Annotated in this window: 104 protein-coding genes (1 of these 104 cut by a window edge); 45 read left to right on the top strand and 59 right to left on the bottom strand. The window is 66.4% G+C overall.

All coding sequences use genetic code 11. The features are described from left to right. Window positions 1–469: 469 nt before the first annotated feature. From kaiC to VT03_RS31000, 3 genes are read right to left on the bottom strand one after another with little or no spacing between them, the layout of a single operon-like run. The gene (kaiC, locus tag VT03_RS30990; RefSeq protein WP_075096581.1) at window positions 470–1969 is read right to left on the bottom strand and encodes a circadian clock protein KaiC; all 1500 of its coding nucleotides are present in this window, start codon (window positions 1967–1969) and stop codon (window positions 470–472) included. After that, a complete protein-coding gene (locus VT03_RS30995) occupies window positions 1966–2274 on the bottom strand; it encodes a circadian clock KaiB family protein (RefSeq protein WP_075096582.1) in 309 nt (102 codons plus the stop codon). Before VT03_RS30995 ends, kaiC begins: the two co-directional genes overlap by 4 nt. Further along, window positions 2267–3916, bottom strand: coding sequence for an ATP-binding protein (locus VT03_RS31000; protein ID WP_075096583.1), 1650 nt, complete (start codon window positions 3914–3916; stop codon window positions 2267–2269). Before VT03_RS31000 ends, VT03_RS30995 begins: the two co-directional genes overlap by 8 nt. A 403-nt stretch (window positions 3917–4319) precedes the next feature. Between VT03_RS31000 and VT03_RS31005 the strand changes: the two genes are divergently transcribed. After that, window positions 4320–4703: a nuclear transport factor 2 family protein gene (locus VT03_RS31005; protein WP_075097389.1), complete on the top strand. Its 384-nt coding sequence runs from the start codon at window positions 4320–4322 to the stop codon at window positions 4701–4703. 556 nt (window positions 4704–5259) lie between these two features. On the opposite strand, the gene VT03_RS31010 is transcribed toward VT03_RS31005, so the two are convergent. Together VT03_RS31010 and VT03_RS31015 are read right to left on the bottom strand one after the other, a co-directional pair. Next, a complete protein-coding gene (locus VT03_RS31010; protein WP_075096584.1) occupies window positions 5260–5502 on the bottom strand; it encodes a hypothetical protein in 243 nt (80 codons plus the stop codon). Window positions 5503–5606: 104 nt separating this feature from the next. Next, window positions 5607–6272, bottom strand: a complete 666-nt coding sequence (locus VT03_RS31015; protein ID WP_075096585.1) for a hypothetical protein — start codon at window positions 6270–6272, stop codon at window positions 5607–5609. Between the two features lie 279 nt (window positions 6273–6551). On the opposite strand from VT03_RS31015, the gene VT03_RS31020 reads away from it, so the two are divergent. From VT03_RS31020 to VT03_RS31040, 5 genes are all read left to right on the top strand, one after another. Continuing rightward, a complete protein-coding gene (locus tag VT03_RS31020; protein ID WP_075096586.1) occupies window positions 6552–7514 on the top strand; it encodes a DUF1559 domain-containing protein in 963 nt (320 codons plus the stop codon). Window positions 7515–7629: 115 nt separating this feature from the next. Then, entirely contained in the window at window positions 7630–9801 is a 2172-nt protein-coding gene (locus VT03_RS31025; RefSeq protein ID WP_082846669.1) for a G8 domain-containing protein, read from the top strand. 433 nt (window positions 9802–10234) lie between these two features. Continuing rightward, a complete protein-coding gene (locus tag VT03_RS31030) occupies window positions 10235–10585 on the top strand; it encodes a PadR family transcriptional regulator (protein WP_075096587.1) in 351 nt (116 codons plus the stop codon). Beyond that, window positions 10582–11541, top strand: a complete 960-nt coding sequence (locus VT03_RS31035; RefSeq protein ID WP_156514893.1) for a carboxypeptidase-like regulatory domain-containing protein — start codon at window positions 10582–10584, stop codon at window positions 11539–11541. The genes VT03_RS31030 and VT03_RS31035 overlap by 4 nt, the downstream gene beginning before the upstream one ends. A gap of 110 nt (window positions 11542–11651) precedes the next feature. Continuing rightward, entirely contained in the window at window positions 11652–12995 is a 1344-nt protein-coding gene (locus tag VT03_RS31040) for an alpha/beta hydrolase (RefSeq protein WP_156514894.1), read from the top strand. Window positions 12996–13232: 237 nt separating this feature from the next. Here the strand turns inward: VT03_RS31040 and VT03_RS31045 are convergent, their stop codons facing one another. After that, window positions 13233–14081, bottom strand: coding sequence for a hypothetical protein (locus VT03_RS31045; protein ID WP_156514895.1), 849 nt, complete (start codon window positions 14079–14081; stop codon window positions 13233–13235). A gap of 283 nt (window positions 14082–14364) precedes the next feature. Here VT03_RS31045 and VT03_RS31050 point away from each other — a divergent pair, with 283 nt between their 5' ends. The 6 genes from VT03_RS31050 to VT03_RS31075 all read left to right on the top strand — a co-directional run bounded on the left by VT03_RS31050 (window position 14365) and on the right by VT03_RS31075 (window position 20528). After that, on the top strand, window positions 14365–16674 hold the full coding sequence (locus tag VT03_RS31050) for a hypothetical protein (protein WP_156514896.1): 2310 nt from the start codon (window positions 14365–14367) through the stop codon (window positions 16672–16674). 58 nt (window positions 16675–16732) lie between these two features. Continuing rightward, on the top strand, window positions 16733–17170 hold the full coding sequence (locus VT03_RS31055; RefSeq protein ID WP_075096592.1) for a hypothetical protein: 438 nt from the start codon (window positions 16733–16735) through the stop codon (window positions 17168–17170). 288 nt (window positions 17171–17458) lie between these two features. Next, window positions 17459–18514, top strand: a complete 1056-nt coding sequence (locus VT03_RS31060; RefSeq protein WP_075096593.1) for a hypothetical protein — start codon at window positions 17459–17461, stop codon at window positions 18512–18514. A gap of 225 nt (window positions 18515–18739) precedes the next feature. Beyond that, window positions 18740–19306: a hypothetical protein gene (locus tag VT03_RS31065; protein WP_156514897.1), complete on the top strand. Its 567-nt coding sequence runs from the start codon at window positions 18740–18742 to the stop codon at window positions 19304–19306. A gap of 281 nt (window positions 19307–19587) precedes the next feature. Then, complete coding sequence (locus VT03_RS33940; protein WP_156514898.1) at window positions 19588–20226, top strand: hypothetical protein; 639 nt, start codon at window positions 19588–19590, stop codon at window positions 20224–20226. Between the two features lie 59 nt (window positions 20227–20285). Next, window positions 20286–20528 carry a hypothetical protein gene (locus tag VT03_RS31075; RefSeq protein ID WP_156514899.1) on the top strand — a complete coding sequence of 81 codons (243 nt, stop codon included), beginning with the start codon at window positions 20286–20288 and terminating at the stop codon, window positions 20526–20528. 164 nt (window positions 20529–20692) lie between these two features. Here the strand turns inward: VT03_RS31075 and VT03_RS31080 are convergent, their stop codons facing one another. Both VT03_RS31080 and VT03_RS31085 read right to left on the bottom strand, forming a co-directional pair. Next, the gene (locus VT03_RS31080; RefSeq protein ID WP_075096597.1) at window positions 20693–21994 is read right to left on the bottom strand and encodes a PQQ-binding-like beta-propeller repeat protein; all 1302 of its coding nucleotides are present in this window, start codon (window positions 21992–21994) and stop codon (window positions 20693–20695) included. Window positions 21995–22354: 360 nt separating this feature from the next. Continuing rightward, window positions 22355–26986, bottom strand: a complete 4632-nt coding sequence (locus VT03_RS31085; RefSeq protein ID WP_082846671.1) for an ATP-binding protein — start codon at window positions 26984–26986, stop codon at window positions 22355–22357. 372 nt (window positions 26987–27358) lie between these two features. Here VT03_RS31085 and VT03_RS33945 point away from each other — a divergent pair, with 372 nt between their 5' ends. The 3 genes from VT03_RS33945 to VT03_RS31100 all read left to right on the top strand — a co-directional run bounded on the left by VT03_RS33945 (window position 27359) and on the right by VT03_RS31100 (window position 29525). Next, window positions 27359–27967, top strand: a complete 609-nt coding sequence (locus VT03_RS33945) for a hypothetical protein (RefSeq protein WP_197489133.1) — start codon at window positions 27359–27361, stop codon at window positions 27965–27967. A gap of 213 nt (window positions 27968–28180) precedes the next feature. Beyond that, window positions 28181–28921: a hypothetical protein gene (locus VT03_RS31095; protein WP_156514902.1), complete on the top strand. Its 741-nt coding sequence runs from the start codon at window positions 28181–28183 to the stop codon at window positions 28919–28921. A 400-nt stretch (window positions 28922–29321) separates the two neighbouring features. After that, on the top strand, window positions 29322–29525 hold the full coding sequence (locus tag VT03_RS31100; protein ID WP_075096601.1) for a hypothetical protein: 204 nt from the start codon (window positions 29322–29324) through the stop codon (window positions 29523–29525). 6 nt (window positions 29526–29531) lie between these two features. On the opposite strand, the gene VT03_RS31105 is transcribed toward VT03_RS31100, so the two are convergent. The 3 genes from VT03_RS31105 to VT03_RS31115 all read right to left on the bottom strand — a co-directional run bounded on the left by VT03_RS31105 (window position 29532) and on the right by VT03_RS31115 (window position 32951). Further along, window positions 29532–29804, bottom strand: coding sequence for a hypothetical protein (locus tag VT03_RS31105; protein WP_075096602.1), 273 nt, complete (start codon window positions 29802–29804; stop codon window positions 29532–29534). Between the two features lie 105 nt (window positions 29805–29909). Then, entirely contained in the window at window positions 29910–31100 is a 1191-nt protein-coding gene (locus VT03_RS31110; RefSeq protein WP_156514903.1) for a hypothetical protein, read from the bottom strand. Between the two features lie 150 nt (window positions 31101–31250). Further along, window positions 31251–32951: an alpha/beta hydrolase gene (locus tag VT03_RS31115; RefSeq protein ID WP_156514904.1), complete on the bottom strand. Its 1701-nt coding sequence runs from the start codon at window positions 32949–32951 to the stop codon at window positions 31251–31253. 438 nt (window positions 32952–33389) lie between these two features. On the opposite strand from VT03_RS31115, the gene VT03_RS31120 reads away from it, so the two are divergent. Continuing rightward, window positions 33390–35057: an arylsulfatase gene (locus VT03_RS31120; RefSeq protein WP_075097391.1), complete on the top strand. Its 1668-nt coding sequence runs from the start codon at window positions 33390–33392 to the stop codon at window positions 35055–35057. Between the two features lie 331 nt (window positions 35058–35388). After that, window positions 35389–36429, top strand: a complete 1041-nt coding sequence (locus tag VT03_RS31125) for a rhomboid family intramembrane serine protease (RefSeq protein WP_082846672.1) — start codon at window positions 35389–35391, stop codon at window positions 36427–36429. 211 nt (window positions 36430–36640) lie between these two features. Here VT03_RS31125 and VT03_RS31130 read toward each other — a convergent pair whose 3' ends face one another. Together VT03_RS31130 and VT03_RS31135 are read right to left on the bottom strand one after the other, a co-directional pair. Then, window positions 36641–37198 (bottom strand): hypothetical protein, encoded by a 558-nt coding sequence (locus tag VT03_RS31130; protein WP_075096606.1) that lies wholly within the window; start codon window positions 37196–37198, stop codon window positions 36641–36643. Between the two features lie 13 nt (window positions 37199–37211). After that, window positions 37212–37982, bottom strand: coding sequence for a DUF1559 domain-containing protein (locus tag VT03_RS31135; protein WP_231870729.1), 771 nt, complete (start codon window positions 37980–37982; stop codon window positions 37212–37214). Here VT03_RS31135 and VT03_RS34920 point away from each other — a divergent pair. Further along, entirely contained in the window at window positions 37869–38132 is a 264-nt protein-coding gene (locus VT03_RS34920; RefSeq protein ID WP_231870732.1) for a hypothetical protein, read from the top strand. The two genes, VT03_RS31135 and VT03_RS34920, sit on opposite strands and share 114 nt — an antisense overlap. Before the next feature lie 99 nt (window positions 38133–38231). Here VT03_RS34920 and VT03_RS33950 read toward each other — a convergent pair whose 3' ends face one another. From VT03_RS33950 to VT03_RS31150, 4 genes are all read right to left on the bottom strand, one after another. Next, window positions 38232–38612, bottom strand: a complete 381-nt coding sequence (locus VT03_RS33950; RefSeq protein WP_156514905.1) for a hypothetical protein — start codon at window positions 38610–38612, stop codon at window positions 38232–38234. Between the two features lie 529 nt (window positions 38613–39141). Beyond that, window positions 39142–39831, bottom strand: coding sequence for a hypothetical protein (locus VT03_RS31140; protein ID WP_075096608.1), 690 nt, complete (start codon window positions 39829–39831; stop codon window positions 39142–39144). Window positions 39832–39882: 51 nt separating this feature from the next. Then, window positions 39883–40083 (bottom strand): hypothetical protein, encoded by a 201-nt coding sequence (locus VT03_RS31145; protein WP_075096609.1) that lies wholly within the window; start codon window positions 40081–40083, stop codon window positions 39883–39885. 26 nt (window positions 40084–40109) lie between these two features. Next, on the bottom strand, window positions 40110–40808 hold the full coding sequence (locus VT03_RS31150; protein ID WP_075096610.1) for a DUF899 family protein: 699 nt from the start codon (window positions 40806–40808) through the stop codon (window positions 40110–40112). 184 nt (window positions 40809–40992) lie between these two features. Here VT03_RS31150 and VT03_RS31160 point away from each other — a divergent pair, with 184 nt between their 5' ends. The 3 genes from VT03_RS31160 (at window position 40993) to VT03_RS31170 (ending at window position 43917) form a co-directional block, all read left to right on the top strand. Next, a complete protein-coding gene (locus VT03_RS31160; protein ID WP_197489134.1) occupies window positions 40993–42597 on the top strand; it encodes an ankyrin repeat domain-containing protein in 1605 nt (534 codons plus the stop codon). Between the two features lie 457 nt (window positions 42598–43054). After that, window positions 43055–43705: a winged helix-turn-helix domain-containing protein gene (locus tag VT03_RS31165; protein WP_156514906.1), complete on the top strand. Its 651-nt coding sequence runs from the start codon at window positions 43055–43057 to the stop codon at window positions 43703–43705. Then, entirely contained in the window at window positions 43702–43917 is a 216-nt protein-coding gene (locus VT03_RS31170; RefSeq protein ID WP_075096612.1) for a hypothetical protein, read from the top strand. The genes VT03_RS31165 and VT03_RS31170 overlap by 4 nt, the downstream gene beginning before the upstream one ends. Before the next feature lie 353 nt (window positions 43918–44270). Here the strand turns inward: VT03_RS31170 and VT03_RS31175 are convergent, their stop codons facing one another. After that, on the bottom strand, window positions 44271–44657 hold the full coding sequence (locus tag VT03_RS31175) for a hypothetical protein (protein ID WP_075096613.1): 387 nt from the start codon (window positions 44655–44657) through the stop codon (window positions 44271–44273). A gap of 315 nt (window positions 44658–44972) precedes the next feature. On the opposite strand from VT03_RS31175, the gene VT03_RS31180 reads away from it, so the two are divergent. The 3 genes from VT03_RS31180 to VT03_RS31190 are packed head-to-tail and all read left to right on the top strand — an operon-like array spanning window position 44973 to window position 46437. Continuing rightward, on the top strand, window positions 44973–45353 hold the full coding sequence (locus tag VT03_RS31180) for an ArsR/SmtB family transcription factor (RefSeq protein WP_075096614.1): 381 nt from the start codon (window positions 44973–44975) through the stop codon (window positions 45351–45353). Further along, window positions 45353–46033 (top strand): MIP/aquaporin family protein, encoded by a 681-nt coding sequence (locus VT03_RS31185; protein ID WP_075096615.1) that lies wholly within the window; start codon window positions 45353–45355, stop codon window positions 46031–46033. Before VT03_RS31180 ends, VT03_RS31185 begins: the two co-directional genes overlap by 1 nt. Before the next feature lie 5 nt (window positions 46034–46038). Beyond that, on the top strand, window positions 46039–46437 hold the full coding sequence (locus tag VT03_RS31190) for an arsenate reductase ArsC (RefSeq protein WP_075096616.1): 399 nt from the start codon (window positions 46039–46041) through the stop codon (window positions 46435–46437). A gap of 34 nt (window positions 46438–46471) precedes the next feature. Here VT03_RS31190 and VT03_RS31195 read toward each other — a convergent pair whose 3' ends face one another. The 4 genes from VT03_RS31195 to VT03_RS31210 form a co-directional block, all read right to left on the bottom strand. Beyond that, window positions 46472–47590 carry a PQQ-binding-like beta-propeller repeat protein gene (locus VT03_RS31195; protein ID WP_075096617.1) on the bottom strand — a complete coding sequence of 373 codons (1119 nt, stop codon included), beginning with the start codon at window positions 47588–47590 and terminating at the stop codon, window positions 46472–46474. Between the two features lie 62 nt (window positions 47591–47652). Next, a complete protein-coding gene (locus VT03_RS31200) occupies window positions 47653–48519 on the bottom strand; it encodes a PhnD/SsuA/transferrin family substrate-binding protein (RefSeq protein ID WP_075096618.1) in 867 nt (288 codons plus the stop codon). A gap of 60 nt (window positions 48520–48579) precedes the next feature. Beyond that, entirely contained in the window at window positions 48580–49935 is a 1356-nt protein-coding gene (locus VT03_RS31205; protein WP_156514907.1) for a hypothetical protein, read from the bottom strand. Between the two features lie 397 nt (window positions 49936–50332). Further along, a complete protein-coding gene (locus VT03_RS31210; protein ID WP_075096620.1) occupies window positions 50333–50710 on the bottom strand; it encodes a hypothetical protein in 378 nt (125 codons plus the stop codon). Window positions 50711–50997: 287 nt separating this feature from the next. Here VT03_RS31210 and VT03_RS31215 point away from each other — a divergent pair, with 287 nt between their 5' ends. The 3 genes from VT03_RS31215 (at window position 50998) to VT03_RS31225 (ending at window position 52778) form a co-directional block, all read left to right on the top strand. Continuing rightward, window positions 50998–51396, top strand: coding sequence for a DUF1294 domain-containing protein (locus tag VT03_RS31215; protein WP_082846849.1), 399 nt, complete (start codon window positions 50998–51000; stop codon window positions 51394–51396). 111 nt (window positions 51397–51507) lie between these two features. Next, window positions 51508–52206, top strand: a complete 699-nt coding sequence (locus VT03_RS31220; protein ID WP_075096622.1) for a hypothetical protein — start codon at window positions 51508–51510, stop codon at window positions 52204–52206. Window positions 52207–52340: 134 nt separating this feature from the next. Continuing rightward, entirely contained in the window at window positions 52341–52778 is a 438-nt protein-coding gene (locus tag VT03_RS31225) for a hypothetical protein (protein WP_075096623.1), read from the top strand. 20 nt (window positions 52779–52798) lie between these two features. On the opposite strand, the gene VT03_RS31230 is transcribed toward VT03_RS31225, so the two are convergent. From VT03_RS31230 to VT03_RS31240, 3 genes are all read right to left on the bottom strand, one after another. Further along, complete coding sequence (locus VT03_RS31230; protein ID WP_075096624.1) at window positions 52799–53560, bottom strand: hypothetical protein; 762 nt, start codon at window positions 53558–53560, stop codon at window positions 52799–52801. A 266-nt stretch (window positions 53561–53826) separates the two neighbouring features. Next, window positions 53827–54378 carry a hypothetical protein gene (locus VT03_RS31235; protein WP_075096625.1) on the bottom strand — a complete coding sequence of 184 codons (552 nt, stop codon included), beginning with the start codon at window positions 54376–54378 and terminating at the stop codon, window positions 53827–53829. Between the two features lie 220 nt (window positions 54379–54598). Continuing rightward, a complete protein-coding gene (locus VT03_RS31240; protein WP_075096626.1) occupies window positions 54599–55207 on the bottom strand; it encodes a hypothetical protein in 609 nt (202 codons plus the stop codon). 420 nt (window positions 55208–55627) lie between these two features. Between VT03_RS31240 and VT03_RS31245 the strand changes: the two genes are divergently transcribed. Further along, a complete protein-coding gene (locus VT03_RS31245; protein ID WP_075096627.1) occupies window positions 55628–58174 on the top strand; it encodes a response regulator in 2547 nt (848 codons plus the stop codon). A gap of 100 nt (window positions 58175–58274) precedes the next feature. Here the strand turns inward: VT03_RS31245 and VT03_RS31250 are convergent, their stop codons facing one another. Further along, complete coding sequence (locus tag VT03_RS31250) at window positions 58275–62633, bottom strand: NPCBM/NEW2 domain-containing protein (protein WP_156514908.1); 4359 nt, start codon at window positions 62631–62633, stop codon at window positions 58275–58277. A 234-nt stretch (window positions 62634–62867) separates the two neighbouring features. On the opposite strand from VT03_RS31250, the gene VT03_RS31255 reads away from it, so the two are divergent. Further along, window positions 62868–63284: a hypothetical protein gene (locus VT03_RS31255; RefSeq protein ID WP_075096629.1), complete on the top strand. Its 417-nt coding sequence runs from the start codon at window positions 62868–62870 to the stop codon at window positions 63282–63284. Between the two features lie 186 nt (window positions 63285–63470). Continuing rightward, the gene (locus VT03_RS31260) at window positions 63471–63671 is read left to right on the top strand and encodes a hypothetical protein (protein ID WP_075096630.1); all 201 of its coding nucleotides are present in this window, start codon (window positions 63471–63473) and stop codon (window positions 63669–63671) included. Window positions 63672–64224: 553 nt separating this feature from the next. On the opposite strand, the gene VT03_RS31265 is transcribed toward VT03_RS31260, so the two are convergent. The 19 genes from VT03_RS31265 to VT03_RS31345 all read right to left on the bottom strand — a co-directional run bounded on the left by VT03_RS31265 (window position 64225) and on the right by VT03_RS31345 (window position 85490). Next, window positions 64225–64902: a hypothetical protein gene (locus VT03_RS31265; RefSeq protein WP_075096631.1), complete on the bottom strand. Its 678-nt coding sequence runs from the start codon at window positions 64900–64902 to the stop codon at window positions 64225–64227. Then, window positions 64865–65986 (bottom strand): M14 family zinc carboxypeptidase, encoded by a 1122-nt coding sequence (locus tag VT03_RS31270; protein ID WP_075096632.1) that lies wholly within the window; start codon window positions 65984–65986, stop codon window positions 64865–64867. Before VT03_RS31270 ends, VT03_RS31265 begins: the two co-directional genes overlap by 38 nt. A 129-nt stretch (window positions 65987–66115) precedes the next feature. Further along, complete coding sequence (locus VT03_RS31275; protein WP_075096633.1) at window positions 66116–66802, bottom strand: hypothetical protein; 687 nt, start codon at window positions 66800–66802, stop codon at window positions 66116–66118. 672 nt (window positions 66803–67474) lie between these two features. Continuing rightward, window positions 67475–69514 carry a protein kinase domain-containing protein gene (locus VT03_RS31280; protein ID WP_075096634.1) on the bottom strand — a complete coding sequence of 680 codons (2040 nt, stop codon included), beginning with the start codon at window positions 69512–69514 and terminating at the stop codon, window positions 67475–67477. An 82-nt stretch (window positions 69515–69596) separates the two neighbouring features. Further along, entirely contained in the window at window positions 69597–70397 is an 801-nt protein-coding gene (locus VT03_RS31285; RefSeq protein WP_156514909.1) for a hypothetical protein, read from the bottom strand. Window positions 70398–70509: 112 nt separating this feature from the next. Then, entirely contained in the window at window positions 70510–71415 is a 906-nt protein-coding gene (locus VT03_RS31290) for a type II secretion system F family protein (RefSeq protein WP_075096636.1), read from the bottom strand. Between the two features lie 33 nt (window positions 71416–71448). Continuing rightward, window positions 71449–72300: a type II secretion system F family protein gene (locus VT03_RS31295; RefSeq protein ID WP_075096637.1), complete on the bottom strand. Its 852-nt coding sequence runs from the start codon at window positions 72298–72300 to the stop codon at window positions 71449–71451. Further along, on the bottom strand, window positions 72297–74267 hold the full coding sequence (locus tag VT03_RS31300; protein ID WP_075096638.1) for a CpaF family protein: 1971 nt from the start codon (window positions 74265–74267) through the stop codon (window positions 72297–72299). Before VT03_RS31300 ends, VT03_RS31295 begins: the two co-directional genes overlap by 4 nt. A gap of 114 nt (window positions 74268–74381) precedes the next feature. Continuing rightward, window positions 74382–75155, bottom strand: a complete 774-nt coding sequence (locus tag VT03_RS31305; protein ID WP_075096639.1) for a hypothetical protein — start codon at window positions 75153–75155, stop codon at window positions 74382–74384. Continuing rightward, a complete protein-coding gene (locus VT03_RS31310; RefSeq protein WP_075096640.1) occupies window positions 75152–76048 on the bottom strand; it encodes a hypothetical protein in 897 nt (298 codons plus the stop codon). Before VT03_RS31310 ends, VT03_RS31305 begins: the two co-directional genes overlap by 4 nt. Window positions 76049–76609: 561 nt before the next feature. Next, the gene (locus tag VT03_RS31315) at window positions 76610–77410 is read right to left on the bottom strand and encodes a hypothetical protein (protein WP_075096641.1); all 801 of its coding nucleotides are present in this window, start codon (window positions 77408–77410) and stop codon (window positions 76610–76612) included. A gap of 59 nt (window positions 77411–77469) precedes the next feature. Continuing rightward, on the bottom strand, window positions 77470–79179 hold the full coding sequence (locus VT03_RS31320) for a hypothetical protein (RefSeq protein ID WP_156514910.1): 1710 nt from the start codon (window positions 79177–79179) through the stop codon (window positions 77470–77472). A gap of 78 nt (window positions 79180–79257) precedes the next feature. Further along, window positions 79258–79992, bottom strand: a complete 735-nt coding sequence (locus VT03_RS31325; protein WP_075096643.1) for a hypothetical protein — start codon at window positions 79990–79992, stop codon at window positions 79258–79260. A gap of 48 nt (window positions 79993–80040) precedes the next feature. Next, window positions 80041–80250: a hypothetical protein gene (locus VT03_RS33955; RefSeq protein ID WP_156514911.1), complete on the bottom strand. Its 210-nt coding sequence runs from the start codon at window positions 80248–80250 to the stop codon at window positions 80041–80043. 58 nt (window positions 80251–80308) lie between these two features. Further along, complete coding sequence (locus VT03_RS31330; protein ID WP_075096644.1) at window positions 80309–81103, bottom strand: prepilin peptidase; 795 nt, start codon at window positions 81101–81103, stop codon at window positions 80309–80311. Then, window positions 81103–81339, bottom strand: a complete 237-nt coding sequence (locus VT03_RS33960; protein WP_156514912.1) for a hypothetical protein — start codon at window positions 81337–81339, stop codon at window positions 81103–81105. The genes VT03_RS31330 and VT03_RS33960 overlap by 1 nt, the downstream gene beginning before the upstream one ends. Before the next feature lie 591 nt (window positions 81340–81930). Then, complete coding sequence (locus tag VT03_RS31335) at window positions 81931–83076, bottom strand: CpaF family protein (protein WP_075096645.1); 1146 nt, start codon at window positions 83074–83076, stop codon at window positions 81931–81933. Beyond that, window positions 83073–83981, bottom strand: a complete 909-nt coding sequence (locus VT03_RS31340) for a hypothetical protein (RefSeq protein ID WP_075096646.1) — start codon at window positions 83979–83981, stop codon at window positions 83073–83075. Before VT03_RS31340 ends, VT03_RS31335 begins: the two co-directional genes overlap by 4 nt. A gap of 69 nt (window positions 83982–84050) precedes the next feature. Beyond that, window positions 84051–85490: a hypothetical protein gene (locus tag VT03_RS31345; protein ID WP_075096647.1), complete on the bottom strand. Its 1440-nt coding sequence runs from the start codon at window positions 85488–85490 to the stop codon at window positions 84051–84053. 274 nt (window positions 85491–85764) lie between these two features. Between VT03_RS31345 and VT03_RS31350 the strand changes: the two genes are divergently transcribed. Continuing rightward, window positions 85765–86976 carry a serine/threonine-protein kinase gene (locus VT03_RS31350; RefSeq protein ID WP_075096648.1) on the top strand — a complete coding sequence of 404 codons (1212 nt, stop codon included), beginning with the start codon at window positions 85765–85767 and terminating at the stop codon, window positions 86974–86976. Here VT03_RS31350 and VT03_RS31355 read toward each other — a convergent pair. The 3 genes from VT03_RS31355 to VT03_RS31365 all read right to left on the bottom strand — a co-directional run bounded on the left by VT03_RS31355 (window position 86963) and on the right by VT03_RS31365 (window position 88631). Further along, on the bottom strand, window positions 86963–87151 hold the full coding sequence (locus VT03_RS31355; protein WP_075096649.1) for a hypothetical protein: 189 nt from the start codon (window positions 87149–87151) through the stop codon (window positions 86963–86965). The genes VT03_RS31350 and VT03_RS31355 overlap by 14 nt on opposite strands. Before the next feature lie 195 nt (window positions 87152–87346). Further along, complete coding sequence (locus VT03_RS31360; protein WP_075096650.1) at window positions 87347–87964, bottom strand: zf-HC2 domain-containing protein; 618 nt, start codon at window positions 87962–87964, stop codon at window positions 87347–87349. 76 nt (window positions 87965–88040) lie between these two features. Next, window positions 88041–88631, bottom strand: coding sequence for an RNA polymerase sigma factor (locus VT03_RS31365; RefSeq protein WP_075096651.1), 591 nt, complete (start codon window positions 88629–88631; stop codon window positions 88041–88043). 590 nt (window positions 88632–89221) lie between these two features. On the opposite strand from VT03_RS31365, the gene VT03_RS31370 reads away from it, so the two are divergent. From VT03_RS31370 to VT03_RS31385, 4 genes are read left to right on the top strand one after another with little or no spacing between them, the layout of a single operon-like run. After that, window positions 89222–89620, top strand: a complete 399-nt coding sequence (locus tag VT03_RS31370; RefSeq protein ID WP_075096652.1) for a rhodanese-like domain-containing protein — start codon at window positions 89222–89224, stop codon at window positions 89618–89620. Between the two features lie 37 nt (window positions 89621–89657). Beyond that, a complete protein-coding gene (locus VT03_RS31375; protein WP_075096653.1) occupies window positions 89658–90164 on the top strand; it encodes a hypothetical protein in 507 nt (168 codons plus the stop codon). A 53-nt stretch (window positions 90165–90217) separates the two neighbouring features. Continuing rightward, a complete protein-coding gene (locus VT03_RS31380) occupies window positions 90218–90997 on the top strand; it encodes a hypothetical protein (protein ID WP_075096654.1) in 780 nt (259 codons plus the stop codon). Window positions 90998–91000: 3 nt separating this feature from the next. Then, window positions 91001–91618: a hypothetical protein gene (locus tag VT03_RS31385; RefSeq protein WP_075096655.1), complete on the top strand. Its 618-nt coding sequence runs from the start codon at window positions 91001–91003 to the stop codon at window positions 91616–91618. On the opposite strand, the gene VT03_RS31390 is transcribed toward VT03_RS31385, so the two are convergent. After that, on the bottom strand, window positions 91606–92589 hold the full coding sequence (locus tag VT03_RS31390) for a hypothetical protein (protein WP_075096656.1): 984 nt from the start codon (window positions 92587–92589) through the stop codon (window positions 91606–91608). The genes VT03_RS31385 and VT03_RS31390 overlap by 13 nt on opposite strands. Before the next feature lie 280 nt (window positions 92590–92869). Here VT03_RS31390 and VT03_RS31395 point away from each other — a divergent pair, with 280 nt between their 5' ends. The 3 genes from VT03_RS31395 (at window position 92870) to VT03_RS31405 (ending at window position 95355) form a co-directional block, all read left to right on the top strand. After that, window positions 92870–93583, top strand: a complete 714-nt coding sequence (locus tag VT03_RS31395; RefSeq protein ID WP_075096657.1) for a hypothetical protein — start codon at window positions 92870–92872, stop codon at window positions 93581–93583. 264 nt (window positions 93584–93847) lie between these two features. After that, window positions 93848–94741 (top strand): hypothetical protein, encoded by an 894-nt coding sequence (locus VT03_RS31400; protein ID WP_075096658.1) that lies wholly within the window; start codon window positions 93848–93850, stop codon window positions 94739–94741. A 119-nt stretch (window positions 94742–94860) separates the two neighbouring features. After that, the gene (locus VT03_RS31405; protein ID WP_075096659.1) at window positions 94861–95355 is read left to right on the top strand and encodes a hypothetical protein; all 495 of its coding nucleotides are present in this window, start codon (window positions 94861–94863) and stop codon (window positions 95353–95355) included. 175 nt (window positions 95356–95530) lie between these two features. Here VT03_RS31405 and VT03_RS31410 read toward each other — a convergent pair whose 3' ends face one another. Then, window positions 95531–96508 (bottom strand): hypothetical protein, encoded by a 978-nt coding sequence (locus VT03_RS31410; RefSeq protein WP_156514913.1) that lies wholly within the window; start codon window positions 96506–96508, stop codon window positions 95531–95533. Window positions 96509–96724: 216 nt separating this feature from the next. Beyond that, window positions 96725–97891 (bottom strand): HD-GYP domain-containing protein, encoded by a 1167-nt coding sequence (locus VT03_RS31415; RefSeq protein WP_075096661.1) that lies wholly within the window; start codon window positions 97889–97891, stop codon window positions 96725–96727. A gap of 336 nt (window positions 97892–98227) precedes the next feature. Between VT03_RS31415 and VT03_RS31420 the strand changes: the two genes are divergently transcribed. Continuing rightward, window positions 98228–99559 (top strand): DUF1552 domain-containing protein, encoded by a 1332-nt coding sequence (locus VT03_RS31420; protein WP_075096662.1) that lies wholly within the window; start codon window positions 98228–98230, stop codon window positions 99557–99559. A gap of 586 nt (window positions 99560–100145) precedes the next feature. On the opposite strand, the gene VT03_RS31425 is transcribed toward VT03_RS31420, so the two are convergent. Continuing rightward, the gene (locus tag VT03_RS31425) at window positions 100146–101462 is read right to left on the bottom strand and encodes an amidohydrolase (RefSeq protein WP_075096663.1); all 1317 of its coding nucleotides are present in this window, start codon (window positions 101460–101462) and stop codon (window positions 100146–100148) included. A 180-nt stretch (window positions 101463–101642) separates the two neighbouring features. On the opposite strand from VT03_RS31425, the gene VT03_RS31430 reads away from it, so the two are divergent. The 3 genes from VT03_RS31430 to VT03_RS31440 are packed head-to-tail and all read left to right on the top strand — an operon-like array spanning window position 101643 to window position 106115. Continuing rightward, window positions 101643–103418, top strand: coding sequence for a hypothetical protein (locus tag VT03_RS31430; protein ID WP_156514914.1), 1776 nt, complete (start codon window positions 101643–101645; stop codon window positions 103416–103418). Window positions 103419–103466: 48 nt separating this feature from the next. After that, window positions 103467–104837, top strand: a complete 1371-nt coding sequence (locus VT03_RS31435; RefSeq protein ID WP_075096665.1) for a DUF1800 family protein — start codon at window positions 103467–103469, stop codon at window positions 104835–104837. A 57-nt stretch (window positions 104838–104894) separates the two neighbouring features. Continuing rightward, complete coding sequence (locus tag VT03_RS31440) at window positions 104895–106115, top strand: DUF1501 domain-containing protein (RefSeq protein ID WP_075096666.1); 1221 nt, start codon at window positions 104895–104897, stop codon at window positions 106113–106115. 19 nt (window positions 106116–106134) lie between these two features. On the opposite strand, the gene VT03_RS31445 is transcribed toward VT03_RS31440, so the two are convergent. Both VT03_RS31445 and VT03_RS31450 read right to left on the bottom strand, forming a co-directional pair. After that, on the bottom strand, window positions 106135–106950 hold the full coding sequence (locus VT03_RS31445) for an SGNH/GDSL hydrolase family protein (RefSeq protein ID WP_075096667.1): 816 nt from the start codon (window positions 106948–106950) through the stop codon (window positions 106135–106137). 48 nt (window positions 106951–106998) lie between these two features. Beyond that, window positions 106999–107271 (bottom strand): WXG100 family type VII secretion target, encoded by a 273-nt coding sequence (locus VT03_RS31450; protein ID WP_075096668.1) that lies wholly within the window; start codon window positions 107269–107271, stop codon window positions 106999–107001. 458 nt (window positions 107272–107729) lie between these two features. Between VT03_RS31450 and VT03_RS31455 the strand changes: the two genes are divergently transcribed. Both VT03_RS31455 and VT03_RS31460 read left to right on the top strand, forming a co-directional pair. Further along, a complete protein-coding gene (locus VT03_RS31455) occupies window positions 107730–108593 on the top strand; it encodes a D-amino acid aminotransferase (RefSeq protein ID WP_075096669.1) in 864 nt (287 codons plus the stop codon). A 73-nt stretch (window positions 108594–108666) separates the two neighbouring features. Further along, window positions 108667–109620, top strand: a complete 954-nt coding sequence (locus VT03_RS31460) for an endonuclease/exonuclease/phosphatase family protein (RefSeq protein WP_075096670.1) — start codon at window positions 108667–108669, stop codon at window positions 109618–109620. An 82-nt stretch (window positions 109621–109702) separates the two neighbouring features. Here the strand turns inward: VT03_RS31460 and VT03_RS31465 are convergent, their stop codons facing one another. From VT03_RS31465 to VT03_RS31485, 5 genes are all read right to left on the bottom strand, one after another. Further along, complete coding sequence (locus VT03_RS31465; RefSeq protein ID WP_075096671.1) at window positions 109703–110554, bottom strand: NAD(P)-dependent methylenetetrahydromethanopterin dehydrogenase; 852 nt, start codon at window positions 110552–110554, stop codon at window positions 109703–109705. Between the two features lie 123 nt (window positions 110555–110677). Continuing rightward, window positions 110678–111175: a formaldehyde-activating enzyme gene (fae, locus tag VT03_RS31470; RefSeq protein WP_075096672.1), complete on the bottom strand. Its 498-nt coding sequence runs from the start codon at window positions 111173–111175 to the stop codon at window positions 110678–110680. Between the two features lie 475 nt (window positions 111176–111650). Beyond that, window positions 111651–112214 (bottom strand): DUF1802 family protein, encoded by a 564-nt coding sequence (locus tag VT03_RS31475; RefSeq protein WP_075096673.1) that lies wholly within the window; start codon window positions 112212–112214, stop codon window positions 111651–111653. Between the two features lie 30 nt (window positions 112215–112244). Beyond that, window positions 112245–112916 (bottom strand): HAD family hydrolase, encoded by a 672-nt coding sequence (locus VT03_RS31480; RefSeq protein WP_075096674.1) that lies wholly within the window; start codon window positions 112914–112916, stop codon window positions 112245–112247. Between the two features lie 138 nt (window positions 112917–113054). Next, window positions 113055–113759 (bottom strand): DUF1080 domain-containing protein, encoded by a 705-nt coding sequence (locus tag VT03_RS31485; protein WP_075096675.1) that lies wholly within the window; start codon window positions 113757–113759, stop codon window positions 113055–113057. 336 nt (window positions 113760–114095) lie between these two features. Between VT03_RS31485 and VT03_RS31490 the strand changes: the two genes are divergently transcribed. Then, a protein-coding gene (locus tag VT03_RS31490; protein ID WP_156514915.1) for a tetratricopeptide repeat protein crosses the window boundary here: on the top strand, window positions 114096–115343 show its 5' portion. 408 nt of this gene lie beyond the right edge of the window; 1248 of the gene's 1656 nt are visible here — the first part of the coding sequence; it begins with the start codon at window positions 114096–114098; its stop codon lies off the right edge, out of view.

Raw genomic sequence — 115343 nt, forward strand, 5'->3', positions numbered from 1 at the left:
CCGGCCGGGGCGGTGCATCTTGATGCGCCGCGGAGGAAGTCCGGCCCCGAGTTGGCGAATTGGGATCCACCCTACCTGACTGCGTGACCGAATGTCGGACTGGCCCGCGCGCACGTTCATGACGGACAGATGAGTGGCATGCCACTTGCTCCTTGCGATCTCGCTCACAGGAGCCCTCTTGGTAACAGGAGCCTTGGCATGCACGGAACCCCATCCCACTTCAGTCTTTGCCGCCAGTGTCACCAGCCTCTCCGGCATGGACTCTTATGTCCTGTCTGCGGAAGCTACTGCTGTCGATCCCAGTGCTATTCCATTCACCTGGCGACGCACAACGGCTCAACCGGCAAGGCGCGGTCTCGCCGCCCGACGGACTCGCAATCCTGAGTGGCCGACGAGGGTGTCGCCATCCGGTCACAGGCCGCTCTCTCAGCACCGCGTCCTCTCGCGCTCCGCTATGCCGTCGACAGGCTCAGGCCCGCTTCGGCGGAACATCGAGATCGCTGCGGGATGACGCGATCCCCAGCAGGGCGGTCGGCACGTGGACGAACGGCTCTCCGATCTCGAGCCCCTTGTCGCTGATCGAGAACTCGTGAAACCGCTTGTCGTGCTGGGAGCCGCGCATCTTGATGATGATGATGCCGCGGCTCAGAGCGCCCGCCCGCTCGACGTACCGGAGCAGCACGATCGCGTCCGTGATCGTCGAGATGTGGGCGTCGGTGATCGAATCCCCGCCGGACAGGCTGGCGCTCGAGCTGGTGAGGAGCGTGCAGACCTGCTGCTGCTTCACAAAGCCGGTCAGACCGATCACGAACTCGCGGAAGTTCCGTACGCTGCCGACCCGCTCCATGGCGGAAATGCTGTCAATCACGAGCCGCGTCGGACGGAACTGCTCGATCTCCCGCTCGATGGCGTAGAGGTGCCCCTCCAGCCCCAGGGCCTCCGGGTACTGGCAGACGGTCTTCAGCAGTCCGCTCTTCTCCCACTCGTCGAACTCCAGTCCCCATGAGTGGGCGTTCCGCATCAGCTGCGGGCGGGACTCCTCGTAGCCCAAAAACAGAACCCGTTCCCCGCGGCGGCAGGCCTCCGAGGCGAACGTGGTCCCCATCAGCGTCTTGCCGCTCCCCGTGGGGCCGCTGATGAGGATGACCGAGTCCTGGAACAGGCCTCCGCCGGCCATCTCGTCGAGGCTCCGGCTGCCGAAGCTGACGCGGTTGGCGGTGGAAGACTGCGTCAGCTCCGCCGCCGACAGGGGAAGAATGACGATCCCCGGCGTCTCGATCGTGAACGGGAACTCATCCTTGTAGTGCCGGTCGCCGCGGAGCTTGTAGATCTGGATCGTCCGCCGGACCTTCTCGTCGAGAAGCTGATGCCGCAGGACGACGACGCAGTCCGAGACGAACTCCTCGATCCCGAACCGCGTGATGGGGCCGTACTCCTCCACCCGCTCCGCCGTCATGATCGAGGTCACCCCCAGGTCGCGGAGCTCGTCGGTCAGCCGCAGGATCTCGCGCCGCAGGATGCCGGGGTTTTCGAACTGGTAGAACAGCGCCCCCAGCGAATCCAGGATCACCAGCTGCGCGCCGACCTCCTGGATGGCGTCGACGATCTGGGTGATGATTCCCGACAGGTCGTAGGCCCCCGCCTCCTCGACGATCGTGCGGTCCATCGAGGCGTCGAGGATGATCAGCTTCTTCCGCTGGATCTGCTCCGACAGGTCCCAGCCCAGCTGCCGGACGTTGCGGACGATGTCGGCCGGCTTCTCTTCGAAGGTGACGAAGACCGCCGAGTTCCCGCTCTCCGTGATCGCCCGGTGGACAAGTTCGGTGGCAAACAGGGTCTTGCCGGATCCGGACGTCCCCACCAGCAGCGTGGTCCGCCCCCGGACCAGTCCCCCCAGGCTGATGTGCTCGAACCCGCGAATCCCGGTCTTCATCCGCTCCAGAGGAGGGACGTTCAACAGTTCCTTCATGAAATCTCCTTCGGCAGGCTGCCGTCCGTTTCGAACCGGCGCAGCCCCAACTGGGCGACGATCACGTCTTCCTGCGAGAGGTCGCCGAGAATCTTGATCACCGGCAGCGGGTGATTCCTCACCAGCATCGGTGTCGCTACGACGCGATGCTCACGGGCTTTCCGCGGCTCCTTCCGAATATCGATGATGGTCAGCGCACAGCTTCCTGCGATCCGCGGCCGGATCGTCCGGTCGAAGTTGGCGAGCGCCCGCGCGGCGAGTTCCGTTCCGCCGGCGACATACAACGTGAAAGACGGATCACCCATCACCGCCTCCCGGGGAGGGGGACGAGCCGGAGGCCGGGGCGGGAGCGGGAGCGGCCGCGGGGCGGCCGGACGGGAACCGGGGGGCCGCGGAGTTGGGGGCGCCATTGCCGTTGGACTCGCCGGGATCGGCCCCGGCGGCGGACGACCAGCGGGCCAGCACCCGCCGCAGCTTTGCAAAGCTCACCGGCTTGACGAGGTGGTCGTCGAACCCCGCCTCGCGGGCCCGGCGGAGATCGTCCGCGGTTCCATAGCCGGTCACCGCCACGAGGCGGGGGCAGTTCTCCGCCAGGGTGCGGCGGATCTGCGCCGCCACCTCATAGCCGTTGAGCCCCGGAAGGCCGATGTCGATGATCGCCACGTCGGGACGGTGATGCCGCGTGGCCGAGACGCCGTCCGGGCCGGTCGCCGCCTCCAGCACCGCGTGCCCGTCCGACTCCAGCAGCCGCCTCATCGTCTTGCGGACATCGTCGCCGTCCTCGACCAGCAGGACCCGCAGGACGCTGCTTTGCCGGACGTCGGGGAGGACGGGTTCGACCGGTTCGTCGACCGTGAGGAGCGGCAGATGCACGTGGAACGTGGCTCCCGGATCGGGGGCGTTGTTGCGGACGTCGACGCGGCCGCCGTGAAGCGCGGCGAAGGTCCGGACGAGCATCAACCCGATTCCCAGGCCGCCGTCGCCGCGCTCCAGAGACTGCGGCCCCTGCACAAACGACTCGAAGACCCGCGGCAGCAGGTCGTCCGGGATCCCCGGCCCGTTGTCCCGGACGCGGACCTCGACGCTTTCCTCCAGAACCGTGACCGTCATGTCGATCGATCCGGCCCCGCCCGGCGGCGTGAACTTGGCGGCGTTGTTGAGGAGGTTGACGAAGATCTGCTCCAGACGCGTTGGGTCTCCCCAGATCCACAGCGGGTACGGGGGGATGTCCACCCGGAGAGTGTGTCCCTGCTGCGAGATGAGAGTGGCGGCGGCCTCCAGCGCGTCCTGCAGGACGGGGGTCAGCTCCACGCGGCGGGGGGTCAGGACCAGCTTGCCTCGCAGGATGCGGGCCACATCCAGCAGGTCGTCCAGGATCCGCCGGAGATGCTCGAACTGGCGGGTGAGGATGTTCGACGCTTCCGCCCGGAAGTCCGGGCCCAAGTCGTCGTGGGTGAGCAGTTGGGCGGCGTTCTGAATGGCCGAAAGCGGGTTCCGGAGCTCATGGGAAAGCATCGCCAGAAACTCGTCCCGCCGCCGGACCTCGTCCCGGGCGGTCTCCACGTCCTGGCAGTGGGCGGAGATGTCCCGCACCCGGACCACCATCGTCCCCCGCTCGTGGCCCGGGAGCGGTTCGATCCGCAGCTCGCCGGTGCGAATCGTTCCGTCCTTGGAGAGGACATTGATCGTCACCGCTCCGCCCGGGGGCTGAAGCGGGAGGCCGAACATCTCTCCCTCCAGCTCGTCCCGGCGATGTCCCAGCAGAAACTCCGCCGCGTCGTTGGCGTAGCCGATCCGGCCGTCGGGCTCGAGAACGAGCACACCTTCGTCCGCTTCGGCGACGATGGCCTCAAAGGGCAACCGCGTCCCGTTGAAAGAGGGGAGCCGCCTTGCGGAAGCAACACCGTCCCCGTCGCTCTCCGCGCTGATCCTGGTCTGATCCGCCATCCGCGAACGGTTCTCCCCTGCCGATCATCAAGACGCCGGCAGGCATCGCGACGCGGAAATCACGAGAATGGGAATGAGGCGGAGCGTATCCCTCTGAGGTCCTGGATCCCGAGGAGGATGCAGGACGCCGGAAGTGTTCCTGCCACCTCATCGCTGGGCGTTCATCGTCGGGCCATACGTCCCTGCTCGAACCAGCGGAACCAGACGGCCGGACAAAGCGAGGAGTTCACCTTACGCGCAAGCGATCTGGATTCCTAGGAGAGATTGCCGAAATCCACAAAGTTAACCGAACCGGCCAACGGGATTGAGCTGACCACCGAGACTCGACAGGAATCGATCTGACCCCTCCCCGTTTCCCTTTTGATACCCTTCACGGCTGATGACCTTCACGACGGACGGTGTCATGACAGATCCACGGTTGCCGGTGATCGAACTGCTTCGCACGGCGTATGCGGCGTTCAACGAGCGAGATATCGACGCCGCCCTGGCCACGATGGCTGAGGACGTGGCCTGGCCCAAGGCCTTCAAGGGAGGGCAGGCCCGCGGCCACCGGGAGGTCCGCGCCTACTGGACGGAGCAGTGGTCGGAGATCAATCCGCGTGTCGAGCCAACTTCGTTTCACCCGGAGGGAGCGGGGCGGATGCTGGTCCACGTGCATCAGGTCGTCCGCGACCTGGCCGGAGCCGTGGTTGCCGACGGGGAGGTGGGCCACCGCTTCACGATCGAGTCCGGTTTGATCCGCTCGATGGAGGTCTGCCCGCTCCCCGCGCCCGGTTCCGGCGGCTAGATTAGATCGGTATCTCTGTCTCAGAAGGTCGTCGCATCGCACCAGGCGACACGGCCCACATCTTCAGGATTACCGCCACTTCCTCCTCGGTAGAAACATAAATGTTTTGCAGCGAAAAGAGATCCTCATTGCAAACATTGTCGTCGCGATCGATTCGCTCTGCGTCAACCCGGAATCTTACTGCACGGTAAGCGACATCCCGGTCTGCCAGATTATGGATACCGGCGCTGAAACCCCCAAGGTGCCGCCGTATCGATACGGAAGATGCTGACAAATTCGCGACAGTCTTCAAATTCACAAGGTAATTCGGCTGCCACTTGGCCCACGGAGAGAAGGATTTCGAGAACATCATCGGGGAGATTGTGAGCCATAAGCCAGTTGCTCCCAGGGGAAGAATTCTCGAACAACTTCACCGACATCGAGGTGCATCTGGGCGTGCCAATTCATCATGTCGTTTTGTGCAGGGACACAGTCGGCATTCCCAGGTTCTCAAGAAACGGACCACGTCGCGAATTTGAAGCGGTGGGGTGGCGTACCCGTGGTTCGGGGATGTCGATCACAACTCCGGCGGATGCGGCTCGCCCTTCTCGACGGGCAGGCTCGGATGCTCGCGGCGGTTCAGCAAGGAATTGGGGAGAAGGTACTCTTCCGTCGCCCGGAACCACTGGATGTCGCCCCGGTTCGTGTTGGCAGCGGGCGGCCGTTTCGGGGTGATCGGATCTTGGGACACGGCCCAGGCGCACAGGAACACGCAGAGAGCCGGGCTCGCCAGCATCAGGGCTCGAGTGATCGTCGTCATGTGTCGCTCCTTCGCACCGGGTCCGGTGGGCCGTTCCGACGGATCGGGGTTTCGGTCGGATCCGGGCTTCGTGTGTTATGCCATCCTGCCCCGGCGGCGGCAGGTTACCAGCGCCGCCGAAGACCGCGGACCGTTCGGGGGACGGGGGCGGGGGCGGCGCAGGGAGCCGGGGGGACCGCGGTCGCCGGGACTGCGACCGGTGGCGCTTCGGGCGGAGCGGCGGGAGGTGTCGCTCCGGCCGAGCGGTTCGGGGTGCTCGCCGCCTGGGCCTGCTTCGCTTCCAGGACGGCGATCCTGGCGGACAGAAGCGCGACGTTGGCCGTGTGCAACTCGACCATGCGGCTCTGGCCGCTTTGGGCTCGCTGTTCCGTGTAGTGCGCCAGCGCTTCGCAGACCTTGACCCGCTGCTCCAGCGCGAGAATGCGATCGGCGTCGTTCTCCGCCAGCGCCAGTTCACTCTCGATGACATCCTTGGCGGCCGCCACGATCTCGGCGATGGGACTCGCCCCTTCTTCGTACAGCGGCACCCAGCGTTCGTAGGCCTGGTAGGCCTCCCGATACCGCTCGATCTTGAGCGCGGTGAGCTCATCTTTTCGCTCGGGGAAGTTCTTCAGGGGAGCCAGCTTCAGGGGGCCCAGGTCTTGCGGTTCCCGGACATCGGGAAGCGGGCGAAGGGGCTCCTCCTGGCCGTGAGCGATGGGGACCGCGCCGAAGGGCAGATGAGCCAGCAGCACAAGCGCGGACGCGACCGAACGAGGGAGAGCGATCATCCCGGTGCCTTTCCGGAGCGAGAGAAGAGAGGGCCACGCCTGGGCAGTTTGCGTCTCCCGGCCGGCGAACACAATCTCCGCGGCATTCCGAGCGAGCGGGCGGCAGGTGGCCGCGGTGGTGACTTCCGGGGCGTGATCCCCGTCTCTCAAGGCCTAGCGCGCTACCGAAGCGTTTGACGCTCGCCCCTTCGATTATTAACCTCGCGACTGAGATTCAGTCTCGATTCGCGCGCCTGGTTGCCGGACCGGACGCAGGTTTCCCTTCCCACCAAAAGAGTTATGGCATCACGAAAGTCCGGATTCACGCTGATTGAGCTGCTGGTCGTCATTGCCATCATCGCCGTCCTGGTCGCCATTCTGCTGCCCGCCGTCCAGCAGGCCCGCGAGGCGGCCCGCCGCAGCCAGTGCCAGAACAATCTCAAGCAGATCGGGCTGGCGATGCACAACTACGCGGACGTGCACAGCACCTTCCCACGGGAGTCGTACTCCCAAAACCGGCCCGGCCAGACGTACGCGTACTGGTCCAACTGGGTCCCGGGACTGCTCGGTTTCCTGGACCAGGGAGCGCTCGGCCAGTCCTACGACTACACGTACAGCATGTTCGACGCGCCGAACCTGAAGGCGATCCGGACCAAGCTGGCGGTGTTCGAGTGCCCCTCCACGCCGGGCGGCACCCAGATGTCGACGAGCTTCCGGACCCAGTCCGGGACCGGCACCTGGGACGAGACCGCGCCGGGGGGAGCCTGGACGGCGGACTACGCCGGGTCGCGGGGGGTGGACAGCGCCCTCTTCAACCTCGTCACCGGGCTGGGGACGAACAATCCGCTGCGGATCGGGATCTTCGGGGCGGACCCGACGCCGAAACTCCGCGACATCACGGACGGGACTTCCAACACGATCATCGTCGTGGAGTCGGCCGGCCGGGTGAAGTGGTACTCCCGCAACGCCGTCACCAACAAGCTGGATGAACAGCCGGCCCGCTTCGGGAGCTGGTTCAGTTACTGGTCGGGCCCCAACGCCGGCTGGACCTACGGCTACCGGCCGGACGGCCAGGCCAACTCCAGCGGCACGCGGGTGGTCAACATCTCGAACGACCGCGGCACGACGTTCTCCTTTCATACGGGGGGCGTGAACGTGGCGATGTGCGACGGGGGTGTCCGGTTCATTGGTGAGAACATCAGCAACCAGACCTTCCTGGCCATCACGACGAGCGCCGGCAACGAACTGCTGAGCGAGTTCTGAGCGGCCTCCGAGCCGCCCCGCTTCCGGCCTGAGCCCCTGGAAGCCCCGCTACCTTCCATCCCACTCCTGTGCCCCGCTCCATCCGGCGGGGGACTTCCTGGTCGAGACGAATCGCATGCTGCGTCTGCTTCTCTCCTGTTCCATCTTCTCCGCGCGGCCGCTCCCGGCGACCCGCGGAGCGATCCTGGGCCTGGCCGCCCTGCTCTCCCTCGTTCTTCCCTGCGGGGTCCGTGGAGAGGACGCGAAGCCGGCCGACGCGGTCCTGAAGTCCCTCAAGAGCGGTCCGTGGTCGAGCCCGGAGACGTGGTCGGCCGGCCGTATCCCGAAGGGGGGCGACCGCGTCCTGATCCAGCGCGATCACGACGTCCTGTACGACGTCAGCTCGACCGAGGTCATCCGCGGCGTCCAGGTCTCGGGGCGGCTCAAGTTCGCCCAGGACCGCGACACGCAGCTCGAGGTCGGCCTGATCCGGATTGAAGAGCTCGACGATTACTCCGAGTTCGGCTTCGACTGCTCACACGGCGCGATGGGGGGCGACGAGGAGACCTCGAAGGCGGCCCTCGAGATCGGAACGCCGAACGAGCCGATCCCGGCCGAGCGGAAGGCGATCATCCGGCTGCACTATGTCGAGGGGCTCGACCGGGAGAACTGCCCGGCGATCGTCTGCTGCGGCGGGCGGATGGATATCCACGGCGCTCCGCTGGAGCGGACGTGGGTCAAGCTGCCGTACCAGACCGCCAAGGTGGGCGAAGCGCGGGCCGTGCTGCCGTATCCGCTCCCCGGTTGGAAGGTCGGCGACAAGGTGATCCTGACCGGCACGACGCGGCAGTTCGGCTACATCGGGACCCGCTACCGCAAGGACGGAGAGGACAACAGCGTCGCCGACAACCCGGCGACGGAAGAGCGGACGATCACCAAGATGCGGCAGTGGGGGACGTTCGACTCCAAGCTGCAGATCGTCAGCTTCGACAAGCCGCTGGAGTTCGACCACCTCGGCGCGGGGGAGTACCGGGCGGAAGTCGCCAACCTGTCGCGGAACGTCGTCGTCGAATCGGCCGATCCGGACGGCGTCCGCGGCCACACGATGTATCACGAAGGCTCGAGCGGCGGGATCAGCTACGCGGAGTTCCGGCACCTGGGCAAGAAGGACACGCTCGGCAAGTACCCGATCCACTACCACCTCGCCGGTTCGTCGATGCGGGGGAGCAGCCTCATCGGGGTCTCGGTGTGGGACAGCCACAACCGCTGGATCACGGTCCACGGGACGCAGTATCTCGTGGTGAAGGACTGCATTGGTTACAAGGGGATCGGCCACGGCTACTTCCTGGAAGACGGGACCGAGGTCTACAACATCTTCGACCGCAACCTGGCGGTGCAGGCGCTCGGCGGGAAGCCGCTGCCGAAGCAGGTCCTGCCGTACGACAACAACCTGGGCTCCGGTTACTGGTGGGCCAACAGCCTGAACACGTTCACCCGGAACGTGGCGGCGGAGTGCGATGAGGACGGGTTCCGCTTTGAGGTCGTCGACCGCGACGACTTCCACTGCGAGCTGCCGATCCTGCAGAAGGACGGGACGACGAAGAAGGTCGACGTCCGGACGCTGCCGTTCGTGCGGTTCGACGGCAACGAAGCCCATTGCCAGCGGCTGTTCGCGATCAACCTGGGTGGGTTCCCGGGGGGCAAGTCGGGAAAAGACGCCGACGTGGAGGGGGTCGGGCCGGACTTCCAGCATCCGTTCCTGCTGCGGAACACGAAGGTGTGGAATTCCCATTGGGCGTTCCATTGCGGGTCGCCGTCGGTGCTGATTGAGGACATGGCGATTCACGACTCGGCGTACGGCATCTGGCGGTGCGTGATGCAACGGCATGAGTATCGCCGGCTGACGTTTTCGCAGGTCAATACGCCGGTGTTCTTTCCGCGGGGCGCGGGGGACGCGACGTATGACACGAGCGGCAAGGGCTACTTTGACATGGAGCCGCAGGACGATTTGCCGCCGGTGACGGTGATCACGTCGGTGGTGGCGCTGCCCAATGGACTGATGCGGGTGCGGGGGGTGACGACGGACAATTATGAGGTGAAGCGTGTGCTGGTGAACGATCAGCCGGCGCGGGCGGTGGAGGACAATTTCATGGAGTGGGAGATTGATCTGCCGGTGGCGCAGTCGGGTGAGACGGGTCTCAAGGCGCATGCGGAGGATGTGCAGGGGAACGTGGAGACGATGGCGCATCTGTGGAATGGCCACGCTCCCGGATCCCCAGCCAAGGCCACGCTGACGGCCAAGCCATAAGAACCGGGGTCCAGGGGCTCTGCCCCTGGTGAGGGGTGCAGGGGGGCCACGCCCCCTTGCCCGCCGGAGGCCTGGCCGTCGAGAGACGTCTGAAGGAGTCCGTGTCCAAACGCGGACACCGTACCGTATGCCCCCTCACCAACCCTCGCTGAGTGCAGGGCTGGTGGTGTGGGGTGAGGGAGTCCTCCACTCCGGTCGCCGAGAGCCGCCCGCAGCCGGGTGGCACTGCTATCCGCTTTGGTCCAGCCGTCGGACGTCGAGCTGGTCACGGCACTGCTCGTCAAAGCACGAGCAGTGGCATCCGCGCGCCGTCGACGCCCCGCACGGTCCACTTTCCCGAACTGCTTCGCCTAACCGGCCCGTCGACTCTCCCCTTGACATTCTAGGGGAGCGGCTTAAGCTGCCCCCTAGACATTCTTGGGAAAGGTCCGGCATGGCGGCACCAGACAAGTTGACCCTGTTGCAGGGGACGCTGGATATGCTGATCCTCAAGTCCCTGCTGACCGGGGCGCGGCACGGGTATGGGATCACGCATTGGATCCAGGCGACCAGCCAGGACGTGCTGACGGTCGAAGACGGGTCGCTCTACCCCGCCCTGCACCGGATCGAGCGGCGGGGCTGGATCACGGCGGAGTGGGGGCCGTCCGAGTCCAATCGCCGGGCCAAGTACTACTCGCTGACACGCACGGGCAAGGCGCAGCTGACCCGGGAGATCCATTCCTGGGAGGCCCTCGTGCAGGGGATCTCCCTGGTGCTCCAGGCGCGGCCACAGGAGGCGGGATGATGATCGGACCGATGCTAAGGGCCCTGCGCCACTATCTCCGGACCCCGGCCGCCCGTTCGGCCGAGCAGTTCGGTGACGCGATCGAAGAGGAGATCGCCTTTCATATCGCCGCCCGGGCTCAGGAACTCATGGACCGCGGGCTGCCCGAAGCGGAGGCGTATCGCGCCGCCCGGCAGAAGTTCGGCGATCCTTCGCGCGTCGCCGCCGAGTGTCATGAGGCGGCCCTGGGGGGGCTGATCGTCTGGCACCGGCTGCATCTGGCGGTGACGGCGTCCCTGGCGGCGGTCGTCGGCTGGCTCTGCCTGACGCTCTTCCGGACCGACGGCCACGCTCCATCGTCGCCGCTGCCCCCCGGCATCGCCTCGATGCTGGCTCATGACTGGACGGGGGACGTCGCCGGCCAGATCCGGGACGAGGCAGGACGCCCTCTCCAGAACGCGCAGGTGCTCGTCGTGGTCAAGACGTGGCCGGACCATTCCTACTTTCAGCGGGCCTATCTCGCGGTCACGACGCGGGACGGCCGGTTTCTCATTCAGGATGTGCATCCCCTCAACGAGCGGTATGAGGTCCAGGTGGCCGCCGTCGCCAACGGCCGGGTGCTGAAGTCGTCGTACCATTCCGCGGCCGCGGGAGAACTGGATCCGGTCGTGATGGAGCTGGCCCCCTCGTCGGGGCTGGCGGTCCAGGTGGAATCCGAGCAGGGAACCCGCCTGCCGGACGTGGAAGTCCTGCCGCAACGACGGATCGAAGCGGGGGGGACCGAGCATCTCGTCTACTTCGACAGTGCCCAGAGCCTCGTGCGGCGGACCGACGATCGCGGCCGCGCGGAGCTTCCTTATTTCCGTTCCGGCGACACGGCGAACTTTCTCGTCCGGACCGCGCAGGGGGAGTGGAAGTCGCATGCCGTCAAGGTGCCGGACGCGGGCGAGGTCGTGACCATTCGGACCGCGCTGTAAGTCCGTCGGCCGGCGTTCTCCGGGCCCGGTCCGTCGGGCCTCTTCTCCACAATCCCCGTCAATCCGACCGCGTTGCCGCGGCGAGTTCATTCACTTCGGGAGGGACCGGTATGAGTCGCACATGGATTTTCCGATGTCTGTTGACCCTGGGGCTGACACTGGGGGGACTGCCGGCGGGAGGACCGACGGCCTGGAGCGACGATAAGGGGAAAGAGGTGCTCGTCGAAGAGAGCTTCGAGGCGGGCATGAAGACGCCGGACGGCTGGCAGGAGGGACCGGCGGTTCCCGGGGTCAAGTACGTCTACGACCAGAAGACCGCGTCGAAAGGGGAACGCAGCCTGAGCCTGCAGAAGTCGGAGAAGCGGTACTTCCCGGTGGGGAGCTGGTCGCGGACGTTCCCGCACAAGAGCCAGCGGCGGGCTCTCCAGGTCGCCGTTCAGGTCAAGGCCGCCAAGGCGACGAAGGCGGTCGTCGATGTGCAGTTCTTCGGCGCCGGCGACGAGCTGCTGCAGCACGAGTGGGCCATCTATGTCGGGCAGAAGAAGCCGACCGACAAGGTGGCGACGCATGACTGGAAGCGGTACGAGGGGAGCGTCGCGATCCCGGAGGGGACGATGCAGATCGCCATCGCCCTGCAGATCTACGGTCCGGGGGATGTCTGGTTCGATGAGCTGGACGTGCAGTACGTGGACGCCGGCGGGGCCGCGGGGCCGGCGGCCGGTAAGAAGAAGGCGGCGGCTGAGGGCTCACCGGGAAGCACGAGCGTTGACGCGGATCCTCCGTTGCCCTCCCCAATCGAGGTGAAGGCCGCGGGAGGCGGGCTGGCGCGGTACGTCCTGATTCCGCCGACGCAGGCTCTCCCGGAGAAGGGCCGGATCCCGCTCCTCCTCGTGTTGCCGGGGGGCGATGGGTCGGTCGAGTTTCATCCGTTCGTGCGGAGCATTCACGAGTCCGCGCTCGAGGGACGGTTCGCCGTCGCGCAGGTCATCGCTCCGCCGCACGTCGTGTGGCCGACGCGGTCGTCGACCGCCACTTGGGGAACCACGAGCGAATCCCTGGCGGCGATCATCGACGATGTCGCCCGGCGGCAGGGGATCGACAAGGAGCAGGTCTATGCCCTGGCCTGGTCCTCCAGCGGGCCGGCGGTGTACGAGGCGATGCTGGAACCTCGCTCCCCGCTGGCGGGTGCCTTTATCGCGATGTCGGTCTTCCGGCCCGGCGACTTGCCGCCGCTGGCTGCCGCGTCGGGACGCCGGATCTATCTGCTGCATTCTCCGGAGGACAGCGTGTGTCCTTACCGTATGGCGGCGGATGCCAAGGAGCGTCTGACGGCCGCGGGAGTCGATGTGACGCTGGTGGATTATGCGGGTGGTCATGGCTGGCACGGTCCGGTTCAGGAGAATTTAAAGAGGGGCATTGCGTGGCTGCGGCGGCCATCGTCTGCGGCGAAGTAGCGGACACCCACCATAGAACCGGGGTCCAGGGGGTACCCCTGGTGGGGGATGCAAGGGGGCAACGCCCTCCTTGCCCGCCGGAGGCCCTCTCGTCGAGAGATGTCTGAAGGAGTGAGTATCCAAGCGCGGACACCGTGCCGTATGCCCCCTACATCAACCCGCGGGGATTCCGAAGCGAGTGGTGCAGGCTGTAGGGCCGCCCAGCTGAATTGTTCCGCTCCCAAGGACTCCGATGGCCTACCCCTTCGCGGCAGGCCTGACGAGCCTGGGAGGCTCATCCTTGATCGCCGAACGACTTCGGTAGCTGCCGATCAGGCTTCCGTCGGACAGCGAAAAGCATTCGATGAACATGGAGAGGGAACAGACGCCGAACAGATAGACCCGGTCGCCGTGGATCACGAGCTCCAGGTCCTGCCGCATCCCGGGCGGAAAGAGGTGTCTGGCGGGGGCGGGACTCTCACGACGCCAAAGCTCCTCCCCGGTTTGCGAGGAGAAAGCGACGCTGAGAGGGGGCGACGCGCCGCAGGCTTCGTACAGCGAACAGACGACGACCCCGCCGTCCGTTGCCGCCGCCGCCACAGTCGGTCGCTGAAAGGGAGCGTAGACCTCGTGCCGACGAGTTCCGACTTTCACGGCCAGACTGCTCGTCCCCTGAAATGTCGCCGACCATTGCGGCTGCTTCACCTCAACGATGGCGGACCCGCCTCGCATCATCAGTCGCAGGGCCCCTTCATTGAGAACGCGGTCCCCCGCCGGGACGAGCAGACCGTTTCGAACAGCCTCTTCGATCCGCGGCGGAAGCGGCACCTCCAGAGCCCCGTCGAGGAGTTCCAGAAAGGTCTCACAGGGATGCCGGTCGCCTCGGTGCAGCGCCAGCTCCTCGGCCGCGCGGAGTCGCAGGGACAGGCTGGGCGAGTCGACGACGAGATCGGCCAGTTCGGCGTCCGACATGCCGCCGAAAACCGTCTTCACCAGTCGGCTGTGCGGGCTGTCAGCGTCCGCCCCCGCCAGAAGCTCATCCAGCCGTTTCACCGTCTGATCGTTGCCGAACACCCCTGAGGCCGCGAGGAGGATGCCAGAGAACATCACTACAAACGAAAGCCGGGAAATCACCACCATGTGACCCACCTCAAAAAGCACGCGGACGATCGTCGCCAGGATGAGCCCTCCTGACGACGCTGTCTGGAGAGACAGTCTGCCTGCGCCACACGCGGGAGACAAGGTGACGTTCTGCCTTCGTGTTCGAATGGATCGCTGTTCCCCTTGCCCCGCGACCATCGCTTTTTGCTGAACGGCGCGCGATCATTTCTTCACGGTCCGCCGGCAGCGCGACCGGGTCGGGCGTGCGGGCTTTGAGAGAGGGCGAGCGATGGCAACGAGTCGGGCGGCTCTGCAACCGTTGACGGTCGGGAGTCGGGCGCTCCGCGTCCGCCGGGTATGGGGGGCGGTGCGGTGTGCGCTGATCGTGCTCGTCATCACGCTCCTGGCCGGCTGTTCCGTGCCGGCCCGAGCGCCGGTCTGGCTGGCCGATGGCTCGGGGATCGTCGCGGACGACCTTTACTACGACATGGCAACCGGGACGGCGCACCTCCTCCCGCGACCGGCCGCGTTCACCGACAGCATGCCGTACGACCAGTGCGTCGACGCGCCGCGTCGACGCGTCCTCTACTCCCAACTCGACTACATCGAGAAGGCCTCCCACATTCGCGTGGAGTCGGTCCCCCTGCCGAACACGACCGGCGAACGGCTCTCGGCAACGATCCGATGCGAACGGGACTTCGTTTCGGACACGTACCCGCTGGCCGACCTCTCTCCGTCGCCCGACGGCGAGTCGGTCCTGCTGTGCACCGGTGAGGAAGCCGTCATCTACCACTGGTCGCGCAAGGCCATTGTTCGCGTTCCCCGAATCCTTCCCCCGGTCGGCTTTGCCCGGATCTTCGGGGTCTCTCCCTGCGTTCCGACGGGGGCCGGATTCCTGGCGGCGATGCGAGGCGACGGGGACGACGCTCAGACCTCGCTCGTCCTCGTCGCCTGGGACGGCACCGTGAAACCCTTTGCGATGTCGGGCGCCGTCCTGGCCCGGGTACGGATGCTGGGGCACATCCAGACCCCGAAGGCGGCCCATCGATTTCTCGGGACGGCGGCCTGGAACGGCCCATCCCTGACGCTGGAGTACGGCGGCGACCGGCTGGAAGTCGACACCGACCGCATGCAGGTCCGCTCCACCGCCGGCGACGCGCTGAAGGAGAATGTCACCGAACAGTTCGACCTGGCACTTCTGGAGCGGACGCGACGTTCCGTCGAACTGCAGGGGGGCCGGTTCATCGTCGTCGTCCGGCCGCAGGGGGCCATTCGGCCGTCGACGATCGAACCGTTCCAGAAGACGGCCGGGAGCGAAGTGGTCGTTCGCAACCTCCGCGACGGAACCGAACGGCTGCTCGACTTCTCGGACACGTTTCCGGAGGCGGGCTTCGAACTCCTCCCCTCGCCGGACCGCCGCCACGTCCTCGTCCAGTGCTGGGCTCCCGCGCTTCTGATCCCATCGACCGGCAGGACGGCGTATTCACTCCTCATCGATGCCGACGGGCAGGTCGAGACCATCCTGGGACGGGGCCGCGAGCAATGGGAATCTGATTTCACGGAACGGCGGTACGGCCGGTTCCATCTCTCCGATTACAAGAAGTTCGGGACGGGCTATGACTGGCACCTCCCCTCCGCCGATCGACGCGCCGAGTTCGTCACGTCGCTGAGGAACGCTTCCGGTCCACTCGCGAAGCTCCGGCAGTCGGACTACATCGACCTGCGGTCAATCCAGCCCGAGGAGACTGCGGAAAGCGTCCACATTCTGGCGTCGTTCCCGAACCTCCGGTATCTGGGCTGCGATCCCGACCGCGAGATTGCCGAAGCGATCGGGACGCTTCCGGGCCTCGAAGGGATCGTCGGGGACTTCACGGATGACTTCCTCCGGTCCCTGCCAGTCCTTCCGAAGCTCCAGCGCGTCCACATCGATCTGGAGTCCACCATCACGACCGAAGGGCTCCGCTCTCTGCAGAAGCATCCGCAGATCGAGGAGCTGTATCTGGAGCGATTCCGACCGACGCTGGCCTTTGCGGAACTGGGCGGATTCCCGAAGCTCGAAAGGCTGCTGGTTCGTTCGGAGTATACGGATAGCCCCCGCCTGACGGGTCTGGCGGAGGCGCAGCACCTGCGGTCGCTGACTGTCATCAGCCGGGAGATCAACGCCGACGACCTGGCCGAGATCGGCCGGATCACCTCCCTGCAGCGGGCCACGCTCTCCGGACTGTCCAAAGCGGTCGAGACGCTCGACCCGCTGTCGAGCTTGAAGGGGGTGACTCATCTGGTTCTCTATCGCAGTGCGGCGGACCACTTCACGAAGGGCTCCCCGCTGAGGCCCTGCCCGCTCCGTCCCCTGGGCGCGCTGGAGGAACTCCAGTGCCTGACCCTGTCCGGGATCCCGTTCGACCGCGAACAGGCGGCGGCGATCGCCTCGCTGCCGAAGCTGCAGTCCATCCGGCTCTACGTCTCGAAGACGTCTTCCGACGAAGGGGTGCGCAAGGCCACGATGGTCCTGCCCAAGGCGGCGGTCGAGATCCGGCAGGGGGACCGCCGCGTCATTTACTGCAACGGCAGGCTCATCGCCGAGTCGCGCGACCGGTGAGCAGACGGTCCGGATGAGGTGGCCCGGATCGGGGATCAGTCGATCGGGAGGTCAGGAGATGCAGTCCGACGACAGGATGTTGATCCCGCTCATGAGCCAGCTTCTCTCGGGGGGCGCCGGTGTCGCGTTCATGTGGGCGTGCGTGTTTCCGCCGATCGAGAACGGCGCCCCGGGGATCCGCGCTCTTCTGGCGGTCACGATCATTCCCTGGTGGGCCAATCCCTGCCATGTCGCGTCGCTCGTCCTGCTCCTCCGGCAAGAGCCGCGGTGGGCGGTGCGATTCTCCCTGGCGGCCATCGGGCTGGGGTTGCTGGCTCCGCTGTACCGGAATTCCTACGCGCCGCGGCTGGGGCTCGGCTACGACCTGTGGCTTCTGAGTCTGATCCTGCAGGCGTTGTCGGCACTGTGGGCGGCCTACTTTCCATCGGCGGAGAGTCGACACGACCAGGCTCCGCCGGGAGAAGTCCCGCCACCACCGCCGCAGGAAGGCGGGTGATCGCGAGGGAGCTCAACGCCGGAATCCGGCGTCCAGGGCATGCCAGGCCGCCGGTTGCCTGGGGCCGGACATGCTGGTCTGCCGTTCTCAACTCCCATCATCGCTCGCCCGAGGCATCGCCAGGCCTCCCGCCCCGGCTAGGCTGCCGCCCCACATTACCTGTCGGACGCCTTCACTCTTCCCTCGGTCGGGCCGATGCTGTCTGCTGTTGATTGGGCCTCGGCACGCGATCTGACACGGGTGGACAGGTACGAGGACGGACGCGCACCGGGCCGGACGGGAGGACGGATGACCGACGAGATCCTCTGCTCCGCGTGCGGCCGGACTCCCCCTGACGGGAGCCTCGTGCTCTGGGACCAGCAGACCTACTGCGTCGAGTGTCTCCAGACCGCCTCTCCGGAGCTCTCTGAACTGGCCGCCGCCGGAGGGCCGCTGGAGGAGATCCTCGAACCGGAAGCGATCCAGACACGACATTTCGTCCGCTCCATCCGGATGCCTTTCCTGGCCGTCGGTCTGGTGTTCACGGTCCCGTTTGTTCCCTTCATGCTGATCAAGGGAGACATCGCGCTGGCGCTCTTCTGGACGGCGGGCGTGGCCCTCTTTGTCGGCATGCTGTTCGCGGTGGTGACGGCGGGAGCGGGCGGGTCGCAGAAGTACAATGTGCCGAGAACGGTCTCCGTCGAGGACGGAGAGTTCGTTGTCACAACCCGCGGGAAGCGGAAGGCGTACTCTCTCCGGGACTGCCAGTGGAAAGCGGGCTCCACCCAGTACGACCCGCTGGTCTATCAGTATGCGGGCGTGCAGACCGGCATCGCTGTCCGGACTCCGAACGGGTTCGTTGCGTGCGGTCTCACGCCCGAGCGTCTCGCGCTGTGGACGGCGTTCTTCCAGCTGACGCGATTGCCGGAGTTCACCGTCCCCGGCTGCTTGCCCATCGTGGGCGCGTCGGCGTTCGGTCTCGGCATCGGCGGTGCGATCGGCCTCGGGATCGGCTCGATTGCCGCCTTCGTCACGAATGTTCCCTCCTGGAAAGCGGTCGGAGGATTCCTCGGAGCGATCGACGGAGCTTTCGCGGGGATGATGTACCGCAGCTGCGACGCATCGGGCCTGAAAGAAGCGAGAGACTCATTCCACCCGGCGGTGCTCGCGGCGCTCTACCTCCTCGTGGGACTCAAGGCCACACGAGGGATGGACGTCACGACGCGGATCGTCTGCGGGATCGTCAGTGTCCTCCTCGGAATTCTTGTCGCCTGGGCCTGCCAGCGGAAACTCGACGTCGTCGAAGAACAGCGACGAAAAGCCGCCTCTCCAGGCGAGCCGGGCGACTCCACCGAGCCGGGGTGATCGACTCCACGCGAATTGCAGCAGCCCGGCACTTCTGTTGACCCGGCCTGGGCGTTGGCGGGGGATGGATCAAACTGCCAGACTATCCAGGATACACGCCTCCCTCCCCTCACCCGCTGCGGTCGCCTCGTTTGTTAGAACCAGGACTCACTTACCCGACTATACGACAGCTTCGCGGTGGTTCTGGTATTGCTCCTCGTGCTTATTGATACTGGAGCTGTCGCCGTGAAACTGAAGATTTGCCTCATCGTGGGACTTTTGGCGATTGCCGTTGCTGCCGGAGCCTTAAGGGGTTTTCGTGCAAAGCGCGAAGTGGCATGGTTTGAGAACAGAAAGGCGTCCCTGCAAAGTTGCCTTGCTTTCGCGCAAGAGCAATCTCACGATTTCGGCGACGTGCCATTGCCACTATTCCAGGAGGGCGAGAACTGGCGAAAGCGAATGACGTCCTGGTATTGCGCCCGCAACACCGGCGAACCACTGTTTAACAGCAAGGGCGAACTTTGCGCGAATCTCTTTGACTATCGCGGCGCGGACACGGATCCCAATCAGTGCGGAATTTATGCCGTGAAGTATGGAGGAAACGAGAGCGTGATTCGCTTCGATCGAGGACCACGTGTTCCGGTGTTCGTCTACGTTGACGATCAATCCCATCACGTTTCTGAAAATGTTGATTTGACTCCAAAGCAGATCGCCGCCATGTCGCTGTTGCCGACCCGGATAATTGCAGTGGATGCAAATCGAACGACGTGGGTGATTACACCGGACGAAGAGGGCCAGTTGACGCCGCACTGATTGCGTTCGCCGTTGTTGCAGCAAATCTGCAGTCAGATGCCCAGAGCTTCCTACGGCTCCCGCGAACATGACCACGCAAAGCTGTGGCCGAGCCACCCTGCCGCGGCAGACGATCACGCGTTCGGTCGTGACCCAGGCGACAACCATCTCCTCGCCTTTCATCCAGACGTCCACGGTCGGTTGATCGGCTGCCATCACCGTACCTCACCTTCGCAAGGTGTGGCCGGTGCGGGTAAGCTGTCCGGGATTCCCTGTTCTCCAACCACACGGAGGGGCCGGTTATGAAAAAGGGTCTGTGGGTCCTGACGATTCTGGGAGTTGTCGCTGGCATCGCCCACCTTCAGCTGACGGCGCAGGAAGCCTCTCCTCGACGACAATTCATTTCGACAGTCGACTCCGCCAGTCCGACGGCAAGCGTCGTACCGGCTTCGCCTGGAGCCACCGCTCCGGCGCAGGGAGGCCTCTCGGTGGCCGATGTGCCGGAGAGACCTTCGAGCGAGGCATTGGGGGCGGAGCCGTTCGCTCCGGAGCCCCGAGGTGAACAGCCTGCTTCGAAGACTCCCCGCAAAGAACTGACTGCTCCCGAAATGCGTCATTTTCTCAAGAGCTGGCATGCCGAAGAAATCGATCAGCTCAATCACGAGGCGATTCGGAAGCGATTTGAAGAGGAGCGAGGTCGACGGGAGGAAGCCCTGCTGACCGCGCGGCTCGACGTGATGGAGAAGGAACTTCTGGCCATTGCCCGGGCATACCCGAGTTCGAAGAACGGCAAACGAGCGGAGCGGGCCTACCAATCTCTCATCAAGGCAGACGATTCGCCGCCGCCGCGCCCTGCACAAGAGTCCCGGCTTGAGTCGAGTCAGAAGAACAATCCAGAGAAGCCGGCTCCGCCGTTTGTGTCTCCGATCCTCCTTGAGTAATGGCATTTGGTTCATCAGTTCGCGTCCGCCTTCTCGGCAAAGGCCTTCAGCAGCGCGACGTGGACGACGCGGCCGCCGGTGCCGGACTTGCGGACGTGACCGACCAGGTGGGAGCTGACCTTGGGGCTCTGAGAGAGCGGGAGCTCGATCGCGTCCGGGTTCGTCAGCCGATTGATCTGTTCGCCGAACTGGAGCTCGAGCTGACGCAGATGCGTCTGCTCGGCTTCGGTCGAGGCCTCCGCCTTCCGCGTCTGTCGATCGACCGCCCGGTGCCTTTACTGGCAGCTTTGGGCCAGCAGTGATCGGACGTTCGACTTCAATCCAGTATTGCCGGTCAGAGCATCAGCACCGTCATGCCGGAGACGTCATGTTGGCGGGGAAACGATGCCATCCGTTTTGCTCTCGAGCGGCGGGGCTCCTCCCAGGTGGTCCACGATCTTGTGATCGCGTGCCTCAAGCGGCGGCATCACTTTGCCAGGGACACGCTCACGAGCTCTTCGTCGTTTCGGAGGTAGATCGACCTGTTCGCGAACGCCGGGTGCGACCAGACGACTTTCCGCTGCTGGGCGCTGCCGGTCGGTTCGATGAGGTGCGCCCGGCTGAGCTCGTGATACCCCTCCCGGTCGAGCCGGGCAATGATCAGGTCTCCCTGCTCGTTGGCGAGGAAGAACCGGTCTTCGTGCCGGATCAGGAACGCGTTCGCCCACCGCTCGGACTTTCCGCCTGTCGCTTCGTAGGTCATCCACAGCCGCGCTCCGGTCCGGGCATCCAGGCCGCGGAGCTCGCCGTAGCTGCAGACGCCGAACACCACGTCCCCGTCGAACCACGGAGTCGGCATGATCGAATGCAGGCCGTCCGTGTTCTTCTCGCTCTTCCCCTTCCGCTTCCAGATTTCGCTCACACTGCCGCCGTCCTCCGAGAGCTTGAGCAGCCGTGCGCCGTCGTAGAAAGCGGTCAGAAAAATCTCGTCGCCAGCCAGTCGCGGCATGGGCGTCGTGAGGCCGAAATTGATCTTCCACTCGTGCGTCCAGAGGACCTTGCCGGTCTCGGGTTCGAGCGCGCTGAGGCCGTCCGGATGGAACGCCAGCAGGATGCGGCGGCCGCCATGTTCGATGATCAGCGGAGCGCCGTAGCCGGGGCCGTGGGCGGAGAGGGAATCGACCGCGCGCCACAGCTCGGACCCGGTCCGTTTGTCGAACGCGACGACCGTCGATCCCTTGCCGCCGACGAGGCAGATCAGCTTGTCGCCATCGACCAGGGGATGCGCCGCGAAGCCCCACACCGGGGCGTTCTGCAGGTGGAACTCTTTCAGGAGTTCCTTCGACCAGAGAATCGCGCCGTCCGCCACTTGGAAGCAGAAGAGGTGTCCCTGGGCCCCGAGCGTGTAGACCCGGTCGCCATCGACCGTGGGGGTGCAGCGGGGACCGGCGGGATAGCTGACCGTGTACCGGCAGTCGTATTCGTGCTTCCAGAGAACCTGCCCGTTCGCCTCATCGAGGCAAAGGACCCGTTCGGTCGCGTCGGACGTCCCCCGGACCTGGCGATCGGTGACATAGACCTTGCCCGCCGCCACGGCGGGGCCGGCATAGCCGCCGCCGACCGGAACCCGCCAGCGGACCTTGGGGCCCTCCGGCGGGAAGGCCTCGATGATTCCGGTTTCCCGCCAGACGCCGTCCCGCTTGGGTCCCATCCACTGGGGCCAGTCGTCCGCCACCGCCGTCGCGGCGGACGTCAAAACCATCGCCGCCGCGGCGAACACCCGAAACATCGCCACTCCGGACCGACTTCGCATCACACCACCCCGCTGAGGAACCAGCGTCCCGCTGGACTGGGTGGCCGTCGGGACGATCGGTTGCGCAGAGGCAACTTAGCCGGCGGGCACCGTTCTCGACAGACCAGCGTTCCGCTGGGACCGGGGTGGCCGCAGGAGCGATGGGTTGCGCAACGAAAGCTCAGCCGGCGAGGGCGGTTGCGGGGCTTCCACCGGGCACTCGCTGATTCCGGTCGCCCGTTGTGGTTTGGACGGTTCCGCGAGAGGAGCGCCTCCGGCGAGGGCAGGGGCGAGCCCCTGCACCCCGGCTGGCTTCGCCGGGTTCGGTTGCCTGGATCCCGACGGGCGGGACGCTGGTTATTCGCCGCTCCCGTCTTGCGGGGCGCTGGTTTCCCGCAGGAGGCGCTGGAGCATGGCCGGCTCGACTGGTTTCACCAGGTGGCGGTTGAAGCCCGCTTCCGTCGTCCGCCGGCGGTCCTCCGCCTGGCCCCAGCCGGTCAGGGCCACGAGCGTGATGCCCGCCCCCCACGGCTGCTGCCGGATGTGCGCCGCCGCCTCGTAACCGGTCCGCTTCGGCATCCCGAGGTCCATCAAGATGAGGTCCGGACGGAACGCCTCCGCCACCTCGATCCCCTCGTCGCCGTCGTAAGCGGTCGCGGCCTCGCAGCCGAGCATCCGGACGAGCTTCGTCAGCGTGTCCGCCGCCGGACGGTTGTCGTCGACAACGAGGACCCGCAGGCCGCCGGACCGCCATTCGGACTGCGGCGACGCCGCGTCGGAAGGGGCCTCCTGCTCCTCGAGAGGGATCGGGAGCCGGACATGGAACCGGCTGCCGCGGTCCGCCCCTTCGCTCTCGACCGCCACGTCGCCGCCGTGCATCTCGGTCAGCCGCTTCACAAGCGTCAGGCCGATCCCGAGACCCCGATACCCTTTCTCGATCGGCCGCTCGATCTGGGTGAACATGTCGAAGATCCCCTTCTGCATCTCGCGGGGGATGCCGATGCCGTTGTCCTCGATCGTGATGACCGCCTCGCCGTTCTCGCGGCGGACCGTGAGGCCGATCGTGCCCCCTTCCCGGGTGTACTTGGTCGCGTTGTTGAGCAGGTTCGAGACGACCTGCGCCAGCCGGGTCGGGTCGGCGGTGAGGACGATCGGCTCGCCGGGGAGCGTCACCGTCAGGCGATGCCCCGCCTCGTCGACGAGCGGCCGGGCCGCCTCGACGGCGGTCTGGATGATCTCGGCCAGGTTCGCGCGGCACAGCCGGAGCTGGAGCTTCCCCTGGGAGATCCGGGAGACGTCGAGGAGGTCGTCGATCAGCCGCACCATCTGGAGGGTCTGCCGCTCCATCATGCTCCGGGCGTCGTCGATGATCTCCGGGTCGTTCCCCGCGATCCGGATCAGCTCGAGGCCGGTCCGGATCGGAGCGAGGGGATTGCGGAGCTCGTGGCCGAGAGTCGCCAGGAACTCGGTCTTGCGGCGGTTCGATTCCTCGAGCTCGCCCGCCAGGGTCTGGAGGGCGTCGGCCGCCTTCTGCCGCTCGGTGAGGTCGAGCATCGAGCCGACCATCCGCCTCGGGTTGCCGGCCGCGTCCCGGACGATGTGCCCCCGGTCGAAGATGAAGGCGTAATTCCCGTCGCGGCGGGCGTAGCGGTACTCGTCGGTCCAGAACGATTCCTGGCTGTCGATCACCGCGTGGATCCCGTCGACGACCCGCCTGCGATCCTCTGGATGGATGTGCTCGTACCACCAGGTGGCGTCGGCGCCGATCTCGTGGGACTCGAAGCCGAAGACCCGGCGGACCCCTTCGTTCCAGGTCACCTCGTTGGTCTGCAGGTTCCAGTCCCAGATCGCGTCGTTGGCGGCGTTGCCGACGAGGCGGTACCGCAGCTCGCTCTCGCGGATGAGCTGCTCCGCCTGCCGCTGCTCGCTGACGTCCCGGAAGATCAGGACTACGCCCAGGATGGTGCCGTCGGCGTCCCGGATCGGGGCGGCGCTGTCGTCGATCGGCCGCTCGGTCCCGTCGCGGGCGAGCAGCAGCGTGTGGTTGGCGAGGCCGACGATGATGCCTTCGCGAAGGACCCGCTGGACCGGGTTCTCGACGGGGCGGCGGGTCCCTTCGTTGATGATCGGGAAGATCTCTTCGAGCGGGCGGCCGTGCGCCTCCTGCGGTTCCCAGCCGGTCAGCGACTCGGCGACGCCATTGAGGAAGATCACCCGGCCGTCGTTGTCGGTGGCGACGACCGCGTCGCCGATGCTCGAGAGGGTCACCTTGAGCCACTCCCGCTCCTTGCGGAAGGCGAGCTCGGCCGCCTTGCGGGGGGTGATGTCCATCAGCACGCCGATGAGCCGCTCCGTCCGGCCGTCGGGACCGGGGACCGGCTGGCCGTGCTCCTCGACCCAGATCGTCTCGCCGGTGTCGGGGCGGATCATGCGGAACTGGCAGACGAAGGCTTCGCAGCGGGCGATCGCTTCCTGCAGGTCGCGGTCGTGGGCGGCGCGGTCTTCGGGGTGGACCAGGTTCGCCCCCTGGTTGCCGCGGTGGATCTTCTGCGGACCGGGGAGGCCGAGGACCTCCGCCGCGTTGGCCGAGAGGGTCACCTCGTCGGTGGCCGGGACCCATTCCCAGGCGAGCATGCGGGCCGCCTTGAGGCCCAGCCGCAGCCGCTCCTCGCTCTCCCGGACCACCTGGTGGGCCTCGTGCCGAACCTGGGACATCTGGAGGTGGGCGTGGACGCGGGCCAGCAGCTCGCGGGCGCTGAACGGCTTGACGAGGTAGTCGTCCGCCCCCGCCCCCATCCCTTCCACCCGGCTCTCTTCCCCGGCGCGGGCCGAGAGGAGAATGACGGGCAGCTCGCGGGTCGCCGGCTCGTCCCGGATCGCCTTCAGGAGGCCGAAGCCGTCGAGTCGGGGCATCATGACGTCCGAGAGAACGAGCCTCGGCGGGCGCCGGCGAAGCCGCTGGAGGGCCGCCTCGCCGTCGGAGACCGCTTCGACCTCGTACAGGTCGGAGAGGAGCCGGACGAGGTACTGCCGCATGTCGCTGTTGTCGTCGGCAATCAGGACGCGGGGACGATGCGTCGACCCGCTCCCGCCTCCGCTTCCGGCCGGGATGTCTCGCGCCGCGCGGGGCTCGCTCTCGGGGGCAGGATCTCCGAACAGTCCGGCCGGCTCCGCGGGGTCGCTCCAGTGGAGCGCCTCTTCGACGAACGAGGCGGCGGTCGACGGTCCGTGGCCCCGCTCGTCGGTCCCCGGGCCGATGTGGTCGGCGGGGAGATGGTCCCGGCCGAGGGGAATCCGGACGACGAACGTGGTGCCGGCGCCGAACTCGCTCTCGGCCGAGACCGTCCCGTGGTGCTGCTTCACCAGCTCCTGCACGAGCGCCAGGCCGATGCCGCTCCCTTCGTGCGTCCGGCCCCGCGCGTTCTCGACGCGGTGGAACCGGTCGAAGAGCTTCGGCAGCTCCTCCGCGGGGATGCCGGTCCCGGTGTCCCGGACCCGCAGCACGACCGACTCCCCTTCCCTCCGGAGCGAGAGCGCGATCTCGCCGGCGAATGTGAACTTGAACGCGTTCGAGAGGAGGTTGAGGACGATCTTTTCCCACATGTCCCGGTCGACGTAGACCGGCTCCGCCAGCGGCGGACAGTCGACCACGAGCCGCAGCCCCGCCCGCTCGACCGCCGACCGGAAGACGCTGCCGAGCTCCGCCGTCTGCCGCGCCAGGTCGGTCGGCTGGAAGTGGGACCGGTTCCGCCCCGCCTCGATCCGCGCGAAGTCCAGGATGGCGTTCACGAGCCGCAGGAGCCGCGTCCCGTTCCGCTGCACGAGATCGAGCTGCTCCCGGACCGGACCGGCGAGTTCCCCCTGCTCTCCCTGGAGCAGGTCGCTCACCGGGCCGAGCATCAGGGTCAGCGGGGTCCGGAACTCGTGGCTGATGTTCGAGAAGAAGGTCGTCTTGGCCCGGTCGAGCTCCGCCAGGGCCTCCGCCCGCTGCCGCTCTTCCTCGTAGGCCCGGGCGTCGGCGACGGCGTTCGTGATCTGACCGGCGAGGATGTCGAGAAACCCCCGGTAGCCGTCATCGAGCGGCCGCCGCGGGCTGATCCCGGCGACGAGGTAACCCGCGACCGCGGTCTGCCCCGGCCGGGCGAGCGGCAGCACGAGGGCCCGCTGCGGAGGCTCGGGCCACGCCCCGCACGGCAGCGGACCGAACCGCTGGACGAGGTCCGTCACCTCGACCGCTTTCCCCTGGTCCCGGACTTCGGCCAGGGGCCACGGCGCCTCGGGGTCGCTCAGGACGATCGTCTGCGGCGCGCTCCGGTGGCTCCCGGGGAGCCCGGTGCTCCCCGCCAGCGTCACCGCCGCCCCGCCGTCGATCGCCAGGTACAGGAGCGAGAAGGCGACGTCGTACGGGTTTCCTTCGAGAATCCGGATCGACGCCTCGCACGCGCTCTCGACCGACTGCGTCGACCCGAGCACTCGCGACCCCAGCTCCCGGAGCGTCCGGAGCCGCCTCTCGGCGATCGTCCGCTCGGTGTCCTCCGTGACGACGCACAGCATCCCGCCGATCCGCCCCTGGTCGTCGAGGACCGGGCTGTAGGAGAAGGTGTGATACGTCTCCTCCGGGAACCCGTTCCGCTCCAGGAACAGCAGCAGCCCTTCGTCCCAGGTCGCCTGGCCGGTCTTGAGCACCGACTCCGCCCGGGGACCGACATCCGCCCAGATCTCGGACCAGACCTCGCGGGTGGGCCGCCCCAGCGCCCAGGGGTGCTTGGGCCCCAGGGTCATCCGGCCGTAGGCGTCGTTGTAGAAGAAGGTGAAGTCCGGCCCCCATCCGAGCCACATCGCGTACCGCGAGTCGAGCAGGATCTGCACGGCGGTCCGCAGGCTTTGCGGCCAGGCGGCCATCGGCCCGACCGGCGTCCGGCTCCAATCGAACCGGCGGGTCCGGTCCGCCATCTCGCTCCCGTGGGCCACACTGGAGATGGGGACCATCGACTCATCTGGGGTCATGCTGACAACAAACGGTTGGAGATCAGGGATCATCCGGCAGATGAGGGGGAAGCCCGATTCTAGAAGGGCCTTCCGGAAACTGCATCACCGGCGCCCCACGACTGACGAGCAAGGGGCATGCCCCTCAACAGGAACTTTGCGAGCCGCGGGCGACGGGTGGCACTGCTGGCGTTCTGCCCGGCAGTGCTGCATGCATGCAGCCCCAAACGCTGCTGGTCCAAAGCGAACAGCAACGCCGCGCCGCCCAGGTAGCGGGCCCCAGGCGAGGCGAATTACGATCTCAACGTGGCTCAAAGAAGAGGCCTGCACTCCGGCGTCTTGTCGATCTTTCCAGCCGAAAGAGATCCCATGAGCTTGAAGGGCTTTGTGCTGTTTGCGTGCGTTTGCTTCGCCGGATGTGAGCGGCGACCGGCGATCGACACGACGCCCACGCTCCAACCAACGGTGGAAACGGGCCCTGCTCCACGTGACGTTCGAGCGGAAAGTGCAACCTCCTCTGAACCGCCCGTCGATACGCCTGTGAGTGGCGGAACGACAGCCGCCGCCGCGGTGAACGCTCCTCCCGCCAAGGAACCCGTGGAAGGCCTGACCGCCGCCCTGGAGTCAGTCCGCAACGGCAAGTCTGTGAAGTTTATCTACTACGACCAGGATCAGGTCGAACGCTCCCTGGAGCTTGGACGTCGCCCCGTCGCGTTCCTCGAACGGTCGATTCGGCAGGGAGACACCGGGTTTGACAGGCGATTCCTGGAAAAGGCGCTTCCTCTTGGCTGGTTCTTCGTTGGCGACATCCAGATTGAGGTTCACGTCGGACTTCTGGTCTTGCGACAAGAGGGGAAGCCTGTCGCGACACTCCAGTCCGAGGAGATCAAGCAGTTGACATCTCACCTGCTCGACGAGCTGACGGACTCCCAACTGCAGAAAGCCTTTTCCGCCATAGGCGTCACGTTGCCGGTTGGCCGGTGAGGGGACCTGGCGAGTCGGGCGCCGTCCACGTCCGAGGCCCACCACGGACGCGAGTCGACGCCGAGTTGATGCCCCGCATGCCCCCGAATTCACGCACTCCTCGGAGGAATCGTCGTGAGAGTTCCATGCCAGATCGTCTGGTCGATCGTTGCCGTTCTCCTCTTCGAAGCTGCCCCTTGCGTCGGCCAAGCCCCAGTCCTAAAGACGGACGAGTTGCTTGAGCGTCTGCAGTCCCCCGAAGGCCTGACCTGGGCCGACCGACTCGATCAGTCCAATGACATTGCCGTGTACGCTTACTGGAAACAGCTCAGGCGCGACGTGGGCCGAGTCGGCCGCCGACAGAACGCCTTCACGGCATTTGTGGAAGGCCGCACACAAACGGCAGTCCCCGACTGGTGGGCCCGGGTGCTGCGCCAAGGGACGGTTCACGAAAGCCACTGCAGCTTCCTCGGCCGCAAGGGAGATCTCGTGAAGCATTGGGTCGAGCGAGACATGTTTCGACTCTCTGGACCATCCAGCATGTCGATCGAGGATGAGATCCTGAAACTCTCGTGGGGTGCCGATACGGTTTCCATTGATCGCAGCCTCATGCGGGCTGACGAGATCTCAGTGAATCGATCCTCAACCGTCGTGGCGGCGCGCCGCCAGGATGAGGTGTTCCTGATCTCGGACGATCTGGAGGCCGTGACCGGCGGGGGCGACCTGTGGTGCGTCCGTATTCCCGACAGCACGGTGAAGTGGCGTAGGAGTATCCCTGCCAAAGCCTTTCCGAACATCGGCGGCGCCGGCCAGTTCGAAGCGTTCTCCGAGATCGTCACGACGGAGAGGCATGTCGCGGTGGCGACCGCGAGTGCAGAAGGATTGAGCCTCAACGTCTTTCAGGGGGACGGAACATTGACTCTCGGGTTCTCAACGTGCCTGATGGACCCCGCATTCTTCCCGTCGCGGCGTTGAATTCAGATTAGCCAATGTCCGGGTGCACGTCCGTGGCTCTTGTGCGACGATTGACTGAAGCGAGATCTCGCAGGAGGAGAGGGAGTCTTTGACACCCGGTCATGCCACCCGCAGAATTCGGGCGTGGCAGCTTGCAGGCGCTTGCGTCGACGCGGTCGCTGGACGGGCGGTCCGAACGGGACGGGGGAGTCTTTCGACATGGCGCAGGCGCAGGTCCTAACCTTCGTCCGCGAGGCCAAGATCGGCGAGGTTTGTCTTGGCCCGGGGGCCGCGGAGGGCCGGGACGAGGGTCGAGCCAGAGGGGCTGACGGAATCGCACGTTGACGTCCGCTGGCGGCAGCAACATCATGACTCCGGCGTTATAAGTCGGGTCCGATGAGGCCGGGAGGGGGGGACGCGGATGAGTCGAGCCCTGATCGTCGTCGTAGCCGGTGCGTTGTTCGGGGCGATCGGCCTCGGGGCGGCCTACGGATTGTCGTCGCTCCGGATCGCCGGCCAACGGCCCGATCTCGAACGGCTGGCGATGGTGTTCCTGCCCGCTCTGTGGGCTGCGGCGGGGGTGGCCGTGAGCGTCGCGATGTCGGCGGGAGACCGCCGGAGCTGAGCGGGCCTACCGCTTCCCCGCGGCCGGGGAGCCGATGGAGGTCCATTTGTCGTCCGGGGCCGCGCTCCGGTACCAGCACTCGCCGGTGGCGGTGTCGACCAGGAACACCGTGGAGTAGCCGCCGCTGGGGGGCCGGGGAACGACTTCCATCTGATAGCGCGTCGGCAGCGCCGCGGGGCCGGGCTCCTCAGCGGCCGCCGGCGGGGAGGTGGACCAAGCGGCTCCTATGACGGACGCGACGAGGAGCGCGGAGACGAGGACGGACGATCGTGTGGACATGCGAGGCCTCCGGGTGGGTTGCCCGGACTCCAGCACGTCTCACGCCGCGGCGTTTCGTCTTTGACGCAATGAGGCCGCTCGGAGCTCCCGAAGGACGGGCGCGACTTAATTGGGAGCGGTCGACACCGGGACCAACTGGCCATTCTGCATCCGGTCGATCCGTTTGGCGACGCGGTCGACGACGCGATCCCCTTCTTCCAGCTCGAACGCCGCGACGTCGAATCGCTCCTCGGGAATCGGCGAGTTGACGCGGCTCTCGACGAACTGAAACTCTCTCCCGTGGCTGAGCGTCCCTTCGTCGTCGAAGGCGGTGTGGACGTACCGGCTCGGCACGAGGGACTCGCCGGCCGTCTCATACTCCCAGACGGTCGCCTCCACGACCGTCCCGTCCGCTTCGCGAAACATCCGCGCCGACCGGGGCAGACAGCCGCGGTCGAGAGTCAGCGTCAGCTCCAACGTCAGCCGGTCCTCGGGCCGGTCCGCGAGATAGCTCTTGCGGATCTGCAGCGTGGACGAATCCGGCGACCGCCAGACGGAGAGAAGCCGGGAAACCTTCGGGCTGCGCAGCTGCCCGGCGTATCGACTCAGCAGAGCGTCGAGCCGGTGGCCGCCGGTTTCGAGCGTGATCGTGGGGTCGATCAGAAAGGAAGACATCCGGACCTGGGAAGCGCTCTCGGGCGCCTCGCGGTTCACGTAGCGTGAGAGGGGCTGGTCGGCCGTCACCGAGCGTGGGAATCCGACGAAATCGCCCGCCAACTCATCCGGCCACAGGGTGTCCATCCCCTCGGGGCGGACGATCACCTTGACGCGCTGGCGGTCGTGGGAGGTGGAGATCCGCTGCGTCCTTCGATTCCGGAGCGTGGTCGGCTCGACGTTCTCGGACTCGGAGAAGAGGGCGGAGTTCTCCCGGTCGTACCAGAACCGGGCCCGGGCCCGCCGCTCCCCCTCGACCACGTCCTTCACGTTCTCCGGCGTCCCCTCACCCGTCGCCGTCGATCCCGAGGATGCGGGGGCGGCGGGGGCGGCGGGGGCGGCGGGTTCCTCGTTCGGTGCGTCCTGGGGAGCGGGGGGAGCCTCCCGGAACGTGAAGCGGTCGACGACGAGGATCTCCCCTTCCCAGGTCCGCACCCCGTCGAAGATCGCCCGCATCCGGTCGGCGCCCGTCTCCAGGATCTGCGCCGCCGCTTCCGGCTCCAGCCGGACGAAACGCCCGTCGGCCGGTTCCTCGCCAGTCGCAGCCGCCGCCAGCCCCATGCAGAACAGCGCGGTCGTCAAACACCGATTCGCGGATTGCATCGGTCGCCTTCTTTGCTTCCAACTGTCCGTCTTGGCCCCACGACGACGCGACATGCCTCTCAGGCGAGGCAGCCCGCGTCGATCGAACGAGTGTAGGTCCGGTTCGCGGACTCGTTCAAGACGGCGGATGGGCCGCCGGTGCACGGGCTTCTACGTCCCGGACCCCTCGGCCGACGCCTCCTTGCGAACCTGTTCGGCGAAGTGCCGCTTCAGCCGCTCGATCCCGGCATCGGTCCAGCCGGCCGGCTCGGTCACCTCCCGCCAGGCGTCGATGTAGCTTCCATGGTCGTAGTTGTGCCCGTAGCCGAGGGGGGTGCTGGTCGCCATCGGGAGGTCAAAGAGGACCTGCAGGAACGTGACCACGGGATACCAGCGGAGGTACGGCGAGACATCGGGGCCGCGGGGCTCCGCGAGCCATTCCGGCCGGCGGTACAGCAGGTCCGTCCGGAAGAAGACCATCGGGTCGCTCGCGTGCTGGATGTAGACGAACCGCAGCGGCCCCCAGCGACGTCCCGCGTCCCGCAGGGCGTTCTCGCGGCCGGTGAAGCGGAGCATCGACCCGTCGCGGATGACCGGCAGCCAGACCGGCGTGCCGGGGTTCCGCCCTTCGACTGCGTGGGCCCAGACGGTGCTCGGGAACGGCGGACCGCTCCAGACCGCGCCGTGGATTGGGTCTTCAAAGATCGTGAACAGGTCCGCGCTCGATTCCGAGCCGAGCGAGCCCAGACTGAGGCCGTGCAGGTAGAGCCGGGGGCGGCGGTCCTTCGGCAGGCTCTTCCAATGGCCGTAGACCGCTCCGAAGAGGGCCTCGGCCGCCTCGCGCGAGCGGTTCGGATCGACAAGGATCGTGATCCAGCTCGGCAGGTAGGAATACTGCATGCTGACGATCGCGGTATCCCCGCCGTGCAGGGCCTCCACCGTGTCGACCGCGGCGGGGTCGAGCCAGCCGGTCCCGGTCGGCGTCGCCACGATCAGCACGGACCGCTCGAACCCGCCGCACCGCTGCAGCTCCGCCAGGGCCAGTTCCGCCCGGTCGGCCATCGTCTCGCGGGAGCCGAGGCCGGCGTAGACCCGCAGCGGCTGCCGGGCCGATGCCCCGCGGAGGGGCCGGATCGTCTCGGCGCTCGGCCCCTTGAGGAGAAACTCCTTCCCCTGCCGGCCGATCGTGTCCCAGGGGACGAGGGACTGCGGGCTGCCGCAGGCCAGCGGGTCCTGCGGGGCGGACATCCCTTCGTCGACCGCCATGTCGATCCGGAGGAACGCCCGGTCCGCCAGGTGGAGCGCGACCCGGGCCACGACCCGGTTGACGAACATCACGACGGCCGTGACGACGAGGAGCGTCGTCAGGACGTACGAGACCCGCCGCGGGACCACGCGGCTGATCCGCACGTGCACCACGCCCCAGAGCCGGACCAGGCCCCGCGTCGCCATCACGAAGGCCAGCCCGACGACGGCCGCGATCGCGGCGACATGGAGCGGGTAGGCGCTCGCCACCGGCTCCATCGCCATCCGCTCGCGGATCGAGTTCTGCCAGACCGTGTCCCGCCACAGGAAGATCACGGCCACGACTGCCACCGCGACCCCGGTCACGCGGCGGCTGACCGACTCCAGCCGGGTCCCCGGCCGGGGAAGCTCGAGGTAGCGCCAGAGGAGAACCAGCCCGACGCCGATCGAGTACCCCGCCGCGAGGGCGAATCCCGAGAGGATCCCCTGCACCGGGTAGTGCCGCGGCAGGAGCGACGGCGTGAGCGACACGGCGAAGAACAGCGTCGCCACGACGAGCCCGATGAACGAGAACGAATCCCACTGCCGCCGGAGGAGGGAGGGAGGCGTCGGGGCGGTCTCGGACATCATTGGCACCCGGCAGGGAAGATGAGGTGGGGACAAGGCCGCGAGGGGACAAAGGGATGTCTGTCCGACTCGCGGTCGCTCCAGTCTACCGACCGGATCCGGTTCTGCCCGACGCCAGGACGTCGGAAACCGATCGGAGTCATTCGGTACCCAACATCGGACGACGCGTCGAGGACACCTCTCTTCACCGACCCGGCCCTGCCGCCGACTCGACGGCAAACCGGATGCGAAGCCGCTAGCATTCAGCCGGCCGCGCGGCCCCTTCTCTGAACTCTCGTTCCATCTTCACAGCAAACCCCCGGCAGGACGAAATCCTTCACCCGTGCCGGTCCGATCACCGGCCGCGCTCTTCCCCTTTCGAACCCGGATCCCGCAGCCGTCGCGCGCCGCCCGCCGGTCCGCGATGGCGTCTCGTCCTTTCCCCCTTTGGAGCTCATCATGATCAAGACACCGCTTCGTTATGCCCGGGGGGCCCTGGCCCTCCTGCTCGCCGCAGCCGCCTGCTGCGGTCTCGCCACCAGAGAGGCCCGGGCCCAGACCGCCGCGAAGCCCAACATCCTGCTGATCGTCTCGGACGACACCGGCTACGGAGACCTGGGACCTTACGGCGGCGGCGAAGGCCGGGGGATGCCGACGCCCAATATCGACCGCATCGCGCGGGAAGGGATGCAATTCTTCACGTTCTACGCCCAGCCGAGCTGCACCCCCGGCCGGGCCGCCATGCTGACGGGGCGGATCCCCAACCGGAGCGGGATGACGACCGTCGCCTTCCAGGGCCAGGGGGGCGGACTCCCCGCCGCCGAATGGACGCTCGGGTCGGTCCTGAAGACCGCCGGGTACAGCACCTTCTTCACCGGCAAGTGGCACCTGGGCGAGTCGGACTACGCTCTCCCCAACGCGCAGGGCTATGACGAGATGCGGTACTGCGGGCTGTACCACCTCAACGCCTACACCTACGCCGATCCGACGTGGTTTCCCGACATGGACCCGGAGCTCCGGGCGTTCTTTGCCAAGGTGACCAAGGGGTCGCTCTCGGGGAACGCGGGGCAGCCGGCCAAGGAGGACTTCAAGATCAACGGCCAGTACGTCGACACGCCGGACAAGGGCGTCGTCGGGATCCCGTTCTTCGACGGCTATATCGAGAAGGCGACGGTCGAGTACCTGGAGAAGGCGGCCAAGACGCCGGACAAGCCGTTCTTCGCGCACGTCAACTTCATGAAGGTCCACCAGCCCAACCTTCCGCACCCGGACTTCATCCACAAGTCGATGTCGAAGAGCAAGTACGCCGACTCGGTGGTGGAGCTCGACGCCCGCATCGGCAAGATCATGGACACGGTCCGCCGGCTGGGCCTCGATAAGAACACGCTGGTCTTCTACACGACCGACAACGGGGCGTGGCAGGACGTTTATCCGGACGCCGGTTACACGCCGTTCCGCGGGACCAAGGGGACCGTCCGCGAAGGGGGGAACCGTGTCCCGGCGCTCGCCTGGATGCCGGGGAAGATCGCGGCGGGTTCGAAGAGCCACGACATCGTCGGGGGCCTCGACCTGATGGCCACGTTCGCCTCGGTGGCGGGGGTGAAGCTGCCGACGAACGACCGGGAAGACAAGCCGATCATCTTCGACAGCTTCGACATGTCGCCGCTGCTGTTCGGAACGGGGAAGTGCGAGCGGAAGTCGTGGGCGATTTTCACGGAGAACGAGCTTTCGCCCGGGGCTATCCGCGTCAACAACTACAAGTTCGTCTTCAACCTCCGCGGGGATGACGGCGCCCACACGGGCGGCCTGGCGGTCGATACGAACCTGGGCTGGAAGGGTGCGGAGAAGTACGTCGCCACGGTGCCGCAGGTCTTCGACCTGTGGCAGGACCCGCAGGAGCGGTACGACATTTTTATGAACAACTTTACGGAGCGGACCTGGATGGCGGTGGTGATGGAGCGGGAACTCAAAACGCTCATGAAGACGTATGTGGAGTATCCGCCGCGGAAGGTGCAGAGCTATGGGTACACGGGGCCGCTGACGCTCTCGAATTACGAGAAGTTCGAGTGGGCGCGGGAGCAGCTGAAGAAGGATGGGGTCAACATTTCGCTTCCGACGGGGAACTGATTCGGAAGATTGCGGGATGCCGCTGCTGGCCCGCATCTGATATTGCGGGTCCAGGGCGGCAGCCCTGGTGAGGGATGCAAGGGGGCCTGTGTTGTTCTTTTGGCCCCCTTGCCCGCCGGAGGCCTGGCCGTCGGACGATGTCTGAAGGATTGAGTGTCCAGGCGCGGACAACGTGCCGGATGCCCCCTCACCAACCCGCGGGGAGGACAAAGCGAGCGTTGGAGAGTAAAGGAGTCTCTAAGACCGACCAGTGAATGCCGCTACGAGCCGCGCGGGACGGCCGTCTTTGCGTATCGAATTCACGACGACCACTCTTTCTGTGGGGCCGCTGATGAGCATCGATCCTCCATCTGTCGAGCCGAAGCCTGGTGATCCGACACCACCGGGCGAGCCGACGCAGCCAAGGCCAACCGACGACCGTACTCCGGCGCCGCTCTCCTCACCCTCCGCGGACCTCGCTCCCGCGACCGCGGCGGACGATGCGCCGGCGCTCACGCCGCAGCTCCCACCGGTGGGGCGGCCATGGATCACGGTCCTGGCGATCGTAATCTGTGTCGGCGTGTTTTTCGGTCTCAACAGCCAGCCGGACCCCGAGTCGTGGGACGCGATGTCGAAGTTCGGCGTCCTCCCGGCCGGCGAGATCTGGGACGGAGGCTACTGGGCGCTCGTCTGCTCCGCGTTCGCCCACGTCCAGCTGTGGCACGTGGGGCTGAACCTCTACTGGCTCTGGATTTTCGGCGCGCCTCTCGAGCGGGCGATCGGCTCGATGCGCTTTCTCGCGTTCTTTCTCAGCGCCGCCGCGGTGAGTTCGGCGTACCAGCTGGCGTTTTCGGACTCGACCGGCATCGGCGCGTCCGGCATCTTGTATGCCATGTTCGGGTTTCTCTGGTGGGGACGGGACGCCTCTCCCGAGTTCGCCAAGGCGCTCAGCGGTCAGACGTCCCAGTACCTGTTCATCTGGCTCTTCGTGTGCCTGATCGCGACCTGGACGGGCCAGTGGCAGATCGGGAACGCCGCGCATTTCTCGGGGCTGCTGTTCGGGATTGCGGTCGCGGCGGCGTTCGTCGTCCCGGGGGCAGCCCGTACCGGGAAGGTCGCCGTCGCCGGATTGGCCGCGGCGGCGATCGTTCCCCTGTTCTGGGCGCCGTGGTCGGTGAGCTGGCTGGGCTATCACGCCTATAAGGCCCACGCGGCGGAGCGGTATGACGAGGCGTACGAGCTCTATTCCCAGGTGATCGAGCGCGCTCCGGAGAGCGCGTGGGCGCACCTGAACCGGAGTTACGTCAACGAGGCGCTCGGCGAACCGGAGCGAGCCCGCATGGATCGGCAGATCGCCCTCTCGCTCGATCCGACAATCGAGCAGCAGCCGTAGAGGGATGGCGATCCAGGAGGAAGCCGGACCCCGGCGACGCCCCTGACCGCAAGCGGCTTGAGAGCTCGCTCGTTCACCGGCGATACCCGCCGTGGCTTGGACCGTTTCACAGGGAAAGGCCTTCGGCGGCAAGCCCCTCAACTCGCAACACAGGCTCCCTTGCCCCCGGCTCAGTGGATGCGGCCACAACCGGGCCAGGCCGCTCACGCCCTTATCCAGACATGATCCGAACCGGGCACACCACTGCAAATCGTCTCGGGGCCGTCCGGTCGCCGGGGCGGAAGAGGTGGAACTCGACGATCAAGAAGAACTCGCCCAGGTGATCGGGCACCGTCCAGGTGTCGCTGAACTCGGCCCGCAATCGATCTTCACTTCGCGTTTCCTTCGCCGTCACGACGGTCTGACCTTCGGCCAGCATGCCGACGGGATTGGAATCCCGGCTCAGGACTGAGAACTGAATGGCGACGAGCGTAGACCCCTGCTGGACATGACGGAGCTCGACGGAACCGCGAACAGGCACCATGGAATTTGCCCGAAGCGTGATTTCCTGAGTTCCAGCCGCCGTTCCATCGACAAGGACTTCGGCTCTCTCCAGATAGTCTTTGTCGATCAGCAACTCGACCGTCGGACGTTCTGCGGCCAATCGCTCTGGATTCGGCGCAGTTCCGTTGTACCAGACCCGAGGGGGCTGCCGCGGATAGAAGCACCAGGCCATCGCGCCCAGCAGGATGATTCCGGCCAGGAGGCGGAAGCGATTGGAATTCAACATGCGGCGTCCGTCCTCAGAATGAACTGGCGAGGCTTTCCCGCCCATCTCTCGACCCGATCGCCAGCCAGACCGCGAGATCGATGTCTTCCGTCGCGAAACGGACGGCACCATCCGCCAGGAGGAGATTCACGCCGCCGGAATGGTTGCTGACGGCCGGCGACGAAAAGAGCAGGCCGGAACTGATGCACGACGGTCCATTGGGGGACACGACATGATTATAGCCGGCGTTGGGAGTGAGATAGCCGATCCCCCCCGCCTGTGTGATCGGCGGGATCGTTTGAGAGACATGAACACAATCACTCGAGAAGGCATTCAGCTGCGCCAGCGAGACGGCCGACGCGGAAGCGTTGTTCACGAACCAGTTTCCAAATCTCGCATCCGGAAGCGCCAGCGGCTGAAAGGGAGGAGCATTCCGCCGTTCCGAGCAGAACGCCGTGTGAGCAAGTCCGTCCGAGACATCCCGCCAGGAGAGTCCGCGACCGTCGTCCGGGACGAAGGCTCGCTGTTGTTGCGCTGCGTCCGTCAGTCCCCGGTTCACGGCATAGCTGGCGGCTCCGGCAGACGTCGCTTCCGTATCGTCCGGACAGAGGTAGGCTGCGATCCGCCTGGCGGTCGTTGCTGCCGTCAGCTGGTCATTGGGATCGCCAGCCAGCAGACCTTGAAGTCGGTCGTGTTCCGCCACCTGTTCCAGGTGTGGCAAGAGCGAGAAGAGAAGGCCCGCCCCGCGGAGACTGAATGGCAGTTGACGATGAAGCGTCTCATAGGAATGGGCGGCGATTCCGATCTGCCGGAGGTTGGACGCACACTGGCTGCGTCGCGCGGCTGCACGGCTCAACTGAACTGCTGGAAGCAGCAGCGCGACCAGCAGGCCGACAATGGCAATCGCCACCAACAGTTCAACAACGCTGAAAGCTCGTCGAGTCGCGACGAATGAACGCGATGCAAATCGCACGGCGGGCCCTCCGAAGAGTGACCGGCCCGCGGCGATCACCGCGGGCCAGCAGCCATTCCATGTCCAGGGGCGTTGCGATCGTCAGGGGACCGTGCAAGTCGAAACGTCCGACGTTCCCGGATAACTCGGCATCGACGCGGTGTAACGGTATGTCCCCTTCGCGGTAAAGTTGTTGTTCCCGCTTTGCATCGTCGTCGACCAGGTGTTTGATGACACCCCGCAGACCCAACCTGCATCAATCAGGGTAAACCCGGTGGCACCTGGTGCCTGGTGATAGACGAACGTCGTCACCGTTGTGCCATTTGGGTTGCCCGTGCCACTCACCGGGTTGCCTGGGAGGGCCGGCGACGACAGTCCATTTGCCGGAACCACCCACGCCACGGCCGCGGCGCGGAGTTCGTTCGTGCCAACTCCCACGACCAGAAGCGCCGTCAAAAGCCCTCGCATCCAGTTCTTCAGCATGGCCTCAGTCTCCCTTTCGAGCGTCAAGGAAAGAAGCAGAATTCCCGGCCTCCAGGAGTCCGCCGCCCATCTTATTCCTCTGATGTACAACCTCAATAGATTCCTTGGAAGTTGCATTATTGTTTTGCGATCGCCTCATTTAATTAGACGCCATCGGATTCAAGGTGGTCAAATGACATCGCGTCGCCACGCATTCCTAACGTGAATGTTCAGGTCATGGTCTCCATTGAGACGGTCCTCCGGAAATTTCCTGAGGCACAACCGCACCGGAGAGGTCGCCGTGGACGTCCCCCCCGAACCGTGCGTGCGGCAACAGAGGTCGAGCCCCCCGCGTCGGCAGGTCCGCCCCGCCCGGATCCCACTTGCTCCAATTCTGCGCACCGTTCAAACGGGGGGGGGGCTGCAGCGGAGTGGCCGGAGCCTTGTACCGCCGTGATTCTCCCGGGAGACGTTTATTGCCCAAGCGTAGATCCCATGGCCCGTGTGTGGCTGGCGAACTCTCTCTCCGACCTGCGGCGCCCGTCGTGGATTACCGCCGCCTCGCCGCCGCTTCCTCCAGGACTTTCCGGACATCGTCGGTCACGCCGGCCTTGGCAGGATGGTCGCTGGTGGCCAGCAGGCCGAGCGTCGTTGAGCCTCCGCCGTACATGTTGGCCGGGGCGTTCACGTCGGCGCCTGCTTCGACCAGCAGGCGGGTGATCTCTGCGAGGTTCAATGGGACTCGCTGGCGGTACGTTTCGACGCCGTTCGAGCCGACGTAGTGCAGCAGCGTCGAGCGATGGCCATATCGAGATCTCCGGTGAATCAAACGCGGATCGCCGGCCAGGAGAACGCGGAGCGTCTCGACATCGCCTCGGAGCAGCGTGTCTACGGCCAGCTCAAAGTCCGCGTCCGGCGGGTCGCCCCCTTCGGCCGCCGCGTGCAACCAGTCGGTGAAGCCGTACTCCCGGGCGATGGTCTGCCGGGCATCGTCCGGCGTGAAGGCGCTGTTCATGATGTCGTCGGCCGAATGGCACGCCAGTCGGGGATGCCAGCAGGTGATCTGCGGGACGATCGCCCGGTCGCCCGCCTGGTGAGCGTCCAGAATCCGGTTCGCCTGCCGGTCCAGCTGGTCGCGGATGGGGAGCCGACGGACGGTGTCCGTGAGCAGGTCCCGATGAAGTCGTTCGACCTCCCGGACCTGCTCGCAGACGTACACGGGTTGTTCGCCCTGGCTCATGCGATTCTCGCTCGTTGCGGTCGAGGTGGCCCCGATCGGGAGAGGGCCGGCTCAGGCGGCGTTCTGGAGCTCCACGCCGAGGCTCCACAAAAGGAAAAGCGAAATCCCCCAGGTGAGCATAGCGCCGAAGAGGCAGACGGGCCAAGGAGCGTTGACGCTGCCGAAGGCTTTGCTGACCACCACGCAGAGGGCCAAGAGGTCAGCGAACAGCGACAGCAGGAACAGAAAGCCCAAGATGTCATAGCTTCTCAATCGACACCTCCGGACATCAGTCGCTTCTACTCCACAGACTTGTCGGTCCGCGTCCACTGGGCCACGGGACGGCCGTCGCGACGCCACCAGGAGCCTGCTTCGTCGAGCTGGACGGTCACGGGGGAGTCCTCCCACGTCTCCTGCCGGCCATACGGGGTCAGGTCCAGCAGCTGCAGCGTGGGGAGCATCGCCTCGATCCCCCGCCACTTGGTTTCGTACGTTTGGAACACCCCGTCGCCGGTCCTGAGGTAGCAGCGGAGGTCTCCGCCGTCCCGGGTGGCGAGGGCCGGTCCGGAGTCCGCCGTCGAGTACCAGGGCGTCCCCCAGCCCATGAAGTCCCGATAGGCGAGGAGTTCCTCGAACGGACCGCTGCTGAAGACGGCGTAGGTCACATCCCGCTCGGCGAGATAGGCAGAGACGGCCGCGGTCATGGCCGCCTGGCTGTGCGTGCAGCCTTCGCACTGTTTGTGGTGAGCCGCCCCTCGGTTCCACATGAAGTGATAGACGAGCAGCATTCGCCGGCCTTCGAACACGTCCCGCAGCGTGACGGGCCCGCTGGCTCCCGCGACGGTGACCGGCTCCATGGGCGTCATCGGCAGACGTCGCCGGGCGGCGGCCAGCGCGTCGCCGGCATGCGTGTGCTCCTTCTCGCGAACCAGCAGGTCCGCCCGCGCCCGCTCCCATTCCTCGCGGCTGACAACTCCGGGTGTCGCTGCGTCCTTCATCGTGTTCCCTCCGAGGCCGACGACCGTGTGATCGCCGTATGATGGATGATATCAAATTGCGGCCCGGCCGGAGGGCGAGCCCGGCGGCATGGGACATGGCCGCCGGAGTTCGTGACGCCGTCAGGGTGCATCTCATAGACTCAACGTGCGTTGTGTCGTCTTTCCCTTTTCTCCCGGGCCCGCCGTGACGATTCATCAGGATGCCGCCGACGGCAACATCGAAGGGATCCGGCGGCATCTGCGGAAGCGCGCGGCGGTCGACGAGCGTGACGAGGACGGACTCACGCCGCTGGCCCACGCGGCCTGGAGCCCGCTCGCGGGTGCCGATGTGGTGCGGCTGCTGCTCGAGGCGGGGGCGGATCCGAACGGGGCGCTGAAGGACCGCGACCACGCCGCGCTGGAACTGGCGGCCTGCTCCGGGAGCCTCGACAAAGTCGAGGCCCTCCTGTCTGCGGGAGCGGAGATCGGCTGGGCCTCGCCGCAGGGCTACACCACCCTCGTCAAGGCGATCTACAAGCTCCAGAACAACCCCTCGCTGATCCCGATGGTCGATCTGCTGATCCGCCGCGGGGCCGAGCTCGACAGCACGACGGAGTACGGCGAATCCCCCCTGAGCGTGGCGTCGCGGTTCGGCCGCTTCGACCTGGTCCAGATCCTGCTCGACGCCGGAGCCGATCCGACGGACACGCTCGGCTGGTCCCCCCTGATGCAGGCCGTGGCTCTGGGGACGGCGGACGACGTGGCCCGGGCCCTGGAGACGTGCGGGCCCGCGGACGTCGCCGAGGACCGGGACGGATACGGGCGCACGCCGCTGCATCTGGCCGCTCTCACGGACGACGTCCGGAAGATCGAACTGCTGGTCGCCCACGGCGGCGATCTGACGGGGACGGATCGCGTGGGGACTACCCCCCTGATGGAGGCGGCCCAAGAAGGCCGGCTGGCCGCCCTGCAATGCCTCCTCGAGCTGGGAGCCGATCTGGAAGCGGTCGACTCGCACAATCAGACGGCGCTCCTGGTCGCCGCCGCGGCTGGAGAGACGGAATCCGTTCGAGTCCTGCAGGATGCCGGAGCGAACGACGACCATCGCAACCAGTTCGACGAACTCGCGGTCTCCCTGGCCGTCAACGTCGCGACCGCCCGGTTGCTCACGCACGGGGAAGACCTCAGCCTGCTCCGCACCGACGTCCAGCGGAGGATCATCGGCCTGCCGGTCGAGGCTCCCATCGAGTCGACCCCGGAGGAGTACCGCACCGGTCGGACGCGGTGGTTCGGGACCTTGAACCCGCAGCTGATGAACGTCCCCCACTGGAGGGCGATGATCCGGGCCGGCTGCTGCGCGTATCGGGCGGCGGAGAAGTTCGACGATACGGACACCCTCGGGTCCGGGCCGGGGTGGTGCTTCGACCGGTTCGGCATGTCGCTGACGGAGCTGCCGGACGGGCGGTTCGTGAATATCGGCGGAGAGCACGAGGACCACTACGACCCTGACTTCTGCATCTACAACGACATCGTGATCCACGACGGCGCGGGGGGCTTCGACATCCTGGGCTACCCCGAGACGCTGTTCCCGCCGACCGACTTTCACACCGCCACGCTGGCGAGGGACGGCATCTACATCATCGGGGGGCTGAACTATCCGCACGGCCGAGTGTTTGGGACGACCCCCGTTTACCGCCTGGACTGCCGGACGTGGAAGATCGAACCGGTGAAGACCACGGGGGACAATCCGGGCTGGATCTACGGCCACCGCGCCCGGAGCGAATCGCCGACGCGGATCGTCATCACCTAGGGGAAGGTCTGCCGGGAAGAAGACGGCGCCGAAGAGCACGTCGAGAACAAAGACCGGTTCACGCTCGATCTGAGCACGATGCGGTGGACGCGGGACGGAGCTTGATCGGGTGGTGACGGGGTGGCTCTGCACGAGCATGCCACCTGTCACCCGAAAGCATGGCCACACAAAGCTGCGGCCATGCCACCCTGCCTATCAGATGCAGCCGGGTGACGAAGAACGCGGCGTGTCGGGCCAGACCGAACAGGAGTTCGCTCGTCGTCCTCCGTTGACTCCGGCACTCGCTCGAACCCCGGGGCGCCGGCGACCGCGTTCGATGATCGAGCGAACGTCTTCGTGTGCCCCACGGCTCCGGTCGGATCGTCACTTGCGAAGGCGATCCGACACTTGCGACACCGTTGCGCAAACGCATCCAAGGCGTGGTGCCCGACCTGCCGCGTCGATCCATTGAAAATGATTGTCGTATTTCAATGGCCCGGGTACACTCTCCCCTGAGATGACCGCTTCGCTGCCAGAACTGTTTACGGTCCGAAGTGACGCCGAGTGGAGTGCAATCAACTCTTCAGTCCGCGTGGAGATGCTCGTCTTTATGCTCACGGTTGGTCCGTGTTCGATCCGTGAATTGGCGTCGCTGATGAACCGGCCCGCTGATGGCTTGTACCACCACATGCGCAAGCTCGTCTCGGCGGGAATCGTTCGTGATGTTGATGTTCGAAGCGTCGGCACGCAGACCGAGACGATCTACCAGACGGTGGCCAAGGACATCACGATCGAACGCAACATTGGCCGAAAGCGAACGCGTGACAGAAGCATTCGCCTCTTTCGGACGATGATGCAGCACGCCCTGCGTGTCGTCGAAGCCGCCATCGAAACTCAGAGAGCCGTGCTTGAAGGATCGAAGCAGAATTTCCGGTTGAACTGGCAGGTCTCCTGGCTTGATGACCGACAACTGGCAGAGATCAAAGAACACCAGGCGGCTATCAGCGGAATCCTGCAGCAAGGAATGCAACAAAGGCAAGGGCAATTGATCGCCCATTTGACCTACATGGTTCCCGTTGTGCGTACTCGCGAAGCTCCTTCTCCTCAAGACCCAGAAAGCAAGACATGACAACCGATTCGAACAAGAAATTGGTGTCCATCAATGCGTTGATTTGGGCGGTTGCGACGATGGCTTCAGTAATTCTTCCGTTTGTGACGGATTCGCTGACAGACGGTCGCAGCGCGTTCGCCCGGATCTTTGTCCAAGCGGCACCGCTGATTGCGGGGATGTTTATTTCCTCGATCTCAGTCGCCAAGGCCGTTCGACGTCCAGTCAGCTAGGCCGTGTGGACATTGAGGGTGGCGTTTTCCTCTGGAGCGGGCATCATCGGCTGCTCTGCAGGCCGGACAAGGAAGGCCACGATGTCCGGACGCCACGCTCCCACCGACGCTCAGTGGAACCAGATCCAGGATCTCCTGCCCGGCGGGTGGCACTGCTAGTGCTCTGACCAGCAGTGCTCAATCTGAGTTGGACGTCCAATCACTGCTCGCCCAAAGCTGCCAGCAGTGCCACCCCGGTGCCTATCAAGGCACGGAGGACGCTGGAATCCTTCGCCACGCCTTTGCGAAAAGCCTCATGCTTCGGCCACCTATCCGCTTCGCTCCTCGCCGAACTGAGCCTTTACGGGCCCCCATCAGCGGTGCCCCGTCCGTCCGGCCTTCAGGTCGACTGCATACCCGAGAAGTCCTCCCACCAGAAGAAGCGGGAGTGCGAGAAGTGGAAGGAAGATGAAACCCATCGCGAGCTCCCGGCTCTCGTCGTGGCTCATGACAAAGTGAACCAGTCCCAGGAATCCAAACACCAGCACGCAGGGGAGGAGCAGGGAGATCGGCTTCCTGTAGATGGATGTGAGCGCCAGGAGACCAAACCAGAAGGGGATATTGACCGCCGTGACGAAGAGGACACCGGTGATCCCTCCGTTATCGATGTACTGTCTCAAAGGACCGCCGCCGCACAGGAGGCGTACGCAGAACGGGAGAAGGATCCCGATGGTCGCAATGAAGGCCCTGGCCCTGTTCATCAGAGGGTCCGTCCAGTTATGCCCCGAACACGGACTCGAACGACGGCCGGGGACGGGACCTTCAGGTGTACGGCCAATCCCAGCTCCGCTCAACCGTCCCCGGCCGAATGTTGCCGAGCGTTTCCATGCGAACGCGAGCTTCAGGCGACTGAGCCTCCTGCGCCTCACCTCACCGCGAGTTCGGACCGTCGCAAGGTCGCCTGCTACGGGCACCCTCCCCAGAGACATGGCCACAAAAAACGGTGGACATGCCACCCTGCCAGGTTGACTTCCACTATTCCACGGAATAGTGTAGTCGCGTTGTTGGAGGAGGGGATGCCCACGAAACGTCAGACTGCCGATCCCCCCTGCTGTGCGCGAGTGCCGCTCGACGAACGGCCCCTCTTGACGCCGATTCAGGCGGGAGGGCTAGCAGCGGTCTTTAAGGTGCTGGCCAATGACACGCGGCTCCGCCTGCTGCACGCCCTGGTGCGGGACGGCGAACTGTGCGTGACCGAGCTGGCCGCTTCGATCGGCATGAAGCCGCAGGCCGTCTCGAACCAACTCCAGCGGCTGCTGGATCTCGGAATCCTGAGCTCGCGGCGTGACGGGAACAACATCCACTACCGGCTGATCGATGCCTGCGTCCGCTCCCTGATGGATCAGGCCCTGTGCCTGATGGAAGAAGTGAGCGGGACCGGAAAGGGCTGCCGGTGATGACGAGCCGACGCAGGCAGTGTCTCGCCGAGGGCTTCGGCACCTTTGCGATCGTGTTCGCCGGGACCGGCGCCATCGTGATCAATGACGTCTCCGGCGGGGCCGTCACGCATGTCGGCATCTCGCTGACCTTCGGCCTCATCGTCCTGGCGATGATCTACGCCCTGGGGGACGTCTCCGGCTGCCATCTGAATCCCGCAGTGACGCTGGGGTTCTGCGCGGCCGGGCGTTTTCCCGCCCGCTCTGTCCCCTCCTACCTCGCCAGCCAGTCCCTCGGGGCGCTGGCGGCCAGCCTGACTCTCAAGGGGATGTTTCCTGAGCACGCCACGCTCGGAGCGACCGTTCCGGCCGGCGGACCTCTGCAGGCCTTTCTCATGGAGGCGATCCTGACCTGGATCCTGATGACCGTCATCCTCCGGGTTTCGGTCGGCGCGCGGGAGACGGGGGCCATGGCGGGAGTCGCCGTCGGCGCGGTGATCGCCCTGGAAGCCCTGTTCGGCGGTCCCGTCAGCGGCGCCTCGATGAATCCCGCCCGTTCGCTGGCGCCGGCCATCGTCTCGAGGCAGCTCGGGACGCTCTGGATCTACATCGCCGCTCCGATTCTGGGAGCGCTCGCCGGGGTGGCACTGGATCGCGCGATCAGTGAGCCGCCCCTCGAACCCGTCACGTCCAAGGAATGATTGCCATGCCGGCCGCGCTCAGGAAGATCGTTTTCGTCTGCGTCGAGAACTCCAATCGCAGCCAGATGGCGGAGGCGTTCGCCCGCATCCACGGCGCGGGCAAAGTCGAGCCCTTCAGCGCCGGGTCGCGTCCCTCCGGCCGCGTCAATCCCAAGGCGATCGAGGCGATGCGGGAGGTCGGTTACGACCTTACCTCCCACCGGTCGAAGGGACTGGAACAGTTCAACGGCACGGACGTCGAGGCGGCGGTGACGATGGGCTGCGGCGACGAATGCCCGCTGGTGCGGGCGAATCGTCGCGTCGACTGGCAGATCCCCGACCCGCGGGACATGAGTCCCGAGCAGTTCCGGGAGGTTCGCGATCTCATCGAGGCCCGGGTCAAAGAGCTGATCGCATCCCTGTGAGAGGGATCCTCCCCCTCCGGGAACGCGCACCGCTTCACTCGTCGCCCAGTCGCAGGCAAAGGAGGGAGCCGCTCCCCCGGACGTAGAGCCGCCTCCCGACGAGGGCCGGGTGGGAATACAGTCCCGCTTCGTCGTCGAAGACCCGGACTTCTGAGATCTTCCGATAGCCCTCCGCGTCCGCCGCGAAGAGAATGAGCTGTCCCTGCAACGTGGTCGCCAGGACGCAGTCCGGTCCGGCGATGAGGCTGGCGTACTCCCGGAATCCCGACTCATCCGATCGCCACCGCAGGCGGAGCGCGTCCCCCGTGTCGAGGCAGAACAGCTGGTGGGCCACGCCGAAGAGCATTCCCTCGACCAGCACCGGCGTCTGGCAATCGGGCAGAAGCTCGTCGCTGGCGGCGAGGGGCGTGGCGACGAGGCCGCCGGCGGGATCGAACTCGTAGAGTCTCGTTCCATTGTTCTCCGTCGCCACGATCAGGCGGCCGTCCGACACGATCGGCGTCGGGACATTGAAGTCCCCGGAATGCTCCGGCTTGAGCGTCCACCGCCGCTCCCCGGTGGCGACGTCCCAGCCGCCGAGCGTCTGGTCGTCATAGCCGATGAGCTGCGTCCTGCCGGCGATCTCGGCCGCGATCAGCGAGCTGTGCCCCGGCGGTCGGCCGGGGGATTTCCAGAGGACCTCGCCCGTAGCCGGATCGAGCGCCACGATCGACGCGTCCCGGCCTCCGGGTTGGATCACGAGGCGTCCCTCAACCACGATCGGCGAGCCGCAGAACCCCCAGGACAGCTTCGCGGGCCCGTCGAAGTCCTTCAGAAAGTGCTTCTTCCACAGCACCTTCCCCGTGGCGAGCTCCACCGCGTGGAAGTGGCCGTGGGCTCCGGACAGATAGGCGACCTTGTCGTGGAGGAGCGGCGTTGCCCGCGGGGAGTTTCCGTAGTCGAGGCTGCCGGGGGCGGAGTACCGCAGCGTCCACGCCTCGCTTCCGTCCGCATGGAAGCAGCGGAAGATATCGACGCGGTCGGCGGGGTCGCGGTCCGCCACGATCACGAACTCGCGCGTGGCGGCGACTCCGGCGAGCGCCGGGCTCGACATCCGCCGGCTCCACGCCACCGCATCGGGACCGGGAAGCCGCTCCGGCAGCCAGGGGACCACCGCATCGCGACGGGCTCCTCGCCATCCGGTCCAGTCCGGGTTCTCAGCGGCCGTTTCGAGGGCTACTTTTTTTTTGCCGCGTCGGCCTCGGCCACAAAGCCGCGCTTCGTCTCCAGCGCCAGCCGGAGCGCGATGTCGCCCGTCGACTTGACGAGCGCCGCGGCGATGCGGTCACGCTCCGCGGAGTCGAGATCCGCGTTCACATAGGCAGCGATGAAGGGGATCTCCCCGGTTTCTCCCACGACTCGCAGCGACCCCTTGGGGACCTGGCCGCACCCCTCGAGCAGCGGCTTCGCGTAGCTGGAGATGACGGCGCAGGCTGGAGTCTTCTCTTCGGCCAGCTTCAGGATCTTGATCGCACCCTCGTCGCAGGCCACCGCGGTTTCGATCGTTGCCGGAGGCTTGACCCCGTGTTCCTGCAGCAGCTGTATCGCCGCGTGATGCTTCTCCTCGCACTCCTGCGGGCCGAAGAACATCCGGTAGTCCTTGAGGTCAGCGACGTTCTGGGCGGAATCCGACGCGGCTACAACGATCAGGCCCCGCTGGGTCGTCTTGCCGTCCTTTCCCGTCAGCATCGCCACCTTGGCGAAGTTCATCCCCAGGGCGGCGGCATCGTGCAGGACGACCGACTGCTTGCCGATGACGAGATCGACGGCGGCAAGGTCAGCCTTCTTCTTCGCGCCGCGGAGCGACTCGTTGAAGACCAGCTTGACCTCCTGGCCCAGCGATCGGGACATCGCCTCGGCGAGCTTCTCGTAGTCGCGCTGGGCGTACCCGGCAACGCACGGACAGGAGAGCGGCTTGGCGAGGGGGTCCATGACCACGAGAACCATCGGCCGGGCCGGCCGGCCCGGCCCGGCGTCCTCCGCATTCAGAACGGGCGTCAGGCCGAGCCAGAACGCAACACACAGGCACAGGACACGGCGCATGGATTCTCCTTCAATGCTTCGGCGGATTCCGGCAAGGCCCTGGCGAACTCCCGTTCGCCGCTACTTCGCGGCCGCGTCCTGGCGGGCAAGCACGATGATCTGCGACTTGTGGATGTCGATGTAGAACAGGTGCTTGTCGTCGGCGGTCGCGGCGACGCAGGAGTTCTTGCAGCCGGGCTCGACATCCGCGACTCCGACGAGCCCTACGAACTTCCCGGCGGGCGTGAAACGCTTCACCACCCCGTTGCTCTCCGCGACATAGACCTCGCCGTCCTTGTTGAAGCACAGGTTCATCGGGTTGCAGCATCCGCCGAAGCACTCCGGGTCCTCCTCGTCGCGGGCCCGCTTGCCGAACTGCGCGACTTCCTTTCCGTCGCGGTTGAACTTGGCGACGCGATGCCGGGAGTTTTCGCACACGTACAGCTCGCCGTTGGCGCACTGCACGTCCATCTGTCCGCAGCAGCCCGACAGGCTCTTGACGATCTCCTTGGCCTGTCCGAACTGCTTGTCGGTCCGCCAGACACCGTATCCGTACCCCTGCATCGCCGGACAGGTGACGAAGACGTCGCCGTCGCTGCCGCAGATGGCGTTGATCCGCCGGGCTCGCGAGGTGACCTGTTCGACGGTCTCCTCCACGGTCTGTTTTTCGAGGACGTTCAGCTGCTGCTTGTAGGTGCTGATGATCTGCTTCAGAAAGTTCTCGTCGAACGCGATCTCGCGGGGTTGCTCCACGGGGGCGTCCTTCTCCTTCTTGTCCCCCTCCTCCTTGGCTTTCTTCTTGGCGTCCGCGAGTTCCTTGAGCTGGTCTTCGAATTCCTTGATCTGGTCGGCGTACATCGCCCGGTCCGATTCGAGCTGCTCCTTGGCCCGCTCGCGCATCTCCTCCGGATGGGTCGTGATGTAGGTCATCTGGGGAGACTCGGCATCGTGCAGCTTCGACCCGTGGGGATCGAAGCGGGCGATGTGTCCGTCCCCGCCCACGAGGATCGTGCCGTCGGGCGCGGTATTGATCGCCTGGCCCTGGAATCCGACGGGCCACTTCTCGATCAGCTTTCCGCCGGCATCGAAGACATGGACCGCCGAGTCAAACTTGGGCGGCTTTGCCTTGGGGCCCTTGAGGAGCTGGAGCACGCTTTCGAGCGCCGATCCGCTCCCTTCGGAGTCGCCGCCGCTCGACCCCAGCAGAGCCAGAATCCGCCCCTTCGAATCGACGCAGAAGTCCTCCAGCTTCGATCCCTCTTTGGCGCTCGCGACCGTCACGACGGTCTTCTGCTTGTGCGTGGAGGGGATCTTCTCGAATCCCGCGGGAAGCGGTTCGCCCGCGGCGGCCACGCCGATCAGCAGAGACAACGTCGCGCCCGCCGCCACCAGTTCCTTCATCGCCCGGCGGCCATGATCACAGAAAGGCCCAAGCATCGACTACCTCCTCAAGTGAGAACCGGTCCCATCCATCGGTAAGCCATCTCCCAAAAGGATACCGGTGGCCCGTCGTTGCGGTCAATTTGGCGCGATGCACAACACTTTCCCAGCAACGTTCGGCGGGAGGGCTGGGGCGGTGTACGACCGTGATTCTCTCCTGTAACGCTTAGGGCGCCAGTCCGGATCACACGGCCCGGACGTAGTCTGCAGAATCTCTAGTCTGCCTGCAGTGCCCGTCGTCGCTTGGATCGTTCGGCAGGGAAGCGCCTCCGGCTGCAAGCCCTCAAATCACAACACAGGCCCTCCTTGACGCCGGCTGCCGAATCCCGCAGCGTTGTGTGTCGAACGCTTCGCCGGCATGGTGATTTTCGAAGGCCCGCCGGCCCCGGAATCCCTACCGGAACAGCGGGGACCGCTTCTCCTCGCGGCCCAGCCTCGTCAGGAACTCCCGGACGAGCTCGTCGTACCGCGCCCGGTTCTCGTAGGTCGGCACGAATTGCTCCTGCAGCGTCTTGAGCTCCTTTACAAGTCGCTCGGTCTCCCCGCTCTCGATCTCCTCGATCGTCGTACCGATCAGGTTCCACGACGCCGCGCCATACCAGGCGTTCGAGTTGAAACGCTCAAACGAGCCGAAGACGGCGGCCACTCCAAAGCTCATCGCGATGGCACCCAGTCCCGTCGCAATCCGAAGCCAGCGATGCGGCTGGAACTCCGAGAGCAGCCACGCCACCGGGAGCACCACCACGAGCGTCAGGATGACATGCGGTCCCATGGTTGCCGTTCTCCCCTGTGACGAGACGTGGAGGCCGCGTCCTTCACCGGTGCGGGCCTGTGGCAGCCGCCGCGCGGACGTCTCGCGGTCGCGGGGCCCGATCCCATTGTGCCACGGCCGTCCGGTCCGCGGGAACACGGACAGGCCGCCCGTCTGGGCTTTCCGCCGGTTCCGCTTCTCTTTACGGTCCCCCCTCCCCCGCCGGGAACCGCGGCGGCGTCAGGGCCCGGATGGGACGCCCGGCCGGCGCTCGTCATTCGTGGAAGGCCGTTTTGGACCTCATCAGCATGCGGCACGTCGCCATTGGCTATCTGGGCCTCGTCCTCGTGATGAGCCTGTGGACGTTTCTGGTGTACGGCTTCGACAAACGCCGCGCGGTCCGGGGAGGACGGCGGGTTCCCGAGCAGACGCTCCATCTGCTGGCCCTCCTGGGAGGCTGGCCCGGCGCGTATCTCGGACAGCGGCTGTTCCGGCACAAGATCAGCAAGGTGCCTTTTCTGGCCATCTTCTGGCTCGTCGTCGCGATCCACTTCGCTCTCGTGGGAGGAGTCGCGTACGCCGTCCTGGCCGGCGGCGCCCAGCATCCCCTGCCATGGCCGCCGTCGCTCTGGCAGGCGGAGCGGGAGCCGGAACCGTCGATGACCATCTGCGGCGTGAGACCGGAGCCACCACGACCGCCTCGATAGAGGACCGGCCGTTTGAGGTCGCACTCGCCGCGGCGGTTGGCGCGGCTTTGCAAGAGACGAGGTCCACCCGCGACAATCCCCCCGGACCACAGGCCATTCCGGGAGACGGGCATGCAGAGGATCTCATCGAAACTGGTCGGACGGATCGCCTTTGCGGTGCTGGCGGTTGGGGCGGGGGCCGCGTGTCTGGGGTGGCGGGCCCACGCCGCGGACAACCGGTACGTCCCGCGCGACAAGTTGCCGTGGGAGGAGGACCGGCTGATCTCCATCGAGATGCCGGACTACCTGAACAAGACCCGGGACGAAGCGTTCGAGCAACTGAGCGAAGCGTGGCGGAACATCGACCGCGCGGCCAAGCGGTCCATCGACATCGTCGCCGACGAACGGGTGCCGCTGGAGCAGAGGATGGACGCGCTCGGGCTGACGGAGATGTTCGCCCCCATGCACACCGTCCGGCGGCTCTGTCCGCTGATCGACATCCAGGACCCCCGCAACGTCTTCTTCCGGGAAAAGGCTCGCGGCCGGTATCCGATCATGACGGTCCTCAAGCAGTACGGCCGCGGCATTGAAGGAAACCTGGTCCAGGCCCTGCGGGCGGAGACGAGCCCGGAGAAAGCCAAGCTCCTGTGTGAGGTCCTGACCTCCATCGCGGGTCAGGAGGAGGCTCGGAAGAAGGTCCAGGAAGGGATCGCCGACGACCGCTTCCCCGACGACACCCGCCAGCGCCTTCAAGCCGCGCTGCAGCTCATCGACAACCCGCCCCCGCCGGCGGAGGAGTCGTGGCGCCCTGGGGGACCGCCTGCGTCGTAGCGGAACGGAGCCATCGATCGAGCGAGGGACTTCGGCCACGGCCCGGAGTTTCGTGGGCTGGGTCGACTCTCCGGGGGGTGCGTACTGTCAGGCTCTACGCCAGCAAGGCCGCTGAGCGCGCGGAGAACCGGTCAATGGTCCATCGCTTCGAAGTCGAAGTGACTCCCCCCAATGAATGGGGCGGCCGCCAAGCCATGATCCGGGTCGATGGCCGCCCGCTGATCGATCTGATCCGGGACCTCGAATCGGCGTCTGCTGCCGCCGACGGCCAGCCGGACCTCGCCGGGAAGTACGGTTATCTCAGCGCGGCGGACGCCCTGTTCCCCTCTCGGCAGCTTTTGGGCGAGGCTGTTCGCCCGTTGCTTGCGTACGACGACAGGGTTTCCGTCCTGGAATGTGAATGCGGCTGCGAGGGATGCTGGCCACTGCTGATGCAGATCACGGTTACCGAGGACTCCGTGATCTGGAGCGCCCCGCGGCAACACCATCGAGACCACTGGCTCTATCCACCGGATTGGCAGCTCGTGTTCGATCGTCGCCAGTACGAGCGGGCTTTGGGCTTCCCTGTTTGAGCCACGGGTCGGGGGGCACGTCAGCGCGCCCCATCACGACTCGCCGCGTCCGGTCGAGCGGGACGCTGGTTCAGGTAGGTCTGAATCCGCCTGGTCGCGGCTTCGACGGCGGGGTCCGCTGGAACGGGCGGAGGAGCGGTCTTGTCGCTCTTCACTTCGGCGGGCTGCGCCGTGGCCGGCGCAATTTTGACCGGCATCTCACTGACCGTCGGAAGGTACCCGGCCGCGACGGAGATCTGCGGCGGGATCTTGAGCGATCCCAAGTCGATCGCCTGATGGTCGACGAACAGCGTCAGCGTCGGCGGGACCGCGATCGGCTTGCCGGTGAACTCCATCACGCCAAACCGCCGCCCGTCGAGCTGTTCGTACCAGCGGTCCAGAATCGCCTGGTCGCCGATCGAGAAGACGGCGGCGACTCCGTTCCCCGTCTTGAGGGAGGTTGTCCAGCCGAGCCCCTTTGGCTCCGGCAGAGGAGCGAGGCGGATCTGTAGCCGGTCGGACTGGATCCTGGCGAACTGCTCGATCAGCGCGTTGATCTGGGCCGGGTCGTGGGCCTGGTAGAGATAGTGATTGACGTCGTTGGGCCATTCGGAGAACCAGTCGTTCCAGCCCTCCGTGCGGGACGGAAGGTTGACGAATTCGGCGGTCCCTTGGGGAAGGGATTCCGAGACCGTGGCCGGTCGACCGGGTTCGGCGATCCGGCTGCTGCCGGCAATTCCATGAGCAATGGAGGCGACGAGGAGCGCCGCGGCGAAAGCGGCAAAGCGATGAGCAAGACGCATGGCAGACTCCGTTGAACGATGCGGCCGAACGCCGATCATTCTGCCCGTCGTCGTCCTCGGCCGTCAAAGCCGCTGGCCGCGGCCGGGTGGCATGGCCACAGCGTTGTGTGGTCATGAATGCGGGTCGAGGCGACGGCTGACCCACCATGCACAGCCATGCGCAGGCCACCCCGCCGCTGCTGGTGTTTTGACCAGCAGCACTCAGGTCGAGCGGGACGTCCAATCACTGCTGGCCCAAAGCTGCCAGCAGTGCCACCCGGCCGACGTCACTCTCTGGGAACGCGGTATCGGTGCACAAACTCGCTCTCGGTCTCGTTGTGGTTCAGGAACGCGAGACCCAGGTCGGACGCGAAGACCTTCTCCTCTCGCTGCGTCAGCAGGCCCAGTTCGATCAACCGGTTGGCGCGGAGCACCGCTCCGAGGTCCTCTTCGTTCAGATCGATCCCCTCGGTCCGGCTTGCGTGAAGAAGCAGCAGGTACTCATGTGAAAGCAGGGTGATGACATCCGCCCCCTCCTTGCTTGAGAGGGACCGCTTCGCCGGTCGTCGTTCGACAACCGGACTGGCTTCGTCCGCTTCCACAATCTCGACCGTGAGGAAGTCGCCGACCGTCAGATTCCGAGGACTTGACCATTCCCGATGCTCGGCCTGTCCGCTGGCATCGGACCGGGACAGCCCGCCGACGTGCAGTCTGAAGTGGTGGTCTTGTGGAACACCGTCCCTGACACTCCCGCTGAGGATCGCGCTCAGAACGCTCAAGTCCTCAGCCCCGGCGATGGTGAGCAGTTGGTAGTTGAGCCGAACTTTGAGAGCAATCATTTCTCGTAGTCTCTGGAGTGATGCGACCGCGACTGTCGAGTCTCGTAGCGTGCGTTGAGGTTTTGCGAGACGCACCAGAGTTCCTGCCGCAGTCACGGCGCATTTCGAAGACTCAACGCACCCGACGTCGCTGTGGCCACGCCGCCCCGCCCCGCCGTTGCCCGCCCCACACACAAGACACTGCTGGCCCCCGGCGGCCAGCAGTGTCTTCCATCGCCCGCTACCGAAGCTGAACCACGTACCGGTTCCCGTCGACTTCAATCTGGTACGTGAAGTCCCGCTTCCCGATGACCCGGCCCACCTTTGCGTCCTGCGGTTCCTCCAGCGCCTCGAACCCGAACCGCAGCGTCTTCGGCGGCGCGTCCAGGCCCATCGCCTTCGGGTCGGTCACGTAGGTGTAGCAGAAGGCCTGCTTGTCCGGCGTAGTGCTGTCGCCGTCATGATCGAAACGGACCGCCATGCGGCTCGTCTGCTTCGAGAACTTCTGCGACTTCCCTGCCGGCATCACGAACCGGTCCGTCGCCGGGCCCCACGCCTTGGCCAGCAGCCGTGACTGACGGGTCGGACGCACGTTGTTCTTGAGGGAGTAGGTCACCTCGTCCGCGGGGATGCACCCGTCAGGACAAAACGTCGGCCAATCATAGTTGCCAATAAGGTAGACGGATTCAGGTTCGTCTCCGCACATCTCCTGATACTCGGCGTAGTAGACCTTCATCCCTTCCCACTCGTCGACCTCCCAGATCGGACAGATCACGGCCCCGGCCCAGGCCGAACTCCCCGAGAACGCGGCGCACGCCGCAACGACCAGCGACAATCCCCATCGCAGCATCGATCATCTCCAAACAGAGTGACGAACTTCGCCGAGCCCCAGCGGCCCTCCGAAGCCGTCCACTGCCGCGGAGGATACCCAACCCGTCGACATCCCGGGGAGCGTCGCGGAACGGAGAGAGACGCGCCGCCGACGAATGCACTGCTCACCACTCGTCACTGCAGACTCTCGACGTGGTGAGGGGGCATCCGGCCCCGTGCCGCATTCGCACACCCCCTCCTTCAGACGACTCTCGACGGCCAGGCCTCCGGCGGGCAGAGGGCCAGGAAAACGACACAGGCCCCCTGCACTCCCCGCCGGGGCCCCTGCCCGGGCCCCGGGGATCTGCGGCACCGGGACTGCGCATTGCGCACACGACCACCCTTCCCGACCCTCCACCCACCAGAGTAAAGTGGATCCCACGGGCCGCGGGAATCAGCCATGCCTCCACAACTCGGGACGGATCACGGCGGAGAAAACACCCTCCCCGATCGGCTCGCCAGAGCCGAGGCGGAGATCGCCGCCCTCAAGGCCAGCCTCCAGCAGCGCACCGCCGAGCTCGCCACCGCGGCCGAAACCCTCCGCTGCGAATCCGAAGAACGACGCCGCGCCGAAGTGGTCCTCCGCCGCGGCGAAGAACGCTACCGCTCCCTCGTCGAAGCGGTCACCGCCGTCGTCTGGAACACCCCCGCTTCCGGCGAGTTCGAATCCCCCCAGCTCGGCTGGAGCGCCTTCACCGGCCAGGATTTCGACCACCTCAAGGGCTGGGGCTGGCTCAACGCCGTCCACCCCGACGACCGCGAGAACACCGCCCGCGTCTGGTCCGGGGCGGTCGCCAGCCGCTCGCTGTATCAGGTCGAACACCGCCTCCGCCGCCCCGACGGCAGCTACCGCCACATGATGGTCCGGGCCGTCCCGATCCTCGACGAGACCGGCGCCATCCGCGAATGGGTCGGCATCCACACCGACATCGACGACCTCAAGCGGGCCGAAGCCGCCCAGCGCGAAGCCAAGGAGGCGGCCCAGGCGGCCAACCGCGCCAAGAGCGAGTTCCTGGCCAACATGAGCCACGAGATCCGGACCCCCATGAACGGCGTCATCGGCATGACCGAGCTCGCCCTCGGGACCGACCTCACCGCCGAGCAGCGGGAGTACCTGGAGCTCGTGAAGTCGTCGGCGGATTACCTCCTCGCCGTCATCAACGACATCCTCGACTTCTCCAAGATCGAAGCGGGCAAGCTCGACCTCGACCCCGTCGACTTCCCCCTCCGCGACCACCTCGACGAAACGATCAGCACGCTCTCGCTCCGGGCCCACGCCAAAGGGCTCGAGCTCGCCTGCCACGTCCTCGACGACGTCCCGGAAGCCCTCGTCGGCGACGCCGGCCGCCTCCGGCAGATCCTCGTCAACCTCATCGGCAACGCCATCAAGTTCACCAGCGAAGGGGAAGTCGTCGTGCGGGTCGAGCGGACCCCGCCGGTGGAACGCGAGCCGCAGGACGCCGCGTCGGTCACGCTCCACTTCTCGGTGCGGGACACCGGCATCGGCATCCCGCGGGAAAAGCTCAGCCTCCTCTTCCAGGCCTTCTCGCAGGTCGACGCCTCGACCACCCGCAAGTACGGCGGCACGGGCCTGGGCCTTGCGATCTCGCTGCAGCTGGTGAAGCTCATGGGAGGCCGCGTCTGGGTCGAGAGCGAGCCGGGCCGCGGCAGCACGTTCCACTTCACGATCCGCCTCGGCCTCTCGACCTCGACCGCCCCTCCCACGGTCCCGGCCGAGCTCTCCCGCCTCCGCGGCCTCTCGGTCCTGGTGGTCGACGACAACGCGACGAACCGCCGCGTCCTGCACGACATGCTCCGCCGCTGGGGCGCGGCGCCGGTCCTCGTCGAAGGGGGACGCGACGCCCTCGCCGCCCTGCATGCCGCGGCCCGGACCGGCGAACCGTTCTCGCTGGTCCTCCTCGATCACATGATGCCCGAGATGGACGGCTTCATGCTGGCCGAGGCGATCGCGCGGGAGCCGGGCCTCGCCGGCTCGACGCTCATGATGCTCTCCTCCGCCGACCGCCGCGAGAGCGTCGCCCGCTGCCGCGAGTCGGGCATCAAGTCGCACCTCACGAAGCCGATCAAGCGCGCGGAGCTGCAGGCCGCCCTGCTCTCGGCCCTCGGCAGCACCGCCGGCGCGGAGCCGCACGCCGGGAACGGAGCCCGCCGCTCGATCGCGTCCGGCGGCAGCCCCCTGCGGATCCTGCTGACGGAAGACAACGCCGTGAACCAGACGCTGGCGGTGCGTCTGCTCCAGAAGCGCGGGCACTCCGTCGTGGTGGCCAGCAACGGCCGCGAGGCGCTCGAGACCATTGCCCGCGAGTCGGTCGACGTCGTCCTGATGGACGTGCAGATGCCGGAGATGGACGGCTTCGAGGCGACGCGGCGGATCCGCGAGCGGGAGCGGACCACCGGCGACCACCTGCCGATCATCGCCATGACGGCCCACGCCATGAAGGGGGACCGGGAGCGGTGCCTCGAAGAGGGGATGGACGGCTACATCTCGAAGCCGCTCCGGCCGAGCGAGCTCTTCGAAGCAGTCGAAAGCCTGGCGTCCGTCGGCCGGAAAGGGGCCAAGCCCGCCGTCGCCGCCGCTCCCTTCGACGAGGAGCTGGCCCTCAAGAGCGTGGGGGGAGACCGCGAGCTGCTGTGCGAGATCATCGAGGCCTTCCTGGAGGAGTGCCCGCGGATCACGACCGCGCTCGCCGCCGCCATCGAGCGCCGCGACACCTCCGCCACCCACCGCGCCGCCCACACGCTCAAAGGGGACCTCTTCACCCTGGGAGCCTCCGAGGCGAGTTCCGTGGCCCAGCAGATGGAAGCCCTCGCCTGCAAGGGGGAGTGGTCGCTCGACGCGACTCACACCCAGTTGCTCGCAACCCTCTCCCGCCTCCTGCCGGTCCTGGCGGAGTACCGCCGGACGCAGGCCGAGAGCGCCCGCTGAACGACCGCAGGAAACCGGTCGAGCATTCTCCCTGCCGGAGAGGCGCGTCCACGCGCAGCGGTCTAGGCCACCATCGGTGCGGGAGGCCAACGGCCGACTCTCACGGCCGTCCCGCCGACTCCGGTTCCGGCGGCGGCGGAAAGCGGAGCGACGTCAGCCGCGGTTCGATCCACACCGCGCGGGCGAACCAGTACTCCTTGGCGCAGTGGACCCGCAGGACGATCTGCGCCCCCTTCGGGAACGCCACGCGGCACGACTGGAGCTTGTCGATCTCGCGCGAGGGCTGCGACTTCCAGAGCGACTTCCCGTCGGACAGGACCTCGAAGGTCAGGTTCGAGCCGACGAGCTTCGTCCCCGGAACGTCGGTCGCTTCCGGAACCCCCACGCGGGCGGTGAAGGTCTCCCACTCGCCGGAGAGGGCGATCGCGACCTCGGAGAAGTCCTCCCCCCCGGGATGGGCCAGGATCGCCTCCCGGTAGACCTGGCCGCCGAACCGGATGTCGCCGCCGAGGCTCTGCCCGGAGAGGCCGCGGCCGTCCCGTGTGAACCAGTTGTTCAGGACCTTGACCTTCGCCGGTTCCTGGCGGCTGAGGAGCAGAGTCGGCTGGACCTGGTCGACGAACGCCTGCCGCTCCTTCCGCAACCCGTTCGCCGGCCCATCCAGCTTGCTCCGGACGGCGGAGTCGATCGCGGCGTCATAGGCCGCCAGCATCGTCTGGATCGACGCCTCGTGCCGCTTCCGGAGCTCAGCCGGAAAATCGGCCGGAAGGAGGTGTTCCGACTCGTACCGGGCCCGGCCTTTGGCGAGCGTCTCCTTGTCTGGACCGACCGCTTTCGCTTCCCGGTCGGCGAACGTCCGGTCGATCTCCTGGCGAAGCGCCGTGATCCGCGCGCGATACTTCGGCCGCTCCTCCTCGACCGGCAGCCGGACGATCGCCGGACTCACGTTCACGGGCCGCCGGAGCGGCTCCCGCTTCTCGTAGACCTTCAGCGTCTCGAGCAGGCCCCGCGTGTTCTGGACCCGCTGCGACTTGATCGCCGCCGAGAGGGTGTCGGCCGCCTTCGTGAACTCCTTCCCCTCGGCGTACGCGGCCGCCAGGGCCATGTCGACCTCGCCGTCGCTGCCGGGACCGTATTTGCCGGCGGCCCGCGCGTGCCGCATCGCCGCGGTCGCATCGCGGTACTTCGCCTCTCCGCAGGTCGCCCGGATCATCGCCAGGCCAATGTGCGTCATCCGGTCATCCGGGGCAATGGCGAGCGCCGCCTCATAGTCCTCGATCGCCTTCCCGATCTGGCCGGTCCCTTCGTAGCCGCGGGCCCGGCGGACGAGGGCCGACGGGACCTTGGGAGACAGCTTCACCAGTTCGGTGAACCGGGCGAGGGCGTCGATGTTGTATCCCCGTATCCGGGCCACCTGACCGCCGACGAGCCAGACCGGCGGAAAGTCCGGGGAGGCGGTGATCGCTTCCTGGACGAACTTCTCCGCGTCGTCGAGCTTCTTCGAGTCGATCCGCGCCCGGGCGTTGATGAGGGCCGACCACGCCACGGAGAACTCGTCGTCCATCTCCCGGGCGCGGCGGGGGGGCAGATCGATCCCGAGCCGGATCAGCTCCGCGGAGGCCAGCACGCAGGAATCGCGGTCCGTCGTGGGAGAGCCCGCGGCCCGCTTCAGCCATTCGACCGCCTCCTTGCGGCGGTTGCGGGTCAGGAGCAGCCGGCCGAGGCACCACGCGCGGTCGGTCAGGATTCCATAGCCCGAGACCAGGAACGTCTGACAGTACCGCGCCTCCGCCTCGGAGAACGGCGGCGCCCCTCTGCCGGACCGCAGCAGTTGCTCGCACAGCAGCGTCGCCCCGTCTTCGCCTCCCTGCGCGAGGACCATCCGGGCCCCCTTGTCCCGTTCCTCCGTCTCGTTCATCTGGTCGAGGATCACGATCGAGCGGAGAGCCAGGTCCGGCGGGGTGACGGAGTTGATATCCGGACGGTGTTCGAGCGCCTGCTTCAGGTCCCCTTCGAGCTGGTAGACGAGCGAGATCCCGGAGAGATTCCGCCGCTGCTGGGGACTGAGGCGCGAGACGTACTGGAAGCACGCGTCGAGAGCCGCCGTGGCGTTGCCGCGGCCGGTCCGGCGGCACCAGAAGTACCACCCCGCCCACTCGTCGGCGTACCGCTGCGAGATCGCCTTCTGGAATCCCTCGGCCTCGTTCCACTCCCCGAGCCCCTCGCAGCACTCGACGGCGCACCGCAGTCCCCACTCGGAATAGGAGTTGGCGGCCCGCAGGGCGTACGGCTTGGCCGCCTGCCACTGCTTCTGCTCCATGTACCAGTCGGCGATCTCCCGGCAGATGCTGGCGTGCTCCAGCCCCAGGACCGGCTGCTCCAGCGCCTTGTCGAGCGCCTCCTTCCACAGGTCATACTTCTCGAGCCGACGGTAGGACGTGGCCAGCTTCCGGTAGGCCTCCATCGACGGGTGCCGCTCCACGACGATCTTGAGGATCCGCGCGGAGGCCTCGGCGTACTTCGGGTTCTCGAAGTTCCGGTTCTCGTACTGCTGGGCCAGCCGGGCGAGGACGACCGCTGACGGCGACTCCTTCTCCCACGTCTCGGCGAGCGGGGCGACTTCCTTCCAGTTGAAGTCGATCGACCGCACGATCGCCAGCGGGCACTTCGGAGCCATCCCGAGGGCGTGACGCGCCCGCCGCTGCCGTTCCCGGATGTCGGTCGCCGGGCGGACTTCCCACGGGACGAGGTCGGGAAGGATCTCGTCCCGCTGCCGCACGATGAACGGCATCAGGGGCTCATACGGAACCATCTGCCGTTCGCCCCAGTGGTCCGCATAGGCGTAGACGGTGTTCGACAGCGGCCTCTTCATCAGCGCGGCGACCGCCTCTCCGAGCGCCCCCCGCCGCTGCCGCGGGTCGGACCCGTAGGCGCGGAGGAATCCCCTGTGCGGGTGGCCTTCGAGGAGCGGCGCGAGGGCCAGGATCGTCTCGCGGGTGTCGATCCCCACGTAGTCCGCGTCGGTCGAGAGCCGCTGGATGACGTGGACGAAGCTCAGGTTCTCGGCGAGCGTCGCCAGCATCGGCAGCGCGGGCTCGCGGAGATCGCCCCGGGCCTCCGGGCTGCGGAGGGCTTTGACGAGCCCGACATGCTGCGCGACCGCCGCGGCGAGGTCCCCCCGGACGACGGCGCTCCCCAGCGCCTTGTCGAGCTCGGCGGTCCGGTGCGGCACCGTCTTGAGCCGCTCGGGGAAGTCGCTCAGGAACTGCTGAAGCTGCGCCGGCCCGAGCGCGCGGCGGAGACCGAGCGCCTTGTCCTCAGCCAGCACCGCCACCGCCCGCAGGCACTCCGGGCTCTGTTGGTAGCACCGGTTCGCCGCGGCCCGCCGTTCGTCGTCGGTCCCCGCCAGTTCGGCGGCCAGAAACGCCAGGTACCCCGCCAGCGGCTTTCCCGCCGTCGCCAGCCGCTCCAGCTCCGCGCTGTTCCAGCGGACGTAGGGATCGAGGCCCTCGGCCCATGGCGGCGCGGCATCCGGGGCTTTCTGTCTGGCCTTGTCGAGGTCCTCGATGGCCCGATGCGGAAGACCGCACAATCCGCGGACGAGCGCCCGCGACCAGAGCGGCTCGGCGTTCTCCGGGTCGCGCTGCACTGCCGCCTCAGCGTAGAGGAGCGCGCGGGCCTTGAAGGTCTTGTGCTCCGTCCCCCAGTGGACCTCCGTCACGCTCCCCAGGAGGGCATAGCCGCGGGCCAGCCGCGCCAGGAGCGGCACCGAGTCCGGACTGGCCCGCAGCGCCGAGTGGGTCCCCCGCAAGTCTCCGAAGAGGGTGACGAGATCGAGAGCGATCCGCTCCTCGGGGAGCGCAGGGCCGGCGGCCGCTTCGGCGGGGACCGGTTCGAAGCCCGCGTCGCGGAGCAGGACGACGAAGGGACCCGGCTCGGTCGCTCCGCGGGCTCCGCGCGACCATTCGACGGATCGGGCGAGAGCGGTTTCGAGAAGTTCCTCGGGAGTCGCTTCGAAGGTTGCGGTCCAGGGCTCGGCATCGACGACGCGCCCGGTCTCGCCGATCGAGACGGTCACCTGTCCGGATGCGGGAAAGGCGACCTCGACCCGGAAGGTCCCGGTCTCGTCCTTGCTGTCGCCGGCGGGCTCGCGGAGCCATTCGTCGCGGGTCGCCGCGCCGAACCGTTCGCGGGCGGTCATGAGGAACCCCTGCCGGACGATCTCTCGGAGCAGGATGCGGCTGACCGACTGCTCGATTGTCTCGGGCTCATCGAGGCGAACGACGCGCCGCGTCTTCGCCGGTCCCGCCGCCTCGACGGAGCTCACGATCGCCAGGCAGGCGGCGAGCGCGATCAGGAGCCGACAGCGCGGCCGGCACGGGACCGCTGCATGGGAGAGAAAGGATCGCAGGACCGTCATAAGCTGCCCAGGTCGATAGCCAAAGGAGACGGAGGCCATGATAGCGGCCGCTCGTTTCCCGAGACGATGGATCAGGAAAGCTCCCCCGCGCCATTATCTTTGGGGAGACTTCCGTTGCGACGAAATCGTCTCCCGAGGGACATGAAGACGCCCACGGGGACGCGGCCGGCCGCTTTGGGCGGCCTTGATTATGCACCGGGCCGGCAACGGCACGGCTCATCAAAGCCCGAGTCGCAGCCCCCGGCGGAACCCGACCGCATTCGAGACTTTGCCATGAGCATCGAGGCCTTCGTCTGGAACTACCGGAACGGCGAGCCCGTCGGATTTGCCTATGACGTGATCCGGGAGATTCTCCTGCCCGGCTCAGCGGGCGGGGAGATCGTGGACGGATTCCTGACGGTCCGGTTTGCGAACCCGGCCGACTCCGTTGCCATCCACGTAGGCCGGGAGGCGGAGCAGACCAACCACATCCCGGTGCTCGTGATCTCGCGCCCGCTCACGCATCCCGACTACCTCGCGCGGATCTTCCGGCTGCTGCAACTCGGCGATGTCCTGCACTTCTACTCCGACGACACGACCCCGGTCTTCGCCCGGGGAGCGGACACCGGGCATTACCCGGCTGAGCTACTGGCCGAACTCGGCACGCCGCGGTTCATCGACACCCCCTCCGGGCTGCTGCACCAGTCCTGACAGGCACCATGGGGCCGATGGTCGATCGCGACGGGGCGGTACGTGTCCGGATGTGTTGCCGGCCGAGCCCTGGAGGAGTGTTGCCGCGTGGCCACGTTTCTGACGGGAACGTCATGGAGATTGCAATTTGCCTGGAACCTGAAGACGTCCCATAGTTGCGCCGCGGGGCTTTTGCGGGGACACACCATGCTGGATGAGGACAATCTGGGACTGGAGAGCGCGATCCGATTCTGCGAGTCGGCGAAGCGACTCCTGGAACGCGCTCATAACTCTCTCGAACTCGATGACCGACTGCAGCCAGACGTGCTGAACACGGTGGAGTCGCTGGCTCAGACGTGCGGAGAGGTCATCACTTACCTGGAGACCGAGATGCGATATCGGAAGTGAGAGATCCGCCCGTCCGGGCTTTGCCAGTCAGGACTCGGCCGGTCGCTCGATCCGCAGCCCCTTCAGCCTCTTGAGAATTGGCTCGATCCCGGGACCGTCGCCGCACAAACAGAACCCCGTCGACGTCGCCCTGCGGAGCCGTCGCGATGCTGCCCGGCCGCCGGTCGTCCGTCGCAGGCTGTGAACAGAGCGCGGGACATTGCCCTCCGCGCACGAAAAAGCCCGTCGTCAGGAACAGGACGAGAGGCGGGCCAGCACTCGCATCCGCTCGACCGACGTCGGGCATGCAGACATCATCGCGTCCCCGCCGGAATGGACTAGGCGTTTTCGGCAAAAATGCGGGAGATTCCGGCTTCCGGCGAATTCCGCCCACAAACAGCACGCTGCGGCCGGGCCGTTACGGAGCAAGGGGGTTCGGATCACGCCCCAGGCGCCGGGCCTCACCACGCGGCGGGACCGGAGGTCGAGCGGTTTCTATCCCCCGGGCCCGGGGTGGTCGACTCCTGACGCCGGGCCATCTGACCTGGCCAGGCCGTCGCTCCTGGAGTGGCCTCTATCCCGGATCGTCCCCCTTTCGACGATCGACGAACCGTTGCAGCAGCCACTCGATACAGTAGGCCCACAGCGGGGCGTTGAGCAGGACGATTCCGCCCACCGTGCTTTCGGGGTGCGGGGAGACCCACATGATCCAGCCGATGGGGAGAGTCGTGAGAACCATCAGGACGACGCCGAGTGCTTGAGAGACCCGCGACATCGGGTCGTAGATCTGGAGCGTCGCAACGACGCACAGGAACACGGCGGCGATGTTGAACAGCATCAGCAGGACAAATCGGGCGCCCATGGTCGACACTCCCTGAGCCGGGTTCGGGACTGGCGCGGGGTCTTCCGTTGTCAGTGATCCGCGTTCTGTCAGAGGAGGGCCGTACCATCGAGATGACGATGCCGCGTCCGCGCCCATTGTCCACGGCAACTCATCGCGGCGCTCCGGCGCGGCCGTGGTGGACCGAGCGTAGATCCGCTTCGGAATCAGCTCCTGCAGGATCTCGATCGCGACGTCCTGGTAGCGAAGGACGGTCCGGCTGGGATGGAAGACGCGCCAGAAGCCGACGGCGCGGATCCGACGGCGGTCGCGCAGCAGATTGATCAGCCGCGGGATGGCGGGTCGGCCGATATCCCGCAGGCCGGCCGCCGCGTTACTCCGGCGGCGGGAGCTCGAAGTAACGCGCTCCACCACTGTTCGTCTGGACCGCCCGCAAGCCCGGCGGTTCAGGCAGAAACTGTACGTACCCCTTCATCCCGTCCGGACGCGGCTGGGCCTCTCCGGCCGGAGCCGCCGTCCCAATCTCGTCCTCCAGCCGGATCGAATTCCTGTCCCGGACGGCGGGACGCGATTCGGCCGCGATCCCCGCATTGGCGGCGGTCGGAACGCGGTCGGTCAGCAAGGTCACGATCTGACGGACCGAACCGGGAGTCGCGGATTGGTCGCGGGAGGCGGGCAGCACCAGGTTGATCACTTCCACCTTGAGCCGCGTCACGGCGTAGTCCTCGATCGACGCGGCCCGCACCTGATCGATCCGCAGCGGGTCAAACCCGTCGATCGCCTTCGCGTCGAAATTCGCGATTACCGCTCCCCGCAGGCTCCCCCCCGACGTGATGTGAATCACGCGTGTCGGCCGGAAATCGGCCAGGATCTGGATCAGTGCCCGCGTTTCGGGTTCGCTCGCCGGCGTCTCACCGGTCAGCTTCGACGCGTTGGCCGGGAAACGGGCGGACGGAAAATTCCGGTTGAGATCGACCCCCCGGGCATTCGTCATCGTCCGGTCCGCCGCGCCGTCGGGATTCGGAGTGCGGATCGCCAGAACGGCGCGATCGGTCAGCGGCGTCTTCGAGATCGAAAGCTCCGCGACGGCCGCCTCGAGGGCCCGAATCGTGTCGAGCTCGTTGCCGTGCAGACTGCTCAGCACGGCGATCCGCTCGTCGCCGGAGCCGAGGCGAAGCGTTTCGATCGCCCGCCGGTCGACGCTCTCATAGTCGCGGCGCCACGGCAGTTCGGTCTGCGAGACCGCCTGTGTCCGGCCGCTGTTGGCCGGAGCGGTCGTCACGATGTCGCGGCGGGGGCCCGCCGGATCGGGAGCTTCATTCAGCAGCGCGCGCTCGCGCGGCGTCAGTTCGTTCGGGGAGCGGGCCGGCAGCGACTGGGCGAGGCCCGTCTGCGGCGCGGCGATCCGGAACGACTGCACGAGGGTGCGGGTTCCTCGGGCGCAGCCGGGGGCGAGCGCAAGAACAAGCAGAGACACGGTCGTCAGGCGACGCATGCTGGGCTCCTGGGGGAAAGAGGACCAGATGATCGGCGGGGCGCAAGAACCAGGGTCCAGGGGCGGGAAACCGGGGAAGGAGCAACTCCTGTGACCCCGGTCCCTCGCGCCTGGACCCTTATCTTCTTCTCAATCGGCTTCCACGCCGATGAGGTACTTCAGCTCTTCAAATTGTTCGGCGTACTCCTCGCTCGAGGAGTGGACGTGCTCCCCTTCGGTGATGAACCGCAGGGTGTCGCTGCTGTAGAGGCGGTTGTCTTCGAGAATGTCCTCGAAGCCCTGGAGGTTGTGTCCGTAGACGACGAGCAGCTTGTGCTCGTCGAACTGGACTTCCATGGGGGCCCGCGGATTCAGGACGGCGATTCCGGTACAGCCGTCGTTGGTCAGCAGGTCTTCGAAGTCGTACAGGAGGCTTTTGAGGATCGGGAGGTCGATCTGTTCCCGGTAGGTGTCGACGTGATCGCGGCGGCGGGTGTCGTGGCTCGATTCCAGGACGACGTCGACGGTTTCGCCGAGCGGGTCCAGCAGGTCCATGAACAGCTCGAAGAGGCGTTCCTTGGTCTGCGAGGCCATGAGGACCGGAATCGTGGCGCCGGTCCCCGTGTCCTTGAACGAGTCGCGTCGCCAGCCCGCGCTCGGGACGACCTGGAGGTCGACCGAGGGACGGATGGCGTCGGTCAGCAGGTAGCTGCCGTACCGCGCGATGCGGAGGTGGTCTTCGAGCTGCTGCTCGCTGACCGTGTCGAACGAGCTGCGGCCGCGGGCGACCGTCTCGTCTCGAAAGGCATTCTTGATGAGCCGCTTGAGGAAGCTCATTGTGGTGACCGCTCCGCGCAAACCCGCTTGAGGGCAGATCCGTCTGCGAGTGGCGATCCATCGGGCAACTCTAGCACGCGCTTCCCGGCCACTGACGACGACCCGTCAAAACCTGTAAGAATTTCAGCCCGCGCCCGCAGCCGATGGCAGAAGTACCATAAATGGCCATCCGGCAAAATGGTTAAAAGGTCCGGCTGAACCGGTTGTAACGTGGCGGCGATCTCCCCCGCTGGGGGCGCCGGAACAGAGGCGGAGTTGAGGGAGCACGAGTCCAGGGGCGGAGCCGGGTGCGTTCGCTGGATGGAGGTGGACGGATGATCGAACCGGGGTCCAGGGGGTCACCCCTGGTGGGGGATGCAAGGGGGCGACGCCCCCTTGCCCGCCGGAGGCCTGGCCGTCGAGAGATGTCTGAAGGAGATCGTGTCCAAGAGCGGACACTGTGTCGTATGCCCCCACAGCAACCCGCAAGGATTACAAAGCGAGCGATGAGTCCTCAGCGCCGGCTCCACAAAGCGGATGTCCGTTGCTTACCACGGTTCCTCGTTGAAGCGCCTCCGGCGGCAAGGGGGCGTGGCCCCCTTGACCCCAGGCTGCCGTGGCACGTTGGGTTTGAGCTAGGAGAGCCGCGCCGGCAAGGACGCGGTTTGCGATACTGCGATCGGACGAGCCGCCTTAGACCATCAGACGTTCGAGCTGAGCGGCAAACTCGCGGCCCGTCTGGAAGCGGTCCTGCGGAGCCCGCGCGAGGGCCTTGGCCATGAACGGATTCCAGTCCGTCGGGATCGCCGGATTCAGCTCGCTCGGACGGGGCCAGTTCGCTTGGGAGGCCTTGGTGAGGATCTCGACCTGGTTCTGACCGTCGAACGGCCGCTTCCCGGTGATCGCCTCGAACAGACACGCGGCGAGGCCGTAGGTGTCGCATGCCGGGGTCAGATTCCCCGCCCCCTGCAGAACTTCCGGCGCCTGATACTGGTATTCCCCCATGTCGAGCCGGCCACGGGTGATGTCGTACAGCGTCTCCATCACCTCGCCTCGGGAGAGGACAAAGTCCCCGAGCTTCGCCTGCTCGTCTCCGTCGAACAGGATGCAGCTCGGATTCACGTTGCGATGCAGGATCTGCTGCTCGGCCGAGGCCTGGAGCGCCTGGGCGATATCGAGCCCCGCCTGACGGACCATGTCGAGCGGGAGCGGCCCCTTCGTCCGCGCGATCCGGTCCCGCAGGCTACCGTTCGGCAGGAACTCGCTCGCCAGGAACCAGATCGTCATGCCGCTGCGGCGGGTCATCCCGCCGCGGTACATCTGGACCACGTTCTTGTGCTTGATCCGACCCGCCTCGGGGATCGCCCGCAGGAAGCGGCGGATCTGGTCGTTCTGGTCCTGGAATTCCGCCGGGAAGATCCGCAGCGCGACCTTCTTGGTCTCGCCCGACTTCCGCATCCACCGCGCGACGTACAGGTCCCCTCCCCGGCCGTGGTGCAGCCGCTTCAGGAGATCGAACCGCGGAATGATCCCGGTCCCCTCGAACTCGAGATTGACGAGGAAGGAGTGCTTGCCGAAGCGGAGCTCGTCCCCGCGGACGACCCGCTGCGGCCCCTCGACCTTGCGGCCATTGAGGAACGTCCCGCTGGGATGGAAGAGGTCGTACACGTGCCAGTCGAGGAACTGGCAGGCGAGGAGGGCGTGCCGCGTCCCGATGTCCGGATCCTGAATCGGCAGGCTCGCCTGCTCGACCCGGCTGACGAGCACCATCCCGTCGCTCTCGTAACGGAAGGAACGGCTGGGGGGCCGCCGCTCCGTGAGATGCAGCGCCGGCGGGACGCGGCGGACGGGGATCGCATCGGCCGGCGCGGTTTTGGCAGACGCCTCGGGGGCGAACGGCGGGAGGACGCGGCGGGAATGGAGTCCGAGCTGGCGGAGGTGGTTGCCGAGATCGCGGGCGGTCTGGAACCGCCGCCGCGCCGGAGTCTTGACGATCAGGCCGCTGACGACGTCCGCCAGCGAGGTCGCGACGTCCGGAACCTTCGAGGCCCAGTCTTCGAGTTCCGCCTGCTCGTTGGCGTGCCAGACGAGCCACCGCCGGCCCCGCTCCTGCTCGTCGGCGGAGAGGCCGAAGAGCTTGGGGAAATTCGTCCCGGCGATCATCTCCAGGGCGAAGAAGCCGAGGCAGTACAGGTCCGAAACGGGGCTCGGACGGCCGAAGCGGTTGTCGATGATCTCGGGGGCCTCGTAGCGGACCTGCCGCCACATCTCGGCGCTGGGATAGCCGGTCTCGTAGCGGTAGCCGAGGAAGTCGCCGAGGCGCGTCTCTCCTCCCGGATCGACGAACACCGTCTGGGCGTTGATCCGGCCGTGGACGTAGCCCCGGGCGTGCAGGCTCTCCAGCCCCTCGACGCACTCCAGCAGGACCCGCGCCACCATGTCGTTCGACAGCGGGCCGTGCTTGTCGACGAACTGCTTGATGGTGCACTGGCTGTCGTCGAAAATCAGGAGCCCCTGGCCCGGGTCGGCGTGCCGGACCGGCAGGATCCGGGGATGTTCGACCGCGCGGAGGAACTCCACTTCCTGTTCCAGCCGCTTCTGGTGGGAGGGGTTGGCCCGCGCGTCGTCGGTCAGCTCCTTGATGAGAAACCGCTGTCGCGACTGGGGATCTTCGCCGCGCCAGATGCGCCAGACGGAGTTTTCGACGAGGGTGTGAAGTGTGCGGAAATCCATGGCGTCGACTGTCGGAAGGGACGGTGTTCGTCCGTGGGCGAGGCTCGATACTGGGGTTGAGGGATGCGCCTCCCCGGCTCAGCTAGTCGTACTCCAGGAGCTTCTGGCTGGCGATCCGTTCCGCCATCTGAAGAACCTCCCGGATGGAGTCGTCGTTGACCCCCGCCGGGGTCTGGGCGCCGGTGGCGGGGCCGAAGACCTCAACGAGGTCCCGAGCCGTCTCCCGGACGCGGCGGTAGTCGCTGGCCGCGGCGGGCCGGTCCATCCGCGCCTCCGCCAGCCGGGCCGAGATCAGGCTGTCGGAGAGCTGCCGCCACTCGACCTCGACCCCCCGCCGCTGGGCGATGTTCCGGAACGTCTCGTCGGCGAGGGTTTCGAGGACCCGCTGCGATTCACGCCGCATCGCCGAGACCGTGAGCGGCGCCGTGCCGCTCCGGCGGTTTCGAGTGGCTCCCGCTCCCGCCAGGACCATCAGGGCCACGACGACCAGGGCCCCGGCGATGACCCAGCTCGTCTGGACGGTCCAGCGGTTCCGATCGGCGTCGGTCTCGATGACCCGCCGCTGGTCCTCGGGATCGATCACCGAGTGGTCCGTGATCAGGACCAGCGAGGTGACGGCGGAGGGCTGCAGGCTCCCCTGGTCGTACCAGACGCGGCGGTCGTTGATCGCCAGCGCCTCGCCGTCGAGCCAGATCGGATAGCGGAGCATGTTGATGACATGGTACGCGGCGTTCCGGTACTCGACGACCACGTGCCCCTGGAGCTGGGTGTCACTGAGCCGGATGTCGGCGTCCGCCTCCGCCCCGATCAGGACCCGCTGCCGCTGGACGATGAACTCGCGTCCGGCGTCGGGCCCGTTCGTCACTCGAATTTTCGTCGCCAAGGGACTCTCCGAAATCGGCCAGCCGGGCGTTCTTCCATCGGGCTGGTCCGCGACTCACACACTCCGGGACATGGCTCGGCGGGATCGGGGCGGGCCGCCGAACCGGGCCGCTTCACAACGAAAGGGTGTTGCGGGCGGCCAGGATGAACGGCGTCACGACGATCAGGAGACACGCCAGCATGACCAGCAGGCCGGGCCATGTCACGTGGACCTTCGCTTCCTCGGCGGCCCGCTCCAGCCGCTGCAGCCGCCGCTGCTGGAACTGGTCGGCCAGGGCGCGGAGGCTCGCTTCGACCGAAGTCCCCCGCTCGAGCGACGTCCGCAGGACGAAGGCGACCTCGATGAAGTCGTTGTCCCGCGTCCGCTGCGCCCAGGCGGTGAGGGCCCGGAGCGTATCTTCCCCGCGGCGGACCATGCGGAGGAGTTTCATGAACTGCGTCCCGAGCGGATGGTCGCGGTTCTCGGCCGCCGCCGTCTCGAAGGAGTCCATCATGTCGGTTCCCCCGGATTCCATCATCAGGGCCATCAGCTCCAGGGCCGACGGCAGGCGGGCCCGGGCCCGCCGCCGCAGATAGTCGGCCCGCTTCCCGTCCCGGCGGAGCCACATCCACCACAAGGCCACGCTCCCAAGCGCGATCGCCACCAGGGCAGTGATCGCCCCCCACTGCATGACGATCATCGCCACGAGCGCCGCGCCGCAGGCGACGAGCACCGACTGCGCGAACCGCAGCGCCATGTGCTCCGGCGCCGTCAGGACGTTCCCTTCGAACTGGTCGAGGTCGAGATCCAGCTTCCGCACCCGTTCGGGAAACCGCGTCTCGAAGAACGGGGCGAGACGCCGGATCAGCGGCTCGAACAGCGCGAACAGCCGCTTCTGGCGGCACTCGGCCCGCCGCTGGAGTTCCCCAGGTCCGAGGGTTTCGGCCGAGGGACGCTGTGGGAGCAGGCCGACGGCGTCGGCCGCCAGCCAGCCGGCCAGGCCCCCGAAGCAGGCGGATGCGATAATCTCCGCGGTCATGATTGAACTCTCCGTTGTCCCGGTGTTCCGCTGTCAGTCCACGATCGCGAGGAGCCAGAAGGCCCATCGGACCGCGACGTAGGTCAGGAGGGCCACGATGCAGATCGCGATCTGTCCCGAGAAGGTCGAAAACAGGAGCCCCATCGAGGCGGGATCGATGAGGGAAAACATCAGGGCGAACAGGGCGGGAAACAGGGCGAGCACGATCACCAGGGCCCGGCCCCCGGCGGTGTTCGACTCCCGCGTCCGCTCGACCCGCTGCATCTGCTCCAGGCTGTCGCTGATCTTCTCCATCGCGACGGTGATCTTCCCCCCCTGCCGCTCGGTCGCCAGGAGGGCGATCACGAACAGCGAGACGGCGTCGACGTCGATCCGTTTTTTGAGAGCGGTCAGGCTCTCCCGCAGCCCTTCCCCCCGGTCGAACGACTGGACGCACTCCATGAGCTCCTCCCGCAGTGGCGAGCGGGATTCCCGCGCGACCGCCCGCAGTCCTTCCGGCGTCGAGAGCCCCGCCCGGAACTGGGCCGAGAGGGCCCGCGCCGCGGAGACGATCTGGTCGCGGAACTTGATGCGGCGGTTGTCGAGCCGGAGGCTCAGGACGATCCGCGGCACCTGGACGAGGAGCGTCCCCGCCAGGACCGCGACCGGCGGCATCTTGAGCGTGAAGGCGATGAAGAGGACGAGGAGGGCCGTGAAGGCCCACCACCACCGCTGCCAGATCCGGATCGTCTCGAGTTCGAGCCCGAGCTGCGTCGGCTGCGCGGTGAGGCGGCGGGTGCTCACGGTGCTGATCCAGTCGATCAGCTGCATGACCGGGCCCGAGATCGCCATGGCGGTCATGCCGAACAGGACGGAGGCGACCATCTGCCACGACTGGGCGTTCATCGGCTCCCTCCCCCGTCGTGATCGGCGTGCCGCGGACCGACATCGAAAAATGTGTCGAGCGTCAGTCCCCCGTCCATGATCAGCTCGTCGATGAAGGTCGGCAGGAAGCCGGTCGGACGGAGCTGCCCGTCCTTGGACCGCTGGAAGATCGGTTTGAGCCACAGCCCGCCGGCGTCGGGGTCGACGCCGACGACCTCCGTCACCTCGGAGATGATTCGCCTGCGGATCCGGACTTCGGGGTTCAGGGGGTCGGTCACGATCTCGCTCGACAGCTGCACGATCAGGTCGAGGGCCGACGCGACCTGCCGGTGGATCGATTCGACCGGGAGGTTCGTCCCCTCGTTCTGCTGGCACATCATCTCCAGTCGCAGCACGACGTCCCGCGGCGTGTTGGCGTGGATCGTCGTCATCGAGCCGTCGTGGCCGGTGTTCATTGCCTGGAGCATGTCGAGCGCCTCGCCGCCGCGGCACTCCCCGATGATGATCCGGTCGGGCCGCATCCGGAGGGCGTTGACGACGAGCGCCCGGATGTCGATCCCCCCCACCCCTTCGACGTTCTTCTGTTTCTTCTCGAGCGGCACGACATGCAGCCGCTGGATCCGCAGCTCCGCCGTGTCCTCGATGGTGATGATCCGCTCCTTCTCGGGGATCTCGGCGCTGATCGCATTCAGCAGCGTCGTCTTTCCCGAGCCGGTTCCGCCGGCGACCAGGATGTTGCACCGCAGCCGGACCGCGGCGGCCAGGAAGTCCCGGGCCACCTGGGTCATGGCCCCCTTGCGGACGAGGTCGTCGCAGGTGAAAGCCCGCTGCGGAAACCGCCGGATCGTGAGGCATGGGCCGCGGACCGTCAGCGGCTTGATGATGGCGTTGATCCGGCTCCCGTCCGAAAGCCGGGCGTCGACCAGCGGCGTCGAGGTGTCGATCTTGCGGTGCACCTGCGACACGATCCGCTGGATGATGTCTCCTACGTCCTTTACGAACCGCCGGCCGGAGTTCTCGATCTGGCCGTCCTTCTCGATGTAAATGTTCTCCGCGTCGTTCACCATGATTTCGGAGACGTTGGGATTGTCGAGGAGGTCTTCAAGGGGACCGAGACCGAACCAGATGTCCTTGACGTCCTTCTTGATCTGCTTCAGGAGCATGTAGCGGCGGGTGTCGACCCGGACGCCGGCGAGGAGCTCGTTCCACGCGTCCCAGTAGTGCATCTCCAGCCGCCGCACCTGCCGCGAGAGGTCCCGCTCCCGATCGAGGGCGAGCCGCTGCGTCAGCCGCATCAGGAGCCCTTCGATCTCCCGCTCCCGCTCCGGCTGGAGCGTCCGCTGCAGCGACCAGGGTTTGCTGGACGCCGACGAGTCGTCCGCCTGTCCGGAGCGTTCGACCAGCCGCCGCAGGAGGAGCGAGCGGGCACACAGGCCGGCAAAGTGGTCGCCGACTTCGCTGCTGGTGAGGTCGTCTCGCGGCAGATCCGAACGCTGCGAGGCGAGGTGGTCCAGCTCCCGCTCCAGCGTGAGGAGCGCGTCTTCGCTGTACCGCTCGGTGTCCCCCGGGTCGAGGACGTTCCGGTTGACCGTCGTCAGGAGCTCTCGGTGGAGCTCGTCGACGAGGGACGAGCACCGCCGGTCGAGGTCGGCGGTCCCTTTGCTGTCCGCCCCGATCTCATCCCGGGCGTCGAGGTGGACCGTCAGCGTGAACGGGTGGATCTGGATGTTGCAGTTGTTGGTCAGCGGCGCGGAGCTGTTGACGAGCAACGGCTGCTCGTTCACGGCGCAGTTGTCGACCCGGGCGCAGAACCGCCACCCCGTGCCGTCGCCGAAGTTCTGGATCAGCCCCGCCTCTTCCTGGACGTAGTTGCTCTTGAGGCAGACGTCCATGCGGGGATGGCTGCCGATCCGGATCGGGTTCTTGCCCGAGGGGAGGACGACGTTGTCCACGGCGCCGGTGATGTCGTTGCTGGCCAGGATCCGCATGCGGTGTCTCCGCTCCACGCGGTGCATCGAGCTGGTCGGGAATGGGTCGCTCCGGCGCGCTCGCCGGAGGGGCCCCTGCCATACAGAGCGGGGGCTGGCTGCCGGGACCGGGCGTTACGACGGAGGAGGCTCAGTCGTCGACGGAGCAGCAGGCGAAGTGGCGGCCGGAGGGGGAGGCGGACTCGGCCGGGGGACGTTCGAGACCGGCGTTGTCATTCGGCGCTGCACTTCCGGCGACAGGATGACGAGGGCCAGGATCTTTTCGGGCTGGTTGCGGTCTCCCCGGGCGGCGCTGATGAGCCGCAGGGCGGTTGGATCGAGACCGCCCCCCGTTTTCCCGTCATAGGGGACGGCGATCGTCAGGATCTTGGCGTTCGCCCGCCGCTCCCGTTCGTCGCTCGCCTCGCTGACCTGGTTCCCGACGCCGACGACCCGGAACGGCTGGACCAGTTCCGTTTTCCCGTCGGTCTGCTGCAGAAGAAAGCCGATCCAGACCCCGAGCTTGAGCTGGCCGTCCGCATAGTTCACCTGGTCGAGCGAGACATGGACACCGACTTCGTTGGTGGCGAGCGCGGGGGCCTCCTTTTCGGGCGACTGCATGTCCGCCAGCGAGAACAGTTCACCCCGCTTGACGTCCCGCTTGAGCTCGCTGAGGAGCACGGCCTGCCCGCGGTCTCCCCACGGAACGAAGGTCCGGAACAGGGACTCGGGACCCTGGACGGAGACTTCCGCGAGGTGGTTTGCCCGCAGGACGGTCCCCGCCGAAAGGTCTTCTGAGGCGGCGGTCAGCCGGATCGTTTCGGCATCCTGCTGCACGGCCATGTGGTGCGCGAACGCGAACGCCAGAAAGAACGCCGCGGGAACAATCAGCTTCAACGGACCGCTCATGGGAGCTCCTGTACGGAGTCTGTCTTCAGAATAATCAGGAGACGGGAGGGGGGAGTCTGGGAGGACGCGCTTTCGGCGGAAGGGCCGGAAGCGGCCGGGGAGGATTCCGCCGAAGGGGGGCTGGACGAGGACGGTACGGATCGTTCGGCCGCCGACGCGAGGGTAGAGAGTTCCGGGACCGGAGTCTCTGACAAGCTCATCACAAGCCGCTGCGCCGGTCCGCGCTGGACCTGCCAGGCGGTCAGAGGTCCCCGCGATTCGGCGCGATCGACGGTCCAGCCGTTCTCCTGGAGGCCCCGGACGAACTCTGCCTCGGGAGTCGTTGCGATCACCATCTCGCCGGACAGGCGTTCGTCGGACGACCAGCGCCGCAGGAGTCGCGTCCCTTTGATGTCGGTGATCAGCGACTCGGGTTTCCGGTCCCGTCGTGCTTCCGGGGAAGGAACGATCTCACCCAGGGCCCATCCCGCTCCGTCGCGGAGGGCGATCTGAAACAGCCGGAGCCGGGGAGGACTGTCGCTGGAGAAGACGCCGCGGATCCGGATGTTGCCGAGGCTCCGCTCGTAGAACGTCATGTTCATTGCGCCCGTTGCGTTTCCTCCGGACGCCAGCAGACGGGCCAGTTCCTGATCCAGCGGGGACGACTCGGGAAGAGGTTCGGGGCCATCTGACCTCCAGCGGCGGGCGAGGAGTTCCGCGTCGGCGCGCTGTCCCGAGAGACCGAACCGGGAATCGTCGGTCGTCCAGTATCCTCCCAGGAGATCCGTCAGGAGAGCGGGATCGGACGGCGATTGCTGCGGGGCCGGCGGTCGAGGAGTTTGTGGGGGAGCGGGCGGACTGAGCAGGGGGATGAGGTGTACGACGAGGTACCCTGTGGCGGCGACGATGGCCAACCAGAGAGCAATCCGGACCACCTTCGTCAGGATAGGGGGGCCCGTGGGGGGGAGCTGGGAGCCCTGGGGGGATGGGGAGCCGGCTGCATCGGGTGAGGAGGCCGTCCCTGAGGTCCGCGTCAGCATCGAACTCCGCCCGTTGAGAAACCGCGAGACATGCCCGCACCGGAAGGAGAGGGCGATTTTAGTGGAATGGAAGGGGCGCACGCAAACGGCACGTCGCAAACGGAGCGCCATCACCTGAACCGGGTCCAGGGGGACCGTGGTGGGGGATGCAAGGGGGCAACGCCCTCTTGCCCGCCGGAGGCCTGGCCGTCGAGAACTGTCTGAAGGAGGACGTGTCCAAACGCGGACGCCGTGCCGGATGCCCCCTTACCAACCCGCGGGGATTATCGAGCGAGCGGTGAGTCCTCAACGCAGGTTCCACAAAGCGGACGCCCGTTGTGTCCCACGGTTCCTCACCGGAATGCCTCCGGCGGCAAGGGGGTGAGACCCCCTTGACCCCAGGCTGCCGTCGCACGATGGGTTTGAGCCAGCAACGTCGTGCCGGCAGGAAGATTTTCAGAACGACTGCACTTCGTTCCCCTGCGATGCTTCATACAACTGCCGCATCGGATTCAACACCGAACGAATCTTGTCCGCCGCATCCCGCAACTCTCCGGCGTTCCCATCGCCGCCAAACAACTGACCCAGAAAACCGCCAGTCGCCGCATCAATCGCGTCCGCAATCGTCTCCGCGGTGTCGGCCACAAACTCCAGCGCCGCGATATTGCCGTACAGCACGTACCCCGCCGCAATCGCCGGATACTTGAGCGCCCGCGACTGCAGCGCGGGGACAAACACAATTGGATTCTCGTAAAGCCGCATCCCGAAACCCATCGCCTGAAAGGCCACATCCACCGACTGATCCAGCGGGATCCCACCCAGATACGACTCCGCATACTTCGCGATATACCCCAGCGGCTTCGTATGGACGTCGAAGTCGTTCGTTCCGGTCGCGAACTCGACCGACCGGCTGTCCCATGGACCACCCATCGTCTGGCTGCCCGACTTCGTCACGACCGGCGCCGCCTTCCACCAGCCGTCATACACGATGGAACGCTCCGCCAGGTTCTCCACCCGGCCATCCGAGAGCTCCGCGTTGTAAGCCAGAGGCTCCTGCGCGGTCCCGGGGCGCAGACCCTGGAACGTCTTGAGCCGGGCTTCGGCCACCGTGTTCAGCCCGTTGAGCGTCGTCTTCGTCAGGACGAACAGGGCGTAGACACAGCCTGCCAGGAGCGGCAGGACCATGACGAGTTCCAGCGAGGCCACGCCCGAGCGGCCAGGCGACCGGCGATCGTTGATGAGTGGAGCGGGTTTCATGATCTGTTCCCCGATGGACGGGTGGCCGATGGGAATCGAAAGGGACAGGCGAGGATGGCCTAGTGAGTCCGGGCTGCCGGCTTGTCGAGCAGGCTCCGGTCGAGCAGCTTGCGGATATCGCCGAACTGCCAGCGTGCGGCGTCTTCGATCCGGGTCGTCGGAACGAGCAGGGGCTTCCAGTTGAGGACGACCTTCGGCTCCGGCGCCCGGTCCCGATAATACGAGACCTCCACGTCCTTGCCCGGCTTGGGATCCGCCCCCCCCTTCCACTCCGGCACGCGGGTCTCCGCAAAGTTCAGCGTGTCCCAGCCGATCTGAGCCTGAACCGTCTCGGTGCCCGAGCCGCGGGTCGTCTGGTTCGCGTTGTAGATCATTGCCTGGGCGAACGCCCCGAATCCGTCTTTGTGCGGAGAATCGAAGAAACGGGGGGCGGCGATCTCACGCCGCTCGTGCTGGGCGAAGCCGACGATGGCGAACAGCTCCTCCGCCCGCTTGCTTCCGTTCGAGTACGACCACTTCTCCTCACCCTTGTTCCCTTCCAGGACGTCCAGATCTTTCATGATCAGGAGCTGGATGCCGTTCTCCTTGGCGCGGGTCGTCATCTCGATGATGTCCGACTGCGTGAACTCGACGTAATACGCCTTGAACCGGCTGAGCCAGAGCGCATCCTCGCCGAACTGGAGCATCGGCAGCCGCCAGTGGTGCACCCAGGGGACCGCCGCCCGGGCCAGCTGGGACTTCCAGACTTCGTTCTTCGGAAACGTCTCCTGCTCCGCGACGACCGGGAGCTGCAGCAGCGGATAGGTCGGCGACTTGAAGTTGGGGAAGAGCGAGCCGTCGACGTCGTGATACTTCGCCGTCTCGTCGACGACCTCTCCCATCCGCAGCGGGACGGTGAACCGGGCGGCGTTGCTGTACAGGTTGACGACCTTGAGCACCTTGTCCCGGACCGTCGTGATCGCCAGCTTCAGGGCGCCGAACGAAGCGACGTCCTCCATGGCGTTCAGGACCTTCCACTCCGCGAGCCCTTCCTCTTCGAAGGCCCGGCAGGCCCCCATGATGATCCCGGCGTAGATCTTGATGAGCGGCCCGATGTACGGAACGATCTCTCCGAGGAGGTAGAGCCCGCCCGCTCCCGCATGGACCTCGTAGGCGTAGGCCCCCACGTTCTTCAGATGCAGCCGGGACTTTCCGATGGCCGCCTCCACGACGATGTCCTTGTCGAACCCGTCGTCGTAGGTCTCCGTGCGGGGGCGAAGGAAATCGGGCGCGGTCGACGTGGTGGCCCGAGCCAGCTGGTAGAACGTCGTGACGGCGGTCCGGACCTTGGTGGGGGTCCGGTCGCTCGAGTTCCCCTCCTCCATGTCGTCCCCGCCGAGCGCGTGGTAGAGGATCGTCAGGGCGTGCATCTCGCCGATGAGATGGTTGGCGGCCGTGATGGCGTTCATCCCGCGGGCCATCTGGGTCGCCGCGGCCTCGGTGATTCCGTCGGCGGCGTTCTGTGTTTCGAGCTTTCCCCGGACCGCATGGACCACGTTCACCATCGCGCAGAGCGAGAGCACGAGCGTAAGGAGGACCACCAGGCTGAGGATCGAGAGCTGGCCCTCTTCGTCTTCGTGGACGTCGGTGAGCCGCCGGGCAATCCAGCCGGGGAGGCCGGGGCCGTTCTCCTGATCCGCGGGCGGAGTCCCCAGTGGAGACCGCGGCGTCCGGGTGTCAGCGGCCGGGCCCGAGGCGATCAGCGTGTTCGCGTGCTGTGAATGTGTCATGGTCGCCTCCAGGCCGGCGTTCTCGCGCGGCCGGCACACCGCCTGTCACGGCGGTCGATTTCGGAACCCGGGCAGGTCTCAGAAGGCCCGGTAGTCGATTCCCAGCTTCTGGTCGGGCGTCTCGGGGCACTCAAGCGTCATCCGGACGGACGACTTGATCGGATACTCGTAGGGATACTTGCGGTCGGGATCGAGCAGCCGCGCGGCGCCGGGTGTGAACAGCGGAGCGCGGAACTCGACGTCGACCCACGCCTCCTCGCCGTGCCGCCGGTTCGGGATCTGCGGCGTGATCGTCGTGCGGGCGGAGACGTTCTTCACATGGTTGATGAGCTTCTCGCGGCGGACGGTCTCGCCCGAGAATTCTTCGAGCTGGTCGACATAGCTTTCGGCGTGCTTCTGGGCGTTCCCCGGGGGCGTGCCGTTCTCACTGCCGGAGGCGTTCGACGAAATGACGAACGGGGAGAGGGCGGTCACGACCGCCTGCCGGACCCGATCGTCGCGCAGGTTGCCCGGTTGCATCGTTTCCCAGACGACCAGCGAGCGGCTCCCGGCGTAGGCGGCGTAGACGGTGCCGACCTTCGCGAGCACGAGCATCGTCGTCTCGGCGATCGTCACCAGGATCAGGGCATAGACCGGCATCGTGATGACGAACGACAGGGTGTAGGAGACCCCCTGCTCGCCCCGCAGCTCAGCCCAGCGGAACCGCGAGCGTTTCTTCACGAGCCGCCAGATCACCACGACGCCGAGCGTCAGGCTGATGAGCCACAGGGCCCAGATCCCTTCGAAGCCGTCGATAAAGGAGTGGATGGTCATGGGAGGAACCGCGTGGAGAACGGACTCGGTCCGAAAGACGGTTGGTCGTCACATCAAAGGGCTGCCGACGACGTTGGCCACATGGGAGTGGTACATCCGCAGGCCTTCCCCGATCAGTCGAAAGAGGAGGAACGCCAGCGGAAACATGGCGCCGAGCACCATGACGATTTCGAGCGTCGCCATCGCGGTCCGCCGGCGCAAGGCCAAGCCGCGGCGTACACCGCGGCGGCCCTGTGGCAAAATCGATCGTGGAATCATGGCCACTCTCCTTTCCGAAACAGCGGACGTCGCCGTCCGCGGTTTCCAGACACAGTCGTCACGTCAGCCGCAGCAACAGTTCCAGGGCGGTGTGGCCCGGCCAGGCGAGCGGCACGCCGATCGCAACCACGGTTCCCAGCAGGAAAAAGGGGGCCAGAGGGATCTTGAACTTGAGCCATCCGGCCACCAGTTTTGCCGCCATCTGCCGTGAATCGGACGAGTTGCGGGCGAGGGCGGAGGAAAGCAGGGGCACCGCCACGCCAGCCCCACGCCAGGCGACCCATCCCACGGAGAAGAGGGCCGCAATCAGCATGGTGATCAACCAGATCTCGGCCGCCATTCGCCAGCCGAGATAGCATCCGAACATCGAGATCAGCTTCACGTCGCCGGCCCCTCCCCGGAACAGGAGGAACAGGCACAGGGCTCCGCTGAAGCAGATCGAGACTCCGGCCATGGATGCGAGGAGGCCGATCCCGCCGAGCCACTCGGCCACCGGTCCCGAGGAGAATGAGACCATGGCGTTGAGCAGCAGCCCGTAGACGATGGCCGGATACATCGTCCAGTTGCGGATCTTTCGGCCCCTCAGGTCCGTCACGCAGGCGACCAGCAGAGCGATCGCCAGGAACTGACCGGAGAGCCCGCCGGCACCTGGAGGGAGGGGACCCCAACTTCCCCAGCCGCTCCAGGTCCAACCGGCTGGAATCGCCCCAAGACTCCAGGCCAGCGGCACGAGCCAGGCCACCACAGCAGGATTCTTGAAGAGCGGCGGGTGGGAAGTGGCTTCCACCGTTCGCTCCTGCATCGGCGACAGGATTGCCGTGTCGCCGGCCGGGATGGGTGTCGTGTCGGTCATCACTTCCAGTTGAAGATGTTGTCCATGACTTCGCGGACCCACTTCACGACGTTGCCGTTGCTGCCTTCGCCGGTGTCGGTCTCGTTGTCGGACTCGCCACCGAACATCTTATAGGCGAAGGCGAGGATGATCGCAGCGAGGGCGATGATCAGGACGACCTGCAGGGCCTCCATCCCGTCTTCATTCCGATGAACGCGACCCAGAACCCGCTTAGCCCGATTGATAATGCGCAACATTTCTCTGTCCCCTTGAAAAGTGTCCCGGAAGAGGGTCTTCCGGGCGTGGCCGAAAGCTGAACTGACCAGTCAGACGAGCGGATGTCGCGTGATTTGCGAATCTGTCCTTTTGGTCATTCGTTTGTCCCGCACCATGCGGTCTTCACAAGAGAAAGGCCACGAGTCGGGGAAACATTTCGCGCGGGGGGCAGTTTTTTTGAAATTCGTGTCCCGCGAGGAAAAAGGCTGGGTCCCGGGGGGCTGTTTTCTGTCGGACCGTGGTCTGGCCGGCACAATTCTGCTGGCTCAAACCCAATTCGCGACGGCCGCCGGGGTCAAGGGGGTCTCACCTCCTTGACCCCGGAGGCACTTCCATGAGGAACCGTGGCACACAACGGACGCCCCCTTTATGAAACCGGCGCCGAGAACTCCTCATTCGCCCTGCACTCCCCGCGGGTTAGATAGGGGGCATACGGCACCCAGTCCGCGTTTGGACAAGTACTCCTTCAGACATCTCTCGACGGCCAGGCCTCCGGCGGGCAAAAGGACCAAGAAAACAACACAGGCCCCTCTGCATCCCCCACCAGGGGTACCCCCTGGACCCCGGCTCTCTTAGCGGTCCCGTGTTCGCAGCGCAAACAACTCCGCGCACAGCGGGGCCTCCGCTGCGTAGCCGTAAACATGCGCAAGACGTGCGTACGAACACGGCCGCCCCGTCGGAACCAACGTCGGCGTCGCCTCCCGACCCTCCGTCACCCCGTCCGTCGACAACCGGAACAACTCCCGCACCCGATACCGCTCCTTCTGATCCAGCCCCCTGACCTCCGCAATCGACGTCACATGCCGCCGCCCTGTGTGCGCCCGCGTAATCTGCACCACAACGTGAATCGCACTCGCTACTTGCGTCCGCGCCACATACGCCGGCAACTGCACATCACTCATCAGGCACAACGTCTCCAGCCGGACCAGCGCCAGCTTCGGCGAACTCGCATGCACCGTCGTCAGCGACCCGTCATGCCCCGACAACATCGACTGGATCAGATCCAGCGCCTCCCCCCGCCGCACTTCCCCCACCACGATCCGGTCGGGCCGCATCCGCAGCGAATCGACAAACAGGTTCCGGATCGTCACCCCGCCCGTCCCGTTGGGAAGCGGAGCCCGCGCCTCCAGGTAAACGGTATGCGGCTGCTGCAACCGCAGTTCCGACGAGTCCTCGATGACGACAATCCGCTCCGTCGGATCGATCGCCTCCGAGATGGCATTCAGCAGCGACGTCTTCCCCGTGCCGGTTCCCCCCGACACGACGAGATTCCGGTGCAGCTTCACCGACGTCACCAGGAACTGCCGCGCCGCCTCGGTCATGCTGCCGAGGTCGACCAGGCTCTTGAGGGTGTGCGACGCGCGGCGGAACTTCCGGATCGAAACTACCACCCCATTGCGTGAGCACGGTGGAATGATGACGTGAACACGGAACTGCTCCGGTTCCGGCAACCGGGCGTCCATGCTGTGATGCAGGTCGTCGACACGGCGGTCGACGTACTCCGCCAGGTTGTTCACCGCCGCCAGCAGCACTTCTTCACTCGGGAAGCGGGCGTCGATCTTCTGGAGCTTCCCGCTCCGCTCGACATAGATGTTGTCCGGCCCGTTGATCAGGACTTCCGTTACGCTCTCGTCCTCATACAGCACCTTGGCGACCGGCGCAAAGAAGTGCCGGAGCGAACGCTGATAGATCTCGCGGCGGGTGATGAGCATGTTCATTGCGGGGCCTTCTCCGGTGCTCCATCGGCGGGACCAGGCGCCGCCGGTTCTGCGTTCCCATTCGTCTTGGCCCCCCCGGCAGCCGGTGCGACCGAGTCCCCGGGAGCGGCGGGCGTCATTGGCGGTGGGGCCGTTCTCTCAGGCTCGGCCTCCGTCGGAACGGCGCGGGTGGTCGGGGTCCGCTTTGGCGGCTTCTTCGTCGGAAACGCCAGGATGGCCATGACCCCCAGGAACAGGAGGCCCAGGATGGCGTACTGCTGCCACTTCGGCCGCTGCGAAAAGCTGTCGGTCAGCCGCTCCATCGTCCCCCGTCCCGAACGCCCGCGCCGTTGAGGCCCGTCCGCCCCGAGCACGGCGAACGCCGGCACCTTCACCGGTTCGCCCCCCTGGGGACCGGGACGCGCCTCCGGACCGGGGGCGATCGGCCGGAAATCGGGGACCGCCGCCGCGGGAGCCGGCGAGAACGGGGCCGGCGCCGGTGCCGCCGGCCGTTCCGGTGCCGGAGGCATGGCAGCAGCGGGCGAGAACCCTGGTGCGACTCCGGACGAAGCGGCAGGCGCCTTTGACAGTGGAGAAAACGGTGCGGCGGCCGCGCTCGCGGCCGGGAGCGGCGGGGGTGGTGCATCCGCGACCGGAGCGGCGGACGCAGGCGGCGGAGGGGCCGCGGCGGCGAACGTTTCCCGATCGAGTGCCAGCGACCGGTCCGCGCGCGAGGCGGGGCCGGTTGTCACCGCGCTGATGATCGAGATGTCGTTCGCCAGCTGCAGCCGGACCCCGCTTCCGCAGGCGCCGCAGGTCGTTTCGAGGATCAGCCGCCGCGACAACTCCTTCTGCTCGTTCCGCGAGAGATGGAGGATGATCGGCTGGCGGCAGTCGGCGTTCGGGCAGCGAGTGGTAAGTTTCATCGGCCGGAGAGGAAAACGGACCGCGGTGGGGTCAGTCCGGAGGTGAGGGCGAAGGGAGTGGTGCAAGGGTCAGAAGCGGTCCAGAACATAGATCTCCGCATCGATCTTACGAATCGTCTTCTCGATCGGAACCCGCTCCCGCGGCCGGACCGCCAGGACCGCCCGCCAGTGGTTCTGTGCCTTCCGCAGGAAACGGGAGTCTCCCCGTCCGAGCTGACGGTAGATCCGGGCGATGGCGCGATTGGCGAACGGGTCCTCGGGAGCCATCCGGTGGAGCAGCAGCATGACGCCGAGGCACAGGTGATCGAACCCGCCCGCGTCGCACATCCTGGCAAGTCCAATCAGGGCGCTCTGGCTCCACGGCGACTCCTCCAGGAGGGCCTTCATCTGCTGCAGCCCCAGGACGCGGCGTCCCGCCAGGAATTCCGCCTCGGCCCGGCTCTGGCGGCCCGCCTCCCGAATCACGCGGACAATGTGGGGCAGTCCGCGGGCGGGGGGGCGATACAGGTTGTGCTGGGACTTGAGGAATCCGTAGACCTGCTGCGCGAGGTCGAACGCGTCCGGGTCGAAATGCTCCGGCGGCGACGCCATGTCGGCGAACGGCCGGGAGTGGACGATGGCGGAGGTGTCCCCCCGGGGGGCGGTCTCGACCGACGACCGCGACGGCGGCTCCAGCGGGAACGACGGGAGAGGCGGCAGTGGTGTCGCGGCCGGTGCCGCAGACGAGGGCACAGGCGGCGGAGCGGCCGATGGAGCGACGGACGGCATTGCGCCGGAGGCACTTTTCCGAGCCAGCTCCGGCGGCTCGGCAGGCGGGCGGGGAGGGAAAAAGTTCCGGCGGAAGAAGCCCGGCGAACTCGCCGCGGAATCGGTCGTGGAGGACGCGGTCGGCTGGAACTTCGACGAGGTCGAAGCGCTCGCCGAGAGCACTTCGATCACGACCCCCTTGGTCTCGATCCGGTCCCCCCCTTCCAGCTCCACACGGGTCCGCCAGTCCTTGCCGTTGTGCCGGCCGACCCGGCCCAGCAGATCGTAGAGGTACCAGTGGCCACGGGCGGGAACGAGGAGCGAGTGCCGGTCGGGCGAATTCGCGTTTCGCGGCAGTACGATATCGCACAGGTGCGACGAGCCGATGAGCGTATCAAACGTCACATCGTGCGCGTTCGGAGCCATCCCCGGGGCGGAGACCGAGATCCGGCACTGCTGCGACATCCGCGGGAGAGCCGCCGCCGGACCGCTCGCTTCCGAAACCTGGAACGCGATCGAGCCGACCTGAAGCTGATCGCCATCCCCCACCTCGTGGCGGGTCATGACGTCGACACGGTTGAGCTGCAGCTGCGTCGCCTGCAGGTTGTGAAGCAACCAGCTGCCGCCGTAGCGGGCGACCACCGCCGCGAGCGGCGGCAAGCCCAGAACACGGCAATTGCAGTGAGGCGCGCTGCCGATCAGCATCACGTTGTCACTGGCCAGGAACTTTCCCGGCTTGCCGCATTGCTCCAGTGTCAGCATCAACACCTCGGTTCGGAATGCTGTGGCTCGATCCCGCTCCTGGACTGTCGACGAACTGGAGGGCGAAGATCGCCTCCCGCTCGAACCTGAGGTTCCCCTGCAGTCTACCGAGCCCCGGAACCCTCCGAAATCCTCGGCGGATCGAAAGCGGGCAATGCTGGTGCGCGGGGCGAGTCGCGATACCATAGGGAAACTGGTCGCGGACACAGCGCCGAACCGCTGGGGCCCAAACGGCGATCATGCGCGATCGTGAATCGTCGAGGGAAGGAGCGACATGGTTCGTGAAGCGGATTCGCGAACCCCCTCGCTGGCCGAACTCGGGCATCTTCTCGTCCAGGTCGGAATCGTCTCGGCCAAGCAATGGGCGGCCGCGACCGCCGGCGGCGCGACGGAGCCCTCTGTGGTGCTCGACCGGCTCGAAGAGCAGCCCGCGGAGTGGCTGAGCAGCGAGCCCGCGCTGAGCCGCTACCAGCGGAAATGCATCGAAAAGCGGCTGGCCAAGGGGCTGCGGGACCTGGACCGCGACCTGCGGGTGAACGACTTCCTGATCCGGGCCCACCTCGGCGACGGCGGGATGGGGAGCGTCTTCCTCGCCTGGTCCATCGAGATGCGGCGGCTCGTGGCGGTGAAGCGGCTCACCTCCAACAACCCGCACCTCCGCGACCGGATGGCTCAGGAAGCGGTTATCCTCCGCAAGCTCAAGCATCCGACGATCGCCCGCTACGTCGCCTACGAAGTGAACGACGACGGCGACGGCTCGGTCCTGGCGATGGAGTACATCCACGGGCCGACGCTCAAGGAGTATTGCGACCGCCACAAGAGCGTGCCGACGGACTTGGCGGTCGGCTGGACGGTCCAGCTTCTGGAAGCCCTCGCCCACGCCCACAGCCACGGCGTCATCCACCGTGACCTGACCCCGCGGAACATCATCATCGTCACCCCGCCCGACGCCGCGCCGTTTCCGCGGCTGGTCGACTTCGGACTGGCGAAGCTTTCGGAAGCGACGATGGGGCTGACGATGGCCCAGACGGCGATCGGCACGCCGCAGTTCATGCCCCCGGAGCAGTTCGCCGACGCGGCGAACGTCACCGCCGCCTCCGATCTGTACAGCCTGGGATGCAACCTGTTTCTCATGCTGACCGGGCGCCCCCCGTTCGAAGGGAACCAGTTCCCGGCGCTGTGCCTGGCCCACACCAACCAGACGCCGCCCCGGGTGAGGGACCTCGTAACGGTTCCGAAGCATGTCGACGCCGCCGTGGCGCAGATGCTTTCGAAGAACCCGGCGGCGCGGGGCACCGTCGAGGAGCTGGTCCGGAAGTTGACCGGATCGGCCTCGTCCTCCGGTGTTCTCGTCGCCGCGTCCCCCCGCCGGCCCCGTCCCCTGCCGCTCCCGCTCAGCCGGAGCGTTTCGCGGCGCCGAGCGCTTCTCCCGAGCGGCGCCCGGCTTTCGCCCCGCTCCAACCTGCCGCCGCTCAGGCGGTCCTGAACCCGCTGCCGCGCCCCCTCCCCTCCCAGGCGATCGGGATCCCGGAGCCGGCGGTTGCCGAGCGAAAGACGACCCCTTCGGTCCGGCTGGAGCAGGCCGAGTTCGACCACCCGCAGCGGCGGTGGTGGGGGCGGCTGCTGCCGGTCTCTCCGCTGGCGGCGCGGTCGCGGTTCATCGACCGCGACTATGGGCTCGTCAGTTTGCTGCACGCGTTCGGCTCGCCCTGGCGGCTGGCTGTCGCCGCGATCGCCGTGGCGGCGGTGATCGTTGTCCTGATCGCGGTCGTGATTGTCACGGGCCGGGTGATCATCAGCTGACGTGCGCCGTCCGCGGATTGCATGAAAGGAATCCCGGTGGCCGGCGTCGCGGCTTACGCCGTCCCGGGCTCACCCGGCAAGGGAGGGCCCTCGGGTATCGTGATCCCGCGGATCCTTAGTGAATGCTGGCCGAGGCTGATCTCGACCGGGATCTGGCACTCGATGGACTGACCGAAAGGGATCCGCCGGCCGTCCGAGATCTCGATGAGCCCCTTCTCCGTCAGGCAGGTGATGTTCACCTTCTTTGCGGACGTCGGCTGCAGGAAGACGTGGCGGCGGGAGATGAAGCGGTAATCGGCTGGCGCGACAACCAGCCGATCGAACGGGGACGACTCCGTGTAGCCCAGGCAGACCGGCTCCCCCTCGCTCTGCCGGCCGACCTCGACCGGCCGATAGAGGACGGACCGAAACACCACGGCGCCGGCTCCCCAGACGACTTCGAGGGACATCAGCGCCTGGCCCCGCCGGTTCTGGATCGACGAATCCCGGCCCGTCAGACGCCGCAGCCCCCGTACAAAGGGATCCGCCTTCAGCGGCTGCTCGCCGAGGACCGCGGAGCACGCGTCGCAGGCATTGAGGTGCCGCTCGACGTCGAGCGCTTCGAGCGGGGTCAGTGCCCCGGCGGCAAACTTCCAGATCGTCTCTTTCGGGTAGTGGTCATCCTGAGGCATGAGGCGAATCCATTCTCCACGGGCTGATTCAACGGAGCCAGTTGACGGGCGCAGTCAACGGACTCAGCAAGCCGGTTCAGTACTCGATCAGCCCTGCCCCTTCGCGGCGGAGCGCCGCCAGGACGCGGGACTGTGCGATCCGGGCCGCGTTGACCGACATCTCCAGCTCCTGGGCCACCACTTCGATCGGCTCGTCATTGAGCACCACCCGGCGGAAGGCCTGGAGGGTTCTCTCCTGAAACTCCGGCGCGATCATCTCGATCAGCCGCTCGATGAGGAAACGGCTGTGTTCCGCTTCCCAGAGTTCGGCCAGTCGATCGCCGCTGTCCGCGACCGCCGCGTCGTCGTTCGCCTCGTCGGAGCTTTCGGTCAGCCGGGAGCGGATGTTCTTCCGCTGAATCGTCCTCAGGCGATGGAGCATGACCTGATGCAGCCAGGCGCGGAACGCCCCGATGCGGCCGTTGTGGTCAAAGCCCTTGATCTCGTGAAAGACCTTGAGGAGGACTTCCTGTCGGACATCCTCGGCGACGTCTTCGCGAACGCCGCGGCGTTTGAGCCATCCGAAGACGAGGGGCCCGTAAATCGTCGCGAACCGCTCCCAGGCCTGCTGGTCAGACTGCTGACGCAGCTGCCCGAGGAGATTCATCGAAGTCTGAAATTCCGCCATCGATAGGTTGTCTCAGCGGACCTGCTGAAGAACGTATTCATTGAATGGATCGACGTGGACGCCGTCAAGGACGCGGCCTGCGGGTTCCGGGCTCGATCGTTGAGTCGGGGTGCGGTCACCGGTTGATGCTCAGTAAACCGGGTCCAGGGGCACCCTGGTGGGGGATGCAAGGGGGCAACGCCCCCTTGCCCGCCGGAGGCCTGGCCGTCGGGAGATGTCTGAAGGAGATCGTGTCCAAACGCGGACACCGTGCCGTATGCCCTCTCACCAACCCGCGGGGATTGCCATGCGAGCGGTGAGTCCTCAGCGCCGCTTCCACAAAGCGGACGTCCGTTGTGTCCCACGGTTCCTCATGGAAGTGCCTCCGGCGGCAAGGGGGCGTGGCCCCCTTGACCCCAGGCTGCCGTCGCACGATGGGTTGCCCAATGAGAGTCCGTCCGGCCAGGACGCGGTTCGAGCCAGCGGGATGAGGCCCTGATCCGGTCGTGGACAACACACTCCTTGTGCGTGTCGAACGGTCAGGAGATAATTCGAAGAGTGAGTCCCTTCGCCGGGACTGCTCGTTCTGACCTACCCGGACCGCCCGACCGATGCCTGATCGCATGTGGAACGCTTTGACGATCGCCGCCGTGGTGATCGCTGCGAACGCTGGCTTCGCGGCCGAGCACACCAAGGACACGCTTCCGCAGGTGAAGGAGGCTCTCGGCAACGGCAAGGCGGTCCTCGTCGATGTCCGTGAGAAATCGGAGTGGAACGAGGGGCATCTCAAGCAGGCGACGCTGCTCCCTCTCAGCGATCTCGACAGCCAGATCCGATCGGGAGCCGTCGCAAAGAGCTACGCCAAGGACAAGGTCCTGTACGTTCACTGCGCGGCGGGGGGACGATGTCTGCAGGCGGCCGACTCCCTCAAAAAGGCGGGCTACGACGTCCGGCCGCTCGCCCAGGGCTACGACGAACTGGTCAAAAATGGCTTTCCCGTGGCGAAGTGACGCCGGCCAACCGGTCCCAGCGAGGGAGGAAACGGAGATGAGCTTCCGAGCAATCGCTATCGCGGCCCTGATGACCGCGGTTTCCACCGCGGCCAACGCCCAGGTGGTCCAGCAGCCGGTCGTGAGCGGCTTCAGCGTCGACACGGTCGTGTCCGTGCCGGACCGCGGCGCGGCGTTCTCCGGCGGGGTTTTGAGCGGGCAGTCCGGCAGCCGGTCGGCAGGACCGCTTCGCGGAGCCTCCTCCGTCGGACGGTCGTTCCAGGGAGCGGCCACCGAGACCCGCGTCTTCATCCACGACTTCGAGGCCATGGACGCTGCGCTGCTCTCCCAGGGACGACCGGCCGCTGCCGGACAAGCAGCCCCGACGGCTCCGGGCGTCACTCCCGTCCTGATCGGGCCGGCCTCCCGCCCGCAGATGCCGGTCACGCGGGCCGACCGGGCTCGCGCCCATCTGCTGGAGCGCTGGAAGGACCGGACCGCCCCGGCTCCTCTTCCGAGTGCCGCGAGTCCTGGCGCGAGGACCTCCGTTGCAACGCGACCATAAGAGGTCGCCCCCCTCTCGACGCTCCCCTTCCCCTCTGCTCCCAGCCCGGCGTTATGACTCGTTTCCTCCTCCCGGCGCTGTGCCTCACTCTGCTCCTGGGGGGCTCCCTCGTCCGCACGCTGGCCCAGGACCGTTTCCGTGAGGCCAAGGAAGATCCCAAGGCGACCTGGAAAGCCCAGGCCGCGGAGCTCTCGCGGCAGATCGAGGCGCGGCCGGGAAGTCTGCGGCTCTATTCCCAGCGCGGGGACGTCCGGTTCTTCCTCGGGGACTTTCCCGGAGCGGTCGCGGACTACACGAAAATGGTCGAGCTCGACCCGGAGACCGACACGTCGCACTGGCGGCGGGGGATCGCCTACTTCTACGCCGGCGACTTCAAGGCGGCCGGGGAGCAATTCGAGCGGTATCACTCCTACGATCAGGTCGACCGGGAGAACGGCATCTGGCGGTACCTCTCGCAGCGGAAGGGGCTCGGCCAGGAGAAGGCGCGTGAAGGGCTGCTCAAGTACGAGAAGGACGACCGGGAGCCGTTTCCGGACGTCTACCGCCTGTTCGCGGGGACGATCGAACCGGAGGCGATCCTGAAGCGTATCGACGACGCCCAGATCTCCGACGAAGAAGAGGAGAAGCGCCTGTTCTACGCCGAGCTTTACATCGGCCTGAACGAAGCGGTCGAAGGGCGGAAAGAGTCGGCGATCAGGCACCTCAAGCGGGCCGTCGCCAACACTTGGGCGGAGGATGCCGGCTACGGACCGCACTACATGTGGCAGGTCGCCCGGCTGCATCTCGAGCAGCTCCGGCAAGCGGCGACGACGCCGGAAAAGCAGGAGCCGTAGAGCGTGCCGTGTCCCCTGACGGTCTACAAGCTCGGCGGAAGTCTGCTCGACCTCCCCGACCTCGGTGAACGGCTCAAAGCTGGCTTCGAATCCGCGCACGAGGAGTGTCCGGTCCTGGTCGTCGGCGGGGGGGCGGCGGCCGATCTCGTTCGCGACTGGGATCCGCGGCACCGGCTGGGGGACTCGGCGGCTCATCAGTTAGCGATTGCGGCTATGGAGCTGAACGCTCGCCTTGTCCGGATTCTGCTGTCGCGAATCGGGATGGCGGTTGGCGTCGACTGGCAGTCGTCGAGCGAGGCGGATGTCGTCGTTCCGGACATGCTCCGGGAGATCGAAAACCCAGCCGAAGGGCCGGTTCCCGAGGAATCCTGGGAGGTGACGAGCGACTCCCTGGCGGCCTGGCTGGCGGGACGCTGCCGCGCGCGGCGGCTGGTGTTCCTCAAGTCCGCCCCGTGGCCGGAGGGCACAAGTTCGCCGCGAACGGCCTTGTCGGCGAAGGACCTGCAACGAGCGGTCGAAGCGGGTCTTTGCGATTCCGCCGTCCCCCGCTACCTGCCGGCGGGAGTTGCCGTGGAGTGGATCGACTTTCGAAATTGGATGGCAGCCGCTCAGACATGCTGAGTGTCGAGCAGCAGGTCGGCGTCACCACACGTGACATCCAGCCACGTCCCGAGCCGTCCGCCGCCATCGAACCGCTTCGGCCCCGCGCTGTACAGCAGGAATTCGGTGGAAGAGGTCCGGCGGTAGAGAAGAGGCTTGTCGGAAAACGGATCGATCGGAACGGCGGGGAGGAACGACGGTACCAGCTCAGCGAGATCACTGGGAAAACTGCCGTCCGCGTCTCGACACTGTCGCAATGCGATGTCCGTTTGAAGCAGCCGCGCCAGGGCTCGGACTCGGTGGTCTCCTGCTGTCTCCAGAGCTTCGGGCTGATTCGAGTCGCCCGCACAGGCGACCTGCTGAATCAAGTCCAGAGTCTCCTGCACATCCGGCCCGGAGGCTCCCAACGACTCCAGGAATGACTCGGTATCGAGCGGCTCGTCCTGCCAGCCGACGCGGCGGGTCCACTCGTCGTCGCGGGTCCGGATCTCGTGGAACGGCTCGCGGTCGCGATCAAAGTTCCCCAGCGCCTCCAGAACTTCGTTCTGCAGGTCGTGATCGATGTCGGCCCGGACCTCGCGGAGGATTTGAAGCCCGGTTCCCGCGATGCCGTTTCCGACCAGGGCATCGGTCACAAGGCCGCCGCGACTGACCCCGTTGCTCAGGAGGAGCAGCTCGATCGCGGTGCGGGGGGCCGCTGTCGTCTCGCCACGGGAGATCGCCAGTTCCGCGTCGGCCTGGAGGGCTCGGGTGATTGTCCGGATGAGTTGGACGTCCCCAAGGTGCCGCTCAAAGAACGTGTCCACAAACTCCAGCGGAACGGAACAGGGCCGGCGCAGGTGGTCCCTGATCGTGGCCAGCACGTCGCCGTTGGCGGCAAGGAAGGCCCTTTGCGATTCCGGCTGGGCTCGGACTGGTTCCTCCAGCAGCTCGACGTTCCTCAGTTGCGAGGCGGCCCGAAGGAGATCCGGGTAGGCATTTGCGGTCGGCATGACGGCACCGGGAGGAGCGAAAGAGACGAGAAGATCGGAGAGCCGGGATTTCTACGGAAAACCTCTGCGGATCGTGGGCGTATCAGAAACTTGAATGCAATCCGACTGCCGAAGGGATTGGCGGGAAAGCGTTCGCCCGGACGTCGACCCACAGCGTCCACCTTGTCAAAGAACGGAGAACTTTGCCGGTTCCCTTTTGCGAACCGGATCTTTTCCGGGGTATAATTTCCGCATCATTCGCATGCTCAGCGTGCGCACATTTGTTCAGGCAGGAGGGGGCATGTCACAGGTTCTCGAGATGGCGCCGCAGTCGCGGGCCTACGAGTCGTACGAAGGTGGCGAGTTTTCGTATCGCCCCGTGCTTGGGCTGGCGATTGTTTCCGTCATCCTGACGCTGGTTTCCCTGCTTGGCCTCCTGTTCTGGCCCTTCCTGGCGATCGCGATGCTCTCCATCGCGGTGTCCGGAGTCGCCCTGATTCAGCTCTACCGCTCCGCCGGCGAATACCGCGGACTCGGAGCCGCCTGGTTTTCGCTGGTCCTCAGCGCCGTAACGCTGGCGGCCGGGATCGGCATGCAGATCTATCTCTACCGGACAGAAGTTCCGCCGGGATACGAGCGGATCAGCTTTGCGTCCGATATTTCCCGGAAGGGGATTATCGTTGAGAAGGGACAGGTCGGCCCTCATCCCGATGTGGCCGCTCTCGATGGAAAGAAGGTCTTCCTGAAGGGGTTTGTGTTTCCGGAAAACAAGGCCGATGGGATCAAGAACCTGCTCCTTTGCCGTGACAGCGGTGACTGCTGCTTTGGCGGCAAGCCGAAGCCGGAGGACATGATCGGCGTGATGATGACGGGTGACAAAACCGTCGCCTTCAACCCGAACCGTGTCTCCGTGGCCGGGACATTCCGCCTCAACCGGAACTGGAACGGACAAGATCGTGAGCCGCTCTACCTGCTCGAGGGTGAGTTCTACAGTGCGGCCCAGACCGATTTCTGAGGATTTTCCGCCAGTCTGGCCCCGCCGTTCGAACGTCTCAGGCTCCGACACCAACGTGTCCGGAGCCTGTTGCTTTTGACGGGCAATTTTTCCCGCCACGGACGGCGAGGTACGGCCCTCGTCCCGCGACCTCCGGACCGGGGAGCGTTCCGATCTCGGGTTAACGGCGGCAGGGAATCCTGCGACAATTCCCGCCGTGGCTGCGGTTGGAGCTCACTCGGCCATTCGAGGCGATTGCCGGTTCGCATTCACGGAGAGAGTGACATGGGAGACGAACGACGGATGAACGGAGCCGGTCCCGCCTGGCCCTGCCTGATCGGCGGAGGACTGCTGGCGATGGGACTCGCCGGGTGCGGCCAGTCCGCCGGAATGAGCCCCGAATCCAACGGCACCGTCGTGGCCTCCAAGCCCGAAGGGACTGCGCCCATCCCGTCGACCAATCCGACGAGTGCCCCCAAGCCTGCCTCGGCCCCCGTCGAGGCCCCCTCGCCGATGGAGCCGGCAGCCGCCGCGGCGGAACCGGCGCCGTTGACCCCGCCCGCTTCCGTCACCGACCAGTCTCAGGCCAGCGCAGCGCCGCTGCCCAGGGCCACGCCCGCCCCCTCCACTCCCCCGCCGGCTGCATCGAGCTCCTCCCCCGCCGAGACCCCCGTTGTCGTTCCGAAGGCGGGCAGCGTCCCTCCGGCGGTCATTCCGGAGCCCCCGCCGCTGGAACCGCGGGAAATGAAACTGCTCGTTCCCGAGCGGCAGTTGCCGATGGAGAAAGGGGCGGTCCGCGTCAGCTTCGACGACCTGGACCTGCTCAAGGTCCTCGATGCCGAACCGGTCCCGGTCGACGTCCTGGACCACTTTCCGAAGTGGCTCAGCGAACTCGACGGTAAGACGATTCGCCTCAAGGGGTGGATGTTCCCGCCGCCGCGCGAGACCGATCTCCCAGCCTTCCTGTTTGTGCGCGACAACCAGATCTGCTGCTTCGGGCGGAGGCCGAAGGTCTATGACAAGTTGGGCGTGATCATGAAAGAAGGGGCGACGACGAACTATATCCAAGGACATCCGTTCGATGTGATTGGCACGCTCAAGTACAAGGCGCGGGTCATCAACGGCGAACTCGACTTCCTGTACACAATCGTCGACGCGCAAGTCGTCGACCAGAAGTGAGCGTGGTGGGGTATCGCCGGGGCCGGTGATTCGAGGCTGCGGACTGGCGATCCGTTGAGTCGCCGTGGAGAATGTCTCAGTCCTTCGACTGCCGGCTGCCTCCTCCCCAGGCTTGCGCCATGCCTCTCGGGTTTGCCATTCCCCTTTTCGTTCTCCTGGCCGGGGCGGCGATCGCCGCCGCGGTAGTCTGGTGGAAGGGGCGCGACGCCCGCGAAGCCCGGCAGGGGATCGCCGACTTCCGACGCCACCGGGAGATGCTCGAGGCGAAGTTCTTTGATCTCGCCTCCGGGCTGGGAAAGCCGCGCGGGCTGCGGTGGCTCCGTTGTGATTGGCAGCCGGACGTGACCTTTGCCCGCGATGTCCGGACGAGGCTGCTGACCGCCTTCGTCAGCACCGAGATTGCGTTTGAAGCGATCGAGGGGGGCGACATGGAGGACGTCGCTGCCGTCGGGACGATCCGCGATGCGACCGCCGTGTTCCACTATCAGGCGGGCCGATGGGGAACGGGGGGCAAGGCGCTGTTCAACATGAATCCCCGCGACGCCATTGTGCGGCTGGAGGGGCAGTTCGTTGAGGTCCGGTCGTCCGAGGCGGCGCCGGTGATCAGCGCCTGAGTCAGCCAGTCTGGAACCCGCAGGGGGGCCGGTGCTCACGAGGAGTTAAACACCAAGACACAAAGATTGCACCAAGGTCACCAAGGTTCTCCCTCGTCAGTCAGTCCTTGGTGTTCTTCGTGCCTCCTTGGTGCCTTAGTGTTTAAAGACAGCGACCAAGCCTCGCCCCGCCAGCCTATGGCGCCTGACGCGGAGCTTCCTCCGCCACCACCTGGCAGCGTTTCAAGATCCCGCTTTCCCCCGTCCGCAGCCGCAGGCGGATCGGCTGTTTCTGGTTGACCGTCTCCGCCAAGGCGCTCAGGACCGCCGGGTGGTGCTGCGCCTCATCGTCGTCCTTCAACTCCCGCATGATCTCAGCCGTCGTCCGCGACCCGTCATCCCACGGATCGTCGATCATCCGCAGGTAGGCCCGGACCGCACTGATGATCTTGGCACCCGACGGCGCATCCGCCTGACGGATCGGCGCAATCCCCTCCTGCGGGGCGAGCAGCGGAATCGCTCCCTGCAGAACGGTCCCGAGCGACTTCACCAGATCCGGACCAGCCACCGTCCGCTGCTCGAGCGCATCGACGCCAACCTCCCCCACCGCCCGTCGGATGACCCGGGCCGTGATCTCCACATTCTCCATATCCATCAGGAGCGCCGCGACGCGGATGTTGTCGATCTCGCGAGCGGAGAGACGCATCCGCGTGGCGACCTGCTCGCTGAGCTGCGAAACCCGCTGCGCCCGGCTTTCGAGCGTCGGATTGATCGTCTGCAGGTAGCGGGAGAGAACTTCCACGACCCCCACATGGGCTTCATGGGCCTCGACCGCCTTCCGCCCGCGGTCGTCGCTGAGCGTCCCGACGAGCAGCGACGTCAGGCCTAGGATCGCCGCCCAGACCGTCATCGCCATGGCGACGAGGACCGGCGGCATCGCGGCGCCGAACGCCGGAATGTCCTGGGAGACAATCACTCCCGCGATCACGACCGACAGCAGCGCCAGCACGCCGGCGCGGTAGCGGCCGAGGAAGAACCCGGCGATGACGATCGGCAGGAAGAACAGGTTCAGGACCGTGAACTTGCCGACGTTCAGGCTGTGCAGAAGCCCTGCGATTCCGAGCGTCGACAGGATCAGCAGCAGTTCGAGCGTCCGTTCCTGTGACCGGGTCATCGTGGGAGACGAGGCTTCGGCGGAAAGGGTCGACTCGTCCACGGTGTCACGCTGAGGGGGCTGAACGGAGAGGAAGGGCCGTTTGATTTTCGTCACGTCGGGAAACGTCGGAGGAGTCGTCGAAACGCCAGGGCGCCAAGAGCAAAAAGGACTGCGATCACGATGAAAAATCCTTAGTGCCCTGGGTGAGATCTTTCTGTCCTGGTGTGGAACGCCTTACGTGCCGACCGCCTCGCGGGGCGGACGGTTCTGTGCCATGAGGCCCACAAGAATCCGTTCCTGATCGGGACTCAGCCCCGGGCCGTCCGCCTCTTCCCGGCGGTACGCGGCGATCCGGCGGGGAGAGGCGACGTCCCCCGTTTCTTCGCTGCGAAGCAGTTCGGCGATCTCCTGGAACTGCCCCTGAATGCCGAGGAACACCTCGACGAGCAGCGGATCGAACTGGCTTCCCGCCGCGCGGGCGATCTTTTCGGCGCACACGGCGTGCGGGTAAGCGTCCTTGTAGATCCGCTTGGACGAGAGGGCGTCGTACACGTCGGCGATCGCCACGATCCGCGCGGCGAGCGGGATCTCGTCTTCCTTCTGTCCGTGAGGATAGCCCGTGCCGTCCCACCACTCGTGGTGATAGAGGGCGATGTCGCGGGCCATGCGGAGGAAGCCGGACTCGCCGAGGCGGGACTGGATCTGTTCGATGCACTCGCCGCCGATCCGCGGATGGACCTGCATCCGCTCGTACTCGGCTTCGGTGAGGCGTCCCGGCTTGAGGAGGATGGCGTCTTCGATCCCGACCTTGCCGATGTCGTGGAGGGCGGAGCTGATGCCGATCGTCTGAACGAAGGAGGGGCTCACCAGGTCCTTGAACCGCGGATGCCGGCGGCATGCGCCAGCGAGCCGGGTGGCGTACATCGAGATCCGTTCCAGGTGGTGGCCGGTCTCCGGATCGCGGGACTCGGCCAGCTTGGCCAGCCCGAAGATCACGGCGTCGCGCGTGCGGAGCAGCTCGCGGGACTGCGAGAGAGCCGCCTCCTGCGAGCTGTTCCGTTCGATCGCCTGGGCGTTGTAGAGCCGCGAGAGCAGCAGCCACGCGACGGCGGTCTGCAGTCCCCCGACCCAGATGAAGGTGAAGAGCCGCATCAGCAGCGTCTCCCCTTCGGGGGTCATCTGACCGACGGACGCGTGTGGGGCGGCGGGAGCCGAGTGGACCGGATGCGCCGAGGCGGGGGGCGCGGGGTGGGTGGACGGAACGTGCTGAGCCGCGGCGGCCTTGCGAGTCGCGGGAACGAGGACCGCCAGGAGGAATCGCTCGTACATGAGCAATCCCCCCAGGAGGCAGCCGGCCTGGAGACAGGCCAGGATCAGGATAAACCGCACTCGCTGCGGCATGAAAAACTCCGGGACAGGTTCGGACCAACCGAACGCTAGGTCAGCCGCACTCCCGCGCCGGAAAAAATGCCCAGCCACTGTCGAGGTTGCGGGGATTCCGCAATGACTTTCCTGAAATGCCGTCGCCCAAATCGGCACATCCCGAACGCCGTGAACGCGGGGAATCTCTACCTGAAAGTTGGCTGAAGTCCCGATCGAGGACAGGAAAAACGATCGCATCGGAATACTCAACGCCGTCCCGTGGTCGATAGAATTGACTGGGACGCGCCCCCTCCTCCTTCGCGCGTCCCGTCGTTCCCGCGCCCGCCCTGCCCTCCCGATTGTCGAGAGCTCTGCATGACTCGACCCCTTCCCCTCCGTCGTCGAACATTCCTCCGCGGTGCCGGAGCCCTGCTGGCTCTGCCGTGGCTGGAGGGGATGCTTCCGAAGGCCGCCAGAGCCGCGGCTGCCGCGTCTCCGCTCCGGGTGGGATTCGTCTTCTTCCCGAACGGCGCGATCATGCCGGACTGGACGCCGACGTCCGAGGGAACCGGCTACGAGCTCTCGAAGACCCTCGCGCCGCTCGCTCCCGTGAAGGACCAGCTCCTCGTCGTGAGCGGACTCGCCCATGACAAGGCCCGCGCCAACGGCGACGGAGCCGGCGACCACGCCCGGTCCTGCGCGGCGTTCCTGACGGGCGCCCAGCCCCGCAAGACCTCCGGCGACATCCGGGCCGGCCAGTCGATCGACCAGTTCATCGCCGAGCGGATCGGCCACGAGACCCGGCTCCCGTCGCTGGAACTGGGGATCGAAGGGGGCCGGCAGGCGGGGAGCTGCGACTCCGGTTACAGCTGTGCGTACTCGAACAGCGTCTCCTGGAAGAGCGCGTCGACGCCGATGGGGAAGGAGACCAATCCCCGCAGCGCCTTCGACCGGCTCTTCGGCCAGGGGGCGGACGCCAAGGCCCGCGCCGAGCGGGACTTTTACCGCAAGAGCATCCTCGACTCCGTGGCGGCGGACACGCAGCGGCTGACCACCAGCCTCGGTCAGTCCGACCGCCGCAAGCTCGACGAGTACCTGACGAGCGTCCGGGAGGTTGAGCAGCGGATCGAGCGGGCGGACGCGGCGAAGGCGATCCTTCCGCCGGAGGGGTACATTCCTCCGAAGGGGATTCCGGAGGATCTCGTCGAGCATATCCGGCTGATGTACGACCTGCTGCTCCTCGCCTTCCAGACCGACACGACCCGCGTGGCGACCTTCATGGTCGCCAACGAAGGGAGCAACCGGGTCTACAAGTCGATCGGCCTCAACGAGGGACACCACCAGATGTCCCACCACCGGAACGACCCGGACAAGGTCGCCAAGCTGCAGCAGATCGACCAGTTCCAGATCGAGCAGTTCGCGGCCTTCCTCTCCCGTCTGCGGGATGTGCGGGAAGGAGAGCACTCGCTTCTCGACCAGTCGCTGTTCGTCTACGGCTGTGCCATCAGCGACGGCAACCGCCACCGTCACGAAGACCTGCCGATCCTTGTCGCGGGCGGGGGCGCGGGGACGGTGCGGACCGGGCGGCACGTCCGGCTCCGGGAGACGCCGACCACGAACCTGTTCCTCTCACTGGCGGACCGGATGGGGATCGACGACGTCGATTCCTTCGGTGACAGCACGGGGCGGCTGGGGGACCTGGCCTGAGCCCGACGCGTATCGTGAGCCGGTTGTTCGGTTTCCCGAAAGCGGTTCCACGCGATCCCGCGATCGAGGTCTGGATGGGGGAGCACGGTGGGGAACTCGGGGCGATTGCCCGGCATTGGCTGGCTCAAACCGCGTCCTTGCCGGTGCAGCTTCCATAGCTCAAACCCAACGTGCCACGGCAGCCTGGGGTCAAGGGGGCCACGCCCCCTTGCCGCCGGAGGCATTTTCGTCGCGGAACCGTGGGACACAACAGATGTCCCCTTTGTGGAACCGGCTATGAGGACTCCCTCAATCGACACCGCTGGCTTTGGAATCCCCGCGGATTGATGAGGGGGCATACGACACGATGTCCGCGTTTGGACACGCTCTCCTTCAGACATCTCTCGACGGCCAGGCCTCCGGCGGGCAAAGGGGCCTTGCCCCTCTGCACTCCCTACCAGGGCATCCGCCCTGGACCCGGTGGACGAATGGAATCGGATTGCGCGCCGGATGCCCGTCCGCCGGGCACGCTCACGGGGCATCAACCCCAGGATCGACCATCCCCTCTACCTTCAGTCTTCCGCCTTCGACCTCCCGCCTCAGCCAATCACTTCCGCACCGGCATCAACTCCCGAATCGCCGCCGCACTCGCCCGCACTCCCGTCCGCAACGAAGGCTCCGCATCCGGGTAATACTTCGACGAATGCAGATAAGGAGGCTTCCCCCCCTCTTCTCGGTAACCCGCCAACCGCTTCCCGTCGACGGTCCCCAACCGGAACATGAAAATCGGAATCCCGCCGGTCGCATACTCCCCAAAATCCTCCGCCCCCATCACCCGCTCCGCCGGCACCAGATTCTCCTTCCCAAACTCGATCGCAAACGCGTCCATCACCCGGGTCACCAGCCCCGGATCGTTGTGAACCGCCGCCGTCCCCTCGTCGAACGTCACCTCCGGAGCCGGCGCCCGGTGTCCGTCCGCGACCGCCTTCGCCTTCCGGGCAATCGCGTCCCGGAGCTTCTGCCGGATCTCCGGCGTGTAACTGCGGATCGTCAACTGCAGCCGGCAGCTGTTCGGAATGATGTTGTGCTTCGTCCCTCCATGAATCGACCCCACCGTCACCACCGCCTGGTCAAACGGCGAGACCTCCCGACTGACGATCGACTGCAGGTCCTGAACCACCTGCGCCGCCTGGAGAATCGGATCGATACAGACCTCCGGCCGCGATCCGTGCCCCCCCTGCCCCCTCATGACGATGTCGCAGCTGTCGGAATTGGCGAACGCATACCCCGGCCGATACCCGATCTTCCCCGCCTCCAGCTCGGAGTCGACGTGGAGCGCCACCGCGAACTGCGGCTTCGGGAACCGCGTATAGAGCCCGTCCTTCAGCATCGCGACCGCGCCATCCACCCGCTCCTCCGCCGGCTGGCCGATCAGCACCAGCGTCCCCTGCCACCGGTCGCGATGCGCGGCGGCATACCGCGACAGGCCGACGAGGTTCGTGATGTGGATATCATGCCCGCAGGCATGCATCGTCGGGACGGTCGTGCCGTCGTCATTCTTGCCGGTCGCCTGTGACGCGTAGGGCAGCCCCGTCTCCTCGTGGACCGGCAACCCATCCAGGTCCGAGCGGAACATAACCACCGGTCCGTCGCCGTTCTTGAGGACCGCCACGACTCCGTGGCCGCCGACCCCGGTCGTCACTTCGAAGCCGGCCGCTTTCAGCTCGGAGGCGAGGCGGGCCGCCGTCTTCTCCTCCTGAAACGACAGCTCCGGATGCTGGTGCAGCTCCTGGTAGACCTTCACCAGGCTCGGCAGCTCCTTCTCGATCCACGGATCGGCCTCGGCCCCCGGGACCGCGCTTCCGTTGCCCGCCACGAGCCACACTCCCAGAAACGCGGTCGCAAGTCCGAATCGGGACGCCATGCCAGTTCCTCGCACCAGTCGACGGTCATGCCAGTGAGCGCAATTCTCTGCCGGTCTGGAAGATAGCCCGGTCCTGTCCCCCGCTCCACGGCCGGCGACATCGAATCCCCTTGAAACCGTCACGAGGCCCGGCAGGTATTTGCTGCAGGTTTTCCCGTCGTGGCTCGCGGACTCGTCATCATGCTTCGCCTTCAAGCTCTGGGCTCCATCGTTCTGCTGCTGGGACTGGCCTGGAGCCCGGCCCGAGCCACGGCCGACGACCGGACCGGCCGGGACATCCTCCCCGCGACGAGCGTCGTCTTCGTCGAAATCGCGAAGCCGGCGGAGGTGATTCGCACGCTCACGACCCATCCGCTGCTGGCGGAAATTACCAAGCTCGATTCGTACGACAAGGCGATGGAAAAGACCGACCTTCTCGGTCTGCGGCTGGGGGTCGGCTTCGTCGAGTTCCAGCTCGGGATGGCCTGGAAGGATGCCCTCACGGCCCTGACCGAGGGGGGCATCTGGGCCTCGCTGAACGGACCGGAGATCGGAGACGTGGTGCTCGTGAAGGCGCGGGATGAGAAGACCCTCAACCGCATCCGCGACACGCTCCTCAAGCTCGCGCGGGACGACGCGAAGAACAAGGGGAAGTCCGAGCCGTTCGAGGAGGACGCTTACCGGGAAAAGACCGTCTACAAGACCAAGGGGGGCGGGTTCGCCACGATCGGTCCGTGGCTCGTCCTCGGGAACAAGCCGGAACTCGGCAAGTCGGTCCTCGACGTCCTGATCGACGGCACCTCAGAGGGCATTGCGAAGAACGAATCCTTCGCTGTTGCTCAGGCAAAGGTTCCTCCAACGGCGTCCGTCTGGGCCTTCACGAACATCGCCACGATCCGCGGTGCGGGAGTCGCTCCCAAGCTCTACTCCGGCCGCGCGGACGATCCCGGTGGGGAGATGCTGGTGGGGGGCATCCTGGACGTCCTCAAGACGGCGAACTTCTCGACGACAGTCCTGACCGTCGACGCGAAGACGATGTCGATCGAGATCGCTCTCCCCTTTGAAGCGGACAAGGTGAGCGAATCGCGGGAGTTCTTCTTCGGCCCGGGAGGGAACGGGCGGGCCCCCGCCCTGCCGCAGATCGACGGCCTGCTCTTCGGCCTCTCGAGCTACCGCGACCTCTCGCAGATGTGGCTGCGGGCCGGGGACCTCTTCGATGAAGGCATGAACGAGAAACTTGCCCAGGCCGACAGCCAGCTCACGACCCTGTTCTCCGGCAAAGACTTCGGCGAGGACATCCTCGGCGCGTTCGCCCCGCAGCTCCAGTTCGTGGCGATGCGGCAGACGTTTGGCGAAGCGGGCCCTGTCCCGGCGATCAAGCTTCCGGCCTTCGCCATCGCCTTCGAGATGAAGGATCCCGAGACGGCGCGGCGCGAGTTCAAGCGGATCTTCCAGAGCTTCGTCGGCTTCCTGAATGTGGTCGGAGCGATGAACGGCCAGCCGCAACTGGAGCTCGACATCGAGCGGGACAACACCCTCGAGCTCGTCTCGTCGTCGTACCTGCCGGAGAAGGACGAGGCGAAGTCGCAGCAGGCCCGGATCCAGTTCAACTTCTCGCCGTCGGTCGGCTTCCAGGGAAAGCGGTTCGTCCTCGCCAGCACCCGGACCATGGCGCGGGAGCTGGCGAAGGCGGCCGACGCCCCCGCCAGCGAGGTCAACACGCTGGTTGAGCTCAATGCGAGCGTGCTGAGGGAGGTCCTGAACGACAACCTCTCGCACCTCGTGTCGCAGAACATGCTCAAGGAAGGGGCGACGCGCGAGGAGGCGGAACTCAAGCTCGGAGACCTGCTCAAAATCCTCTCATTCTTCCGCGATGCCCGGCTCCAGCTCGGCGCGGGGGATGGACAGCTCCGCGCTCGTTTCCAGATCCAGATGCTCGAGCCCCCGGCCGCGGCTCCCGCCTCCTCGTCGAAGTGACTCCGCTGGCCCGAGCCGATCCCCCCCGCTGAACCGGTTTGGTGTGTCATGCCCCTCAACATCGAGACCGTCGATCCGGACTGGGCCTGGAAGGCCTACGTACCCGATGACGCCCAGCCCTGGTCCCGCGGCCGTGCGGCTCACCTCTTCCGGCGGGCCGGCTTCGGAGGCTCGGAGCCGGATCTGACCCGGGCCGTCGCCGATGGGCCGCGGGGCACGGTGGATCGCCTTGTGCATCCCTCACCGGCTTCCGCCGCGGAGACGGCCGACGCGGAGAGCCTGGGAGAGTCGGCACTCGCGGGGGGGAACGCCAAGTCGCTGGAGGCGTGGTGGCTGTACCGGATGCGGAACGCATCGGATGTTTTGCTGGAGAAGATGACCCTCTTCTGGCACGGCCACTTCGCCACGAGCGCCGACAAGGTGACCGATGCCCGGCTGATGTTCGAGCAGAACGAACTGCTCCGCCGGCACGCTCTCGGAAAGTTCGGACCGTTCGTGCAGGAGATCTCCCGCGATCCGGCGATGCTGATCTACCTCGATTCGGCCACGAACCGCAAGCAGCACCCGAACGAGAACTACGCCCGCGAGGTGATGGAGCTCTTCTGCCTGGGGGAAGGGGAATACAGCGAGACCGACATCCGCGAGCTGGCGCGGTGCTTCACCGGCTGGGAGATCAAGCGGGGGAAGTTCAAGTTCAACAAGTACCAGCACGACGAGGGGGAGAAGACCGTTCTGGGCGCCAGGAAGATCCGCGAAGGGGGCGAGGGAGTCGACGTGGTCCTGTCGCAGCCTGCCTGTCCGGAATTCCTCGTCCGAAAGCTGCTGCGGTTCTTCGTCTTTGACGACGTTGTGCCGCCCGATGCCCTGATCCAGCCGCTCGTCGAGGAGTTCCGGGCGTCCGATCTCGACGTCCGGACGCTCCTGGGCTGGGTCTTCGCCAGCAACCTCTTCTTCTCGCCGCTCGCCCTCTCCCGGAAGGTCCGGTCGCCGGTGGAGCTGGGGGTCGGTCTGCTCCGGGGCCTGGAGGCGACGACGAACCTGCAGGCCCTCGCCGAAGGGACTGCCCGCGTGGGGCAGGAGCTGTTCTATCCCCCGAACGTCAAAGGGTGGGACGGCGGCCGGACCTGGATCAACTCCTCGACACTCCTCGGCCGCGCGAACCTCGTGCGGCAACTCGTTCATAGCGACAAGACCCGTTTCGCCGGGGGAACGCTCGAAGAGCTCGTGGGGGGATGGAAGCTGAAGTCATCGGCGGAGATCGTGGCCCGGTGGTGCGACCTGCTGCTGGCCCGCGAGGTCGCGACAGAGACGCTGCGGCCAGTCGTGAGCCGGATCGACGAGAGCGGCGGAACACGGGAGCACCGGCTGCGCGAGGCGCTGTGCCTGCTCTGCACGATTCCGGAGTTTCAACTGGCGTAGACGTGCGGTCACGGCGCACGGGCAGGAATCCACGGCAGGTTTTCGAGAGGCAAGGCGATGTTCATCAATCGACGGCAGTTTCTGCGGAACTCGGCTCAGTACGGATCGCTGGTGGGGCTGGGCGCCTGGGCTCCGGACCTTCTCGTTCGCGCGGCGGCTGCGGCGGACGCGGCCCGAAGCGACGAGCGGATCCTGGTGGTGGTCCAGCTCACCGGCGGGAACGACGGGCTCAACACGGTCGTTCCGTACAAAGAGGACATCTACTACCGCGACCGCCCCAAGCTGGCGATCCCGGCCAAGGACGTTCTGAAGATCGGCAACGACCTCGGTTTCCATCCCGCTCTCCAGCCTCTGGCCCGGCTGCTGGAGGCGCGGCAGGTCTCGGTCATTCAGGGGGTCGGTTATCCCGATCCGAACCGGTCGCACTTCGAGTCGATGGACATCTGGCACACCTGCCAGAGGAAGACCGACCGCCGGACCGAGGGTTGGCTCGGGAAGTACCTGGAGGCGACTCACGGGGACGACACGTCGGCGATGCATATCGGCGGCGGAAAGCAGCCCTTCGCGCTCACAGCCGATCACGTTCGCGTTCCCTCGGTGCAGTCGCTCGATCAGTTCCGGCTCGACGTGAAGGAGTCAGGCGGCCTCGCGACGGTCCAGAAGCTCGCCTCCGCGCCGCGGTCCGGCGAGGACGACCTGCTGGGCTTTCTCCAGACCAGCACGTCGTCGGCCCTCGATGTCAGCGAGCGGCTCCAGCAGATCGCGTCCCGTCCGGCGTCGGGCTCGAAGTATCCGGAGGCGGAGCTCTCCCGGAAGCTGCAACTGGCGGGACAGCTCATCGCGTCGAACTTCCCGGCCCGGATCTACTATGTCGAGCTGGACGGGTTTGACACCCACTCCCAGCAGGCCGCGGCGCATGCGGGGCTTCTGCGGCAGCTGGGCGAGGCGATCGAAGCGTTCATGGGGGACCTCAAGACGCAGGGGAACCAGGAGCGCGTCCTGACGATGGTCTTCAGCGAGTTCGGCCGCCGGCTGGCCGAGAACGCCAGCGAGGGGACCGACCATGGTGCGGCCGCGCCGGTCTTTCTCGTCGGGGCGGGGGTGAAGCCCGGATTGCTGGGACGGCATCCGAGCCTGACCGATCTGGACCAGGGGGACCTCAAGCATCACACCGATTTCCGGCAGGTGTACGCCACGGTGCTGCAGTCGTGGCTCAAGACCGACAGCGCGTCGCTGCTGAACGGCCCGTTCAAACCGCTTCCCGCCCTGGAGGCGTAGGCCCCGTGCCACCCCCCGTTCAGGGGCCGATTCTCGCCGCAATCGCCTCGCCGAGGTGACGGGCTCCGGCCGAGGAGAGATGCAGTCCGTCGGTCGTCGCACCGTCGCGGAAGATCGTGTGGGAGACGATCCGTTTGCTGATCAGGGCCGCTCCGTGTCGCTGGGCCAGCCGTCTCTGGGCTCCGCCGTAGAGATGGCCGAACGGGACGAGCGGGAGTTCGACGACGTAGACCGTTCGTTCCCGGCGGGCGACCTTGGCGAGGAGTCGGTCGAGACGGGACGCGAACTCCTCGAACGATGTCCCCCCCAGGATGTCGTTGCCTCCCAGGAAGATGATCACCGACTGGCAGTCGTCAGGGATGTCAGCCGCCTGGACGATTCCGTCGGCGAGTCGAGCTCCGGGAGTGGCCAGGTTCAGGATGTGTCGTCCCGCGCCGGCGAGGGCGTCGGTCCAGGTGGCGTTGTCTCCCTCGTACTGAGCTGTGAGGGAGTCGCCGAGGATCGCGACAGAGTGATCTGGAGCGAGCCGGGGGAGTCGGCGGAGAAGCGTCTGCACTTCGCTGCCGACGCAGACGAGGGTGACCGCCGCGAGCAGGATGGTGGGGCGCTGGCTGGTGCCGCGGCGGAACCAGTAGACGAGTGCCATCCCCCAGCTCAGGTAGAGGAGGGGCGGGAGCGGCGTGGAGGAGAGGAGGATGACGATGAGGCTGGCGAGAACCAGCATCGTGGCGAGTTGGGGCCGTCCGGCGCGGCCGTACCAGACCCCCAGGAGCAGAAGAACGGCGCCGGAGAAGAGGGCGTCTCCGCTCGCAAAGTGGTCGACCAGAACCCGCATGCCCGATGACGTTCGGTTGGAGGGGCGATTCCCGGAATCGCCGGTAGCCTAGCGCTGCTGGAGGTATTCTTCCAGCCGCTCGGCTTTGCGGACGAGGTAGGGAATGTGCTGGTTGTTGACCTCGATGAAGGCGCCCAGCAGGCGGAGGTGTTCGCGGAACTGTTCGGCGAACTTGGCGTTTTCCTGGTCTCGCCAGGTGGTGCTGAGGGCTTCGAGTTGACCGGCGAGGATCTGGGCCTGATCAGCGATGGTGGTGTTGAATTGTTTGAGTTTGAGGGCGAAAGCCCGGAGTTCTTCGGGGTTGGCGATTGCCTGGGCCATGTCGACCTCGTGGGGTGTGTTTTATTCATGATACGGACGCCGCCCGGGAAACCAACAAGCGGCGTCGGGAATGCTTAAACGCCGCCTCTCCCACCGGGGTCCAGGGGGTACCCCCTGGTGGGGAGTGCAGAGGGGCAACGCCCCTTTGCCCGCCGGAGGCCCGGCCGTCGAGAGATATCTGAAGGACGGAGTATCCAAACGCGGACATCGTGCCGTCTGCCACCTCACCAACCCGCTGCTACCACAAAGCGGGCATCCGTCGTTTACCACGGTTCCTCACAGGAATGCCTCCGGCGGCAAGGGGGCGAGGCCCCCTTGACCCCAGCTGCCGTGGCACGTTGGGTTTGAGCGTCGGACGCCGCGCCGGCAAGCACGTTGTTCGACCGGCTCGCCTCCCGTACGTCGGATCGCGTATCCTTGAAACCACCTATCCCGTCCCTCAACACCACACATCCGTGATGCAAGAACCGCTCGCCAACTGGAATGGTTCCGAACTCCCGCTCAGCGAAGTTCGCGTCTCGGTCCTCGACCGCGGCTTCCTGTTCGGCGACAGCGTCTACGAGGTCCTTCGCGTCTACCACGGCCGCCCGTTCCTCGAACGGGAACACATGGACCGCCTCCGCGAAAGCCTCAAAGAACTCCGGCTCTCCATCGACTGCGCCCGCCTCGAAACCCGCGTCCACGAGACCCTCCAGCACAGCCGGGTTACTGACGGCCTCATCTACATCCAGGTCACCCGCGGCGAAGCCCCGCGGATGCACCACTTCCCCAAGCCGACGCCGACCCCCAACGAACTGATCTGGGTCAAAGACCTGGGAGGCGACCCGCTCGCCTCGCTCCGCGGCAAGGGAGCCACCGCCATCCTCGTCGAGGACCAGCGCTGGAAGCGGTGCGACATCAAGTCCACCAACCTCCTCGCCAACTGCCTCGCCGCCCAGGATGCCCATGAAGCGGGCTGCGAAGAGGCGCTCCTCGTCGCGGACGACGGCACCATCACGGAAGGCTCGCACACCAGCGTCTTCGGCATCGCCCGCGGCCACCTGCTGACCGCGCCGCTCGAAGCGAACATCCTCCCCGGAATCACGCGAGGCCTCGTCCTCGACCTCGCCGAAGCGGCCGGCATCCCGTGCGAAGAACACGCACTCACCCGCAACAATCTCTGGGAGATCGACGAGCTGTTCGTCACCGGCACGACCGCGGAGGTCCTGCCGATCATCGAAGTGGACCAGCGTCCGATCGCGGGGGGACACCCCGGACCGATCACCAAGCGTCTGGAAGCGGCCTATCGGGCGGAAGTCGAACGTGTCTGCCGCCCCCACTGAGCCTCACCCCTCCACCCAGTCGCCCGCCACAGTGCCCGTTCAGACAGCGACAGAGGCGGAGCGGACTTCTCTCTTGGTCCGGATCGTCATCCGGTGGTGCCGGCTGATTGTCCTGGCAGGGTTTCTGCCACCGATCGGCTGGATCGCCGGGCGGTACTGGTGGCCCATCGACCTACTGTCGCACTTTCCGTTTCAGGCGATCCTCGGTTTGAGCGTCGCGCTCCTGGCGGCGATCTGTCTCCGCCGCGGGCGGCTCGCCGCGGCGGTCAGCGTTCCCCTGACGGTCAATCTCCTGGCGATCGCCAGCCTCTCCTGGCCAGCCGCGGCGGTTCAGGCGGACGGCCCGCGGCTGAAGATCTGCTCCGCAAACGTCCATGTCGACAACATGGACGCCGCTCCGCTGCTGGAATGGCTCCGCCGCGAGAAGCCGGATGTTCTCTACATCTCGGAGCTGACGCCGAAGTACGACGCCGCGGTCCGGGCTTCCGGACTGTTTGCGTTCGCGTTCAGCCGGTCGGAGCTCGACAGCCCGTGGGGGGCGGCTCTCTACAGCACCCGCCCGCTGGAAGAGGCGCGGTTCCTGCCCCGGTCGTTCGGCTGCCCCACCATGGTGGCCCGGATCGATGTCGAAGGAACTCCGCTCCTGATCGCCGGAGCCCATCCCGTCCCGCCGGCCGGGCCGCGATTCACCCGGCTAAGGGACGAGCTTCTGGCGGAGACCGCCGGAGAGCTGCGCGGCCGGACGGAGCCGGTGGTCCTCTGCGGGGACTTCAACGCGACCCCGTGGTCGTATGCATTCCGCGATCTGCTTTCCGTCGCCCGGCTTCGAGATGGTCGCCAGGGGTATGGATTCAAAGCGACGTGGCCGCAGGGGAACGCGCTCCTGTCGATCCCCATCGACCACGTTCTGGTCTCCGAGACGATCGCCGTGCGGGACTTCCGGGTCGGCCCAGCGGTCCGCTCGGATCACTTCCCGGTGATTTCGGAGATCCAGCTTGCGCGTCCGGCGGGTGGTCGCGCGGACTGAGAATCACGGTTGGGATTCGCCGGGCGACGCGGGTTCAGGTTTGATGCCGCCGCGTGCTGGCTCATCTCGCGGAGCGAGATGGCTACAGAGTCTTTGCGATCTCGTAGATCGCGGCGGTGTCGAGGATCGCGTCGTTCGACTCGAACAGCTTCTGCACCGCGGCCCGATGGATCTTCATCTTCGTCCCACCGACCCCGATCGCTCCGTAGCGGATCGTCCCATCCTTCGACACCGCCTTGTCGGTGATCCCGATCCCCCCCAGTCCCGCCGGCGCGACGGCGTTGAGGTCGATCGCGACCTGCAGGGCCTTCGATCGCGACCAGGTCGCTTCGTCAAAGAATTCGACGCCTGCCGCTCCTGCCGCGATGACGAACTGCGCCCCTTCCAGAGCCGCCAGCGCTTCGTCCCCCAGACCGCAGGGCGAGACCTTACCCTCCGGGACCACCTTACGAATCGCGGCGCAGGTCGCTTCCGCGCGGTCCTTGGACCGCGAGCTGACATGGACCGTGGCGCCGAGGCTGGCCAGGATCTGGGCGGCGCGGTGGCCGACCGGGCCCGTCCCGCCGAGGATCACCGCCGTCGTGTGTCCTGGATCGAGGTGCCGGGCCGCTGCGCGGACAGCCGCCGCCGCGGTCGTGTTGGACCCGTTCGAGTCCATCATCACCGAGACCCGGATCGGGCCGAAGAACAGCTTTGTGACCTTCTTGAGGAGCGCCTCGCCGGCTTCGACCTGGCTCCCGCCGATGAAGATCGCCGTGTTCTTGAGGTCGCCGGGGCCGCGGGTGAACATGGCCCCGTGGACGAGCCCGGTGACGTTGTCCGGCGTCACTCCGCCGTAGCTGAAGAGTTCCTCCGCCCCGGCGTCGATGGCGACGACGCGGTCGAAGGTGCTCGGATGCGGGTCCGTGTCGAGCTGGATCAGGATCGTCTTCACGTGCGGCTCCGCGGAGAGAGTGACGGGGCAGAGGTCGGGAACGCAACAACCCGGCCGTGGGTACGACCGGGTTGTGACGACGCGATGGGTTCTGACGGGACCGCGGTGGCGGTCCGGCCGCGATCAGGCGTTGTAGAACGGGTGCTTGGCGGCGGCCTTCTTGGCGAGCATTTCGGAAGCGCTCGGTTCGTTCTTCATGGCCCGGGCGATCGAGAGCTTGGTCGCCTCGTAGTTGTACTGGAAGATCTTCTTTTCATCTTCGGCCATCCAGTGGATGAACACGCCGCAGATGATGACGAGCTTCTCGGCCTGGTCCTTCGGAATGATGCCGGCTTCGACGCTGTCGGCGACTGCCTTGGCGACGGCGTACTGGGCGGGGCCGAACATCTGGGCGGCCTGCTTGCCTCCCTTGATGGTGACCTTGGTGATCATGACCGTGGCCGGCTTGACGGCGAGGTTCGGCTCGAGGACGGCGAGCAGGTTGCTGTGGCCGTGGGACTGGTTCGAGAGGGCGTTGGCAAACGCCACGCCGGCGGGCCCGTCCTTGTCCCCGATGATGAGGTCGATGTGGGCGACTTCATTGCCTTCGCCGACCAGAGCTTCGCCGATGTTGAACGCCATTGAACTTCTCCCCGAAAGATATCTGTATCTGTCTGACCAGAGACCGAGTGATATCAACGGCTTCTTGAATTTTCCACCGCGTGCGCGGGGGCCGGTTCGAGAATTTGCAAGCGATTCCAAACGGGGAGGAACGGCCTATTCCGCTGGCTCGAAGGACGTACTTGCCGGCACAGCACTGTCAGCTCAAGCCCAACGTGCCACGGCAGCCTGGGGTCAAGGGGGCCACGCCCCCTTGCCGCCGGAGGCGCTTCTGTGAGGAACCGTGGTAAGCAACGGACGTCCCCTTTGTGGTACCAGCGTTGAGGACTCACCGCTCGCTTTGCAATCCCCGCGGGTTGGTGAGGGGGCATACGGTACGGTGTCCGCGTCTGGATACGCCCTCCTTCAGACATCCCTCGACGGCCAAGCCTCCGGCGGGCAAAGGGGCGTTGCCCCTCTGCACTCCCCACCAGGGTGCCCCTGGACCCGTTTGGCTTCAGTTCTCCGCCGGAGGTGCTTCAGAACGGGAAACCGGAGCCAATCCCTCCGTATCAAGCTCCGTCTCCAGCGGCACCCAACTATGACACCCCGCATACTGCGGCCGCTCCTCCAACCAGTGCGGACTCGCCCGCACGAACACCTCGACCGTCACGACAAACAGCCCGGGCTTGCGATAGTGAAACCGGTCCCGCACCGTCTGCTCCGACAGGATCTGCTCCGGAACCCGCCGCAGCACCGCCTCCTCCGACTCCGCATACTCAACTTCGCGCACAACCGCATAGACATCGAGCGGAATCTGCCCCATCGGCGGGACCGGAACCGACGGCAGCTGCTCCGCGACCTCAACCCGGATGTGGTCGTCCGACTGATGGAACTGCGTCGGATAAAGCCAGAACTCCGAGTGCTCAATCCGGAAGCCCCCCGGCCCTTCGGCGATCCCCCCCTTGCGGAGGAGGATCGTCTGCGTCCCCTGTCGCAGGGCCTCCGTGACGATCGCCCACTCTTTGAGGGCCCACTGGTTCGACGCAAGCGTGGGAGCAGGCGCGGGTGCGGACGTCACGGCACGACCTCCTCTCTCGAAACCGCGGCGCTACTTCGTCGCCGCGGAGCCGATCAGGGACAGGATCTTGGGGTCCGCCAGGCTGCTGGCGACCGCCTTGGCACGCGAAAAATCCATATGTTCACTGTGAGCGTGCGGGACCGAGATAATGTGCGCTCCCGCCTCCGCCGCCGCGTTGGTCCCCGCCTCGCTGTCCTCCAGGACCAGCATCTCGTGCGGCGCGACACCGATCCGCTCCGCCGCCGTGAGATAAATCTCCGGGTGCGGCTTCCCGTGGGTGACGTCTTCCGCCGTGAGGGTCATCTGGAACCGGTCAAACAGTCCGAACCGGCCGAGCATCCGTCCCAGGTACTCCCGGTCCGACGACGTCGCGACCCCCTTGGGGAGCCCCGACCGCTCGATGTGGTCGAGCAGGTCGGTGAGGCCCGGCATCAGGCCGAGGTGCTCATCGAGGAACGAGTCGAAGATCTGCCACGACTCCGTGGCCAGCGCCTCGATCGTCTCCTCCAGCTCCATGAACTGCTTCATGGCGGCGAACGACTCATTGGCCCGGCGCCCCATCATCAGGGCGAACAGCTCCTTGGTCGCGATCTTGTTCCGGCGGCGGAGCAGCTCCGTCCCGGTCATGTGGAACACATCCTCCGTGTTGATCATCAGGCCATCGAGATCAAACACCACCGCACGAATCTTCGGACTCGACACAATCCCTCTCCGGTGCCGACCCCGCTCCGGTTCGCCGCGGGACCATCCCGTTCGAACCGGAAGTGCCGGCACATGGCAAAGCCTGGCTCCGCCGGGTTTCTGAGACGCTGCGGCATTGCCGGTCGTCCCGCCCGCGGCCTACTCCGCCTGCTCCTTGTTGATCGTCTTGACTTCCTCCGCCGACAACTCGCGGACCTTGAAGTCCTTGATCGCTCCCGTGGTGCGGAACGTCGCCACCCCCAACGGGACGCACGGCTCGACTTCGATCCGGATGCTGATCTTCTTGTCTTCCGTTTCGACGTTCACGATCCGATGGTCGTCGACCCACGCCGCGATCCGGCCGTCAATCACGACCAGCCGGATGGCGTACCACTTCTTCTTTTCGAACTCGAAGTACCCGGTCGTCTCGTTCTCCGAGGCGTCGTAACCGTTGAGGCTCGACAGGCCGACCACTCCCCCGCCCCAGCCCCCCAGAACGAGCGAGCAGGGATCCTTCTTGACCGGGAACGTCAGGGCGCAGAAGAAGTCGTCCCCTTCCACCCGCTGCGCCATGAGGCGCATCTCGTAGTTGATCTTCGGAATCGCCTCCCCGCTCCAGACGATCCCGCTCAGCGGCTCACCCTTGCCGATCACGAGCAGCCCGTTATCGACCTTGGCAGTCCCGCCGTGGCCGAACTCCGCCGTCTTCCAGTCCTTCAGGGTCTTTCCGTCAAAGAGCGACCGCCACTTTTCCTGGGCGGCTGCCGCCGGAGCGGCGGGCTTGTCCTCCCCGAAGCTCAAGCCCGGAACGAGCGCGGCGGTGAGCGTCGTCAGAAGAAACTCTCTGCGGCCAAGGTCCGCCATGATCGGCTCCTCAACGGTGGGGGGAGGGGGGAAATCCGGAGTGGAAATCGGCGGGAGGGTCGAAGGCCCATTGTGGAGAGAGGAGACGGGAGTGGGTAGCGAGCGGTCGTGTCTTTATGCCAATTCCGCGTCGGGAACGAAACCGGATGTCCGTGCCCGAGATCATGAAGGCCGCTTCATGGAATGTGTTACGGATTTGCCGTCCTTCGGGCTCTCCGTCATGATGGCTGTTTTCGGCCGGACGGCCGAGAGAGAGGGGCAGCAGCCGGTTTCGGCCGGTCCGTCTCCTCTCAGTTCCTTACCGATTCGATCCGCCGCGCGATCTCCTTTCCTTTCATGTCCAATTCCTCCCCTTCCCCCTCGCCGCCCCAGGATTCGCTGGAAGTTAACCCCCTTCGACGGCTCTGGTGGGGGCTGGGAGCCGCCGCCGTGGTGCTGCTCGGCATCTACTTCTTCGCCCCGCGAGCCAGGACCGGGCCCGGGACGGCCAAGACGGCAACGAAAGCGGAGTGGGACGACGCCCGCTGCGATCGCGTCCTCGCCGACGCCTATCGCGGACTCGCCCCCGATCGCCTGGGGATTTCCTCGTCCGAGGACACGATCCTCCGCGACCTGAACCAGTGGGCGGAACGCTGCGGGGGGAAGAACGCCGTCCGCACTGCGACCGACGGAATTGCCAATCTGGTGTCCGAGAAGGGGCTGGAAGACACGACGTCGGATCGGTTCCAGCGCCGCGATGCCCAGCACATCCGATCGGCTCTTCTGCTCCAGCAGATCGTCGAACGGATCGCCCCGAAGAAGGCCCCGGATTCGGAGCGGGCCCGCGTTCTGTTCCAGTATCTGATGCGTCAGGTGCAGCTCCGCCCGGCGGCGTTCCCGGACCCGCCCGCCTTCACGCCTTTCGACTGTCTCGTCTACGGCGAAGGGACGGCCCTTGAGCGGGCCTGGCTGTTCGTTGAAGTCCTGCGGCAGCTCCCGATCGACGCCGTGATTCTGACGACCGAGGAGGACAAGGAGGGGGCGTTTCCGATCGTCGGCGTCCTGTCTCCCGAGGAAGGGTGCCTGCTGTTCGACACCGGGCTCGGACTTCCCGTCCCGGCGGACCTGGCAACCGACGACGCCTGGCTGGTTTCGAAGGTGGCGGACTACAAGGAGGCCGTCGATCGGCCCGAACTGTTCCGCCAGCTCGACACCGAAGGATTGCCGTACATCTGGACGTCCGACCGGCTCAAGACCGCCAAGGTCTGGCTCGTCGGGAACAGCAGCTGGTGGTCGCCCCGGATGGCGAACCTCCAGTTCCAGCTTCAGCCGATTGTCCGCGTCACGCTGTCCGAGCCGCTCGTCGCTCCCGGGAAAGACCAGAAGGGCTATCGCGACCGCGTCGCGGAGTTCCAGGGGGGAGCCTTCGAAGGGAGCCGGATCGCCGTCTGGCCGGTTCCGGAAGAGCGGTTCCTGGCCGCCGCGGACGTCCCCAAGAGCCGGTACTGGGCTGCTCTGCAGCGAGTGTTCAACGGCCCCACCATCGTTCAGCTGCAGAAGGTTGGCAATCAGCAACAGGAGGTCGAGGCCCTGAGCAACCGACCC

This window comes from Planctomyces sp. SH-PL14, assembly GCF_001610835.1.
Taxonomy (GTDB): Bacteria; Planctomycetota; Planctomycetia; order Planctomycetales; family Planctomycetaceae; genus Planctomyces_A.

Coding starts and splice junctions, on each gene's coding strand:
- VT03_RS31230 (WP_075096624.1), bottom strand. CDS start 53,560: ATGCGTCTTGCTCATCGCTTTGCCGCTTTCGCCGCGGCGCTCCTCGTC.
- VT03_RS31035 (WP_156514893.1), top strand. CDS start 10,582: ATGATGATCGGACCGATGCTAAGGGCCCTGCGCCACTATCTCCGGACC.
- VT03_RS31235 (WP_075096625.1), bottom strand. CDS start 54,378: ATGATTGCTCTCAAAGTTCGGCTCAACTACCAACTGCTCACCATCGCC.
- VT03_RS31125 (WP_082846672.1), top strand. CDS start 35,389: ATGAGCATCGATCCTCCATCTGTCGAGCCGAAGCCTGGTGATCCGACA.
- VT03_RS31245 (WP_075096627.1), top strand. CDS start 55,628: ATGCCTCCACAACTCGGGACGGATCACGGCGGAGAAAACACCCTCCCC.
- VT03_RS31455 (WP_075096669.1), top strand. CDS start 107,730: ATGCAAGAACCGCTCGCCAACTGGAATGGTTCCGAACTCCCGCTCAGC.
- VT03_RS31110 (WP_156514903.1), bottom strand. CDS start 31,100: ATGCAATCCGCGAATCGGTGTTTGACGACCGCGCTGTTCTGCATGGGG.
- VT03_RS31180 (WP_075096614.1), top strand. CDS start 44,973: ATGCCCACGAAACGTCAGACTGCCGATCCCCCCTGCTGTGCGCGAGTG.
- VT03_RS31280 (WP_075096634.1), bottom strand. CDS start 69,514: ATGGATTTCCGCACACTTCACACCCTCGTCGAAAACTCCGTCTGGCGC.
- VT03_RS31205 (WP_156514907.1), bottom strand. CDS start 49,935: ATGCTTGGGCCTTTCTGTGATCATGGCCGCCGGGCGATGAAGGAACTG.
- VT03_RS31005 (WP_075097389.1), top strand. CDS start 4,320: ATGACAGATCCACGGTTGCCGGTGATCGAACTGCTTCGCACGGCGTAT.
- VT03_RS31290 (WP_075096636.1), bottom strand. CDS start 71,415: ATGACCGCGGAGATTATCGCATCCGCCTGCTTCGGGGGCCTGGCCGGC.
- VT03_RS31055 (WP_075096592.1), top strand. CDS start 16,733: ATGCAGTCCGACGACAGGATGTTGATCCCGCTCATGAGCCAGCTTCTC.
- VT03_RS31270 (WP_075096632.1), bottom strand. CDS start 65,986: ATGCGTCGCCTGACGACCGTGTCTCTGCTTGTTCTTGCGCTCGCCCCC.
- kaiC (WP_075096581.1), bottom strand. CDS start 1,969: ATGAAGGAACTGTTGAACGTCCCTCCTCTGGAGCGGATGAAGACCGGG.
- VT03_RS31415 (WP_075096661.1), bottom strand. CDS start 97,891: ATGCCGCAGCGAGTGCGGTTTATCCTGATCCTGGCCTGTCTCCAGGCC.
- VT03_RS31380 (WP_075096654.1), top strand. CDS start 90,218: ATGACTCGTTTCCTCCTCCCGGCGCTGTGCCTCACTCTGCTCCTGGGG.
- VT03_RS31190 (WP_075096616.1), top strand. CDS start 46,039: ATGCCGGCCGCGCTCAGGAAGATCGTTTTCGTCTGCGTCGAGAACTCC.
- VT03_RS31220 (WP_075096622.1), top strand. CDS start 51,508: ATGCAGAGGATCTCATCGAAACTGGTCGGACGGATCGCCTTTGCGGTG.
- VT03_RS33960 (WP_156514912.1), bottom strand. CDS start 81,339: ATGTTGCGCATTATCAATCGGGCTAAGCGGGTTCTGGGTCGCGTTCAT.
- VT03_RS31185 (WP_075096615.1), top strand. CDS start 45,353: ATGACGAGCCGACGCAGGCAGTGTCTCGCCGAGGGCTTCGGCACCTTT.
- VT03_RS31450 (WP_075096668.1), bottom strand. CDS start 107,271: ATGGCCCAGGCAATCGCCAACCCCGAAGAACTCCGGGCTTTCGCCCTC.
- VT03_RS31025 (WP_082846669.1), top strand. CDS start 7,630: ATGCTGCGTCTGCTTCTCTCCTGTTCCATCTTCTCCGCGCGGCCGCTC.
- VT03_RS31445 (WP_075096667.1), bottom strand. CDS start 106,950: ATGCGGGTTCTGGTCGACCACTTTGCGAGCGGAGACGCCCTCTTCTCC.
- VT03_RS31150 (WP_075096610.1), bottom strand. CDS start 40,808: ATGAAGGACGCAGCGACACCCGGAGTTGTCAGCCGCGAGGAATGGGAG.
- VT03_RS31045 (WP_156514895.1), bottom strand. CDS start 14,081: ATGTTCTCTGGCATCCTCCTCGCGGCCTCAGGGGTGTTCGGCAACGAT.
- VT03_RS31395 (WP_075096657.1), top strand. CDS start 92,870: ATGTCACAGGTTCTCGAGATGGCGCCGCAGTCGCGGGCCTACGAGTCG.
- VT03_RS31010 (WP_075096584.1), bottom strand. CDS start 5,502: ATGACGACGATCACTCGAGCCCTGATGCTGGCGAGCCCGGCTCTCTGC.
- VT03_RS31315 (WP_075096641.1), bottom strand. CDS start 77,410: ATGAAACCCGCTCCACTCATCAACGATCGCCGGTCGCCTGGCCGCTCG.
- VT03_RS31440 (WP_075096666.1), top strand. CDS start 104,895: ATGTTCATCAATCGACGGCAGTTTCTGCGGAACTCGGCTCAGTACGGA.
- VT03_RS33950 (WP_156514905.1), bottom strand. CDS start 38,612: ATGCTGAAGAACTGGATGCGAGGGCTTTTGACGGCGCTTCTGGTCGTG.
- VT03_RS31430 (WP_156514914.1), top strand. CDS start 101,643: ATGCTTCGCCTTCAAGCTCTGGGCTCCATCGTTCTGCTGCTGGGACTG.
- fae (WP_075096672.1), bottom strand. CDS start 111,175: ATGGCGTTCAACATCGGCGAAGCTCTGGTCGGCGAAGGCAATGAAGTC.
- VT03_RS31320 (WP_156514910.1), bottom strand. CDS start 79,179: ATGACACATTCACAGCACGCGAACACGCTGATCGCCTCGGGCCCGGCC.
- VT03_RS31340 (WP_075096646.1), bottom strand. CDS start 83,981: ATGAAACTTACCACTCGCTGCCCGAACGCCGACTGCCGCCAGCCGATC.
- VT03_RS31255 (WP_075096629.1), top strand. CDS start 62,868: ATGAGCATCGAGGCCTTCGTCTGGAACTACCGGAACGGCGAGCCCGTC.
- VT03_RS31400 (WP_075096658.1), top strand. CDS start 93,848: ATGGGAGACGAACGACGGATGAACGGAGCCGGTCCCGCCTGGCCCTGC.
- VT03_RS31345 (WP_075096647.1), bottom strand. CDS start 85,490: ATGCTGACACTGGAGCAATGCGGCAAGCCGGGAAAGTTCCTGGCCAGT.
- VT03_RS33940 (WP_156514898.1), top strand. CDS start 19,588: ATGAAAAAGGGTCTGTGGGTCCTGACGATTCTGGGAGTTGTCGCTGGC.
- VT03_RS31250 (WP_156514908.1), bottom strand. CDS start 62,633: ATGGCCTCCGTCTCCTTTGGCTATCGACCTGGGCAGCTTATGACGGTC.
- VT03_RS31000 (WP_075096583.1), bottom strand. CDS start 3,916: ATGGCGGATCAGACCAGGATCAGCGCGGAGAGCGACGGGGACGGTGTT.
- VT03_RS30995 (WP_075096582.1), bottom strand. CDS start 2,274: ATGGGTGATCCGTCTTTCACGTTGTATGTCGCCGGCGGAACGGAACTC.
- VT03_RS31225 (WP_075096623.1), top strand. CDS start 52,341: ATGGTCCATCGCTTCGAAGTCGAAGTGACTCCCCCCAATGAATGGGGC.
- VT03_RS33955 (WP_156514911.1), bottom strand. CDS start 80,250: ATGATTCCACGATCGATTTTGCCACAGGGCCGCCGCGGTGTACGCCGC.
- VT03_RS31335 (WP_075096645.1), bottom strand. CDS start 83,076: ATGAACATGCTCATCACCCGCCGCGAGATCTATCAGCGTTCGCTCCGG.
- VT03_RS31405 (WP_075096659.1), top strand. CDS start 94,861: ATGCCTCTCGGGTTTGCCATTCCCCTTTTCGTTCTCCTGGCCGGGGCG.
- VT03_RS31115 (WP_156514904.1), bottom strand. CDS start 32,951: ATGTCCGAGACCGCCCCGACGCCTCCCTCCCTCCTCCGGCGGCAGTGG.
- VT03_RS31390 (WP_075096656.1), bottom strand. CDS start 92,589: ATGCCGACCGCAAATGCCTACCCGGATCTCCTTCGGGCCGCCTCGCAA.
- VT03_RS31425 (WP_075096663.1), bottom strand. CDS start 101,462: ATGGCGTCCCGATTCGGACTTGCGACCGCGTTTCTGGGAGTGTGGCTC.
- VT03_RS31200 (WP_075096618.1), bottom strand. CDS start 48,519: ATGCGCCGTGTCCTGTGCCTGTGTGTTGCGTTCTGGCTCGGCCTGACG.
- VT03_RS31325 (WP_075096643.1), bottom strand. CDS start 79,992: ATGACCATCCACTCCTTTATCGACGGCTTCGAAGGGATCTGGGCCCTG.
- VT03_RS31050 (WP_156514896.1), top strand. CDS start 14,365: ATGGCAACGAGTCGGGCGGCTCTGCAACCGTTGACGGTCGGGAGTCGG.
- VT03_RS31120 (WP_075097391.1), top strand. CDS start 33,390: ATGATCAAGACACCGCTTCGTTATGCCCGGGGGGCCCTGGCCCTCCTG.
- VT03_RS31030 (WP_075096587.1), top strand. CDS start 10,235: ATGGCGGCACCAGACAAGTTGACCCTGTTGCAGGGGACGCTGGATATG.
- VT03_RS31410 (WP_156514913.1), bottom strand. CDS start 96,508: ATGACCCGGTCACAGGAACGGACGCTCGAACTGCTGCTGATCCTGTCG.
- VT03_RS31100 (WP_075096601.1), top strand. CDS start 29,322: ATGAGTCGAGCCCTGATCGTCGTCGTAGCCGGTGCGTTGTTCGGGGCG.
- VT03_RS31485 (WP_075096675.1), bottom strand. CDS start 113,759: ATGGCGGACCTTGGCCGCAGAGAGTTTCTTCTGACGACGCTCACCGCC.
- VT03_RS31375 (WP_075096653.1), top strand. CDS start 89,658: ATGAGCTTCCGAGCAATCGCTATCGCGGCCCTGATGACCGCGGTTTCC.
- VT03_RS31355 (WP_075096649.1), bottom strand. CDS start 87,151: ATGAACCGCGACCGCGCCGCCAGCGGAGAGACCGGCAGCAGCCGCCCC.
- VT03_RS31170 (WP_075096612.1), top strand. CDS start 43,702: ATGACAACCGATTCGAACAAGAAATTGGTGTCCATCAATGCGTTGATT.
- VT03_RS31330 (WP_075096644.1), bottom strand. CDS start 81,103: ATGACCGACACGACACCCATCCCGGCCGGCGACACGGCAATCCTGTCG.
- VT03_RS31240 (WP_075096626.1), bottom strand. CDS start 55,207: ATGCTGCGATGGGGATTGTCGCTGGTCGTTGCGGCGTGCGCCGCGTTC.
- VT03_RS31140 (WP_075096608.1), bottom strand. CDS start 39,831: ATGAGCCAGGGCGAACAACCCGTGTACGTCTGCGAGCAGGTCCGGGAG.
- VT03_RS31365 (WP_075096651.1), bottom strand. CDS start 88,631: ATGGCGGAATTTCAGACTTCGATGAATCTCCTCGGGCAGCTGCGTCAG.
- VT03_RS31370 (WP_075096652.1), top strand. CDS start 89,222: ATGCCTGATCGCATGTGGAACGCTTTGACGATCGCCGCCGTGGTGATC.
- VT03_RS31085 (WP_082846671.1), bottom strand. CDS start 26,986: ATGGTCCCCATCTCCAGTGTGGCCCACGGGAGCGAGATGGCGGACCGG.
- VT03_RS31015 (WP_075096585.1), bottom strand. CDS start 6,272: ATGATCGCTCTCCCTCGTTCGGTCGCGTCCGCGCTTGTGCTGCTGGCT.
- VT03_RS31060 (WP_075096593.1), top strand. CDS start 17,459: ATGACCGACGAGATCCTCTGCTCCGCGTGCGGCCGGACTCCCCCTGAC.
- VT03_RS31105 (WP_075096602.1), bottom strand. CDS start 29,804: ATGTCCACACGATCGTCCGTCCTCGTCTCCGCGCTCCTCGTCGCGTCC.
- VT03_RS31300 (WP_075096638.1), bottom strand. CDS start 74,267: ATGCGGATCCTGGCCAGCAACGACATCACCGGCGCCGTGGACAACGTC.
- VT03_RS31295 (WP_075096637.1), bottom strand. CDS start 72,300: ATGAACGCCCAGTCGTGGCAGATGGTCGCCTCCGTCCTGTTCGGCATG.
- VT03_RS31040 (WP_156514894.1), top strand. CDS start 11,652: ATGAGTCGCACATGGATTTTCCGATGTCTGTTGACCCTGGGGCTGACA.
- VT03_RS31260 (WP_075096630.1), top strand. CDS start 63,471: ATGCTGGATGAGGACAATCTGGGACTGGAGAGCGCGATCCGATTCTGC.
- VT03_RS31360 (WP_075096650.1), bottom strand. CDS start 87,964: ATGCCTCAGGATGACCACTACCCGAAAGAGACGATCTGGAAGTTTGCC.
- VT03_RS31435 (WP_075096665.1), top strand. CDS start 103,467: ATGCCCCTCAACATCGAGACCGTCGATCCGGACTGGGCCTGGAAGGCC.
- VT03_RS31130 (WP_075096606.1), bottom strand. CDS start 37,198: ATGTTGAATTCCAATCGCTTCCGCCTCCTGGCCGGAATCATCCTGCTG.
- VT03_RS31420 (WP_075096662.1), top strand. CDS start 98,228: ATGACTCGACCCCTTCCCCTCCGTCGTCGAACATTCCTCCGCGGTGCC.
- VT03_RS31305 (WP_075096639.1), bottom strand. CDS start 75,155: ATGAGCGGTCCGTTGAAGCTGATTGTTCCCGCGGCGTTCTTTCTGGCG.
- VT03_RS31020 (WP_075096586.1), top strand. CDS start 6,552: ATGGCATCACGAAAGTCCGGATTCACGCTGATTGAGCTGCTGGTCGTC.
- VT03_RS31175 (WP_075096613.1), bottom strand. CDS start 44,657: ATGAACAGGGCCAGGGCCTTCATTGCGACCATCGGGATCCTTCTCCCG.
- VT03_RS31215 (WP_082846849.1), top strand. CDS start 50,998: ATGCGGCACGTCGCCATTGGCTATCTGGGCCTCGTCCTCGTGATGAGC.
- VT03_RS31080 (WP_075096597.1), bottom strand. CDS start 21,994: ATGTTTCGGGTGTTCGCCGCGGCGGCGATGGTTTTGACGTCCGCCGCG.
- VT03_RS31275 (WP_075096633.1), bottom strand. CDS start 66,802: ATGAGCTTCCTCAAGCGGCTCATCAAGAATGCCTTTCGAGACGAGACG.
- VT03_RS31350 (WP_075096648.1), top strand. CDS start 85,765: ATGGTTCGTGAAGCGGATTCGCGAACCCCCTCGCTGGCCGAACTCGGG.
- VT03_RS31210 (WP_075096620.1), bottom strand. CDS start 50,710: ATGGGACCGCATGTCATCCTGACGCTCGTGGTGGTGCTCCCGGTGGCG.